At 50.6% G+C, this 115,061-nt stretch carries 111 protein-coding genes, 1 tRNA gene and 1 riboswitch (1 of these 113 running past the window's edge); of the genes, 60 read left to right on the top strand and 52 right to left on the bottom strand.

Annotation, left to right across the window (positions count from 1 at the left end):
* Positions 1-403, top strand: partial view of an SDR family NAD(P)-dependent oxidoreductase gene (locus HH301_RS00555; protein ID WP_169566090.1) — the 3' portion only. The gene continues 359 nt to the left of window position 1, outside the view; 403 of the gene's 762 nt are visible here — the last part of the coding sequence; its start codon lies off the left edge, out of view; the stop codon is at positions 401-403.
* A gap of 20 nt (positions 404-423) precedes the next feature.
* Here HH301_RS00555 and HH301_RS00550 read toward each other — a convergent pair whose 3' ends face one another.
* Positions 424-705 (bottom strand): 4a-hydroxytetrahydrobiopterin dehydratase, encoded by a 282-nt coding sequence (locus HH301_RS00550; RefSeq protein WP_169566089.1) that lies wholly within the window; start codon positions 703-705, stop codon positions 424-426.
* 83 nt (positions 706-788) lie between these two features.
* On the opposite strand from HH301_RS00550, the gene HH301_RS00545 reads away from it, so the two are divergent.
* On the top strand, positions 789-1,262 hold the full coding sequence (locus HH301_RS00545; protein WP_169566088.1) for a low molecular weight protein-tyrosine-phosphatase: 474 nt from the start codon (positions 789-791) through the stop codon (positions 1,260-1,262).
* Between the two features lie 12 nt (positions 1,263-1,274).
* Entirely contained in the window at positions 1,275-2,162 is an 888-nt protein-coding gene (locus tag HH301_RS00540; RefSeq protein WP_169566087.1) for a spermine/spermidine synthase domain-containing protein, read from the top strand.
* On the opposite strand, the gene thpR is transcribed toward HH301_RS00540, so the two are convergent.
* The 3 genes from thpR to HH301_RS00525 are packed head-to-tail and all read right to left on the bottom strand — an operon-like array spanning position 2,159 to position 4,489.
* Positions 2,159-2,722 carry an RNA 2',3'-cyclic phosphodiesterase gene (gene thpR, locus HH301_RS00535; protein WP_169566086.1) on the bottom strand — a complete coding sequence of 188 codons (564 nt, stop codon included), beginning with the start codon at positions 2,720-2,722 and terminating at the stop codon, positions 2,159-2,161. The genes HH301_RS00540 and thpR overlap by 4 nt on opposite strands.
* A gap of 12 nt (positions 2,723-2,734) precedes the next feature.
* Positions 2,735-3,775 (bottom strand): NADP(H)-dependent aldo-keto reductase, encoded by a 1,041-nt coding sequence (locus HH301_RS00530; protein ID WP_169566085.1) that lies wholly within the window; start codon positions 3,773-3,775, stop codon positions 2,735-2,737.
* Between the two features lie 51 nt (positions 3,776-3,826).
* Complete coding sequence (locus HH301_RS00525) at positions 3,827-4,489, bottom strand: arylesterase (RefSeq protein WP_169566084.1); 663 nt, start codon at positions 4,487-4,489, stop codon at positions 3,827-3,829.
* A 10-nt stretch (positions 4,490-4,499) separates the two neighbouring features.
* Here HH301_RS00525 and HH301_RS00520 point away from each other — a divergent pair, with 10 nt between their 5' ends.
* The 5 genes from HH301_RS00520 to HH301_RS00500 all read left to right on the top strand — a co-directional run bounded on the left by HH301_RS00520 (position 4,500) and on the right by HH301_RS00500 (position 11,489).
* Entirely contained in the window at positions 4,500-5,219 is a 720-nt protein-coding gene (locus HH301_RS00520) for an ABC transporter ATP-binding protein (RefSeq protein WP_338091351.1), read from the top strand.
* Complete coding sequence (locus HH301_RS00515; RefSeq protein WP_169566082.1) at positions 5,216-7,765, top strand: FtsX-like permease family protein; 2,550 nt, start codon at positions 5,216-5,218, stop codon at positions 7,763-7,765. The genes HH301_RS00520 and HH301_RS00515 overlap by 4 nt, the downstream gene beginning before the upstream one ends.
* A 79-nt stretch (positions 7,766-7,844) precedes the next feature.
* The gene (locus HH301_RS00510; RefSeq protein ID WP_169566081.1) at positions 7,845-8,549 is read left to right on the top strand and encodes a Bax inhibitor-1/YccA family protein; all 705 of its coding nucleotides are present in this window, start codon (positions 7,845-7,847) and stop codon (positions 8,547-8,549) included.
* 148 nt (positions 8,550-8,697) lie between these two features.
* A complete protein-coding gene (locus HH301_RS00505; RefSeq protein WP_169566080.1) occupies positions 8,698-10,176 on the top strand; it encodes a M81 family metallopeptidase in 1,479 nt (492 codons plus the stop codon).
* 2 nt (positions 10,177-10,178) lie between these two features.
* Positions 10,179-11,489 (top strand): tetratricopeptide repeat protein, encoded by a 1,311-nt coding sequence (locus HH301_RS00500; protein WP_169566079.1) that lies wholly within the window; start codon positions 10,179-10,181, stop codon positions 11,487-11,489.
* Here HH301_RS00500 and HH301_RS00495 read toward each other — a convergent pair whose 3' ends face one another.
* Positions 11,490-11,864, bottom strand: a complete 375-nt coding sequence (locus HH301_RS00495; protein ID WP_169566078.1) for a DUF2794 domain-containing protein — start codon at positions 11,862-11,864, stop codon at positions 11,490-11,492. It lies immediately after the preceding gene.
* Positions 11,865-12,007: 143 nt separating this feature from the next.
* Between HH301_RS00495 and msrB the strand changes: the two genes are divergently transcribed.
* The gene (gene msrB / locus HH301_RS00490) at positions 12,008-12,409 is read left to right on the top strand and encodes a peptide-methionine (R)-S-oxide reductase MsrB (protein WP_169566077.1); all 402 of its coding nucleotides are present in this window, start codon (positions 12,008-12,010) and stop codon (positions 12,407-12,409) included.
* A 9-nt stretch (positions 12,410-12,418) separates the two neighbouring features.
* Here msrB and HH301_RS00485 read toward each other — a convergent pair whose 3' ends face one another.
* Genes HH301_RS00485 through HH301_RS00470 form a run of 4 tightly spaced genes read right to left on the bottom strand, consistent with a single transcriptional unit; the run spans position 12,419 to position 16,203 of the window.
* On the bottom strand, positions 12,419-13,411 hold the full coding sequence (locus HH301_RS00485; protein ID WP_169566076.1) for an ABC transporter ATP-binding protein: 993 nt from the start codon (positions 13,409-13,411) through the stop codon (positions 12,419-12,421).
* Positions 13,408-14,403 (bottom strand): ABC transporter ATP-binding protein, encoded by a 996-nt coding sequence (locus HH301_RS00480; RefSeq protein WP_169566075.1) that lies wholly within the window; start codon positions 14,401-14,403, stop codon positions 13,408-13,410. Before HH301_RS00480 ends, HH301_RS00485 begins: the two co-directional genes overlap by 4 nt.
* A gap of 1 nt (position 14,404) precedes the next feature.
* Positions 14,405-15,256, bottom strand: a complete 852-nt coding sequence (locus HH301_RS00475) for an ABC transporter permease (RefSeq protein WP_169566074.1) — start codon at positions 15,254-15,256, stop codon at positions 14,405-14,407.
* Positions 15,253-16,203 carry an ABC transporter permease gene (locus tag HH301_RS00470; RefSeq protein WP_169566073.1) on the bottom strand — a complete coding sequence of 317 codons (951 nt, stop codon included), beginning with the start codon at positions 16,201-16,203 and terminating at the stop codon, positions 15,253-15,255. The genes HH301_RS00475 and HH301_RS00470 overlap by 4 nt, the downstream gene beginning before the upstream one ends.
* Positions 16,204-16,429: 226 nt before the next feature.
* Here HH301_RS00470 and HH301_RS00465 point away from each other — a divergent pair, with 226 nt between their 5' ends.
* From HH301_RS00465 to HH301_RS00455, 3 genes are all read left to right on the top strand, one after another.
* Complete coding sequence (locus HH301_RS00465; RefSeq protein ID WP_169566072.1) at positions 16,430-16,882, top strand: DUF2946 family protein; 453 nt, start codon at positions 16,430-16,432, stop codon at positions 16,880-16,882.
* Positions 16,883-16,970: 88 nt separating this feature from the next.
* A complete protein-coding gene (locus HH301_RS00460; protein WP_169566071.1) occupies positions 16,971-17,582 on the top strand; it encodes an SCO family protein in 612 nt (203 codons plus the stop codon).
* Positions 17,583-17,601: 19 nt separating this feature from the next.
* Positions 17,602-18,102: a copper chaperone PCu(A)C gene (locus tag HH301_RS00455; RefSeq protein ID WP_169566070.1), complete on the top strand. Its 501-nt coding sequence runs from the start codon at positions 17,602-17,604 to the stop codon at positions 18,100-18,102.
* Between the two features lie 45 nt (positions 18,103-18,147).
* On the opposite strand, the gene HH301_RS00450 is transcribed toward HH301_RS00455, so the two are convergent.
* Complete coding sequence (locus HH301_RS00450; protein ID WP_169566069.1) at positions 18,148-18,987, bottom strand: HTD2 family dehydratase; 840 nt, start codon at positions 18,985-18,987, stop codon at positions 18,148-18,150.
* Positions 18,988-19,141: 154 nt separating this feature from the next.
* On the opposite strand from HH301_RS00450, the gene HH301_RS00445 reads away from it, so the two are divergent.
* Complete coding sequence (locus tag HH301_RS00445; RefSeq protein WP_169566068.1) at positions 19,142-20,095, top strand: CHAD domain-containing protein; 954 nt, start codon at positions 19,142-19,144, stop codon at positions 20,093-20,095.
* Here HH301_RS00445 and HH301_RS00440 read toward each other — a convergent pair.
* Positions 20,061-20,873: a sterol desaturase family protein gene (locus tag HH301_RS00440; RefSeq protein ID WP_206378104.1), complete on the bottom strand. Its 813-nt coding sequence runs from the start codon at positions 20,871-20,873 to the stop codon at positions 20,061-20,063. The two genes, HH301_RS00445 and HH301_RS00440, sit on opposite strands and share 35 nt — an antisense overlap.
* Positions 20,874-20,957: 84 nt before the next feature.
* On the opposite strand from HH301_RS00440, the gene HH301_RS00435 reads away from it, so the two are divergent.
* Positions 20,958-21,575 carry an alpha/beta family hydrolase gene (locus HH301_RS00435; protein ID WP_169566067.1) on the top strand — a complete coding sequence of 206 codons (618 nt, stop codon included), beginning with the start codon at positions 20,958-20,960 and terminating at the stop codon, positions 21,573-21,575.
* On the opposite strand, the gene HH301_RS00430 is transcribed toward HH301_RS00435, so the two are convergent.
* From HH301_RS00430 to HH301_RS00420, 3 genes are all read right to left on the bottom strand, one after another.
* Positions 21,572-22,123, bottom strand: a complete 552-nt coding sequence (locus HH301_RS00430) for an NAD(P)-binding domain-containing protein (protein WP_169566066.1) — start codon at positions 22,121-22,123, stop codon at positions 21,572-21,574. The genes HH301_RS00435 and HH301_RS00430 overlap by 4 nt on opposite strands.
* Before the next feature lie 83 nt (positions 22,124-22,206).
* Complete coding sequence (locus HH301_RS00425; RefSeq protein WP_169566065.1) at positions 22,207-22,614, bottom strand: tellurite resistance TerB family protein; 408 nt, start codon at positions 22,612-22,614, stop codon at positions 22,207-22,209.
* Between the two features lie 47 nt (positions 22,615-22,661).
* Positions 22,662-25,451, bottom strand: a complete 2,790-nt coding sequence (locus HH301_RS00420; RefSeq protein ID WP_206378103.1) for an ATP-dependent DNA helicase — start codon at positions 25,449-25,451, stop codon at positions 22,662-22,664.
* An 86-nt stretch (positions 25,452-25,537) separates the two neighbouring features.
* On the opposite strand from HH301_RS00420, the gene HH301_RS00415 reads away from it, so the two are divergent.
* Positions 25,538-27,127: a lysine--tRNA ligase gene (locus tag HH301_RS00415; RefSeq protein WP_169566064.1), complete on the top strand. Its 1,590-nt coding sequence runs from the start codon at positions 25,538-25,540 to the stop codon at positions 27,125-27,127.
* A gap of 74 nt (positions 27,128-27,201) precedes the next feature.
* On the opposite strand, the gene HH301_RS00410 is transcribed toward HH301_RS00415, so the two are convergent.
* Positions 27,202-28,050 carry a branched-chain amino acid aminotransferase gene (locus HH301_RS00410; RefSeq protein WP_169566063.1) on the bottom strand — a complete coding sequence of 283 codons (849 nt, stop codon included), beginning with the start codon at positions 28,048-28,050 and terminating at the stop codon, positions 27,202-27,204.
* Positions 28,051-28,227: 177 nt separating this feature from the next.
* Between HH301_RS00410 and HH301_RS00405 the strand changes: the two genes are divergently transcribed.
* Both HH301_RS00405 and HH301_RS00400 read left to right on the top strand, forming a co-directional pair.
* Positions 28,228-28,575, top strand: coding sequence for a DUF952 domain-containing protein (locus HH301_RS00405; RefSeq protein WP_169566062.1), 348 nt, complete (start codon positions 28,228-28,230; stop codon positions 28,573-28,575).
* Complete coding sequence (locus tag HH301_RS00400) at positions 28,575-29,636, top strand: quinone-dependent dihydroorotate dehydrogenase (protein WP_169566061.1); 1,062 nt, start codon at positions 28,575-28,577, stop codon at positions 29,634-29,636. The genes HH301_RS00405 and HH301_RS00400 overlap by 1 nt, the downstream gene beginning before the upstream one ends.
* Before the next feature lie 9 nt (positions 29,637-29,645).
* On the opposite strand, the gene HH301_RS00395 is transcribed toward HH301_RS00400, so the two are convergent.
* Positions 29,646-30,194 (bottom strand): cupin domain-containing protein, encoded by a 549-nt coding sequence (locus tag HH301_RS00395; protein WP_169566060.1) that lies wholly within the window; start codon positions 30,192-30,194, stop codon positions 29,646-29,648.
* 156 nt (positions 30,195-30,350) lie between these two features.
* Between HH301_RS00395 and aptA the strand changes: the two genes are divergently transcribed.
* Both aptA and ald read left to right on the top strand, forming a co-directional pair.
* A complete protein-coding gene (gene aptA / locus HH301_RS00390) occupies positions 30,351-31,670 on the top strand; it encodes an omega-aminotransferase AptA (protein WP_169566059.1) in 1,320 nt (439 codons plus the stop codon).
* 29 nt (positions 31,671-31,699) lie between these two features.
* Positions 31,700-32,818: an alanine dehydrogenase gene (gene ald / locus HH301_RS00385; protein ID WP_169566058.1), complete on the top strand. Its 1,119-nt coding sequence runs from the start codon at positions 31,700-31,702 to the stop codon at positions 32,816-32,818.
* 48 nt (positions 32,819-32,866) lie between these two features.
* On the opposite strand, the gene HH301_RS00380 is transcribed toward ald, so the two are convergent.
* The gene (locus HH301_RS00380; protein ID WP_169566057.1) at positions 32,867-33,757 is read right to left on the bottom strand and encodes an NAD(P)H-dependent flavin oxidoreductase; all 891 of its coding nucleotides are present in this window, start codon (positions 33,755-33,757) and stop codon (positions 32,867-32,869) included.
* A gap of 99 nt (positions 33,758-33,856) precedes the next feature.
* Between HH301_RS00380 and HH301_RS00375 the strand changes: the two genes are divergently transcribed.
* From HH301_RS00375 to HH301_RS00360, 4 genes are all read left to right on the top strand, one after another.
* A complete protein-coding gene (locus HH301_RS00375) occupies positions 33,857-34,711 on the top strand; it encodes a LysR family transcriptional regulator (RefSeq protein WP_169566056.1) in 855 nt (284 codons plus the stop codon).
* 99 nt (positions 34,712-34,810) lie between these two features.
* Positions 34,811-35,995, top strand: coding sequence for an ABC transporter substrate-binding protein (locus HH301_RS00370; RefSeq protein WP_169566055.1), 1,185 nt, complete (start codon positions 34,811-34,813; stop codon positions 35,993-35,995).
* Complete coding sequence (locus tag HH301_RS00365; RefSeq protein WP_169566054.1) at positions 35,992-39,126, top strand: HAMP domain-containing hybrid sensor histidine kinase/response regulator; 3,135 nt, start codon at positions 35,992-35,994, stop codon at positions 39,124-39,126. Before HH301_RS00370 ends, HH301_RS00365 begins: the two co-directional genes overlap by 4 nt.
* A 116-nt stretch (positions 39,127-39,242) precedes the next feature.
* On the top strand, positions 39,243-40,265 hold the full coding sequence (locus tag HH301_RS00360; protein WP_169566053.1) for a Fe(3+) ABC transporter substrate-binding protein: 1,023 nt from the start codon (positions 39,243-39,245) through the stop codon (positions 40,263-40,265).
* Between the two features lie 80 nt (positions 40,266-40,345).
* On the opposite strand, the gene HH301_RS00355 is transcribed toward HH301_RS00360, so the two are convergent.
* From HH301_RS00355 to HH301_RS00335, 5 genes are all read right to left on the bottom strand, one after another.
* Entirely contained in the window at positions 40,346-41,293 is a 948-nt protein-coding gene (locus HH301_RS00355) for an alpha/beta hydrolase (RefSeq protein ID WP_169566052.1), read from the bottom strand.
* Positions 41,294-41,296: 3 nt separating this feature from the next.
* The gene (locus HH301_RS00350; protein ID WP_169566051.1) at positions 41,297-41,899 is read right to left on the bottom strand and encodes a 2-hydroxychromene-2-carboxylate isomerase; all 603 of its coding nucleotides are present in this window, start codon (positions 41,897-41,899) and stop codon (positions 41,297-41,299) included.
* 377 nt (positions 41,900-42,276) lie between these two features.
* Entirely contained in the window at positions 42,277-43,380 is a 1,104-nt protein-coding gene (locus HH301_RS00345) for a DUF2336 domain-containing protein (protein WP_169566050.1), read from the bottom strand.
* A 95-nt stretch (positions 43,381-43,475) separates the two neighbouring features.
* Positions 43,476-44,816, bottom strand: a complete 1,341-nt coding sequence (locus HH301_RS00340) for a deoxyguanosinetriphosphate triphosphohydrolase (RefSeq protein ID WP_169566049.1) — start codon at positions 44,814-44,816, stop codon at positions 43,476-43,478.
* 107 nt (positions 44,817-44,923) lie between these two features.
* The gene (locus HH301_RS00335) at positions 44,924-45,274 is read right to left on the bottom strand and encodes a hypothetical protein (protein ID WP_169566048.1); all 351 of its coding nucleotides are present in this window, start codon (positions 45,272-45,274) and stop codon (positions 44,924-44,926) included.
* A 64-nt stretch (positions 45,275-45,338) separates the two neighbouring features.
* On the opposite strand from HH301_RS00335, the gene HH301_RS00330 reads away from it, so the two are divergent.
* Together HH301_RS00330 and HH301_RS00325 are read left to right on the top strand one after the other, a co-directional pair.
* A complete protein-coding gene (locus HH301_RS00330) occupies positions 45,339-45,704 on the top strand; it encodes a response regulator (protein WP_169566047.1) in 366 nt (121 codons plus the stop codon).
* Between the two features lie 77 nt (positions 45,705-45,781).
* Positions 45,782-45,930: riboswitch (FMN riboswitch) on the top strand.
* A 116-nt stretch (positions 45,931-46,046) separates the two neighbouring features.
* Positions 46,047-46,529, top strand: coding sequence for a 6,7-dimethyl-8-ribityllumazine synthase (locus HH301_RS00325; protein ID WP_420821174.1), 483 nt, complete (start codon positions 46,047-46,049; stop codon positions 46,527-46,529).
* Positions 46,530-46,533: 4 nt separating this feature from the next.
* Here the strand turns inward: HH301_RS00325 and HH301_RS00320 are convergent, their stop codons facing one another.
* The 6 genes from HH301_RS00320 to HH301_RS00295 form a co-directional block, all read right to left on the bottom strand.
* Positions 46,534-48,075: an AMP-binding protein gene (locus tag HH301_RS00320; protein ID WP_169566045.1), complete on the bottom strand. Its 1,542-nt coding sequence runs from the start codon at positions 48,073-48,075 to the stop codon at positions 46,534-46,536.
* A gap of 24 nt (positions 48,076-48,099) precedes the next feature.
* Entirely contained in the window at positions 48,100-49,314 is a 1,215-nt protein-coding gene (locus HH301_RS00315; RefSeq protein ID WP_169566044.1) for a CaiB/BaiF CoA transferase family protein, read from the bottom strand.
* Between the two features lie 21 nt (positions 49,315-49,335).
* The gene (locus HH301_RS00310; RefSeq protein ID WP_169566043.1) at positions 49,336-50,508 is read right to left on the bottom strand and encodes an acyl-CoA dehydrogenase family protein; all 1,173 of its coding nucleotides are present in this window, start codon (positions 50,506-50,508) and stop codon (positions 49,336-49,338) included.
* 188 nt (positions 50,509-50,696) lie between these two features.
* Positions 50,697-52,004 carry a TRAP transporter large permease gene (locus tag HH301_RS00305; RefSeq protein WP_169566042.1) on the bottom strand — a complete coding sequence of 436 codons (1,308 nt, stop codon included), beginning with the start codon at positions 52,002-52,004 and terminating at the stop codon, positions 50,697-50,699.
* A 3-nt stretch (positions 52,005-52,007) separates the two neighbouring features.
* Entirely contained in the window at positions 52,008-52,685 is a 678-nt protein-coding gene (locus HH301_RS00300; RefSeq protein ID WP_169566041.1) for a TRAP transporter small permease subunit, read from the bottom strand.
* A gap of 158 nt (positions 52,686-52,843) precedes the next feature.
* The gene (locus HH301_RS00295; protein WP_169566040.1) at positions 52,844-53,878 is read right to left on the bottom strand and encodes a C4-dicarboxylate TRAP transporter substrate-binding protein; all 1,035 of its coding nucleotides are present in this window, start codon (positions 53,876-53,878) and stop codon (positions 52,844-52,846) included.
* Between the two features lie 260 nt (positions 53,879-54,138).
* On the opposite strand from HH301_RS00295, the gene HH301_RS00290 reads away from it, so the two are divergent.
* The 4 genes from HH301_RS00290 (at position 54,139) to HH301_RS00275 (ending at position 56,263) form a co-directional block, all read left to right on the top strand.
* Positions 54,139-54,912 (top strand): CbiX/SirB N-terminal domain-containing protein, encoded by a 774-nt coding sequence (locus HH301_RS00290; RefSeq protein ID WP_169566039.1) that lies wholly within the window; start codon positions 54,139-54,141, stop codon positions 54,910-54,912.
* A 128-nt stretch (positions 54,913-55,040) separates the two neighbouring features.
* Positions 55,041-55,526 carry a cold-shock protein gene (locus tag HH301_RS17915; RefSeq protein ID WP_169566038.1) on the top strand — a complete coding sequence of 162 codons (486 nt, stop codon included), beginning with the start codon at positions 55,041-55,043 and terminating at the stop codon, positions 55,524-55,526.
* Between the two features lie 16 nt (positions 55,527-55,542).
* Positions 55,543-55,761 (top strand): DUF3126 family protein, encoded by a 219-nt coding sequence (locus tag HH301_RS00280; protein WP_169566037.1) that lies wholly within the window; start codon positions 55,543-55,545, stop codon positions 55,759-55,761.
* Positions 55,762-55,852: 91 nt separating this feature from the next.
* Positions 55,853-56,263 (top strand): hypothetical protein, encoded by a 411-nt coding sequence (locus HH301_RS00275; protein ID WP_169566036.1) that lies wholly within the window; start codon positions 55,853-55,855, stop codon positions 56,261-56,263.
* A gap of 8 nt (positions 56,264-56,271) precedes the next feature.
* Here the strand turns inward: HH301_RS00275 and HH301_RS00270 are convergent, their stop codons facing one another.
* A complete protein-coding gene (locus HH301_RS00270; protein WP_169566035.1) occupies positions 56,272-57,243 on the bottom strand; it encodes a cation diffusion facilitator family transporter in 972 nt (323 codons plus the stop codon).
* Between the two features lie 415 nt (positions 57,244-57,658).
* On the opposite strand from HH301_RS00270, the gene HH301_RS00265 reads away from it, so the two are divergent.
* Positions 57,659-58,534 (top strand): OmpA family protein, encoded by an 876-nt coding sequence (locus tag HH301_RS00265; protein WP_169566034.1) that lies wholly within the window; start codon positions 57,659-57,661, stop codon positions 58,532-58,534.
* A 58-nt stretch (positions 58,535-58,592) separates the two neighbouring features.
* Positions 58,593-58,781: a DUF3012 domain-containing protein gene (locus tag HH301_RS00260; RefSeq protein WP_169566033.1), complete on the top strand. Its 189-nt coding sequence runs from the start codon at positions 58,593-58,595 to the stop codon at positions 58,779-58,781.
* Between the two features lie 69 nt (positions 58,782-58,850).
* On the opposite strand, the gene HH301_RS00255 is transcribed toward HH301_RS00260, so the two are convergent.
* A complete protein-coding gene (locus tag HH301_RS00255; protein WP_169566032.1) occupies positions 58,851-59,735 on the bottom strand; it encodes a LysR family transcriptional regulator in 885 nt (294 codons plus the stop codon).
* Between the two features lie 102 nt (positions 59,736-59,837).
* On the opposite strand from HH301_RS00255, the gene HH301_RS00250 reads away from it, so the two are divergent.
* From HH301_RS00250 to HH301_RS00235, 4 genes are all read left to right on the top strand, one after another.
* A complete protein-coding gene (locus HH301_RS00250; protein WP_169566031.1) occupies positions 59,838-61,424 on the top strand; it encodes a proton-conducting transporter transmembrane domain-containing protein in 1,587 nt (528 codons plus the stop codon).
* Entirely contained in the window at positions 61,417-63,825 is a 2,409-nt protein-coding gene (locus HH301_RS00245) for a YbcC family protein (protein WP_169566030.1), read from the top strand. The genes HH301_RS00250 and HH301_RS00245 overlap by 8 nt, the downstream gene beginning before the upstream one ends.
* 680 nt (positions 63,826-64,505) lie before the next feature.
* A complete protein-coding gene (locus tag HH301_RS00240) occupies positions 64,506-65,111 on the top strand; it encodes a hypothetical protein (RefSeq protein ID WP_169566029.1) in 606 nt (201 codons plus the stop codon).
* Between the two features lie 114 nt (positions 65,112-65,225).
* On the top strand, positions 65,226-65,471 hold the full coding sequence (locus tag HH301_RS00235) for a hypothetical protein (protein WP_169566028.1): 246 nt from the start codon (positions 65,226-65,228) through the stop codon (positions 65,469-65,471).
* Positions 65,472-65,492: 21 nt separating this feature from the next.
* On the opposite strand, the gene HH301_RS00230 is transcribed toward HH301_RS00235, so the two are convergent.
* Positions 65,493-65,569 (bottom strand) — tRNA-Arg (locus HH301_RS00230).
* Between the two features lie 221 nt (positions 65,570-65,790).
* Here HH301_RS00230 and HH301_RS00225 point away from each other — a divergent pair.
* Together HH301_RS00225 and HH301_RS00220 are read left to right on the top strand one after the other, a co-directional pair.
* The gene (locus HH301_RS00225) at positions 65,791-67,185 is read left to right on the top strand and encodes a methyl-accepting chemotaxis protein (protein WP_169566027.1); all 1,395 of its coding nucleotides are present in this window, start codon (positions 65,791-65,793) and stop codon (positions 67,183-67,185) included.
* Between the two features lie 225 nt (positions 67,186-67,410).
* Positions 67,411-68,454 carry a porin gene (locus HH301_RS00220; RefSeq protein ID WP_169566026.1) on the top strand — a complete coding sequence of 348 codons (1,044 nt, stop codon included), beginning with the start codon at positions 67,411-67,413 and terminating at the stop codon, positions 68,452-68,454.
* A 104-nt stretch (positions 68,455-68,558) separates the two neighbouring features.
* On the opposite strand, the gene HH301_RS00215 is transcribed toward HH301_RS00220, so the two are convergent.
* The gene (locus HH301_RS00215; protein ID WP_169566025.1) at positions 68,559-69,764 is read right to left on the bottom strand and encodes an acetyl-CoA acetyltransferase; all 1,206 of its coding nucleotides are present in this window, start codon (positions 69,762-69,764) and stop codon (positions 68,559-68,561) included.
* A gap of 3 nt (positions 69,765-69,767) precedes the next feature.
* Complete coding sequence (locus HH301_RS17820) at positions 69,768-71,234, bottom strand: 3-oxoacyl-[acyl-carrier-protein] synthase III C-terminal domain-containing protein (RefSeq protein WP_169566024.1); 1,467 nt, start codon at positions 71,232-71,234, stop codon at positions 69,768-69,770.
* A 298-nt stretch (positions 71,235-71,532) separates the two neighbouring features.
* Between HH301_RS17820 and HH301_RS00205 the strand changes: the two genes are divergently transcribed.
* On the top strand, positions 71,533-72,024 hold the full coding sequence (locus HH301_RS00205; protein ID WP_169566023.1) for a MarR family winged helix-turn-helix transcriptional regulator: 492 nt from the start codon (positions 71,533-71,535) through the stop codon (positions 72,022-72,024).
* Between the two features lie 3 nt (positions 72,025-72,027).
* Here the strand turns inward: HH301_RS00205 and HH301_RS00200 are convergent, their stop codons facing one another.
* On the bottom strand, positions 72,028-72,483 hold the full coding sequence (locus HH301_RS00200; protein ID WP_169566022.1) for a MarR family winged helix-turn-helix transcriptional regulator: 456 nt from the start codon (positions 72,481-72,483) through the stop codon (positions 72,028-72,030).
* Positions 72,484-72,583: 100 nt separating this feature from the next.
* Between HH301_RS00200 and HH301_RS00195 the strand changes: the two genes are divergently transcribed.
* The 6 genes from HH301_RS00195 to HH301_RS00170 all read left to right on the top strand — a co-directional run bounded on the left by HH301_RS00195 (position 72,584) and on the right by HH301_RS00170 (position 77,776).
* Positions 72,584-73,729: an acyl-CoA dehydrogenase family protein gene (locus HH301_RS00195; RefSeq protein WP_169566021.1), complete on the top strand. Its 1,146-nt coding sequence runs from the start codon at positions 72,584-72,586 to the stop codon at positions 73,727-73,729.
* A complete protein-coding gene (locus HH301_RS00190) occupies positions 73,726-74,481 on the top strand; it encodes a glucose 1-dehydrogenase (RefSeq protein ID WP_169566020.1) in 756 nt (251 codons plus the stop codon). Before HH301_RS00195 ends, HH301_RS00190 begins: the two co-directional genes overlap by 4 nt.
* Positions 74,482-74,498: 17 nt before the next feature.
* Positions 74,499-75,281, top strand: a complete 783-nt coding sequence (gene badI / locus HH301_RS00185; protein ID WP_169566019.1) for a 2-ketocyclohexanecarboxyl-CoA hydrolase — start codon at positions 74,499-74,501, stop codon at positions 75,279-75,281.
* 124 nt (positions 75,282-75,405) lie between these two features.
* A complete protein-coding gene (locus HH301_RS00180; protein WP_169566018.1) occupies positions 75,406-76,539 on the top strand; it encodes a CaiB/BaiF CoA transferase family protein in 1,134 nt (377 codons plus the stop codon).
* Positions 76,540-76,557: 18 nt separating this feature from the next.
* Positions 76,558-77,223, top strand: a complete 666-nt coding sequence (locus HH301_RS17515; RefSeq protein ID WP_169566017.1) for a rhomboid family intramembrane serine protease — start codon at positions 76,558-76,560, stop codon at positions 77,221-77,223.
* Between the two features lie 85 nt (positions 77,224-77,308).
* Positions 77,309-77,776 (top strand): YHS domain-containing (seleno)protein, encoded by a 468-nt coding sequence (locus tag HH301_RS00170; RefSeq protein WP_169566016.1) that lies wholly within the window; start codon positions 77,309-77,311, stop codon positions 77,774-77,776.
* A gap of 116 nt (positions 77,777-77,892) precedes the next feature.
* Here HH301_RS00170 and HH301_RS00165 read toward each other — a convergent pair whose 3' ends face one another.
* The 4 genes from HH301_RS00165 to HH301_RS00150 form a co-directional block, all read right to left on the bottom strand.
* A complete protein-coding gene (locus tag HH301_RS00165; RefSeq protein ID WP_169566015.1) occupies positions 77,893-78,381 on the bottom strand; it encodes a DUF934 domain-containing protein in 489 nt (162 codons plus the stop codon).
* On the bottom strand, positions 78,374-80,026 hold the full coding sequence (locus tag HH301_RS00160) for a nitrite/sulfite reductase (protein WP_169566014.1): 1,653 nt from the start codon (positions 80,024-80,026) through the stop codon (positions 78,374-78,376). Before HH301_RS00160 ends, HH301_RS00165 begins: the two co-directional genes overlap by 8 nt.
* A gap of 38 nt (positions 80,027-80,064) precedes the next feature.
* Positions 80,065-80,394: a DUF2849 domain-containing protein gene (locus tag HH301_RS00155; protein WP_169566013.1), complete on the bottom strand. Its 330-nt coding sequence runs from the start codon at positions 80,392-80,394 to the stop codon at positions 80,065-80,067.
* 125 nt (positions 80,395-80,519) lie between these two features.
* Entirely contained in the window at positions 80,520-81,269 is a 750-nt protein-coding gene (locus HH301_RS00150; RefSeq protein WP_169566012.1) for a phosphoadenylyl-sulfate reductase, read from the bottom strand.
* 178 nt (positions 81,270-81,447) lie between these two features.
* Here HH301_RS00150 and HH301_RS00145 point away from each other — a divergent pair, with 178 nt between their 5' ends.
* Positions 81,448-82,200 (top strand): thermonuclease family protein, encoded by a 753-nt coding sequence (locus HH301_RS00145; RefSeq protein WP_169566011.1) that lies wholly within the window; start codon positions 81,448-81,450, stop codon positions 82,198-82,200.
* A 32-nt stretch (positions 82,201-82,232) separates the two neighbouring features.
* A complete protein-coding gene (locus HH301_RS00140; RefSeq protein ID WP_169566010.1) occupies positions 82,233-83,717 on the top strand; it encodes a M48 family metalloprotease in 1,485 nt (494 codons plus the stop codon).
* An 8-nt stretch (positions 83,718-83,725) separates the two neighbouring features.
* Here HH301_RS00140 and HH301_RS00135 read toward each other — a convergent pair whose 3' ends face one another.
* The 5 genes from HH301_RS00135 to secA all read right to left on the bottom strand — a co-directional run bounded on the left by HH301_RS00135 (position 83,726) and on the right by secA (position 89,075).
* Positions 83,726-84,541 carry a hypothetical protein gene (locus HH301_RS00135; protein WP_169566009.1) on the bottom strand — a complete coding sequence of 272 codons (816 nt, stop codon included), beginning with the start codon at positions 84,539-84,541 and terminating at the stop codon, positions 83,726-83,728.
* A 123-nt stretch (positions 84,542-84,664) separates the two neighbouring features.
* Positions 84,665-85,162 (bottom strand): CarD family transcriptional regulator, encoded by a 498-nt coding sequence (locus tag HH301_RS00130; protein ID WP_169566008.1) that lies wholly within the window; start codon positions 85,160-85,162, stop codon positions 84,665-84,667.
* Between the two features lie 293 nt (positions 85,163-85,455).
* On the bottom strand, positions 85,456-85,788 hold the full coding sequence (fdxA, locus tag HH301_RS00125; RefSeq protein ID WP_169566007.1) for a ferredoxin FdxA: 333 nt from the start codon (positions 85,786-85,788) through the stop codon (positions 85,456-85,458).
* Between the two features lie 112 nt (positions 85,789-85,900).
* Positions 85,901-86,362 (bottom strand): tellurite resistance TerB family protein, encoded by a 462-nt coding sequence (locus HH301_RS00120; RefSeq protein ID WP_169566006.1) that lies wholly within the window; start codon positions 86,360-86,362, stop codon positions 85,901-85,903.
* A 22-nt stretch (positions 86,363-86,384) separates the two neighbouring features.
* Entirely contained in the window at positions 86,385-89,075 is a 2,691-nt protein-coding gene (gene secA, locus HH301_RS00115) for a preprotein translocase subunit SecA (protein ID WP_169566005.1), read from the bottom strand.
* A 318-nt stretch (positions 89,076-89,393) separates the two neighbouring features.
* Here secA and HH301_RS00110 point away from each other — a divergent pair, with 318 nt between their 5' ends.
* Complete coding sequence (locus HH301_RS00110) at positions 89,394-90,326, top strand: peptidylprolyl isomerase (protein WP_169566004.1); 933 nt, start codon at positions 89,394-89,396, stop codon at positions 90,324-90,326.
* A gap of 73 nt (positions 90,327-90,399) precedes the next feature.
* Here HH301_RS00110 and HH301_RS00105 read toward each other — a convergent pair whose 3' ends face one another.
* Positions 90,400-90,837, bottom strand: coding sequence for a DUF1178 family protein (locus HH301_RS00105; protein ID WP_169566003.1), 438 nt, complete (start codon positions 90,835-90,837; stop codon positions 90,400-90,402).
* A gap of 136 nt (positions 90,838-90,973) precedes the next feature.
* On the opposite strand from HH301_RS00105, the gene HH301_RS00100 reads away from it, so the two are divergent.
* Together HH301_RS00100 and HH301_RS00095 are read left to right on the top strand one after the other, a co-directional pair.
* The gene (locus tag HH301_RS00100) at positions 90,974-91,474 is read left to right on the top strand and encodes a class I SAM-dependent methyltransferase (RefSeq protein WP_169566002.1); all 501 of its coding nucleotides are present in this window, start codon (positions 90,974-90,976) and stop codon (positions 91,472-91,474) included.
* 91 nt (positions 91,475-91,565) lie between these two features.
* Positions 91,566-92,834 (top strand): hypothetical protein, encoded by a 1,269-nt coding sequence (locus tag HH301_RS00095; RefSeq protein WP_169566001.1) that lies wholly within the window; start codon positions 91,566-91,568, stop codon positions 92,832-92,834.
* A gap of 28 nt (positions 92,835-92,862) precedes the next feature.
* Here the strand turns inward: HH301_RS00095 and HH301_RS00090 are convergent, their stop codons facing one another.
* The 3 genes from HH301_RS00090 to HH301_RS00080 are packed head-to-tail and all read right to left on the bottom strand — an operon-like array spanning position 92,863 to position 94,792.
* The gene (locus tag HH301_RS00090) at positions 92,863-93,720 is read right to left on the bottom strand and encodes a carbon-nitrogen hydrolase family protein (protein WP_169566000.1); all 858 of its coding nucleotides are present in this window, start codon (positions 93,718-93,720) and stop codon (positions 92,863-92,865) included.
* A 21-nt stretch (positions 93,721-93,741) separates the two neighbouring features.
* Positions 93,742-93,996, bottom strand: coding sequence for a glutaredoxin 3 (gene grxC / locus HH301_RS00085; RefSeq protein WP_169565999.1), 255 nt, complete (start codon positions 93,994-93,996; stop codon positions 93,742-93,744).
* A gap of 28 nt (positions 93,997-94,024) precedes the next feature.
* A complete protein-coding gene (locus HH301_RS00080; protein WP_169565998.1) occupies positions 94,025-94,792 on the bottom strand; it encodes a ComF family protein in 768 nt (255 codons plus the stop codon).
* Positions 94,793-94,911: 119 nt separating this feature from the next.
* On the opposite strand from HH301_RS00080, the gene HH301_RS00075 reads away from it, so the two are divergent.
* Positions 94,912-95,811, top strand: a complete 900-nt coding sequence (locus HH301_RS00075) for a methyltransferase domain-containing protein (RefSeq protein WP_169565997.1) — start codon at positions 94,912-94,914, stop codon at positions 95,809-95,811.
* Between the two features lie 3 nt (positions 95,812-95,814).
* Here the strand turns inward: HH301_RS00075 and mutT are convergent, their stop codons facing one another.
* The 3 genes from mutT to ubiG all read right to left on the bottom strand — a co-directional run bounded on the left by mutT (position 95,815) and on the right by ubiG (position 98,313).
* The gene (gene mutT / locus HH301_RS00070; protein ID WP_169565996.1) at positions 95,815-96,222 is read right to left on the bottom strand and encodes an 8-oxo-dGTP diphosphatase MutT; all 408 of its coding nucleotides are present in this window, start codon (positions 96,220-96,222) and stop codon (positions 95,815-95,817) included.
* 9 nt (positions 96,223-96,231) lie between these two features.
* Positions 96,232-97,458 carry a bifunctional glutamate N-acetyltransferase/amino-acid acetyltransferase ArgJ gene (gene argJ, locus HH301_RS00065; RefSeq protein ID WP_169565995.1) on the bottom strand — a complete coding sequence of 409 codons (1,227 nt, stop codon included), beginning with the start codon at positions 97,456-97,458 and terminating at the stop codon, positions 96,232-96,234.
* Between the two features lie 93 nt (positions 97,459-97,551).
* Entirely contained in the window at positions 97,552-98,313 is a 762-nt protein-coding gene (gene ubiG, locus HH301_RS00060; protein ID WP_169565994.1) for a bifunctional 2-polyprenyl-6-hydroxyphenol methylase/3-demethylubiquinol 3-O-methyltransferase UbiG, read from the bottom strand.
* A 179-nt stretch (positions 98,314-98,492) separates the two neighbouring features.
* Between ubiG and HH301_RS00055 the strand changes: the two genes are divergently transcribed.
* From HH301_RS00055 to clpB, 10 genes are all read left to right on the top strand, one after another.
* A complete protein-coding gene (locus tag HH301_RS00055) occupies positions 98,493-99,713 on the top strand; it encodes an aspartate kinase (RefSeq protein WP_169565993.1) in 1,221 nt (406 codons plus the stop codon).
* A 4-nt stretch (positions 99,714-99,717) separates the two neighbouring features.
* The gene (locus tag HH301_RS00050; protein WP_169565992.1) at positions 99,718-100,764 is read left to right on the top strand and encodes an NAD(P)H-dependent flavin oxidoreductase; all 1,047 of its coding nucleotides are present in this window, start codon (positions 99,718-99,720) and stop codon (positions 100,762-100,764) included.
* Complete coding sequence (ptsP, locus tag HH301_RS00045) at positions 100,765-103,029, top strand: phosphoenolpyruvate--protein phosphotransferase (RefSeq protein ID WP_169565991.1); 2,265 nt, start codon at positions 100,765-100,767, stop codon at positions 103,027-103,029.
* 119 nt (positions 103,030-103,148) lie between these two features.
* Entirely contained in the window at positions 103,149-104,723 is a 1,575-nt protein-coding gene (locus HH301_RS00040) for a helix-turn-helix domain-containing protein (protein WP_169565990.1), read from the top strand.
* A 174-nt stretch (positions 104,724-104,897) separates the two neighbouring features.
* Entirely contained in the window at positions 104,898-106,013 is a 1,116-nt protein-coding gene (gene ispG, locus HH301_RS00035; protein ID WP_169565989.1) for a flavodoxin-dependent (E)-4-hydroxy-3-methylbut-2-enyl-diphosphate synthase, read from the top strand.
* A gap of 65 nt (positions 106,014-106,078) precedes the next feature.
* Positions 106,079-107,323 carry a histidine--tRNA ligase gene (gene hisS, locus HH301_RS00030; protein ID WP_169565988.1) on the top strand — a complete coding sequence of 415 codons (1,245 nt, stop codon included), beginning with the start codon at positions 106,079-106,081 and terminating at the stop codon, positions 107,321-107,323.
* Between the two features lie 10 nt (positions 107,324-107,333).
* A complete protein-coding gene (prfA, locus tag HH301_RS00025) occupies positions 107,334-108,422 on the top strand; it encodes a peptide chain release factor 1 (RefSeq protein ID WP_169565987.1) in 1,089 nt (362 codons plus the stop codon).
* A gap of 5 nt (positions 108,423-108,427) precedes the next feature.
* Positions 108,428-109,273 (top strand): peptide chain release factor N(5)-glutamine methyltransferase, encoded by an 846-nt coding sequence (gene prmC, locus HH301_RS00020; RefSeq protein ID WP_169565986.1) that lies wholly within the window; start codon positions 108,428-108,430, stop codon positions 109,271-109,273.
* Positions 109,274-109,512: 239 nt separating this feature from the next.
* Positions 109,513-110,220 carry a DUF4167 domain-containing protein gene (locus HH301_RS00015; RefSeq protein ID WP_169565985.1) on the top strand — a complete coding sequence of 236 codons (708 nt, stop codon included), beginning with the start codon at positions 109,513-109,515 and terminating at the stop codon, positions 110,218-110,220.
* A gap of 190 nt (positions 110,221-110,410) precedes the next feature.
* A complete protein-coding gene (gene clpB / locus HH301_RS00010) occupies positions 110,411-112,996 on the top strand; it encodes an ATP-dependent chaperone ClpB (protein WP_169565984.1) in 2,586 nt (861 codons plus the stop codon).
* Between the two features lie 101 nt (positions 112,997-113,097).
* Here clpB and HH301_RS17815 read toward each other — a convergent pair whose 3' ends face one another.
* Positions 113,098-114,483, bottom strand: a complete 1,386-nt coding sequence (locus tag HH301_RS17815) for a peptidoglycan DD-metalloendopeptidase family protein (RefSeq protein ID WP_169565983.1) — start codon at positions 114,481-114,483, stop codon at positions 113,098-113,100.
* 304 nt (positions 114,484-114,787) lie between these two features.
* Positions 114,788-115,061, bottom strand: a 274-nt coding sequence (locus HH301_RS17440) for a hypothetical protein (protein ID WP_206378102.1), incomplete at its 5' end; no start/stop codon positions are given.

Genomic DNA, 115,061 nt, shown 5'->3' with positions numbered 1-115,061 from the left:
TCGCCGCGCGTCGCAAGCGATGCTTGATTTGGAACCCATGGAAAGCGGTGAGCGCGGTGTTTGCATCAACACAGCTTCAGTTGCGGCCTTCGATGGCCAAATTGGTCAAGCAGCTTATTCGGCGTCCAAAGGGGGTATTGTTGGAATGACGTTGCCAATTGCGCGTGACCTTTCCAGCGTTGGTGTCCGGGTGATGACAATTGCGCCAGGACTATTCAAGACACCATTATTAATGGGCCTTCCACAAGAGGTTCAAGATAGCCTCGGTGCTTCTGTGCCGTTCCCAAGCCGTCTGGGGGATCCTTCCGAATATGCTGCATTGGCAAAGCATATTTGCGAAAACCAGATGTTGAACGGTGAAGTAATTCGCCTCGATGGCGCGATCCGTATGGCGCCAAGATAAGCAACCTTAATGTCAGGGGTTCAGCCTCCTGCAATTTCATTCATGAAGCGGGCGAGGGTAATGTCTTTTTCAGATACTCCGCCCGTATCATGAGTGGTCAGAGTGACTTCGACCCGATTATAGACGTTAAACCACTCTGGGTGATGGTCCATCTTCTCGGCTTTTAGCGCCACCTGCGTCATAAATCCAAATGCTCTGTTGAAGTTTTTAAAGGTGAATGTCTTTTGTAAGGCGTCCCTGTCTGTTTGCCGCGCCCATCCTGATAATTCAGCGATTTGGGCCTGCAAGCTTTTGTCACTCATCCGATCTCCTTTCGGTCTTTGCCAAAACCGTCTCCGTTTCGTATATGTATCAGAAATGGAACTTATTCGCGAGTTGCTCTCCCATGCCTGCTGTTCTCTTTGTTTGTCTTGGCAATATATGCCGCTCTCCCTCAGCTGAAGCTGTTTTTACAGCGTTGGTCCAGGATAAAGGCTATGCGGAGCATATCCTGGTTGATAGCGCGGGAACGGGTGCCTGGCATGTAGGCAATTCGCCAGATGACCGCGCGCAACGGGTCGGACAAGAACTTGGTTTTGACCTGTCAAGCCCGCGAGCGCGTCAGGTCAGCGTCCATGACTTTCAGAGATTTGATTATATCGTTGCTATGGATCGCAGTAATTTTAATAATCTCCAGCGGCTCTGCCCGCCCAATTATGGTGGCCAGTTGGCGATGATGCTTGATTTCGCCGGTCAAATGGGGGAAGAGGTTCCCGATCCCTATTATGGTGGGATAGAAGATTATTATCACGTATTTGATCTGCTAAAACCGGCCGCCGCTGGTCTTTTGGATCACGTTGTCTCGAAATTCGAACTGTAGTTGAAAGTTATCATGAAAAAGATCAGTGAGCTGAGCCGGAACTGGTGGCATGAGGAAACGGAGGGAATTTCCTTCACCCATGCGCTGGATATGAAACGTTTGCACTCAGAGCAGAGCCCTTATCAGAAGATTGAGATCTTTGAGCATGAAGTCTTTGGACGTATTTTGACGTTAGACGATTTGGTGCAGGCATCCCACGCGGATGAATTTATGTATCACGAAATGGCAGTACATGTTCCTTTACTTGGGCGGGACTGGACGGACGTTAGCGTCCTGATTGTCGGCGGAGGAGATGGCGGTATCCTTCGGGAAGTTCTGAAGCATGACTTTGTAAGCCGCGTTGTTATGGTGGAAATTGATCAGCGCGTTGTCGAACTTTCGGCGGAATATTTAGGCATTAACGGCGATTATGATGACCCACGTGCTGAGCTGATAATCGGGGATGCCGCTGACTATATGCGCCGTGCTCGCGCCAGAGGCGATAAGTTTGATCTGATTATTCTGGATTTGAGCGAGCCGGTTGGACCTTCCTCCACCGTGTTTACATATGAATTTTGTGAGAATTTCTCGAACTGTATTACGGACCGCGGAGTTGTTCTGGATAGTGACAGCATTTTCGTTGGTAAGGATCGCGCTTATTTTCTCCAGGAGTTATGTGGAGATAAGGATCAGAACCTGGTGAGCATCATGCAGGATCAGAAGTTACTTCCTCATGTTTCCGGATATCGGTCGATCGTGCAGCTCTACCCCGCAGCTGAGTTTGGTTTTTTCCTCTACAGCCGAGATGGTCATTCTTACAGCCACCCTGTAAAGCCATTCACTGGGCGGCATTACAATCCAGAGCTACACACAGCGTCATTTGCACTTCCGACCTGGTGGCGGACTAATTTGGGCTTCTAGCTTGGCAATAATTCCGCGGGGACAATCGGCTCCAGATCGAAACTAATCTCTTTTTCGTAATGAGAGCCCCCGTGACCCATATGACTGGAAAAAAGGGTAAATTCTTCGACCAGATGGCATCTGGTCTTGAATAAGGCGTGCTGAGACAGGTGATTTCGGACTTTTTCGTAAGGTGATCCGTAGACCCGAGCGAGGGTGACATGCGGTCGAAACCGTCTGTCTTCCAGTTTGACGCCGCATCGGGTCAAGGTATTGGCAACTTTGCTTTGGAGTGAGAGGAGTTCTGGTGATCCATTGACGCCGATCCAGAGGATCCGGGGGCGTTTGTCATTTCCAAATACACCGACCCCGGACAGCTCAAGTAAAAAGGAGGGTGCTTTTATTTTGCTGAGGGCCAGTCCAATATCCACCATATCCGCTTCGTTGATTTCCCCAAGGAAGCTTAACGTGACATGGGCGTTCTGAGAGGGGATCCAGCGGGCATCGGGTATGCCGCTCTGCAGCGCGGCTATCTGCTGCTTGAAATCTTCCGGAAGATCAATGGCAACAAATAACCGCATTACACTTACTCCTCAGGGACAGGGGTACGGATGGAGATTGTGGATCTCTTCTATAGACTTAAGGATGTCGTCTGACAGTTCAATGTCAATGCTGGAAATGTTACTTTCCAACTGTTTCAGGTTTGTCGCCCCGATAATGTTAGACGTCACGAACCGACGATTATTGACAAATGCCAGCGCCATTTGCGCAGGATCCAGACCGTTTTCCTTCGCCAGCGCGACATATTTGGCGGTCAATTCATGCGCAAGTTCCGTAGAATAGCGTTTAAATCGGGTGAACAAGCTCAGGCGAGAGCCCTCCGGCATTGCACCGCCGAGGTATTTTCCGCTTAAGACGCCCATCGCCAGAGGGGAATAGGCTAGAAGTCCACAGTCTTCACGGATAGACACCTCAGCAAGTCCAACCTCGTAGGATCTGTTCAGCAGGCTATAGGGGTTTTGTACAGATACCATCCGGGGCAGATCGTATTTGTCTGCAAGATGGAGATACCGCATCGTACCCCAGGCAGTTTCATTCGAAAGCCCTACATGCCTGATTTTACCGCTTTTGACCAGCTCGCCGAGAGCCTCCAGGGTTTCCAATATTTCGACAGCGTCTTCTTCTTCAACATGCTCGTATCCAAGCTTGCCAAAATAGTTGGTTGTCCGCTCGGGCCAATGCAGCTGATAAAGATCGATATAGTCCGTCTGCAACCGTTTTAGGCTATCGTCGACAGCAGCTTTGAGGTGACGTCCATGCAGGCGAGACTGCTCATTGCCGCGGTAAAATGTATTGTCGGATTTACCAACCGCTTTTGTTGCCAGGATGATTTTGTCCCGGTTTTGACGGGCCTTCAGCCAGGTGCCAATATAGCATTCAGTCCGCCCAGCGGTTTCTTCTTTTGGAGGCACAGGATACATTTCCGCTGTATCGATAAAATTCACGCCCTTGTCGAGGGCGAAGTCCAGCTGTTCATGGGCTTCTGCTTCTGTATTTTGTTCGCCCCAGGTCATGGTTCCAAGACAGATTACACTGACATCCAGGTCAGTCCGCCCCAGTTTTCTATATTGCATTATGTTTAAGTTCCCAAAATAAATTGCTTTACGGGTTGCGCCCCTGTCCAATCAATTGGATTTCAAGAATTCGCTGAGAGAAGGCAGCATGTTTTTTACGATGACTGCCACACCCTCTTTGTTCGGATGGATGGCATCATCCTGATTTAGTTCAGCAATGGATGCAACACCTTCCAGAAAAAAGGGATAAAATCCCACATTATATTTTTGGGCAAGGTCTGGATATATCTGATCAAATTCTGATCGATAATCTTCTCCCATGTTAGGCGGTGCTTTCATTCCTGCCAGAAAGATCGGTATATTTTTACCCTGGATTTTTTGGATGATGGCATTCAGGTTTTCGCGGGTCACTTCCGGCTCTATTCCGCGTAAAGCGTCATTTGCCCCAAGCTCTAAAAAGACATAGTCTGCACCGCTTGCAAGAGCCCACTCAAGACGTTGAAGGCCGCCAGTTGATGTGTCCCCTGAGACACCTGCATTTTCAACCTTGATGTTGAGTCCGGCTTGTACCAGTGCAGTTTCTAACTGCGTGGTAAAGGCCTCCTCCTCTGGCAATCCATAACCAGCTGTCAAACTGTCGCCAATTGCCACAATTGTTTTCGGCTCATTTGCTGACGCTCCAACATTCCACAAAACAAGTAAGAAGAGCAGACAGAAACTGTTGAAAATGGCAGGTAACTTGCCATATCCCTGTAAGGGGTATTTTAGCTGCATAGGAATTTCTGTGACCTCATCACCAATTATTTCGCTTCAAAATATTCATCTTACACTTAAGTCTGATGCGGGCCCGGTCAATATCCTGCGTGGTATAGACTTGTCTATAGCAGAAGGAGATACCGTCGGAATTGTCGGTCCTTCAGGATCCGGAAAATCGACTCTGATGTCAATTTTGGGGGGGCTTGAAACACCAACAACCGGTTCCGTTACGATATGTGACCAGAGTTTTGACGGACTTGATGAGGACAAACTTGCACGGTTTCGCAGGGATCATATTGGGATCGTATTCCAGTCTTTCCATTTGGTTCCAACGATGACGGCTCTTGAAAATGTGGCGATCCCTCTGGAATTAGCAGGCAGGGCCGATGCGTTCCAAGTGGCGGCGCAAAAACTTGAGGATGTTGGCCTTGGTAGTCGCAAAGGGCATTATCCAACCCAACTTTCAGGCGGTGAGCAGCAGCGCGTTGCATTGGCAAGGGCTGTTGTTACAGAGCCGCAAATCTTACTGGCAGATGAGCCAACAGGAAACCTGGATGGATCAACGGGTGATGTGATTATCAATCAGATGTTTGAGCTTCATAAGCGACACAACACAACACTGGTCTTGATCACCCATGATGAACATTTGGCTGAGCGGTGTACTCGAACCATTCGGATTGAGGATGGCCGGATAGCGGCTGACAATAAAGCTGTTCCTGTCTCCAAGCTGGAAGAGGCGGCCCAGTGAACGATCGAGGTGAAGAGAATTTGGCACTCGCATTTCGGTATGCGATCCGTGAGCTTCGGGGTGGTTTAAAAGGTTTTCGAATTTTTGTTGCCTGTTTGATCCTTGGCGTTGCAGCGATCGCCGGGGTTGGAACTCTTTCCAGCTCCATTAACGAAGGCCTCCGGGCAAACGGGCAGGTGATCCTGGGCGCGGATATCGATGTCCGGCTAACGTCTCGTCCAGCAACGGACGATCAATATCAATGGCTGGCGGATAAGGGCGACATCAGTTCGCTGATAGTGATGCGGGCCATGGTTCACTCACCAGATCAGGATCTAAGGCTGTTGGGGGAGCTCAAATCGGTTGATAGCGCTTATCCTCTATACGGCAGCTTGAAAATTGAAACGCCGACTGGTTTGGTTGAGGGGTCGCCCTATGCCTTGTTAGCAGAAACTGAACAGGGATATGGTGCGCTTGTTGAATCACTTCTTTTGGATCGGCTTGGCATTTTAGTCGGCGATACCCTAAAAATTGGACAGCAAGTCTTTTACATAGCGGGTGTTATCGAAACGGAGCCGGATAAGGCAAGCCAGGGTATGGCACTGGGACCGCGGGTCATCATTTCTGATGCTGCAATGGAGGCGACGGGCCTAGTTCAGCCTGGCAGCTTGTTGCGTTATCACTACCGACTGAAACTCAATGAGGGACTGACCGTTGATGAGTTTCGGGAGGCTGCAAAATTGGAGCAGCCGGATGCAGCGTGGCGCATCACAGATTCTCGAAATGGAGCCCCCGGCATTAAGCGGTTCGTTGATCGGGTTGCCATGTTCCTGACATTGGTTGGATTGACAGCTCTCGTTGTCGGTGGTGTTGGTGTCGGTAATGCGGTGCGGGCCTATCTGGACGGGAAAACGGAGACGATTGCCACCCTCAAATGTCTTGGGGCAAGTAGCAGCCTGATTTTCCGAATTCATTACATTCAAGTTTTGATGCTGGCAATTATGGGCTCAGTAATAGGCCTTATTCTAGGGTTCGGGGGCGCATATCTCGCCTCTCAATTCCTGGCGCAAGCCTTGCCTGTCCCCGCTGTGGTCACTTTCCAGCCAGGCCCTCTCATTCTGGCGACCGCTTTCGGTTTATTGACCGCTACATTATTTGCTATCTGGCCGTTGGCGAGGGCGAGGGAAACTTCAGCCGCAGCCTTGTTTCGCGATTTCGCAGGCCAAAAGAAATTACCAAAACCAATTTTCATAGGATTGTCCGCACTTTCTTTTGTTGTGTTGGTTGGTCTTGCAATTGCAACTTTTGATGAGAAGTTTTTCGCCATTGCTTTTGTCGCCGCGACAACCGGAATATTTGCTGTTCTTTATCTGGTTGGACTTCTGGTTCAGGTGGTTGCTCGTAAACTGCCCAGAAGCCGGATGCCGATCTTACGGATTGCGGTTGCAAATCTTCACCGGCCCGGTGCCGCGACGGCGAGTGTGGTCCTGTCCATGGGGCTTGGTCTAACCCTTTTTGTGACAGTCGCGCTAATTGAGGGGAACCTTCGCGAACAGGTACAGGACCAATTGCCTGAAAATGCGCCGGCCTTCTTCTTCATCGATATTCAAAATCAGCAGTTGGGTGACTTTACTGCTGCTGCTTCCTCTATTAATGGAGTGTCGGATATCAATCATGTCCCCAATCTTCGGGGACGGGTAGTTAAAGTAAATGGCGTGCCAGCTTCAGAAGTTGCGATCTCCAGCGATGTGAAATGGGTATTGCGGGGAGATCGGGGGATTACCTATTCCAAAGAGGTGCCTGTCAATGCCACGCTGACAGCGGGAGAGTGGTGGCCTTCTGACTATAGTGGTCCGCCTCTTATCAGTCTTTCAGAGGACGCCGCTCTTGGGATGGGGATTGGTGTTGGTGATACCATGACCATTAATGTAATGGGACGGGAAATTACCGCAACAATTGCAAGTCTTCGCAAAATCGACTGGAGTACGCTTGCGATAAATTTCGTAATTGTGTTCGACCATTATACGTTGGCGGCAGCACCTCACAGTCATCTGGCGACAGCAAAAGCATCTGACGCATCGGAAAAAGATCTGTTCAAGGCGATAACGGTCAACTTCCCCAACATCTCTGTGGTTCGCATGAAAGAAGCCTTGCAAACCGTTTCGAAGATACTGGAGCAATTATCCTCGGCTGTAACTGCGACAGCTTCAGTGACCCTGGTTTCCGGTGTGCTCGTTTTGGCAGGGGCGTTTGCCGCAGGTCATCGAAAGCGGGTTTACGACAGTGTGATCCTTAAGGTCTTGGGTGCTACGCGGAGTGATGTATTCCGGATCTTTATTCTCGAATATGCGCTTTTGGGTCTTGTAACTTCGGTGATTGCTGCGCTGGCAGGATGGTTGGCTGCATATGTTGTAATCACGGATGTATTGGAAGCAAAATGGCTGAACCTTCCCGGCACGATAATCGGTACGGTTTTGGTCAGTGTGATTGTGACAATTCTGTTTGGATTGTTTGGATCTTGGAAAGCATTAGGGGAAAAAACTGCGCCGATTTTGAGAGCGGAATAATTTGAACAAACACTTGAACTCTTTTATACTTATTCCAATATATACAGCAAAAATGTAACCGTCTTTTGGGAAGGACACTATGGCTATTGATTATACACGGCTAAATTCGACTTCGCGCACTGTTGATCAGGCCGCGATGGATGAGGGTCTTCGGACCCACATGTTGAAAGTTTATAACTACATGGCGTCAGGTTTGGCGTTAAGTGGTATTACGGCTGCTTTGACAGCATCTAATGAGACTTTATTCAACGCTGTGTTTGGAACTCCACTGCAGTGGGTTGTCATGCTGGCGCCACTTGGATTGCTGTTTGCGATGTCTCGGGCTAGCGCCTCAACATCCAAAATCCTATACTGGATCATGGTTGCAACTTTTGGTGTATCCATTTCCTACATTTTCCAGGTTTACACAGCGGAAAGTGTCATTCGGGTATTCTTTATTACTGCCGCGACTTTCGGATCAGCTAGCCTTTACGGCTATGTGACAAAACGGGATCTAACCGGCTTTGGTTCGTTCCTGTTTATGGGGCTGATCGGTATCGTGATTGCATCAGTAGTCAACATCTTCTTGGCTTCAAGCATGCTCCACTTCGTAGTGTCTATTCTGGGTGTTCTGATTTTCACAGGTTTGACAGCTTTTGATACACAGCGGATCAAATCTGAATATTATCACGGACATGACGCAGAAATTCTGGAAAAAGGTGCGATTATGGGAGCTGTCTCCCTGTACCTGAACTTCTTGAACCTGTTCATGATGTTGCTAAGCCTGCTTGGTAATCGCGAATAGGCTCAGACAGAAATTAAACGAGAAACCCGGCCTTTTGGCCGGGTTTTTTATTGGCTGTTTCCATGTGAAATTTTTTCTTGGATGATGTTCTTAACATGTTAAAGTAGTTGGAGAGCAAACATTATAATATTACGAAAGTGACGTCCCCATGCGCATTTTGATCGCCATGATGAAACATGAAACCAATACCTTTTCCCCGATACCGGCGGATTGGCAACGGTTTGCGGATTGGGGCGCGCATTTTGGCGAAGATGCACGCAAGGCCTATGAAGGGACCGCCATGCCAATGGGTGCCTATATTGAGCTTGCAAAATCCATTGGCGCCGAGATTGTCACGCCGGTCGCGGCAGAGGCAATGCCCTCTGGCCTTGTGACCAAAGAGGCATATGAGAAGCTCTCAAATGCCATCTTGGATGAAGTTCGTAATGGTGTGGATGCGGCCATGCTGGATTTGCACGGCGCCATGGTTTCTGAGGTGACCCCGGATGGAGAGGGAACCTTGCTTGAGAGAATGCGGGAGATTGATCCGGATCTTCCAATTGCGGTTACGTTGGATCTTCATTGTAACCTGACCGATCGCATGATGGAAAATTGCACCACTTTGATTGGCTACAAGACTTACCCACATGTGGACATGTATGAGGTCGGCACGCAAATTGGCCAGGCTCTCCTGGATACGCTGGATGGTAAAATAAATCCTGTTATGTCCTGGGGAAATATCCCACTGCTCAGCCAGACATTGTGCCAGGGAACAGATGATGAGCCCATGGCAACCTTGATCCGCCTTTGCAAGGAAGCAGAGACAGAAGAAGGAATTATTGCGGCTACAGCTTTCGGCGGTTTCGCTCTAGCTGACATCAAGCAGGCTGGAAATAGCGTGATTGTTGTGGCTGACGGGGATCAGGCGAAAGCGGATGCGGTTCGCGATCGGATCCTGGCCGCCGCATGGGAGCGTCGGGAAGATTTTATTTACAAGCATACCCCGCTTGTCGATCGGGTGGCAGAGGCCAAAGCGATTGAAGAGGGACCCGTCATTCTGCTAGATCATGCGGATAACTGTGGTTCTGGCGGAACACAGGATGTAATGACGGTGATCGCCGAAATCCACCGGCAAGGGCTCGAGGATGTCGCGGTTGGTGCCGTCTGGGATCCCGGAGCCGTGAAGGAAATGCAAAAAGCCGGGGTTGGCAGCAAGGTGACGCTGAAGCTTGGCGGTAAGCTGGACATGCCATCCATCAATGAGGTTGGCGAGCCGCTTGAAATTACGGGCACTGTAAAAGTGTTGACCAATGGCGAATGGACTGTTCACGGGCCTATGTACACCGGGGTTAAGGTCTTTATGGGCCCGACGGCAGTTCTGGACACTGGCAAGATGGAAATTGTCATCGTCTCTAATCATCATGAACCCTGGGATCAGGGCGTTTTCACCTCTGTTGGTATCCAGCCCGAACATAAAAAATACCTGGTTCTAAAAAGCCGTATTCATTATCGCGCTGGTTTTGCCAAACTTGCAAAAGCAACCCTGACACTGGATGGCAAGGGTGTAACGACTTCGGACAATACGCTTCTTGACTATAAAAATGTCCGCCGTCCAATCTATCCATTGGATCTGATAAACGAGGCCTGAGCATGAAGGATCTGTATGAAAACCCGGTTACAACCACATCTGCAAAAACCGTTGATGCGATTAACAGGTTTTCAAACAGTCTCATCGGTTACGGTACGGATTTTGGAATTATCTTTGAAGCTTCCGATGAAGATCCTGACTGTGCTGTCGCCGCTTCACTAGCTGGTGTACTGGCCCTTTTTATGGAAACACCAGATCGCTTGCCGCTGGCCCGAAAGTTTTATGATCGCGCCGCTCAAGGGGTTACTAAAGCCACTGATCGGGAGCAAGTTTTTGTTGGCGCTTTGCTCGCTGCTTATCGTGGCGATCTTGAAACGGCCTTGAAAGGTCACCGTCAGCTTGCAACGGAATATCCGCGCGATTTGCTTTCCGCCAAAATAGGACAGACCCTTTATTTCAATATTGGCGATGATGAAGGGATGCTATGGCTGGCAGATCAAATCATGGATGCGCATCACGATACAGCCTATGCCTATGGAATGCGTGCCTTTGGCCTGGAGCAGATGTCCCGTTTTGAGGAGGCTGAGCAGTCAGCCCGCCGTGCTACAGAAATGCAGCGAAAAGAGCCATGGGCCCATCATGCCGTAGCGCATGTCATGTTAACCCAAGGGCGGCATGAGGAAGGCATCCAATGGATGCAGGACCTCAGCAACGAATGGGCCGCCTGCAATTCCTTTATGTATACCCATAACTGGTGGCATTTGGCTCTTTTCCATCTGGAGCAGGAAAACATCGAAGAAGCTTTAAAGCTCTACGATACCCATGTTTGGGGACGCGATAAAAGCTACAGTCAGGATCAGATCAACGCGATCTCACTTCTTTGGCGGATGGAAATCGCTGGGTTTGACGTGGGAGATCGCTGGAAAGATCTCGCTGACCATATCGAGGCTCGGTATCTCTTTAATGATCAGCCCTTTCTGGATATGCAATATATGTATGCCCTTGCCAGAGAGAAGCGCGGCGAAGCCGTCCAAAAACTGCTGGATGGGATGGCGGCGATGCAAACTGCAGCCCCTTCCATGACGCAAGCCTGTTGGAAGACGGTGGCATTGCCAGCGGCAAAAAGCTTCATCGCCTATGCAGACGGGAATTATGCCAAGTGTCTTGAATTACTTGCCCCTGCCCGCGACAACCTGCAAACCATTGGTGGTAGTCACGCGCAACGTGATCTTTTTCAGCAGGTTTGGATTGATAGTTTGTTGAAGGCGGGAAGGACTGAAGAAGCAATTGCGCTTCTACAGGATCGATTGGATTTCCGCCGTCCAGTTCCGCTTGATGTGGCTTGGATGAAGTCAGCTTCAGCGGCGGCCTGATCAGTCGATCGTTTCAAAGCGCTTTTTATCGAAGATTTTCAGAACCTGTTTCAGGTCTTTTCCTCTTTTCAAAATCCGACCATTTTGGCTATGGACTGAAAAAGCCCCCTGCTTATTCGCAAGTTTCGGCTCTTTGTAGATTTTAAAGATGGGTTTTTCAGTGGTCCGGTGGAAAATTGCAAAACTGCAGGAGTTCTTGGTTTGACCAATGGCATAATCCCGCCATTCAGCTTTTGCAACCATCTGTCCATACACTTGAAGAATTTGTCCCAGTTCCTGACGGTTAAAGAATACCGGCGCCGGGGTTTGTGGTGCATTGATACTGCGCCCGGCCTGGGTTTGGTAATGATCGCTGAATTGAACTACGTCGCTCATGCACCCTTCCAATTGTTCTTTTTTGATTGTTCCTTATCTACACAGGAACGTCAAGATTTGTGACAAGTTTTTGACGCTGGATGATTTATAAAGGGACGCTATCATGAACTCATATGTGAGATCAGGGATTGGAGGATTAAGCGATGGATAAAATTGTCAAAAGTGAAGCGGAATGGAAAGATCAGCTCACCCCTGAGCAGTATAAAATTACACGCAAAAAAGGGACTGAACGGGCTTTTACAGGCAAATACAATGACAATAAACAGCAGGGTGTTTATCACTGTATCTGCTGCGGGGAGCCTCTTTTTTCCTCTGAAACCAAATTCGATTCAGGAACTGGCTGGCCGAGCTTTTATCAACCTCTGAACTCAGAGGGGGTTGGCGAAGTGGATGACCGCAGCTTTTTCATGCGACGAACAGAAGTGATTTGCAATAAATGTGATGCGCATCTGGGACATGTATTCCCCGATGGTCCTGCCCCGACCGGGCTTCGCTATTGCTTGAACTCGGCGTCTCTAGACTTTAAGCCCAAGGCAGAGGAATAGCCTCAGCTTCTAACCGTTGGCTTTGGCAATTAGGTCTTCTGAAAAATGACAGGCGGCGAGATGTTCGCTTTCGACTTGGCGAAGGGCAGGGGCCTCGCTTCGGCATTTGTCCTGAACCATCGGGCAGCGATCCTGAAACGCACAGCCGGCGCGTTTTTCGGTTTGTCCGGTGACGGAGCCGGAAAGCCGGATCCTCTCCCGCTTCTTGCCAGAGGCTGGGCGCGGGACGGCATCCAGCAGGATGCGGGTATATGGATGAGCCGGTCTTGCAAAAAGGTCCTCGGTTTTTCCTTTTTCGACGATCGAGCCCAGATACATTACGGCCACTTCATCGCAGAGATATTCAACCACGGCCAAATCGTGACTGATAAACATATAGGTCACGCCGTGGCTGTCCTGCAAATCCCGAAGCAGGTTCAGGACCTGGGCCTGGACTGACACATCAAGCGCGGATACAGGTTCATCTGCAACGATCAGGGAGGGTCGGGTAATGAGGGCGCGGGCAATCGCAATGCGCTGGCGCTGGCCCCCTGAAAATTCATGGGGATATTTTTCAACATCAGTTGGTTTCAGGCCAACTGACGATAAAACTTCCCGAACCCGTTCTTCTTTTTCTGAAGTGGAAAGGTTATCAATCGCTGTAAGAGGCTCAGCAACGATGCGTCCTACAGTGTGGTGTGGGTCCAGTGATCCATATGGATCCTGAAAAACCATCTGAAAATGCTGTCTGTGAGGGCGAAGTTCGGCAAAGCTTTTGCCAACGACTTCTTCACCCTGAATGACGACAGAGCCGCTATCTGTAGGCTCCAGTGCCATGACGTTCCGGGCCAGCGTGGATTTTCCGCAGCCACTCTCACCAACGATGCCAAAGCTTTTGCCTTCCTTGATTTCAAAGCTGACCCCGTTCAGCGCATAAACATAGCGCGGCTTTGCAAACAGGCTTTCCTTGGGCAAAGGGTAATGGCGGACGAGATCAGTGACTTTAAGAACGGTTTTACTCATTTATAAAGTCCTTCTCCGCGCGCTGCGATTGCTTCCTTCAGATGATGACAGGCGACTTCATGGTCGGTACTCATTTCCTGATTGCCGGGAACTGTGTTGCGGCAAGTCTCGCTTGCAAGCGGGCAGCGATCTGTAAAGGTGCAACCCTTTGGCAGGTTAATCAGGTCTGGAACCGTACCCGGAATTGTAATCAGGCGACCATTTCGACCCATGCCAACCTTGGGCATCGCCGCAAACAAACCTTGCGTATAGGGATGTGTCAATTCTTCAAACAGCTGGTCTGTTTGTCCAGTTTCAACAGATGTTCCACCATACATCACCATGACTTTCTGGGTGTTCTCAGCGATCACACCCAAATCATGGGAAATCAGGATAAGCGCCATCCCTTCTTCTTCAACCAGATTTTGGATCAGTTCCAGAATTTGATCCTGAATGGTAACGTCGAGGGCCGTTGTCGGTTCATCCGCAATCAGCACATCAGGTCCGCAAGAGAGGGCAAGCGCAATCATGACCCGTTGTCTTTGCCCCCCAGAAAGCTGGTGGGGGTAGTTGTGAACCCGCTCTGATGGGTTGGGAATACCAACTCGGTCCAGCAATCTCACGGCTTCGTCAAAGGCTTCTGTTTTCGACATACCTTTATGCAGGCGCAAGGGTTCCATAATTTGTCTGCCAACCGTGTGAACCGGGTTCAGCGACGTCATGGGTTCCTGGAAAATCATCGCCATACGGTTTCCCCGAATGGTGCACATTTCCTTTTCGCTCTTTGTCAGCAGATTCTCCCCACCGAGCAGGATCTCGCCGCGGGCCGTTCCATTTTCAGGCAGCAATCCCATTAGGGCGAGGGCTGTCATGGATTTTCCGCAGCCACTTTCACCAACAATGCCAAGGGTCTCACCTCTCTCCAGGGAGAAGTTCAGGCTCCGAACGGCTCTGGCGGGTCCCATTGCCGTTTGCAGATCAACGTTTAAATCTTTGACGGTTAATAAACTCATGTCACCGTTTCCTGCTCAGGCGTGGGTCAAGAACATCTCGCAGACCATCCCCAAGAAGATTAAGTCCAAATACGGCAAGCGCAATTGCCGCACCTGGATATACAGCCTGCATCGGCTGCAGGAACATCAGGGTCTGTGCTTCGTTCAGCATTCTGCCCCAGGATGGGAACGGCGGTTGTGTGCCAAGCCCCAGATAGGAAAGGGCGGCCTCTGCCAGGATCGCGATTGCAAACTGAATGGTCGCCTGCACGATCAGGATGGAAAGAATGTTAGGCAGAACATGTTCAATGGTAATTCGGAACTTGCCCTTACCGGCCGCGCGGGCTGCCATGACATATTCCCTTGCCCAAATCGCATTGGCCGATCCGCGGGTCAGCCGTGCAAAAACAGGAACATTATATATCCCGATTGCGATGATGGAGTTGACGCCACCTGGTCCCAAAATAGCGGTGATCATGATGGCCGATAGAATAGCCGGAAAAGCAAAGGAAAAGTCACTGAAGCGCATGATTAACTCTTCAGTCCATCCTCTTTTTGCGGACGCATAAAGACCAAGGGAAACACCCGCAAACAAGCCGATAGAGACGGCTACAACGCCTACTGTGATGGAGTTTTGGGTGCCTGTCATCAGCATGGATGCGACGTCACGGCCGAACTGGTCAGTCCCAAGCCAATAATCGGCTGACGGTGGCAAAAACCGTGTGCTGATAGAGATGTCGATCGTTCCAGGTGTCCAGAAAAGGGAAATCAGCGCACATGTCAGCAGGGAGAGAGTAATAGCTCCCCCCAGCACAAAACTGCGGCTTTTCAGGCATCTTGCCAGAAAGGATTGAGAAGAGGATACACTACTCATATGTCATGCGCCTTTAGGCGAGGGTCAATAACAGCATAGAGGATATCAACCACGAAATTCGTAACAACAACCATAGCTGCCAACAGCAGGACGACATTTTCGACGACGATTGTGTCTCTGTTATTGATGGCTTTCAAAACGGTGGAGCCCAGCCCCGGCAAATGAAAAACATTCTCCACAACAACCGTACCTGCAAGCAAGTTGGCGAACTGAAGACCCATGACGGTTATGACCGGAATCAGGGCATTCCGAAGGACATGAACCCACAGGGTAGTCCGTTGGCTGAGGCCCTTTGCCCGCGCCGTGCGAACAAAATCTTCACGGAAAACTTCAAGGACGGAGGAGCGAGTGATCCTCGCCAGGATGGCTCCCTGAACAGTTGCAAGTGCAACGGAGGGCAGAATGAGGGAGTGGATTGATCCAAGAACATCTTCGTCCCAACCGGGAAAACCACCAGGTGGAAACCATCTCAAAGTCACCGCGAAATAGAGGATCAGAAGGACGGCCAGCCAAAAGTTCGGTACTGAAATTCCCAGCTGACTGACACCCATCAGGGTGACGTCACTCGCCTTGTTATGGTTGGCAGCCGCATAAAGCCCAATCACCAGCGCGATAATCACAGACAGAACCATTGACATGATGGCCAGCGGGACAGTCAGTTTCAAGGCGCCTTCCACCAATTCCCAGACAGGGACCTTGTAAGCATAGCTATTGCCAAGCTCGCCTTGTAGTAGGCCACCGATCCAATCGAAATACCGCTCTACTGGAGGTCTGTCCAGACCAAGCTCCTTGGTCAGAGCCAGCACGGCCTCGTCCGTGGCGTCAACTCCCAGAATAACCAATGCCGGGTCACCCGGTAAGATTTCCATTACCAGAAAAATAACAACCGAAGCGCCGATTAATGTCGCAATAAGCGTGAGAAACCGTTTCGCAAGAAATACGCTCATGCTTTTAAAATATATCCCTGTTTATACTCAGACCAAATGAATGGCTTATCAATTTTGACGTCAATGTAATGAGAATATTGTTTGCAGTCAATCATTCTCCAATCGGCCAAATGACATCGAAATAAAATTAGATCATTTTAAACCGCTCCTTGCAAACCCAAAAGGCGAAGGTCTTGAAAAGTTAAATTTTCTTGCGGTTCAGGGTTCCTTGAATTAGGTTGCGGTCATGAAAATTTTGACAGCATTCGTATCCGGTTTTCCTTTGCTAGAAGGTCGAAGCCGTTCCCGAAAGGAGCGTTTCAATCGCTTCCATTCGCTTGTTGCTGTTTTCGCTATTTTCCTAAACCTTCTGGTTCCAGTGACCCATGCGACAGCATCTGCGGTGGCGGAAGATGGGTATCTGGAAATTTGTACCTCCAGTGGAGTTGAGCGAGTTAGCTTATCTGAGCTTGGGATCAGTTCCCCCGCTTCCAGCCACGATGAGCATTGCGACGCTTGCGCTGATTGTTCCGATTGCCGGTTATCACCAAGTCTGGCTTTGTTCCTGTTTCCAAAGGAAGTTCAAAACAAAATCCAGTTAAATGAACTTGTATCTGTTTTTGGACTGGATCAAACCTATCAGGTTACGGAACCGGGGCGCTGGCCAGAGAGCCGGGCACCACCTTTTAAAACTTCGTGATCAAGAAAAGGGCATAGACTCTCTTCTGAGGGTCGCTGCCAGTTTGATATTACCGATTTCCTTCGGTTGAAGTTCTTAAGGTGTCGTGATGAATAAAATATTTGCCTACGTGGTTGGTGCGCTCGTTGTTGTTGGGATCGTGATCGCGGTCTTTGTTATCTCCAATGAATTGTTTGGGGATAAAACTGGTGGGCGCTCTGGCATTATCGCAGGTGCGCCGCAAATTGGTGGTCCTTTCACCCTAACAAATCAGGATGGGCAGCAGGTAACCGACGAAGATTATAAAGGCAAATTGATGCTGGTCTTTTTCGGATATACATTTTGCCCGGATGTGTGCCCAACTGAATTAAACGTCATGGCCCAGGTTATGCAACAGTTGGGGGATCAGGGCAAGGATGTTGCTCCCGTCTTTATCACTGTGGATCCTGAGCGCGATACTGTAGAGGTCTTGAAAGACTATGTTTCTGCCTTTCATCCTTCGATTATTGGCCTTACAGGAACACAAGAGCAGATAGCGGCTGTTAAAAAGCATTACCGGGCCTATGGTCAGGCAGTGGACAAGGAAAAAGATCCTGATTTCTATCTGGTGGATCATACCTCCTTCACCTACCTGATGGGCCGGGATGGCAGTTTGCAAACCGTCTTCTCCTATGGAACTCAGCCTGAGGAAATCGTCAAAACCATTAAAGAAACTCTTTAGATTTTGAGGACCTCAAAAAATGAAACTGATTAAAACTCTTGGTATTGCCGTCATGGCAATGTTTTTAAGTCTGTCTGCAGCCAGTGCCATGGATGGTGTAGTGGTTGACGGTGTTTGGGCCCGTGCGAGTAAAGGTAAAGTCGCGGGTGCATTTATGATGATCCATAACCATGGAAAATTGGACGATCGCCTTGTTTCCGCAAGCTCACCGGTAGCCCCGCGGGTAGAGATCCATGCCACTGAAATGAAAGATGGCGTGATGAAGATGATCCATCAGGCAGCCGGAATAACAGTTAAGGCTGGTGAAACACTGGAATTAAAACCCGGTGGCTACCATGTGATGTTGATGGGACTAGGCGCCCCTCTGGAAGTTGGTAAGACATTCCCGATTACCCTTCAGTTTGAAAAAGCTGGAACCGTTGAAGTGACGGCAACTGTCAAAGCTGCAGGTGCTATGGGCGGCATGGGGCATGGCAACATGAAGCATGATGGCCATGGCATGAAGAAGAATACCAACTAATATGATCTTGAGAGGGAGGCCGGCTTATCGGCCTCCTTTTCTCCCTTAAAACTGCGCAGTTGCCTTGACGGCGAGTTGTCCTTCAGGGCCTGTGGCCCATACCTCGCAGCTATCGTCGTCTAGTTTTCGCCCGCAGATCCGAAACGGATCTGTGTCAAAGATCGGGCTGGAATTTCTAAACTCAAACGTTTTGAGGCTTTTACCGCCCATATTGTCAATCGCCAGTTTCATCAGCAGTGTTCCGATGAGAGGGCCATGAACAACCAACCCTGGATAGCCCTCAACCGATGTCACATAGTCACGATCATAATGAATGCGGTGGCCGTTGAAGGTGAGGGCTGAATAGCGAAATAACATGACAGGGTCTGGGACAATTGTCTGTTCCCAGTCCGCATCGATCGGGGCCATTTTAGGGGTTGGTGGTGTTTCTCCCGGCTGAGCTGCTTCGCGATAAACGATGTCATGCTCTTCTCGGATGTAGCAGTTTCCATCTTTATTCAGCTCATGCTCCACCGTTACGAAGACGAGATTGCCAGAGCGTCCTTCTTTTTCTTCAACAGACTTGACGGTTGATATTTTTTCAATCGTATCGCCTGCCTTTATAGGGCGTTGAAACTTGAGCCGGCCGCCAGCCCACATGCGGCGGGGGAGATCTACAGGGGGCAGAAAATCACCCTTCTTTCCGTGTCCATCATGGGCCAGATTGGACTGACGGTCCGTTGGCAGGAAAAACATCCAGTGCCCGCCCGCAGGCAGAAAAGAGGACGGTGCTGCATCCTCGTCCATTAGGGCCGCAAACCCGTCGAGCGCTTGTTGATGAATGAGTTCGGTTCGCTTTTCAACGTTCCCGATCCAGTCTGTTAATTTGTTTTTAGTATTTGCCATTTCATCCAGCCACTATATCTAGTGTGATATATAGATCATATAGCAGAGCGGAAAATCCGTAAATCCTTAACGCAACATTATCATTTTGTAGATATAAGGACTAGATATCAAAACGAAACCACAAAATTTGCGATAGTTTCCAAGCTGAAACCGAATGAAACCACAAAAGTTACCATATTTGGATATCTCTACGGCGACTTCTGTTGAAGATGCTGCCCGGTTGATCTTTATGGAAAATCTACTGCATTTGCAGAATAACTGTCGCTTGTTTCTCAAAGCCAAAGATGACAATGCATTGATGCAAATCCGCATTGCCACCCGAAGGATCCGTGTGGCGCTTCGAGTCTTCCGGAACTACATTCCGCAAGTAACAGCTCAGCTTCTAAAGGAAGAGTTCAAATATTTTGGACAGCGTTTGGGCCTAGCCAGGGATCTTGATGTTCTGTCAAACGGTCTCCTTGGGGATAGTTGCCCTGTCCCGGAGCTTGAGGATGACTATAAGGACTTGCGGAAAAGAATTGAAAAGCGCCGCGACAAAGAATTTCAGCGGATGCGCAAAAAACTGAAGTCCAAGCGGTTTAAATCTTTGATGAAGCACTATGAAAATTGGTGTGAGGACCCATTCGCTTCCCGTTTCGGGGCGGTTGCAATGCAAGACTTAAATGAGTTCATTCTTGAAACACTCGATGCGGGGCATCAGGAGTTACGTCTCAAAGGTGAAAAGCTTGAAGACTATACGGTTGAGGATCTGCATGAGCTGCGAAAATATGTAAAGCGCTGCCGCTATCATATTCGTTTCTTTGCCTCCCGATTGAAGCCTAAAGTGGTTCAGCAAAGCTATGATATCCTTGTTCCTATGCAAGATAGCCTTGGTCATATTAATGACGTCCATGTGGGCGCGCGGCTGTTAAACGAGATTTGCGCAGATGTTTCGACCAAGAAAATGCACCGCTATTTACATATGAATGCACTACTTCTGGAATATCTTGGTCGTCAGGCAGATACCGAAATGGCGATCTACGAAGGGCTTTGGGGGGATTTCAAAGCCTTTGAGATCAAGGCGAAGGATTTGGTTAGTCTTCCGGTTCCTTTTGAAAAGGCATTGTGATCAGCCAAAGGATATTCTGGCGCAGTTTCCCCTGATAGGCGGGTAGCCCGATCGTCATTTCTGACCAACTCTTCTCCGGCGCCGCCTTGTACGTTCCAAAAATACGATCCCAACAGGACAGGTTAAAGCCAAAATTCCGGTGATGTTCATTGGGTAAGACAGAATGATGGACACGGTGCATGTTAGGGGTGACGACAACCGCTCTTACAAATCGGTCAAGTCCGGTTTGCAGGTTGGCATTGGCATGATTAAACATAGCCATCGAACTTAAGATAATCTCAAACAGAATGACCGCCAAGGCTGAGGGGCCTAGCAGGAAAACGGTCAGCAGTTTTAATCCCATTGAAAGACAAATTTCGACGGGATGAAACCGCGCACCGGTTGTCACGTCATAATCGGGATCTGCATGATGCATTTTATGAAATCGCCAGAATATGGGGACATAGTGAAAAAGGACATGCTGCCCATATATCACCAGATCCTGGATCACGATTGCGATCAAAATTTCGAGGAAGCCCGGGAGAGATATCTGATTAAGCAAACCCCAGCCATTTTCAGCACAGATAACGGCAAACCCGGCTGCCAAGACCGGAAAGACAAACCTCAGCAGGAAAGAGTTCAAGAAGGTTATTCCTAAATTATTGAGCCACCGCCAGCCCTTGGCGACACGCAATTCCCGCGCTGGCAGTATAAATTCCCACAGCGCCACAAGGAGTAACGTCCCAATAAAAAAGCTCATTCGAACCGTTGGTTCATGCTGGATAATAAAATCGCCCATTGGACCTTTCTCAGTAACCCACTTCTATTCTATAGATATGTATGATCACTCGCGATCAAATCTTTGTCAGCAAAAAGGCCCAAGATGACCCTGCTTGAAAATGGAAATAAATCTGCATCCACTAAACTCATTCTGGCACATGGAGCTGGCGCTCCTATGGATAGTCCCTTTATGGCTTATTTTGCGGAGCAGCTGGCAAGTGATGATCTGCATGTCATTCGCTTTGAGTTTCCGTATATGGCAGCTCGGCGGGCGGATGGTAAAAAGCGGCCACCCGATCGTCAGCCCAAATTGCTGGAAAGCTGGTCTGAAATGATTGAGAGATTTGGTCCTGCTGATCACGTGATTATTGGTGGAAAATCAATGGGCGGGCGCATGGCCTCCCTGATTGCCGATGAGAAAAGGGTTAAGGGATTGGTTTGTCTGGGTTATCCGTTTCACGCGCCAGGTCGACAGGATAAACCCCGTATTGATCATCTTAAAGATATCCAGACACCAACCCTGATTGTCCAGGGAGAGCGGGATAGTATGGGGTCCAAAGACACTGTAGCTGGTTATGTGCTAGATGATCAGATCCACTATTTTTGGTGCCCCGATGGAGATCACAGCTTCAAGCCCCGTAAAAAATCTGGCTACACTGAAGAGCAGAACTGGGCGGCTGGCGTTGAAGCTGTAAAATCGTTTTTCGCAGATCTCTCCTAACTTGTAGGGGCGAGCAGTCGCGTTTTTCCGGTTCCGCTGTCACCGCTGTGGAGAACCTCGCGGCCCAGGACATTGAGAAGTGGTCGCGCAGACCTGAAGGCCTCACTCGTTCCGCCAGCTGCTATCTCTAGGCTATCAATGGCGGATGCAATATCTTCTCCCGTCATGGCAGCGTCAACCCAGAGAACACCTCGCTTGGCCGCTTCACTTGCAAGCTGTTTTGCCTCTGTCCCGGCATTTGGGCTCACGTCGATGACGGTCATTCCCTCAACTAAAAGTGAGAGGAGGGCGCCATCTCCTTCCAGGATTTCTCGGCGGTCTTCTGCATTTGTCAGGGCCAGCACTAGGGTGTCACCTTTAACTTTGCTGACGATTTCTTTTGCTGATGAGCAGAGGCTGATCCCATTCCTGGCAACTTCATACCGTGCGGAAGAGAGACCCTGAAAAGCAAAGACTTCCGCCCCGGCTTTTCGTGTCTTGATGGCTAGGTTTTTGCCAAGCGGCCCCAGCCCGATGAATCCAACGACTGATCCACGGAGTATATCCATAGTTCCTCCCCATTTAGTTTTTTATTATTTAGGATAATATTATAAACAAATGGTAGTTGCTACAGTAATTTGAACGCCGAGGTTTAGAGCCGGGTAAAGCGGATGGCTGCGCCCCGTTCAATTGCCGCGGCTGTTAGGCGGTCAACGTCCAGTCCATGGCGAAGGATTTCGAGCATGCGAAGTTCCTCCTGACTGAGTTGTCCGTCACAAACGGCGACATCACAGGCTAACGCATATGCTGTGTCATAAAGTTTACGCGGAAGAACGGCCCGGATCTTGGAAACCATGCTGGCAAGGTTGTCCTCACCGCGGAGCAATTCCATGCTGCTTTCCGCATCGTCAGGCAGATGTTCGCGATCGTATTCTTTGAAGATAGGAAGTGTTTTCACAATCTCACCGATTGTATTGAACTCACTGTCTGTCATATCCCCGTCTGAGGCCGAGACCATAACCATGGTTGAAATCAGCGCTGTATGCAGAGTAAGTGACATTGTTTCTTCATCTCCTAAAATCAATTGCTTCTACAAGGATATGGGGATCACCTTGCTTTATCCAACGAAATTTTTTGCAGCTCACTTTCTTTTTCTGCAATGAAGTTGCGTGTCAGTGCAATGGCATCTTTTAAACCAACCCGCTCGATGGGCACATCTGGTGGAAACGCACTGGTTAGGCGCGTTGGCATCATGCTGTCCAGCATGACGAAAACACCAAAATCACTTTCCCGACGCAACAGTCTTCCGTAGGCCTGCTTCAGTTTGAACCGGGTTAGCATGTCATCATAGCGATTGCCCCCAAAAGCGGCTTTTCGGGCCTTATGCTTTAGATCCGGCCGAGGCCAGGGAACCCGGTCAAAGACCAGCAGGCGAAGGGAGCGGCCGGGAACATCAACCCCGTCGCGCACCGCATCCGTTCCCAGAAGAACCGAGTTTTCTTCTTCACGGAAGATATCCACCAGGGTCGCTGTGTTCATAGCATCCTGATGCTGCGCATAAAGATCGATTCCATTCTCTGCGAGCGGCCCGAGGATGTTTTTATAAACCTCCCGAAGGCGCCAGATCGCTGTGAAGAGACCAAGTGCACCCCCTTTCGCAGCAAGGAACAATTCCCGATAGGCGCTGGCAACTTCCCGAATATGATCCCGGCGCACATCGGTCACAACGATGATCCGTGTCTGCTCTTTGAAATTAAAGGGCGAAGTCAGCCGGGTTCGTTTGGGTGGCAGGATCAGGTGGGAGGCACCTGTGCGTAAATCCGCACTTTGCCAGTCCAGATCCTCTTCTGACTGATCGCGTAAAGTGGCGGAGGTAATCACGACACCATGAGACGGTTTTAAAAGCGTTTCGGCAAATGGTTTGGTTGGGTCAATCCAGCTGCGATAATACCCAAGGTCGGCATCTCGCCCGCCAATCCGCTCAATCCCGAGCCAGTCAACAAAACTATCAGGTGCCGTCTCTTCCAAATCCTTGAGGATCGATTGCCAGGGGCGGATCACCATAGTTGTTCTGCGGCTTAAGCCCTGCACAGCAGCTTCAATGCGTTGGCGGCTTGCACTATCCAGGTCTTCCGCATCATCTTCCAGCCGTTTAACAAGTGCTTTTGCCAATTTCATCAAGGGATCTGCGAGATCCCCGAGGGCCTTTTCCAGTTCCGCTGCAGCAGACAAGGCCTCAGGCGTAAATTCCGTTGCCGGACATTCTATGGAGTAGGGGGTATCGGGCGTATGGGTTCTGGCCTTCACCAACTGGCGGATCTGCAGCAGAAACTTTTCCATTGGCCCCTTGGGCAAACCATCTTCCAATCGTTTCTGCCACCCCTCACTGGTCAGCGCTCTGGAGGCCTGAATGGCATCTTGCAAATGCTTGAGGTTCTCTTCATCCTCTCCGATCAAATCAGAGATCCGTTTTTCCAAACCCCGCATACGACCTTTTCGGGCTGTATCGCTGCCAGATATCCACCGGCGAAGTTCAGCGCCTTCCATCCCTGTCAGATGGGCTGCAAAGGCACTGTCCGCGGCATCAAACAAGTGATGTCCCTCATCAAAGACATGTCGCTTGGGAAGCTGTGGATCATCAGGACGGGAGGCCGCGTTGATCATCACAAGTGCATGGTTGGCAATGACGATTTCCGCTTTTTTTGCTTTGCGGGTAGATTTTTCGATGAAGCATTTTTTGTAGTGACTGCAGGCGGAATAGATACACTCACCTCGCCGGTCGGCAAGCCGGGTAATGCGGCTGCTTCCTGTCAGATCCATGAGCCAGCCGGGCAAGTCACCGCCAATATCCCCATCTCGGGTTGCTATCAGCCACCTTGCAATAATGCCAAGGATAATCTTATCTTGTGGGCGGGCAGCACCCCCTTGCAAGGCTTCCTCATAATTCAAAAGGCAGACATAGTTCTCACGCCCTTTACGGATGACGGTCTTGGCCTCTTTTTCTGCTTTATTCGGAAACAGGCTGTCTAGCTCCTCATCAATTTGCCGTTGCAGGTTTTTGGTGTAGGTGGAGATCCAAACTGCCGCGCCGTTCTTCTCTGCCCACAGACTGGCCGGCGCAATATAGCCAAGCGTCTTGCCCGTGCCGGTTCCCGCCTCTGCAAGAACCACATGAGGCTGATCTTCTCTGTCTCTGGGGACGAAGGCTCCGGCGACAGCGGCGGCAAAATCGGATTGTTGAGGCCGTTCTTCTGCATCAATATGTAAGAGCTCGCGAAGGCGATGCCGGGCTTCCATTTCACTGACAGAAATATCATCAGGCGGGGGATCAGGCGCAAAGTCTGGCCATTCCTTCAAGGATTTCCAGACATCCAGTCCGCCGTAGGGGCCGCCCCCATCGGCAATCCCCAGCGCGGCCAAAACACTTGGGCCCCAGTTCCATCCGGCGCGCGCCATGGTCATGGCAATCTGGCTTGCGCTTTTTCTTTCGGCTTCAGGAAGTTTTGCCAATTTGCTCAGTAGCAGGTTCATGGCTTCAAACAAGGTCATGGCCTGATCTTCCAGCGAGACAGGCAATTCCAGATCCAATGCGCGGGCAAGGCCTCGGGGTGTCGGTAGGCAAGGAACTGCCGGACAGACAAAAGCGTATAATTCCAGAATGTCAAAAGCGGTAAACGGGTTGAGGTCAAGTTTGCGGGCAACGGCAAGCCGGTGGATCAGAAGCGGAGGTTCATTGGGGATTCGAAGGCGCGTTGCCTCGATTGATTCTTCTTCAATCTCCCCATCGGTGCTGAGCCAGGTTGTTTTATTGCCAGCAATTACCAGAACAGGGGCTTCGGGCAGGCGAATTTCTCCGCCGTTGCTCGTATTTCCCATATCTTCGGTGTTTTCTGACATTTCCGGGCCCTAATTCCGCTTGTCATCGTTGACGTTGTCACTTTGTACGCCTAAATTCCGCCGACCACAATTAATGGAGAGTAAAAATGTCATCGGATGCAGAAATCGCATTATCAAGTAACTCCTGGGCGTTTGCCGAGGCGAAGAAGCTTGTTGATCGCTATGCGAAGGAAGCACCGAGTAAGGGATACGTCCTGTTTGAAACCGGCTACGGTCCATCAGGTCTGCCACATCTGGGCACCTTTGGTGAGGTTGCAAGGACCTCTTGGGTGCAGCATGCTTTTTCCCTGCTCTCAGATATTCCAACGAAACTAATTGCCTTCTCCGACGACATGGATGGGCTTCGTAAAGTACCGGATAACATTCCTAATCCGGAGCTTTTACAAGCTAATCTGGAAAAACCACTGACGTCAGTTCCAGATCCTTTCGGCACCCACAACAGCTTTGGGGAACATAATAATGCGCGCCTCATTGCGTTTCTTGATCAGTTCGGTTTTGACTACGAGTTTAAATCCTCAACGGAAGCTTATAAATCCGGTGAGTTTGATGAGACCCTAAAGCTGGTCCTCGAAAAATATGATCAGGTCATCAATGTGATCCTGCCAACGCTGGGCCCTGAACGTCAGGCAACCTATTCGCCGTTCCTGCCAGTCTGCCCGCGCACTGGCAAGGTCTTGCAGGTGCCGATCATTGCCCGCGATGTGGACGCAGCGACTGTGACGTATAACGATCCAGAAACAGGGGAGGAGATAACCGTTCCTGTAACAGGTGGGCATTGTAAATTGCAGTGGAAGGTTGACTGGGCCATGCGCTGGCACGCGCTGGAGGTTGACTATGAGATGGCTGGTAAAGACCTGATCGATAGCGTGACGCTTTCCAGCAAGATTGTTCGTATTCTCGGCAAGCAGCCACCTGAAGGCTTCAACTATGAACTGTTCCTGGATGCGGAAGGCAAAAAGATTTCCAAATCCAAAGGCAACGGTATCACGATTGAGGAATGGCTGACTTATGCCTCGCCGGAAAGTCTGGCGCTTTATATGTACCAGAACCCGAAGAAAGCGAAGCGGCTGCATTTCGATGTGATCCCGAAAGCGGTGGATGAGTACTATACTTTCCTGCAGAAGTTCCCAACGCTGGAGCCAAAGCAGCAGTTCGGAAATCCGGTCTGGCATTTGCATAATGGCAACCCACCTGTGGCCAACATGCCGATTTCCTTTGGTATGCTGTTGAACCTGGCTGCTGTCGTAAACGCGGACGAAAAATCCGTTCTATGGGGTTTCATTACCCGCTATGCGGATGGGGCCACACCTGAAAATAATCCTGAGCTTGATCAGCTGGTTGGTTATGCCATTGCTTATTATCGGGATTTCGTGAAGCCAGCGAAGAAATACCGCCTACCGAACGAGCAGGAAACCGCTGCTATGAAGCAATTGGTGGAGCTTTTGAAAACTGCGGATCAGCACACACCTGCCGGAGACATTCAAAATATGGTCTTCAAGGTCGGCAACGATCAAGGGTTTGAAAACCTACGGGACTGGTTCAAGGCACTGTATGAAACCTTGCTCGGTCAATCGCAAGGGCCGCGCATGGGCTCCTTCATCTCCCTCTACGGTGTTGAAGAAACCATTGCCCTGATCGAGCGGGTCCTCGCCGGAGAAGACCTCGGCGCAGAATAACTGACGTCTGATTTCAATAAAAAAGGCCGCAAAATCTGCGGCCTTTTTTGTTTTCGGATAAAGCGCTTGCCGGATTAGAAAATCTGGCTGGCTTTTGAAAATTCCATATACATGTCGCGCAGTTTCCGGGCAACGGGACCTGGCTGGAATTCTTTCTCGCCAATACGGGTTACTGGCATGACCTTGCCATAGTTACCACTGTTGAAAACTTCGTCGGCGTTCATGATATCATCTTGCGACAAGAAGGTTTCAGACACCTCAATCCCCGCTTCATTACACAGCTTGATGATCCGCGAACGGGTGATTCCGGCCAGGAAACAGCCAGTTGGGGCAGGTGTAAAGGCAACGCCGTCTTTCACCATCCAGATGTTGGAGGTCGCAAACTCTGCCACGTTATTATTCGCATCCATCATGATGGCGTTATCAAAGCCAGCTTTTCGCGCAGCCGCAATTGCCCTGCCGGAGTTCGGATAGAGGCAAGATGCTTTTGCATTGGTTGGCGCCATATTGTTGGCAGGTCGGCGAAGCGCTGAGAAATGCGCAGTGAAGCCGGCTTTGGCATCTGGCATTGGGCTGTCATAAACCGCCAGCACAAATTCAGCAGTTTCCGGATCCGGATCAATGAAGCCACCACGGGCGAAATACATAGGCCGGATATAAAGCTCAGATTCTTTGGGCAGCTTTTTAATGGCCGTTTCACAAAGCTCAATAATTTCGCCAGTTTCCATGGTCGGCTTCATGCCCAGTGCCTCAGCAGAACGTCCTAAGCGTTCGCAATGAAGGTCCAGGTCAGGGGCCATTCCCTGAAATGAACGGGCGCCGTCAAAAACAGAAGATGACATCCAGAAAGCATGGTCGCCAGGCCCGGTAATACGGGGGCTTTCATCATACCAGTCACCGTTATAAAAATAGACACCAGCCATAACAAAAATCCTAAAATGTGGGTGAAATAAAATTTCGGAGCATTAGACTTATCAGAAGATCATGGGCTTTCGCAAGTCACCTTCACTCGATCAGGAGACGGCTTCACTGATCCCTGTTCTTTTGCCTGCAGATCGGCTAAGTTCCGCCCAGCTTTTAAAATCCGGGTAGAGGGCATTATGACCACAATCTTTCACATGGCGGATCAGGACACTTGGCAGGAAGCTGTAAAATCAGGCTCATATGCTGGGACTGCCAATGACAAGGCCGATGGCTTTATTCATTTTTCAACTGCTGAAACCGTTATCGAAAGTGCTGCCAAGCATCGCGCGGGTGTTGAGGGGCTACTTCTGATAGCAGTGGATGCAGATGCGCTCGGATCTGACCTCAAATGGGAGGAAGCCCGCGGTGGAGTTCTATTCCCACATCTTTACGCCGACCTCAAAACGGAACTGGTGTCGTCAGTGACGCCGTTGCCCCTCGGGCCGGATGGGCTGCATATCTTCCCTCAATTGGAGGGACTTTAATGGGCGGTCTCTATTCGGCATTTTCAAGTTTACTGTTCACCCTGGATCCCGAGAAAGCCCATAATCTCTCACTGGCGGCATTGAAGTCTGGCTTCATGCCAACAAAGCCAGCGGCGATTGACCCTGTTCTGAAAACAAATCTGTTTGGACTTGAATTTGCTAATCCCATTGGCCTCTCCGCAGGTTATGACAAGAACGGGGATGTGCTGGATGCGCTTCTAGGTCTCGGTTTTGGATTTGTGGAGGCGGGGAGCGTGACGCCGCGTCCCCAGCCAGGAAATCCAAAGCCTCGAATTTTTCGCCTGACAGAAGATAAGGGTGTGATTAATCGTCTGGGCTTTAACAATCAGGGGCTGGATGTTGCTGTCCAAAATTTCAGTGCGCCAAGACGCGCTGGAATTATCGGGGCCAATCTTGGGGCTAATAAGGATAGCGAAGATCGGATCGCTGATTATGTCACGGGCTTAAAGGCGCTGGCGCCGCTTGCAGATTATGTGACCGTCAATATTTCCTCTCCGAATACGCCAGGCCTTCGGGCTTTGCAGGGCCGGGGCGAGCTGGAGGAATTATTAGGCCGGGTGATGGAGGCCCGGGCTTCGCTGGAGCATGCAGCAGATCAAAAAAAGCCGATCCTGCTAAAAATAGCACCAGATCTAACCGATGAGGATAAAGAGGATATTGCCGCTGTTGCCAAAGCGGTTCGTCTGGATGGCTTGATTGCCACCAACACCACTATCACTCGTCCCGATACCCTGAAAAGTGATCAGAAGACTGAGGTTGGCGGTTTAAGCGGCCGACCCATAAAGGCGCTATCCCTCGGCGTTGTCAAAGACATGTACCGTCTGACGGATGGTGAAATTCCCATTGTCGGTGTGGGCGGGATCGAAACGGCTGAAGATGCTTATGTGCGCATTCGGGCTGGTGCATCTCTTATTCAGTTTTACTCCGCCATGGTTTATCGCGGTCCCTATCTTGCCAATGAAATCGCTAAGGGTCTCGCCAAATTGTTGAAAGCCGATGGGTTCCAGTCGGTCTCACAGGCAGTTGGAAAAGACAGCTAAGCGCCGCTTCTAGAAACTTGGTGGGGTGCAGGCGCTGACAACAACAGTTTCCTCATCACCGATGCAGCGGAACCGGTGGGGTTGGTGGCTTTCGAAATAAAACGCATCGCCTGCTTTGAGGACTTTCCTCTCGGCTCCGACCGTCACCTCAAGCTTGCCTTTGACCACAACGCCAGCCTCTTCTCCCTGATGGGTGAGCATGTTGCGACCTGTATCCGCGCCGGGTTTATAGGTTTCGTGCAGCACCTGCAGGGATTTGCCGGTCAGATCCCGCCCAACCTGCAAATATTCGATCTTGCCTTCTGAAATATGGGCCAATTCTTCCCGTTCGAAAAAGATCTTCCGGCGGGATGAGAAATCATGGGCAAAAAACTCAGACAGGGCGATGGGAAACCCATCCAAAACTTTCTTTAAAGAGCCAACAGAGGGGCTGGTCCGGTTTTGCTCAATCATGGAAATTGTTCCGTTGGTCACACCGGCCCGGCTGGCCAGTTCCCTTTGGGAAAACCCGTGTTCTTCGCGCAAGGCCCGCAGGCGGGCACCAATATCAATATCCATGACATACTCGTTGATTCTGAAAGCGATGTTTAAAATTCTAAACACTAAAATCAAAATGAAAAGCGGAAATAGGCGGAAAAAGCCACCTTCATTTTTTACTTGTCGAGTATCCTGATCTTGATACCGTCCTCTCAAAGTATCTAATGGGGATCAAATATGTCGACAAACATTGCAAATAATCTGGATGCATTCTGGATGCCGTTTTCCGCAAACCGGCAGTTCAAGGCCAATCCGCGTATGCTGGTGAGTGCAAAGGACATGCATTACACCAACTCTGAGGGTCAGAAAATCCTCGACGGGACAGCAGGTCTTTGGTGCTGTAACGCTGGCCATGGCCGGGACAAGATCGTAAACGCGGTTAGCTCCCAAATCGGGGAGATGGACTATGCGCCAGCCTTCCAGATGGGTCATCCAAAAGTCTTTGAACTGGCCGCTCGTATTTCTGCCATGATGCCAAATGGTCTGGATCATGTGTTCTTTACCAACTCTGGTTCAGAGTCTGTCGATACAGCGCTTAAAATTGCGCTTGCTTATCACCGGGCAAAAGGTGATGGCGCCCGGACCCGTCTTATCGGTCGCGAGCGTGGGTATCACGGTGTTGGTTTTGGTGGGATTTCTGTCGGAGGTATCGTCGCTAACCGCAAAACCTTTGGTACCTTGCTGACCGGCGTAGACCATATGCCACACACACATTTGCCAGAGAAAAATGCCTTTAGCCGCGGGATCCCGGAACATGGTGCTGAACTGGCTGATGAGCTCGAACGCATTGTTACCTTGCATGACGCCTCTACCATCGCGGCAGTCATTGTAGAGCCAGTTGCTGGATCAACAGGTGTGATCTTGCCACCAAAAGGATATCTGAAGCGCCTTCGGGAAATCTGTGACAAGCACGGTATTCTGCTGATTTTTGATGAAGTGATTACTGGTTTCGGCCGTTTGGGATCTGCCTTCGCAACAGATTATTTTGACGTGAAACCAGATATGATCACCATGGCCAAAGGCCTGACAAGTGGCACTATCCCAATGGGCGGCGTTGTATGTTCAAAGGACATCTATGATGCCTTCATGACCGGCCCTGAGAACATGATCGAACTGTTCCACGGCTTTACCTATTCTGGTCATCCCGTCGCTGCTGCGGCTGGTTTGGCAACTCTGGATATTTATCAGGAAGAGGGCTTGTTTGAACGGGCAAATGATCTGGCTCCTTATTGGGAAGATGCCGTTCATTCCTTGAAGGATTGTCCAAATGTGATTGATATCCGGAACCTTGGCCTGATCGGTGCGATTGAACTTCAACCGATCGAAGGAAAGCCAACCGCCCGGGCGTTTGAAGCGTTCCTGAAAGCCTATGAAAAAGGGCTGATGATCCGGACGACCGGTGACATCATTGCCCTCTCCCCCCCATTGATCTGTGAGAAAGAACATATCGACCAGATCTTTGACACCCTTCGGACTGTATTGAAAGAGGTGGCCTAACGGCCCCTCTAGAATTGGGAGACATTGACATGTTAATTGGTGTACCTGCCGAAATTAAGACGCTGGAATCCCGTATCGGGATGACACCAGCAGCTGTTCGTGAAGCGGTGGCTCACGGACATAAAGTGGTTGTTCAACGAGATGGCGGTTTGAAGATCGGCCTGACTAATGAGGAATATGAAGCCGCAGGCGCAAAAATTGCGGATACGGCTGAAGAAATCTTTGCAACCGCTGACATGATCGTCAAGGTGAAGGAGCCTCAACCGCAGGAATGTAAAATGCTGCGGGAAGGCCAACTTCTATTTACCTATCTGCATCTGGCTCCAGATCCAGTGCAGGCAAAAGGTCTGATGGATGCCGGTTGCACGGCTATTGCCTATGAAACAGTAACAAGTCCGCGTGGTGGTCTGCCGCTTCTTGCGCCGATGAGTGAAGTTGCTGGTCGGATGTCTATTCAGGCTGGCGCGCACTGTTTGGAAATGCGCCAGGGCGGCGAAGGGGTTCTGCTAGGCGGTGTTCCTGGCGTTCCTGCTGCAGATGTTGTTGTCTTGGGCGGCGGCGTGGTTGGTATCAATGCCGCGCGCATGGCGCTTGGTCTTGGGGCATCTGTTACCGTTCTGGATACCTCCATCCCACGGCTGGCAGAGCTTGACGCGATGTTTGGACCGCAGCTGAAAACCATCTATTCCAGCCGCGATACGGTCGAGGAATATGTGACCAAAGCCGACCTTGTGATCGGTGCCGTTTTGATTCCGGGTGCGGCCGCGCCAAAACTGGTGCGTAAATCACACCTCGCGAAAATGAAAAATGGTTCTGTCGTCGTGGATGTTGCCATTGATCAGGGCGGCTGCTTTGAAACTTCTCATGCGACCACGCATATCGACCCAACTTTTGTGGTTGATGGTGTTGTTCATTACTGTGTGGCCAACATGCCAGGCGGCGTTGCCAGAACGTCAACCTTTGCGCTGAACAATGCCACCATGCCGTTTATGCTGGCACTGGCTGACAAAGGCTACAAGCAGGCATTGGCTGATGATCCATATCTGCGTGAAGGTCTGAACGTTCACAAAGGTAAGTTGACCAATGAGGCAGTGGCCCGCGACCTTGGGGAAGAGTTTATTTCGACCACTGACGCCTTAGCCGCTTAAAGGCAATAGGTTTCTCCCGGAGGGTGGTTTAATGGCTGCCCTTCTGACTTAAAGGCCGGTGGCAAGATGTCTGAGGATATCCTGCGCCGGCTCACTTTTTTGAATATCCCCAACCCCTTGGCCTGCATAAAGCTGCACCGTTTGGGCAAAACGATCTGTATTACCAGGGCGTGCACCTGCTGCTTTCCAGTTACGAAGGGCTTTGATCTTAGGTTTGATCACACGGTAGGGTGTCCCGATGGGCCAGCCATAACTGTAGAAATGACCATGGTGGGTATCATCTGGTCCCGCCTCGATAAGCCGTTGGCGGTAGATCGGATGGGCATTGGATTCTTCTGCGGCAATAAAACTGGTTCCAACCCAGGCTCCAGCAGCACCCATTCCCATAACCGTTTTGATTTTTTCTGCGCTTGAAAGGCCACCTGCTGCCAAAACAGGAACGGAACCTGCGAGCTTTAAAACCTCTGGTAATAAGGAGAGAAGGCCCGTTTTGCTGATGACGTGGCCACCAGCCTCAATCCCTTGGGCGATTAGTATATCAGCCCCTTGTTCCAGTGCTTGTTTGGCCCCGGCTACTGACCCGATTTGCACCATAGTCGTGATCCCGGCAGCTTTGATTTTGGGAATAGTGGTTTCAAAATCCCCCCAATAGAGGGAAATGGCTTTTGGCTTTTCCGCAATCGCTACCTCTAGCTGGGCGTCAAACCCATCTGGGCCGCCTCCGGGCGGGACAAGGTTCACTGCAAAAGGTTTGTCGGTTTTGGATTTCACTTCCCGAAGCCAGCTTTGCAAATCCGTTGCTGGCAAACGGATACCTCCTAAATGGCCAAGGGCGCCAGCCTCACTCAAAGCTGCGACAAGATCCGGTCCTGCAATCCCACCCATGCCAGCCGGGCAAATGGGATTATGTGTTCCGATCAGGCTTTCAAGATCTGCCATGAAGGGTCTCCTTTTGTGATTGACTTATGGGATCATAAAGAACAATTTAAATCATGAAAAATGAATTATTATGAAACTTAGTATCTTGAATAGTGATATATGGATCTGAAGTCCTTACATATTTTCAAAGCCGTCGTGGAAGAGGGCAGCGTGTCGGGGGCGGCTGAAAAACTGGGCCGTGTTCAGTCCAATATCAGCACTCGCCTCAAGCTGCTGGAAGAAGATGTCGGTAAACCTTTGTTTGATCGGATCGGTCGCAAACTGGTTTTAACCTCTGAGGGTCATGTTCTTCTCGGCTATGCTGACAGAATTTTGAATCTGTCTGAAGAAGCGCGTTTAGCTTTGGAAGACAGGTATCCAGGTGGTCCCTTTCATCTTGGCGCTATGGAAAGTACGGCTGCAGCAAGGCTTCCTGTCGTCACCGCTGAATTTGCAAAACAGTATCCCGATATTCAGCTAAACTTGCACACTGGAACCGCAGGGGCCCTTTACGAGAAACTGAAAAATCGGCAACTGGAAGCGACCTTAATCGCCGAACCTGTTGAGGATGAAACCCTTGAAACTCTCCCCATCTATGAAGAAGAACTGGTCTTGATAACACCAGAGAGTTTCCCCCTTTTTACGGATCGTAGCCAACTCACCGGGAGAACCTTGATTGGATTTGAACCGGGGTGCGCCTATCGGGGCTATCTTGAAAGATGGCTGGCGGAGGAAGGCATTCATCCTGGTGCACAGCTCTCCATGAACTCCTATCTTGCCATATTCTCCAGCGTGAGCGCCGGCATGGGATTTGCCCTCGTTCCACGCTCGGTCCTGGATCTTTTTGGCGAAAGGCAAAGGTTTCAGATCCATCCTCTTGGGGGGAAGTTCTCCAAAATACGGACACTTCTGGTTTGGCGTCGGGGCACTCTGTCTTCCAACTTGAAGGCGTTTCGGGAACAATTGATTTATTAGAACATTGTTAATGGTCTAAGTGGTAACGTCTTACCAAGATTTTGGACTTAAGCGTAGCGTGACAGTTTCTGGACAGAAATCTTGTGGATGGAGTGCCGATTGAAGCCTTTCCTTTTTTTGAACTCGCTAATTTTATGGGTGAGTGCCAGCTTGGCATTTGCCGCACCAAGTGATCCGATCGTAATCGGTCTGAATGCAGACATGTCTGGCAGCACCAAGCTTGCTGGTACTGCGATTGAGCGCGGAGCCAAAATTGCGATCTCAGAAATTAATCAGCAAGGAGGCGTTTTAGGTCGTCCACTTGAGTTGATGATCACAGATCACAGGGGCAACCCCGCAAGGGGGAAAGACAACGTCCTTGATTTAAGTGCGGTTCCCGAACTGGTCGCTATTTTAGGAGGTCTCCATACGCCAGTAGTACTTGCAGAGTTGGAGCTTATCCATCAAGAAAAGGTTCCCTACTTGGTTCCCTGGGCCGCTGGCACAACGATTATTGATAACGGGTACTCCCCCAACTACGTTTTTCGCGTTTCTGTTCGTGATGAATTTGCCAGTGAATATTTACTGGATCAGGCCATAAAACAAGGTTTTAGAAGCCCTTGCTTGCTGTTGGAAAATACAGGTTGGGGGCGATCAAATCAGAATGGATTTCAAAAAGCTGCCCAGAAGTTTGGAGTAACTTTACCTGATACACAGTGGTTCAACTGGGGGGCAAAAAGCTTTAGGAACATTCTTGCAGAGTTTTCCAAAAAACGATGCGATGTGATCATGCTGGTGTCCAACGCGCGAGAGGCAGTTTTTCTCGTTCAGGACATGGCAAACTTACTGGAAAAACAGCGGGTTCCGATTATCTCCCATTGGGGGATAACTGGTGCCGACTTTCCCAAGCTGATTGAAGGCTACAGCGACAAGATTGAACTCACCTTCTTGCAAACCTATTCTTTCTTTTCGCCGACACGCTCTGAGGTCGCAGAAAGAATAATAGAAAAATACTATCAGCAATTCGACACATCAAAAGAACTGGCAGCCATCGTATCTCCCGTCGGTACGGCGCATGCTTATGATCTCATACATCTGCTTGCACGCGCGTTAAAGCGGGCAAACTCTTCGGATCGCGATGCTGTCAGAGCAGCGTTGGAGAAATTGGACCGTTATGAAGGTCTTGTCCGCGTGTATGAGAAGCCATTTACGGAAACCCGGCATGATGCGCTGGATAGAACCGATTTCAGATTAGCCCGCTATGGGGAGAACGGTGAAATAATTCCCCTGGAGACAGTTGATTGACGCGTCCGACGAAACATAACGAAACGTCACAAAACAGGCGAAAACTCTCAAGTTATTTGAACTTGCGGGTAACCCTGCCCGCTATTGTTATGGTGGTCATTTGCTCCGTTGTTGCGACTTACTATGTCAAGCAGACACTATCTCAAGGGGTGCAGGATCGCTTGCAGCGTCAGGTGGAGCAAACGGCAAATACAATTGCGCTTCGAATTGATCTGTTGGTGGATTCAGTGCGGGCGATGTCGGAAAACAGCCTTGTGATTAACAGTGTGATTGATGAGCAAACTCGGAACAATCGGCTGTCCCTGTTTTTTAATTCTGTTCGCTTGGCCAACACGAAAAAAGAAGAAATCTGCCTGACTGATTATCGCGGGCGCGCCATAACAGATTGCTCGGGATTGAATCTGGTGGACTTCTTAACGGAATATCACTGGACAGAAACTGTCATGGCTGGCGAGGTCTTCCTGGAAATTACACCAAGCTTCCTATTATTGGCTGTGCCAGTCTTCTTTGATGATATAGCCGAAGGAGCGCTGGTGGTTTATTATCCCGCTGAGAGCCTGCCAGCGCTACTCAGTTCTCCGTCTATATCTGAGGAAACGACCATCCGGTTGGAGGGGCAGAATAAAACAATCCTTAAGGCCCGCTCTGAAGGTTTTCAGCAGGTTCAGCTGACCTCGGAACCGGATCAGCAAAACAGTGACTGGATAATCACATCAGCATTAGTGCCGGGATACGAGCAACTTCGTATTTTTTCGGGCGAGCAAACGATCCAGGCTCTTCAGCTATCAGAACAAGTGGCATTGGTCTTCGCCGTTCTGTCTATTGTCTTTCTGCTGATCTTGGTTTTAAGTAGCCTCATGGTTCTGCGGATTGTTGGCAAACCTGTCGGTTTGATAGCCAAGACTGCAGATAATATTCGGGAAAGGGAGACCTTTACAGAGCGCGCACCTCTCGTTGGCCCTTCAGAGTTTCAGGATCTTGCCATCCGCTTTAATCAGATGCTGGATAAAATGAGCGAAGCAGGAACCAATTTGCGCCGTGAGGTTGAAGAGCGGCGCGTATTGACTGACCGCCTGGAGACCAGCAAGCTGAGCCTGATGCGGGCGCAGAAGGTTGCCGATATTGGATATTGGAACCTGGATATGGTGAAAGAAGAGGAAGAATGGTCTCCTCATTTGTGCGCGATCTACGGTGTTCCTAAGGATACACCTGCCAGTTTTGAACGGTTTCAAGCCTGTGTTCATCCAGATGATCTGGCTCGGGTTGTCGAAGAGCAGCGGCTCGGGATTTCGCGCGGTCAACCGTTTAAACTGGAATATCGCCTTCAGCATATGGATGGCAGCATCCGGGAGGTCCTCTCATTTGTTGATCCTCAGTATGATAAGCATGGCGAAATTCGCTACGTGTCCGGTATTGTTCAGGACGTGACCAATATGCGCCAGACCCAGCGGGATTTGCAGAAATCCATGAAGGATCTGCACCAGGTGAATGCGAACCTGGAAAAATCTGTTCAGCAGCGAACTCAGGAAATCCGGGTTCAGAAAGAAAGAGCTGAGCAGGCTAACCAGGCCAAGTCTCAATTCCTTGCGTCTATGAGCCATGAAATCAGAACGCCGATGACCGGTGTTATTGGGTTCGCTGAAATGCTGTTGGAAGATGAGTTGAGCGACGCCAGCAAGGATCGGGTTGAGAAGATCATCGAAGCGACAAAATCCCTGCTGACGATTATCAATGATATTCTGGATATGTCCAAGCTGGATGCCGGAAAAATGGAACTGGAAATGCTCGATTTCCATCTGCCTGAGTTGGTGGAAGGCTCACTCGAACTCTTCAGTGATAAATTGGCAAAGATGGAAGATGTGGAGCTTGACTTGGATATGGCTGAAAATGTTCCAACTTCTGTTAATGCGGATCCCACTCGCTTGCGTCAGGTGCTGATCAACCTGGTTGGAAATGCGGTCAAGTTTACCCACAAAGGGAAAATCAAGGTTTCTGTTCAGTTGAGAGAAGAAAGCGTTTCGGGCCCTTATCTGCGTTTCGATGTAGCAGATGATGGCATTGGCATGAACGAAGAAACACTTGAGGTCATTTTCAGCGAATTCAGTCAGGCCGATGCCTCTATCTCCCGTAAATACCATGGGACAGGGCTTGGCCTTGCCATTTGCCAAAAGCTGATCAATTTAAGCGGTGGTCAAATTGGTGTCGAAAGTGAAATTGGTAAGGGAAGTACTTTCTGGTTCACTATTCCATATGTTCCTGCTGAAAAAGAAGTGTCTCCAGAACTGGTTAGAAGCAGGGAGCAGGAGTTCGTAACAGCCCGGCCACTTCACATCCTGGTGGCAGAGGATAACAAAGTGAACCAGATCATTGTGTCTGAAACCTTGAAGAAGATGGGTCATAGTTTTGATATTGCCGAAAACGGGGCGGAGGCCGTTAGCAAGCATAAAAATGGGACTTTCGATCTCATTCTGATGGATGTGCGCATGCCTGAAATGAGTGGTCCTGATGCAACTCGGATGATACGGCAATCTGAAGATCCAACCAAAAAAGATATTCCCATCATTGCCTTGACTGCAGATGCTATGAAGGAACACCGAGAGAGTTATGAAGAGGCGGGCATGAATGACTGCGTCACTAAACCCTTTGAGCGGATCACCCTTCTGAATGTGATCAATGATGTGATGGGTGATCAAATACATGTGCCGAAAGGGGAGGAAGCCTCAATCCTCAAACTGCGGCAAGCCGCAAACGCCGATTTTAATGACCAGTTCACGGAATATGTACTGGTGGATGATGACGGGCTGGAGGACATGCGCAGAGTGTTGGGGCAGGAAGCTTTTGTCACTATTGTTGAAGCCTCAATTTTGAGCCAGCATGAGCTTCTTGTTACCCTTGAGCAGGCGATAGAAACACGAGATATAGCGGCCATTAAAGCCTGCTGTCATACAATGAAGGGCTCAGCTGCGCAGTTTTTGGCACTTCGTCTCGCTGCCGTTGCAAAAGAGATGGAAGCTGTTGTGGACGATTTAGATCAGTTGAAAGCTCTCTTGCCTCAATTGCAGAAAACGATTGCAGATACTGTTGCCGTTTGGCGGGGGTTCCTTGGTTATAAGAAGGTTTTGCGCGGCTGATTTTTCCTAATTTTGAGAAAAGTTGCGAATAGTTCTCATAATGAATTGAAGTATGACGCAAATGCTTTATATTGCTTTGCAAATAACTCTTAATATTATTGAGGAAGGGAACTCAAATGCGGCTCGGTAAGTTTGCTTTGGCAGCAGCAACGGCTATATCTTCTTTCGTTTTTTCCGCTAGTGCTTTTGCTAGCGAGGTTAATCTTTACTCCTATCGGCAGGAAAAACTAATCCGTCCGATCCTGGAGGAATTTGAGAAGGAAACCGGAATTAAGGTCAATGTCGTCTTTGCTAAAAAAGGGATGCTGGAGCGCCTGAAAGCTGAGGGGATGAATAGCCCTGCAGACGCAATTTTGACCGTAGATATTAGTCGTCTGGCTGAGCACAAGGAAGCTGGCGTGTTGCAACCTGTAAAGGCGGAGCAGGCTGAAGCGAATATTCCAAGCCAGTATCGGGATCCGGAGGGATATTGGTATGGCTTGACGGTTCGTAGCCGGGTTGTCTTCTACGCTAAAGATCGTGTGAAGCCTTCTGATCTTTCCACTTATGAAGACTTGGCGGATCCAAAATGGAAAGGCCGGATTTGCGTGCGGTCATCTTCCAATGTTTACAACCAGTCCATGCTGGCATCTTTGGTTGCACATCTGGGGGCTGAAAAAGCTGAAGCCTGGGCAGCTGGGATTAAGGAAAACTTGGCGCGTAAGCCACAAGGCGGCGATCGGGATCAGATCAAGGCTGCAGCAGCTGGTGAATGTGATATCGCGATCGGGAACACATACTATTACGGCAAAATGCTGACTTCTAAAGATGAAGCCCAGCGCGAAGCTGCTGATAAAGTAGCGATCTTCTGGCCAAACCAGAATGACCGTGGTGCCCATGTGAATATTTCTGGTGTTGCAGTAACTAAGGCCTCAAAGAATAAGGAAAATGCAATCAAACTGATTAACTTCTTGTCAGATGATACCGCGCAGGAATTCTATGCTTCTTCCAACTTTGAGTATCCAGTGAAAGCTGGCGTTCAGATCGACAAGGTTGTAGCCGCTTGGGGTGAGCATAAATTCGATGCGATCGGCCTTGATAAAGTTGCAGATCAACAGGCGGAAGCTGTCAAAATCTTTGATCGGGTTGGCTGGCGCTAAACGAAGCTCAGGCAACTGTTTTGAAATTGAAAAACGGGCCAACTTGGCCCGTTTTTTTTATGCCATATGCCTCGCTTTGGCTAAGCTTTGTGATTTTGGAAAGCCGCTTTTAACGCAGTTACTCCCTCGTTAATTGCGACATTTGCAGTATCAATTGCCCCACCGAGATTGATAAACCCGTGGATCATGCCCGGATATTCAGTGTAAGCCACAGTATTTCCTTCCTCAGCCAGTCGATCTGCGAACGCTTTGCCTTCATCCTTTAATGGATCATATCCCGCGGTTTGAACAAGCGCCGGTGGAAGACCCTTCAGGCTTTCAGCCAGTAGCGGAGAGGCGCGCCAGTCATTTCTGTCTTTGGAACTTGGCAGATAATGTCCCTGAAACCAGGTCATCAGGTCCCGGGTGAGGAAATAGCCTTCCGCGAGCGCTTCGTGGGATTCTGTTTCCATATGCATGTTAGTCGCCGGATAGATCAGCCATTGAAACGCAGGAATGGGAAGATCCGCTTCTCTTGCCATCAGGCTGACAACTGCACTCAGGTTTCCACCGGCACTATCACCTGCAACGGCGACGGCTTTGGGGTTGCCACCATGATTGGCAATATGGGCAAGTACCCATTCATAGGCAGCGAGGCAGTCTGTCGGGGCTGCCGGAAATGGGGCTTCTGGGCCCATGCGATAATCGACTGAGACAACCAGGAATGTGCCTTCATTGCTGATTTGCCGACAAAGGGCATCATGGCTGTCCCGGCTGCCGATAACCCAGCCACCCCCGTGATAGTAAACCACTACCGGTAAGTTTTCACCGCCACTGACAGGTGTATAAATCCGCAACGGAATATCACCATTAGGTCCGGGAATATCCAGATCTTCTGTTTTCCCAATTGGTATGTCTTTCAGGCACAGCTTTTGCGCCCGTTCTTCATAGGCGGCCTTGGCTTCCGTAGCTGTCATTTCCTCAAGAGGAGGAACTTTGGCTTCGATGGCAATATCAAGCACCCATTTGGCTTGTGGATCCAGACTCATGATTTAGTCTCCGGCTTTTAGCTTCTTTTCTACAAAATTGAGGCGATCCTGGCCCCAGAATATTTCTTCGCCAATCACATAAGACGGTGCGCCAAATACGCCTTTTTCGATAGCGTCTTTTGAGTATTGCATGAAACGATCAGCGTATTTCTGGTCTTGCGATTTTTCATAGAGATCTCGACCGTTCAGGCCGAACTCGTTTGCGATTTCGATTATGGTCTCTGGGTCGGCAATATTCTGCTCCCTGGCCCAGACCCCTTTCATATATTCTTCGGCCAATCCGAAGGCGTCAGCGCCTTCTTCAGCGGCAACGAGGCAAACCTTGCTGGCGTCGGTGCTATCAACCGGGAAAAATTTGGGGTGAATATTCAGCGGTATATTTAACTCCATCCGCCATCTATCCAACTCCATCAATCGATATTTTTGGCGAGCTGGTGCGCGCTTATTAAGCGGCAGGCCGCCTGTTACTGGAAAAACTTGTGTTAGATCAACTGGCATGAAATTGATCTTAGCGCCGTATTTTTCCGCCATATCTGCCAGGCGTCGATGCCCCATATAAGTCCAGGGGGATGATAGACTTACGTAATAGTCAATGGTGGTGGGCATGATGGTCTCCATGTTTTCTGTCATTATTCTGACAAGCGATGGCTTGTCTATTTGTGGGCGCGCCCCGCATGTTCAGTCACGGTTTTGGCCAATAGCATGGCCGCTTCGATTGAATGTTTTAGAATTTTCGAACAGGGGCAGTGGTAAATAAGTGCTCGTCACCAGACGCATGGAAAAGTGAACACTATAAGATGAAGAATTCATGCTACCTATTACAACGCAAACGTCGTCCCTCCCTCAAGGATCCAAGCATCTGTCATCCAGGGCCCGAGGACTGTAGTCCAGTCTCTTGAACTGAAACCCCAACAGAAACTTCAACTTTTGCGATTAGGATAACCTGATTGCGGCCAGCTGTATAGAAACAATCGGAAATGCTTCTAGTCAGTAGGATCCGCAATCGGCAGGAAAGACTTCAACGTTTGATCAAGATCGAGATCAGATCCAAACTTGTAAAGCGAACAAATCCGGCTCAACGCCAAACTTGGATCCGGTTTTTCACCAAGGGACTGGTTGGGACTGGATTGAAAGGTGATCTTGAATGCGGAATGCAGATAGGGCGAAATATGGGCAAGCTTGAGGATCTGCTGGAATACATTAAGCGCTCGATCTTTCAGGCAGACACGGATGCGGGACATGGGAACATCACATTTCTTTGCCAGGGCTTTTGCAAATATTTCTTCTTCGCCAACCAGAAACAGACGCAGCATCAGCGTTTCACTCAAGCGCCCATCATTGGTAATTTGCTCCAGAATCTGGACTTTCTTTGTCTCGTCCTTGGCAAGTGTCATTCGGGTGACCAGCGTGGCCTCGCTTAAGGTTCTCCGACGTCTGTATTTGACCAGATAAGGGATCTCCTCATCTCCAAAAACCAGTTCGTGGTAGGATAAAGGAAGAAGCTTGCAAATCACGGCCTTACTGTCTTCATCAAAATGTCCACGTTTTAAAAGCGTATCGATAACTTCGGCGTCTTTTGCAAAGCGGGTGAGAATTTTTTCGTAAATTCTGTCATTTAACTCAGCTGCCTGATTGGCGAGGCAGGCGATGACAATGGGGCGACTGGAATGTTCCGCGATATAGGCAGCGATTGTCTCCTGCAGCGGGGATCGCTTGGCGATGGACAGATGAATATCCTCGGATCCGGATTTCAAAAGGCTCAATAGCTCTTTGGGCCCAAGGACTGTGGAATTTTCGAGGATGGGGCTTGCGACCTCTTTCTTATCCATGGCGAGCTGAAGCGCAACCCACTTTTCAAGATTAGGGCTGGACATCACTGAATGGGAGAGAGAGGCGCGCACGTTTACATCAGGGTCATTCACCAATTGGCTTATTTCCGTGGCCATTTCCATCTTTTGCTCCGCCGTTGGGTTGAGGAGGCAGTATTTTCGAGCAACAGCTTCAAGGGCCGCCACCTTGTCTTTAGGGACGGATACTGAGGTAGGTCCCTCAAAAACAAACTCTTCGTGTAACTCGTGATAAGCCATAACCAACAATTTAATAATATAACTTATCTTCTTATATTATTAATAGTTGAATAAACGGTTAATGGGAAATTGAAGGATTCTACATATCGTATAGGTTATATTGAGGTTAGACCTTTCAGGTCACTGAATTGCCGAATGGCAAAGCTGTCAGTCATACCTGAGACGAAATCCGTGATATCCAGCAACCAGTCATATAAAGGCTTGGAATAGTCTCGCTGATTTTCAAACAGGTTCATCACAACCTTGGAGCGGGGGGATGGTGGGGCTTTCTCGTTAAGCAGTTTTTCCCATTCCAGATTGGCGGTGAAAAAGACTTCCAACAGAGTATTCAGGATTTCTGAGCCCCGAAGTTCTGCTTGAACCCTTTCTCTGTGATTGAAAATCCGAGTTTTACACAGGACATTGACCTCTTCAAAGATATTGGCGTTCATGGAATAGCTCAGCAGGTCTTTTTTAAAGCTGCCTTCCAGAATATCTCGCTCATAATCAGCAAAGATTGAAGAGACCTCGCCAATCAAGTGGCCAATGCATTTTGCCCGAAGGTAGGAGATTTTCTCAGAATTATCCTCAATCTCCCCATAGCGATTAGGGGATTCTCCCAAAAGCCGCAGCATCAGATCCTCTGTTTCGGCAAACTCGAGGCGTCCCAGTTTGTATCCGTCCTCGATATCCACCACTGAATAACAAATGTCATCAGCAGCCTCGACCAGGTAGGTCAGCGGGTGACGGCACCAGTAGTTGCGGTTTTCGCGCTTAATCAAGCCAAGCTCACCCGCAATCGCACTGAATTCAGGGAGTTCCGACTGCATAATACCGAACTTCTTGCCGGCGAAGTCTTCGGGAATCGGATTTTCAATGTCGGAGACCCGGGGATATTTCATAAAGGTTCCAAGGGTCGCATAGGTGAGGCGAAGTCCACCATCATGGCGCCAGTTTTGCAGTTTTGTCAGAACCCGAAACCCTTGCGCGTTGCCCTCAAATTCCAGAAAGTCTTTTTGTTGGGCGCTGCTCAGACCATCAAGATGACCTTTGGCCGCAGCCCGTGTTTTGAACCAGTGGCGAATGGTATCCTCACCAAAATGGCCAAAGGGCGGATTGCCGATGTCATGGGCGAGGCAGGCAGCGGAGACGATATGACCAAATTCAGCCGCTGTGTAGGTACTGTTTTTGAGATGCCGATCAATGACGACCTGTCCGGCATTGGCACCAAGTGACCGCCCGACGGAGGCAACTTCCATAGAATGAGTGAGGCGAGTGCGGACGTAATCACTGTCCGTCATGGAGTGCACTTGGGTCTTATCCTGTAACCGCCGGAAAGCGCTGGAAAAGACAATTCGGTCCTGATCCTTATGAAAAGGGCTTCGGGATTCCGAGACCGGTTCCTTGGTTTCCTGTCCAAAGCGTTTGGTGGATAAGAGTTTGTACCAGTCCATCATGGGAATTTGTCTCTTTTCGCCTTTGAGAAAGTCCTGATCATCACAGTGTTATGGGCAAAGTCTTACATTTCTGCTGCTAAGACAAGGAAAAGCGGGTTTTTGATCTTTTAATTCCCCCAGCCCGGGTAAGCGACAATCAATTCGGCGGTAAGCTCCCGGTTATTGCGATCCATTGCGTGGATAAGCTTGCCGATACTACCGATTCCCTCTTCAAAGATTCTATCGGCTTCTCGCCCATCCCAAAGGGCTGTTAGCAGGATTAGCATCCGTCTTTGTGCATGAGAAAGTTTCAACCCACCGTCTGAGGCCTTGTCTTTCTCAATTTCTGGGATATCCGGATGGATTTGGAAGTGATTTGTTAACTTCTCCAGTTCACTATCCTTAGGAACAAAGTAGCGTTCCAACTGGTTATATTGAATGGCCTCTTTGACGAGGGCGGTGAAGATATCTTCCGACACGATTTAAGCCTCAGGGTAAAGATCGAACTTGGTTGAACTGTAAGAAATGTAGTACTGTTACGCAATGAGTGAAAAACGCGCATTAATAATAGATGACGAAAAACTCTTCGCAGATTTCGTCCGTCAGGTGGCCGAGGGAATGGACTACGAAGTCCGTGTGACGGATCAAGCGGAAGCGTTCAAATCTATCTATAAAGAATTTGACCCGACGGTCATTATTCTCGACATGGTCATGCCGGGTGTTGAAGGGATTGAACTTGTCAACTGGCTCGCCGAAGAGGGATGCTCTTCCCGGATCATGGTGGTGACCGGTTATAATCCCAACTATGTGGATTTTGCGAAAACCATTGGCAGTGCGCGTGGCCTGGTTGAAGTGCAAAGCTACACCAAACCCATCAGTCTGGCCGATCTGCGTCAAGCGTTATCCTGATCACACCCGAAACATTTGCTTTCCCACTTTCTCTATGAGATTATGCTCGCGATGTTGCGCGTCTGTATGTCAGACGCCAATGTTCTCAGGGCAGGGTGAAAGTCCCTACCGGCGGTGAAGATATTGATATCTAAGCCCGCGAGCGCCTGTCTCATCTGAGGCAGGGTCAGCAGATCTGGTGTAACTCCAGAGCCGACGGTCATAGTCCGGATGGAAGAGAACATGCACGGCACCAGCAGGCTGTTTGCGCCTATGGTGTCAGTTTGTCTTGCCTTGAGTTTTTGATGGTATCTGAACAAGAGGTCAAAAATGACAAACCAAAATAATGAACCCCTTCGCCTTCTGTCCGAAGTCAAAAACTCAACCCGCAAAATCGCTGTAATTCAAGCCAACTGGCATATTGATATTGTCAGTCAGGCAACAGCGTCTTTTTCGGCAGATCTGGAGGCGGCAGGTCTGCCCGCGGATCGTGTTGAGGTGTTTGATGTTCCAGGCAGTCTGGAAATTCCCCTGATGGCGCAAAAGCTGGCTGAAACCGGTCAGTATGATTTGATCATGGCAACAGGCTTGATTGTCGATGGCGGCATTTACCGGCATGACTTTGTTGCCGGAACCGTGCTCGAGGGAATGATGCGGGTGCAACTGGATACGGGTGTGCCGGTTCTCTCAGTAGTGCTAACGCCTCATAATTTCCAGGAAGTCCCTGCTCATATGGAATTTTTCCGCAACCATTTTGTCCTTAAGGGGCAGGAGGCAGCCAATGCTGCCATCCAAACCCTCAATAATATGGTTCGTTTTCAGGCGCCGTCCCGTCTGGCGTCCTAAATCATTAAACCAGCTTGTTTCCGTGATCCTTCCAGTAAGGGTCGCGGAGCAGGCGTTTATAAAGCTTTCCGGTTGGATGCCGGGGTAGCTCTTCCATGAAATCAATCGTCCTTGGACATTTGATATGGCTGAGATGATCCCGGCAATAGGCCATCAGCTCTTCGCGCAGGTCTTCTGTCGCCAGGGACATATTCAATGGCTGGACAACGGCCTTAACTTCTTCGCCAAAATCCTCGTTGGGAATCCCAAAGACCGCAACGTCATATACGGCTTCATGGTTGATAAGGTGATCTTCCACCTCCTGCGGATAGATATTCACGCCGCCGGAAATGATCATGAAACTTTTCCGATCGGTGAGATAGAGATATCCCTCTTCATCCATGTAACCCACATCACCCAGCGTGCTCCAGCCTTTGGTGTTGTAGCTTTCGGATGTTTTGCCTGGGTCATTGTGATAGACGAAATCCTTCCCGTCGGAGAAATAAATCACCCCGGTTTCACCAGGTGGGAGTTCTTCGCCGTCTTCACCCACAATATGCAGGATACCCATCACGGCTTTTCCCACGGTTCCGGGGTGGGCTAGCCATTCTTCGGGTCCTGTCGTGACGTAGCCATTTCCTTCCGTGCCGCCGTAATATTCGTGGATGATCGGTCCCCACCAGTCAAACATCTGACGTTTAATTTTCTCGGGGCAGGGGGCCGCGGCATGAATGGCCGTTTTCAGTGAGCTCACATCATATTTTAGCCGCACCTCATCTGGCAGCTTCAGCATGCGGATGAACATGGTGGGCACCAGTTGTGTGTGGGTAATCTTGTATTTTTCAACAAGTTGCAGGTAGGTCTCCGGGTCAAACCGCTCCATCACCACGCAAGTGCCGCCAAAACGATGAACCCGCATGTTATAACGAAGGGGCGCGGCGTGATAAAGCGGGGCAGGTGACAGGTAAATGACGTCACTGCTAAACCCATAAAGGCCTTTTTGGATATTATAGAGCGGATCATCAGAGCCGATCGGCTCGCCTACATCTACAGGCTTGACCCCTTTGGGACGCCCTGTTGTTCCTGATGAATAAAGCATGTCCGCTCCCTCACACTCATCTGCAAGGGCCGTCGTCGGATATTCTGAGATCGCGTCTTCGTAGGATTGATACCCGTCAATCACACCGTTCATCATCAGGCATTTTCGGACATTTGAAATCGTGCCGAGTACCTCTTTTGCCAAATCTTTTTTCGCATAAGACGTAATGAAAAATTCCGCTCCGCAATCGTTGATGATGTAGCTTGCCTCCTCAGCCGAGAGGCGCGAAGAGATCGCCGTGTAATAGAGCCCGGCGCGCTGGGCACCCCAAAGCAGCTCGTGATAGCGGTTGTTATTTTCCATCAAAAAGGCGATGTGATCGCCCACCTGAAGTCCGGCGGCCCTAAAAAACTGGGCCACCTGGTTGGATCGTTCGTCTAACTCTTTATACGTAATGATCTCGCCTGTTTCTGCCATGATGACGGCAGGTTTTTCAGGCTGCGATACTGCAAACTCCCTGATATGCATGTTTCCTCCCCATATGAGCGCGGCCTATTCTGTTTTGTTTTTAATCACGCCGGCTGCGATCAGTTTATCAATGTTTTCTTGTTTAACGCCAGCTTCTGCCAGGACTTCAACAGAATGTTCCCCATGTCTGGGGGGCAGTCGGCTGATATCGCCTGGTGTTTCTGAAAAGCTGGTTGGAATTCCCGTGAAGCGAAGCTTGCCCTCTGTCGGATGGTCCAGTTCTTTCCAGTAACCTGTTTCGACCAGATGTGGATCCGTGATCAGGTCAGTTGGTGTATTGATCGGAACGGCCGGGATATTGGCTTCTTCCAGATCTCTCAGCCAATCATCCGCATTTCGTGTCACGATGATATCCGAGAGGAGGGCGTATAGCGCATCGATGTTGGCAAGCCTGGCTGAGATATTACAAAAGCGTGGATCGTCCATCAATTCCGGTTGTCCCGCTATGGTGAAAAACGCTTTCCACTGCTTGTCCACATAAGGAAGGCAGCCGATCATGCGGTCATCTTTTGTTTTGTAGGGGTGCCGCGTGGGGGAGGTTGCCCGCGGATACCCCGCGCTTCCCTTGGCGGGAACGAAATGTTCCCCATAGAGATGCTCCAGCATATGAAACTGGACCATGGTTTCAAACATGGGGACTTTGACCTCTTGTCCCTGTCCTGTGCGCTCCCGATGAAAAAGCGCCATGGAAACCGCATAGACAACTGTAAGGCCCGTCGCCTTGTCCGCCAGAACGGTCGGCATATAGGCGGGGCGGCCAACCAGTTGGCTTTGGGTTGCGGCAATCCCGCTGACCCCCTGGATCATGTCGTCATAGGCAGGTTTATTGGCATAAGGCCCCTCTTGCGAAAATCCAAAGGCTCCGCAATAAACGATATTCGGGTTGACCTTCTTTACATCTTCATAGGTCAGGCCCAGCCGTTTGATGGCAGAGGGGCGCATGTTGTGCACCAGGACATCAACAGTTTTCAGAAACTCCAGAAAGGCTGCCTTGCCATCGGGATTTTTCAAATCGATTGCCAGGCTTCGCTTGTTTCGGTTAGCCGTCATGTAGACAGCCGCCATATCATCTGACTGGCGGGGGCCGATGTCCCGGGTGGTATCTCCGTCTAGCCCTTCGATTTTGATCACGTCCGCCCCGTGATCCCCCAAAATTTGGGTGGCGAACGGGCCCAACAATACAGATGTCAGGTCCGCTATTCTCACACCACTGAGGGGTCCTTGATTATTGTTATTCATTTGGAACCTTCAGTTTCAATCTTAATAGGATTTTGGCAAGCCAAGCGCCTTTTCAGCAATATAACACAGGATCAGCTGTGGACTGATTGGGGCGATCCGGCAGATCATCACTTCGCGCATCAACCGCTCAATGGTGAACTCCTTGGCATAACCGACGCCGCCATGGGTCATCACCGCCTGCTGACAGGCATTGAAGCCAGCCTCGCCGCCCATATATTTGGCCGCGTTTGCATAAGTTCCGCACTCATTTGTCTGGCCGCTATCATAAAGGTATGCGCCCTTCATGGCCATCAGGTAGGCAGCTTCCAACTCCATCCAGTTTTGCGCAAGCGGATGCTGAATGGACTGGTTCTTGCCGATGGGTCGACCGAAAACTTCCCGGTCCTTGGCATACTGGGCCGCGCGGGCCAGAGCGTTCATGCCAATGCCGACACCTTCCAGGCCCACAAGGATCCGTTCCGGGTTGAGGCTGTGCAGCAGGTAATAAAACCCTTTACCTTCCTCGCCGATCAGGTCTTCCTCAGGAACCGGCAGGTCATTGATAAACACTTCGTTGGAATCCACGCACTTGCGGCCCATCTTCTCAATCACTCGAACGTCGCAAAATTCCCGGTTCAGATCGGTGTAGAAAATGGACAAGCCATCGGTTGGCTTTTTGCAGTCCTCAATCGGGGTGGTGCGGGCCAGCAGCATGATCTTGTCAGCTTCCTGACCGGTGGTGGTCCACATTTTCTGGCCGTTGACGATATATTGGTTGCCTTGTTTAACAGCGCGGGTTTGCAAGGCAGATGTATTGAGGCCGGAGTTCGGCTCGGTGACCCCGAAGCAGGATTTAACTTCACCCTTGATGAGCGGAGGCAGCCATCTTTGTTTTTGTTCCTCGCTCCCGAACACAACGATCGGATGCGGGCCAAAGATATTGATGTGAATTGCGGAGGCCGCTGACATGCCGCCTGTTGATTTGGCAACTTCATGCATCATCAGGGCGGCCTCGGTCACGCCAAGGTTGGCCCCGCCATATTCTTCGGGCATGGTGATGCCAAGCCAGCCTGCATCAGCCATTGCTTTATGAAATTCGTTTGGAAATTCGCCCGTGCGATCCCGCTCGTGCCAGTAGTCTTCATCGAACTTGGCGCAGAGACCCGCAACATTTTCACGAATAGCAATCTGTTCTTCTGTCAGTGAGAAGTCCATTAATCAGTCCTTTTTCTTTTTTATTATTATGCCTGTAAGAGTGCCTGAAGTTGACTTGTTGATCAAGTCACAGTTGCCGCTGGGACGGCAAAGACTGAAAAGTCAGATAGGTGCGGTGCCCTAAGACAAGTTGCGCATAAAAAAACCCGCCATTTCTGGCGGGTTTTCAAGGTTTAAGGCGTCTTCCCTTAGTTCAGCATTGCCTGTGGCAACCACAGGATCAGGGATGGGAAGGCGATAAAGAGGGCAACCGTCAACACGTCCGCAACAAAGAACGGCCCGATTCCCCGGAACACATCGGCGAGCGGGATATCAGGTCGAACCCCGTTCACGACGTAACAGTTCAATCCAATTGGTGGTGTGATCAGGCAGATTTCCACCATTTTCACAACGATGATACCAAACCAGATCGGATCATATCCCAGACCAATAACGGCTGGATAAACCACCGGCAAGGTTAGGAGCAGCATACCGATCGCATCCATGAACATGCCGAGGATGGCATAGCCACAGAGGATCATGATGATGATCACTGTTGGTGGGAAAGGCAGGCCCAAAATCCATTCGGCAAAAGCTTCCGGCAAACCTGAGAAGCCAAGGAAGCGAACGAACACCAGAACACCCCAGATGATGGAGAAGATCATGACGCTCAGCTTGGCTGTTTCAGCCAACGCCTCTTTCAGCTCCTTCGTCCGCATACCATGGAAGAAGGCAAGGATCAGAACCACGAACGCGCCCAGTGCACCGGCTTCTGTCGGGGTAGCCCAGCCACCATAAATGGCTGAGAAGATAATCCCGATTACCGCTACGATTGGCAGTGTTCCTGGCAAGGAAGATACCCGCTCCTTAAATGTGAAACCCCGAACCGGTGGTCCCAGTTTTGGATTAAGTGTTGCCCGGCCCATAATGATAAACGCATAAATCAAGGCGGACACAATACCTGGGATAAAGCCTGCCAGCAGCAGGGCCCCAACGGATTGCTCAACGATGATCGCATAAATCACAAGGATGGCACTTGGTGGAATGAGGGAGGCAAGCGTACCGCCCGCAGCAACCACACCTGCAGCCAGCCGCCGGTCATATCCGTTTTTCAGCATTTCCGGGATGGCAACACGGGTGAAAACCGCAGCTGTTGCCGTACTCGCACCGGACACAGCCGCAAAACCTGCGGCCGCGAAGACGGTTGATACCGCAAGTCCGCCCGGCACCCAGCCCAGCCATTTCTTGGCAGCATCAAAGGCGGCCGTGGTAATTCCTGCATGAAAGGCCAGATAGCCGATCAGGATAAACATGGGCAACACGCTCAAGGAATAGAGCGTGGATTTAGAGTGAGGGATCGTTCCCACGATACCTGTACCCGCATCCCAGCCAATGATGGAAACAATGCCCAGCATCCCGACAATCGTTGCCGCGATGTAAACCCGAACACCCAAAAAGACCATGACGATCAGGGCGCCCATGCCGATTACGCCGGTCAAAAGAGGATCTAATTCCATTACTTACTCTCCACTCTTTCTGGCTTTTCGGCGGTAGGTTTCATCAAACTTGGCCTGTGCGGCTGCTTCCTCACCGAGCGCATCTTCAATTTCTTTTCGGGCTTGTGTCTCAACGTCTTCGATGACCGGAACGGCAATGATGGATGCGTTCGGGTATAGGAAGAGGCGGGTAAAGCCCACCAGCTGAACCGCAAAGCGGACCCAAAGGAAACAGAACATCACCGGAATAATCAGTTTGGCTGGCCAAATCGGCAGGCCAATATCGATTGTGCTGTCGCCATATTCGAAGGCCCGTTGGAAATGCAGATAGCTGGTATCAATGAGGACCGTGATAACAAACAGACCGACCAAGGTTGCAAGGGCTTCAAAAAAGTAAAGGGTTCGCCCGTTAAACTTGGCCATGAACAAATCCATTCGGACATGGCCACCAAGCCGTTGGCAATAGGCAATGCCGAAGAAGGCGAAGATCACCATGCCTTGTTCGATGAAATCGATATAGCCGTAGATCGGCAGGTCGAGGAGTTTTCGGCTCAATACCTGGGTGACACCAAGGATCATCACGGCGAAAATCGCGATGGCCGAAAACGCGTTCAGGAAGTTTTCAATTTTAGAAAACCAGAAGTCGAATTTTCCCAATGCCCCTTGGGGAGGCTCGTTGGGCGAAGCGGAGTTTATTATCATGGACGCACTCTTAAAAGCTGAGACGACCGGGACGCACCGGCCAAACCAGAGTCAAATTTTTATGATTTTCAGTTTCTTGAGACTGAATTTGAACTTAGCTGGAGATGTAAAAAAAGGGTCGGCAAAGTTAAAATTCACCGACCCTTCCAATTCCAGTTTTACTGCTTGGCAGTCGTCATGATCAGGTTCAGCAGCTCTTCTGCTGGCAGACCTTTTTCGTTCATGTCTTTTACCCAGTCATCCCATACTGGCTGTGCGCCAACTTTACGGAAACGGGCCAGTTCTTCATCAGAGTAAGTGATGGCTTCCAGGCCTTTTTCTTTCATCAGAGGGAAGTTCTTGGTGTCAGCTTTTTCATAAGCTGCAAACAGAGCTTCGTAAGCTGCTGGTTTTGTGTCTTCCAACAGTTTCTGATACTGAGCAGGCAGTTTGTCCCAAGCTTTTGTGTTGACCACAACTGGGCAGTTGTTAGCGCCTGGGCTCAGGTTTGCTGTGTACCATTTACCAATGTCAGTCAGCTTGTAAGCAACATGGGCATATGTGAACGGGAAGGATGCCGCATCAACCGTACCGCGCTCCAGTGATGTGTACACTTCAGAGGCTGTCACTGTTGTTGGGATCGCACCGAGCTTAGTCATCGCTTTACCGATACCACCCAGGGCACGAACACGCATGCCTTTCCAGTCTTCCAGGGTTTTTGGCGCATCGCCAACACCTGTAAATTCATACTGTGGCAGCAGAGAGCTCATCAGCAGTTTCGCATCCCACCGGGCCAGGTCAGCTGCAACAGCTGGGTGGCTATAATAGGCGTCATGCACTTTTGCCTGAACTTTCAGGTTTGGAAATGGCAGGAATGGAAGGTCCAGACCTGTCAAAGATGGGTTCTTGTCTGGGTGATATGCAGAACAGAACATTGCCATCTGGAAAGCGCCAAGCTTGATACCGTCTAGGTTTTCACGGGACTTGGAAAGTGCTTCACCGTAATGGATCTTGATTTTGAATTTGCCGCCGGTGCGTTCATCAGCAACTTTGCTGAGGGTTTCGATGCCGGCTGTAAAGGCACGGGATTTACCCCATACGGATAGATTCCACCGAACACTTGGACCGTCCACCATGTCTGCTGCGGATGCACTATATGCGAACCCCAGAACAGTTGAGGCGGCAGCTACTGACAGCAATGTCTTCTTGAGCATTGTTTTTTCTCCCTATTAGTCTACTGCTGTTTGTTATTTATGGTTTTTATTATGTTGGAAACTAAAGCACGCTTTTCTTTTGAGTTCAACCAGTTGTTGGACGTAAGGGAAGCATAGCAGGGTATTTTACATCTATTGCGCTTTATTTAATCTTCTTATTACTCGTATATGTAGGCTTTGCCTGTTTTTTGAGCAGGCTTTCTGCCGTTTTTTAGGGGAATTCTGTTTACCGGATCTGTTCACTGGGATATAGGATTTGCATGCAACCGTCCCGTCCGTCACTCCTTATAATTGGTCATGGTTCTTCTGTCTCTAAAACAGCGGAAGAAGCTGCGATTGAGCATGCGAAAACACTGTCCCTCAGTCATCGGTTTGGCACTATTCAGACGTATTTCTTGAAGGCAGGAAGTGACTTGCCAGAGCTCCCGGAAGGCGAAATCTTTCTGCTTCCCTTTTTTATGAGTGATGGATTTTTTGTGAAACAGCGCATTCCTTCTGTTTTTTCGCTGAAGGATGGACAGCGGATTGAGGCAGATCGTCAACTTTATATGTGTGATGCTTTTGGGGTAGACCCTGAACTGGCTATGATTCTGAAATCCATGGCACTGGAAAGGCTCCGGAATTTGAAGTTGGAGCCATCAGAAACTGCTGTTCTGCTGATCGCGCATGGGTCTGGGAAAAGTTCGGCTTCTGAAGAGGCGGCCCGGCTTCAACAATCCGCGCTTGCCAACATCAGTGCCTTTGGGGCGGTCGATGTCGCCTTTCTCGAACAAAACCCAACTATTGCTGACGGTCTTGATCGCTTGGCCGGGCGCTTTGCCACCATTATTTGTCTCGGCCTTTTTGCCGGAGGCGGTCCGCATGCCAATCAGGATGTCCCGACAGAAATCGCTGACTGGCAGAAAAGTGATACCGGCTCAAAGGCGGGTGTTGCTGTCTTTTACGAAGGCGCTGTTGGGGAGCGGGCCGAGGTTGTTCGCCTTATTCAGGACAGTATCAGTCGACGTGCCGCATCTTTGGTTGATAAGAATTGACCGGCAATTTTACCGGTACATAATTGCTACGTCTTAAGGAATTTGTGGGCAGGGGGCAGGATTCAGTTGAGATTTTCTGCCGATTTCTGTATTGCAAGGTTAGAAATTAATAAAGAGGTCCTTACTGGATGGTTGATCGCAAATCTGCAAAACCCGCGAAGAAACAAATCGCGGCTACGGTAAAGTTTTTTGATGAAGGAAAAGGGTTCGGGTTCGTCTCTCCGTCTGACGGCTCGTCTGACGCCTTTATCCATATTTCTGCGCTTCAGGATACGTCTTATACTGAACTGGCGGAAGGCATGCGGATTGTTGTGGATCTGACCGAAGGTGATCGGGGTGCCCAGGTCTCCAAGGTTTATGAACCTGAAGAAGGTGAAGCTGATGGTCCCGCTGCCCAGGAAGTTGAGGCAACAGGTGTCGTTACAACATTTGACGAAGAAATCGGCTATGGCCTGATCACGCCAGATGCAGGCGGCAAGGAAATCTTCTTCCACGTGAACATGCTGGAGCGTTCTGAAGTGGATATGGAAAAATTTGGCATGGATGCCAAAGTTAAAGTCGAAGTTCGCCAGGGTCTCAAGGGCCCGATTGCGGACAAACTGGAACTCATCTGAAATTTAAGAGAGTGATATGACAAGAACAGAAGCCCTCCGGGTTCAACGGTATTTGCGGGAAAAATTCAATAATGACGCCTTTGTTGTTAAAGAGCGTCGCCCCGCTGACGGATCAGCAGAAGTTCTCCTTGGTGATGAATTTATTGCCGTTGTCTTTCGGGATGAGGATGAAGGCGAAGTCTCCTACAACATGCATATGACAATTTTGGATATCGATCTGCCGGAAACCTCCTAGGCTGGATTTATTACCCCCTCCATTGACGAAACCCGGCCATATTCTAGCCGGGTTTTTGTTTTAGGGTGTGATCTCATCGAAAGTGAAGATCATGATGCGAGTTGTTTTAAAAATTTCTGTTGGCGTTATGTTGCTGGTCAATTTGGCGGTTTTTGCGACAGGTGTCAGTGCTGACGAAATGATAGAGCTGCGCATCAATGGCCCCGATGGGGAGCCTTATGCTGGCGATTGTTATCTTCGGAAAATCTCAGGCGATTTTTCCCGTCAGCGGATCGGCGGGAAGCTGCCCGCCAAGCTTTGGCTGCCAACAACGGCTTTTCGCTGCAATATTGAGAAAAAAGGCGCGCTGCAACCCATGTCTGTTGAAGTGATCCGCGGTGGGACCACCGAAATCGTCAAGGCCATGCAGCCGCCGTTTCGCTGGATCGCTGTTCGAAGTTCCGGACCTTGGGGGAAACCTCTCGCCTCCGTTCACACGGCCCGGCCAACTTTCAGTAATTAACCTGCAGCTTAGCAGCAGACCTCATATTCAAACTGAACGGTGGCGTGACCCACTTCATATTCATCTTTGAGGAAACTGTTGATGCGGGGCAGCAGGCTTTCGATATTCGTCTCTTTACTGATCCGCACGTGGACGGTTAGCAGAACTCTTTCCGCCGTTAATGACCAGGCGTGTAGGTGATGGGCATCCAAAACCTCAGGGAATTCGCGGGTCAGATCATCCTTGATTTCACCTAAATCCAGATGTTCCGGAGTTCCCTCCAGCAGGATATGCCCGGTTTTTCGAACAATGCCATAGCCGCTTTTCAGAATGATCACAGCGACCACAACGGACAGGATCGGGTCTGCCGCCACCCAGCCTGTAAACATAATGATCAACGCGGCAACTATCGCCGCAACTGAACCCAACAGATCACCCAGAACATGAAGGAGCGCTCCTTGCATGTTTACATTATGGCTGTCCCCCTTATGCAGAATAACAAACCCGATGATGTTGACCAGCAGGCCTGCGATGGCAACAAACAGCATGGGCAGAGAGAGAACGTCCCCCGGGTTGATGAGCCTGTCAATAGCTTCGATAACGATCCAGCCGGCGATAAAAAACAGGGTTAATCCATTGGTAAAGGCAGCCAGAATCTGAAAGCGGTGATAGCCATAGGTTCGTTTGTCATCGGCCGGTTTCTTGGCGAGCCGAAAGCCAAACCAGGCAAGTCCTAGCGCTGCCGTGTCTGACAGCATATGACCGCTATCCGCGATCAGGGCAAGGGATCCGGCGAACAGTCCCCCCAGAACTTGCAGGATCATATAGCCGCCGGTCAGCAGCATGACCCAGAAAACCCGCTTCTCACTGTCTTCGGTAACATCAGGGACATGATGGTGAGAATGCCCATGCCCCTGCCCCTGCACATGCCCATGCCCGTGAGAATGATCATGAGCATGTCCATGCGCATGGCTATGGTTCAGGTCATCGCCGGCAGTCATGTCTAATCCTTTACTGTTTGACGTTCTTTTAAGTTAGTTCAGTTTGGTGCGTATTTGAAGGAAATTGGGTGTGACGAGTGTTCCTGTTAATTGAGTGCTTTTAAGGACACATCTAGAATTCGAAAAGTGACTGCAAATAGAATCCGCCACATTACTGACATCTTCCTCCAATATCCCCGATAGTCTAATAAATTAACTTATCAACTTATTGGTTGGTTAGGGGCTGATTTTGCTGCTTTTTTGTAACTGTTCGTTGCAAAGTAAAAGGAGTTCTATAAATTAGTAACAGAAGCCGATACCTTGATATAAGTTGGTTCTAAGTATTTTGGCTAATTTAGCCACTTTAAGTACCCAGTACCTAATTGATACCAAAACTCTGTTTGAGTACTTAATTACTCAAAGTTAGGGGAGAGATATGAAAAAAGTTTTGACCTTTGCTGTTCTTGGGGCAGCTTCCGTTACTCTTGCCGCTTGTGGTGGCAAATTGGGTGAAGCCGAAATGATGACTGCGCAGGGTTCTGCGTTCAGCACTGCGCTCTATAACGACTACATTGCCCTGTCCAAAGGTGAGTATGGTGAAGGGGATTACACCGACTCTGACCGTTTTGCTGAAAAAGCAATGGTTGCCGCCATGGGCAAGGACGTCGCACCTTACAACCCAGGTGAATGGAAAATTCCAGAAAACCGTGTTCCTGTGATGACTGGTGCTTACGAGCGTCTGGTTGCAGCTCTGAACGGAACTGCCAAAGAAAAAGCCACAGTGCAGCTCGCCCGTGCGCAAACCAGCTTTGACTGCTGGGTTCAGGAACAGGAAGAAAACTTCCAGCCAGATCACATCGCAGCTTGTCGGGATGCCTTCATCGCTGCAATGGCTGATGTTGATAAAATGACAATGGTTGCCAAGCCAGCTCCGGCTCCAGCACCAGCTCCTGCACCAAAAGAAATGATGGCTGAAGCCAAGACTTTCCAAGTGCTGTTCAAGTTCGATAGCACAGCAATGCTACCTGGTGGCGACGCTCAGATTAAAGCTGCTGTTGACTATGTGAAAAACTTCAAGCGTCCTCGTGTGACCATTGCTGGTTACACAGATACATCCGGCTCAAAAGCTTACAACGAAGTTCTTTCCGAGCGTCGTTCAGAAGCCGTTGCTGAAATGGCAATGGACATGGGTCTGGATCCAAAGAACGTGATCATGCGGAGCTACGCGGAAGATCGTCTTGCTGTTCCAACACCAGATGGTGTGAAGAAGCAGGAAAACCGCCGCGCGACAATCACAGTCGAAAGCCGCTAATAGTCTGAGAAGGGGAGCGGGCATCCGCTCCCTTTTGATTAACTGAAAGTATGAATTGATGAAAAGTCTCTCAAAACTGAAAACCGCGATTGTCGCAGGTGCTTCTGTTTTTGCCCTCGCAACACTGCTCGGCGCTTGCTCCCCTGAGGTTGGCAGCGAAGAATGGTGTAAGGACATCAAAGAAAAAGGCGTTGAAAACGTGACCGCTAAGGAAGCTGCAGACTTCGCCAAGCACTGTGTCCTCTAACGGAAACAGTTATGTGAAAATGAAAAGGGTCGGCTTGCCGGCCCTTTTTTAATGACTTAACGCAGTCATTCAGGTCGCAATCGTGTCCTGCTGCAGCAGTTCCTGGATAATTGGGTTGGGAAATTTTCGCTCTGGAAGGACTGCGTAGAAAGATTCCACAATCTTAGGCAGGCTGGCATATTCAGCAAGCAGCCCGCTATCCAGCTCATCCCTAACAACAATGGGCGGAATAACCGCAAGGCCGACACCTTCTCGGGTAAGCAGGCGGAGCATCGCCATATCATCCACTTCTGCGGCGATGATCGGCTTTATATGCAAACGATCCATCAGCGCGTCAAACTCAATGCGGATTCCGCTATCCAGGGTTGGGATGATCACAGGATTGACGGCCAGTATGCTTTTCAGGTTGCTCAAAAGCTCGAATTTATCGGGGCGCCCAATTAAGCTGACATGCTGTTCGGCCAACCGGTGAGAGGTAAGCGACTTTGCCGGGTCTCGTGCCGCCGGTTGATTGAGCAAAACAACGTCCAGATTCAGCCCTTCAAGCTCTCTCAATAACTCGCCGGTCGTGCCAGAGCGAAGGACGATGTCCACATCATCCCGGTCCAGCAACGGTTGCAGAAATTTGATCTGGAAGTTTCGGGACAGGGTGGCCATGGCACCAATGCGGACCGATTTGCGCTTCGATCCAGCACCGCTCAAGGTGCCGAGCAACTCTTCGCCCGTGGTGAAGATCACATCCGCATAGTCGAGGGCGATCCGGCCAGCCTCCGTTAATTCCAGTTGCCGACCTCGTCTCTCAAACAGCTTGTGACCGACGCTGTCCTCTAGATGTTTAATCTGAACAGACAGCGCTGACTGCGACAGGTTCAGGTGCTCAGCGGTCCGGGTCAGGTTGCCATCATGGGCGACGGCACGGAAATACCGCAGGTGATGATAGTTAAGACGGCTCATTCGTTCTATTTTATAGAACGAATTGTCAATTACAATGTATTTTTTATTATGTTTTGCCTCTGTTAAACGTCCTCTCAGTTGACCGTAACAGAAGGATCAGTTGTGATTTATTTACTTCCTTATCTTGCAATCGCACTGCTGGTAGTGGCTGCAATCTTTGCACTGACCGCTCGAAAGTCACAGGTCTCAATCGCAACGAGATTATGTGAGGTAGCAGGTGTTTTGACGATTGGCGTTTCCTTGGCTTCACTTGTCGTGCTGATTTGGCAGGGTGCGGGCACAAGCCCAACTCTTGGCTATAGCGACTTTGGATTTTCTGCCCGGATCGATGCGCTGAGTGTCGTGATGATGTTACTCGTCTCAAGCGTTGGCTGGGTTGTTCTCAGATACTCCAGAACCTATCTGGCGGGTGAAGCCGGGCAAGCCCGTTTTATGGCCTGGATGTCATTGACGATCACTGCTGTGTTGTTCCTGGTGCAGGCCGGTAACCTGGTGCAGTTTGTTATTGCCTGGATTTGCACAAGTTTGTTTTTGCACAATCTCCTGCTTTTCTATCCAGAAAGATTTCAGGCCCGGCGCGCTGCTCGCAAGAAATATGTCACGGCAAGACTGGCCGACGGTGCTTTGCTGATCGTGGCGGTTCTTTTGGCAATCAGTTACGGAACGGGTGACATCGCCCAGATCCTCTTCCTGGCAAAAGGCGGGGATAGCTCTGTTGCGGTGATGTGGGCATGTGGCCTTCTGGCGGTCGCGGCCTTGCTGAAATCGGCCCAGTTCCCGACCCATGGTTGGTTGATCGAAGTTATGGAAACCCCCACGCCGGTCTCGGCTCTTTTACATGCAGGTCTCATTAATGCCGGAGGGTTTCTGTTGATCCGGTTTGCCGATGTGATGCTCCTGAGCCCGGGTGTTTTGGCGGTGCTCGTTATTGTGGGTGGCTTTACGGCTATTTATGGTAGCCTGGTGATGCTCACCCAGCCGGCTGTTAAAACCTCTCTGGCCTGGTCAACAATTGCCCAGATGGGTTTTATGATCTTTCAATGTGGCCTTGCCCTGTTCCCGCTGGCACTCCTGCATATCGTGGCGCATTCGCTCTACAAGGCACACGCCTTTCTGTCATCCGGAAGTGCCATTGAAAACGTGGCTGCTATCAAGCGCCCGGGACCGATCGCGCCGCCAAATGGATGGGCGGTCACGCGGGCATTTCTGGTGGCAATTGGTATTTATGTAGCGATCGGATTTGCCTTCGGCCTTGACGGCAAGTCGCCTCAATCCATCGCGCTTGGCGGGATCCTCATTTTTGGCGTTGCGTATCTGTTGGCACAAGGGTTTGCCGATACGGCACCTGCGGCGCTGATGCGTAAGATGGCAGTCTATGCCCTCGTCGCTTCAGTCAGTTATTTCGCTCTGCAAAGTGGCGCCCAGTATCTGATGGCGGATGTCTTGCCTCAGACACCGCCTCCAGGTCCGCTGGAATGGATGCTGATCGCCTTGTCCCTTCTGTCTTTTGGGGCCATCGCTTTCGCTCAGTCCCTGTTCCCGGTCTGGTCAAGCCATCCGGCAGCACGGGATGTCCGGGTTCACCTTTTCAACGGCCTCTATGCCAAGGCGGTGTTTGATCGAATACTAGGCAGTTGGTCTGCACAACGGCGCGTTACATCTAGCGGGGAGTACCCATACAATGACTGAGCAATTGACAATGAATAAAGCTGAATTGGATCTCTGTCTTGGCGCGGCGAATAAGGCAGCGCGGTCTATCCCGCCAGCCTGGCCGTTGTCTTCGACTGTTGCGGTCAATCCGTATCTGGGACAGGCGGATGAATCTCTCGCGATGACAGGTGCCCGTCTTGCACGGGTGTCTGGAAGCCGGGTGACAATGCCCCGGAAATGGTACCTGAAAAGACTTGAGAGTGGGAAAATCACGGATGCTGATCTTGAAGCGGCCCGCTTGGCGGCTCCTGCTGGTCAGCGGCCTGAAAGCCTTGAAGAGCTGAAAGGTCACCTGTCGGAACCTTCTGCTCCTCAGAAGGCTGTGCCAACAGTTGCAGATCTGGCGACCCCTTGTCTTGATATTCAGTGCCCTGATTTGGTCGCAGAACGCATCGGGTTTTGGGCCGCAGGATATTTTGATCAGGGGCAGGCTTTATGGGGTGCGCCGCGCGAAGGGGGTGCCTTCAAACAATGGCGGGCCTTTGCAACGCGGGATTTGACTCCGGGAATTATTGGCGTGAAAGGCTTTGCCCAGCATGTGGATCAGGCTCCTGAGACGGCCGCTGGTGCAATTGTCCGGGCGGTTCAGACCCTTGGATTGTCAGAAGAGGCACTTCCAACCTATTTCCATGCCCTTCTGATGTCCATGGGCGGCTGGGCGCAATATGCCCGTTATCAGCTATGGCAGGCAGAGCTTGCAGGCCAGTCAGACGAGGCGATCATTGATTTGCTGGCCATCCGGCTGCTGTGGGAAGAAGCCTTGTTCAAGCTCTGCGGTGACGCGATTAGGGAGGCATGGCAAAATGCGAAGGATGCCCATAGCGCCCCGCTGGAGCCAACAGCGGATCAGGTTCTGGATGTGATCTTGCAGGAAGCAGCGGAACGGGCGGAACAGCGGCGCTTGGGTGAGCTTTTGGCTAAGCCTGTTGCAAAGCCTGCTTCTGATCGGCCAGATCTGTTGGCTGCCTTTTGTATTGATGTGCGCTCCGAAGTTTTCCGGCGGGCGCTTGAAAGCATACATCCGGGGATCAGGACAATGGGCTTTGCAGGCTTTTTTGGCTTGCCAACATCCCATCACGGATTTGCCTCGGACGTCTCAGAGCACCGTCTGCCCGTCTTGCTCAATCCGGGATTGCACAGTCGTGCAGATGGCAAGCCGCAAGAAGACCAGCAATCCCGCTATGGCGCTCGGGCAAAACGGGCATGGGGTCGCTTTAAACTGGCAGCTGTCTCATCCTTCGCTTTTGTTGAAGCCGCGGGCCCCTTGTATTTCGCTAAACTAGGCCTTGATGCGCTTGGCCTGACCAAGTCCAGTGACAAGATAGATCCACGTCCTGTTTTCGATCCCCAGCCGGATCTGGAAACCCGCGTTGAAACTGCGCAAAAGGTTTTGCAGGCCATGTCCTTAACTCAGGATTTTGCGCCTATTGTTCTGTTGGTTGGACATGGTGCGAAAGTCGTTAATAACCCGCATGCCAGCGCCCTGCAGTGTGGTGCCTGTGGGGGCTATTCAGGTGAAGTGAACGCCCGGCTTCTGGCGGGTCTGCTCAATGATCCTGAGGTCAAAGCCGCCCTGGCAAGCAGGGGGATCCAGATCCCTGAGGACACACACTTTATTGCGGCCTTGCATAATACCACGACCGATGAAGTGACCTTGTTTGAGCAAGATCTTGAAGTTTCTAAATCCCTCAAAGGGCTTGAGTCTGTTAAAAGCTGGCTGAACAAAGCAACGAAGGTCACGGCAACAGAACGGGCGCTTCGGCTGCCACGGGCCAAGACGGCTAAGGATATTAAGCGGCGGAGCCAGGACTGGTCCGAAGTGCGTCCAGAATGGGCTTTGGCGGGTTGCAAGGCGTTTATTGCAAGTCCTCATGGCCGGGTTTCCGGTAAAAACCTGGAAGGTCGCGCCTTTTTGCATGAATATAACTGGCGGCAGGATAAGGATTTTTCTGTGCTGGAATTGATCATGACAGCACCTGTCGTTGTCGCAAGCTGGATCAGCCTGCAATATTATGGATCAAGTGTGTCACCCGAGGTCTTCGGCGGCGGCAACAAGCTTTTGCATAATGTCACAGGCGGCATTGGCGTGCTGGAGGGGAACGGCGGGACATTGCGGGCAGGGTTGCCCTGGCAGTCCGTTCATGATGGCGAAAAGCTCATGCATGATCCTTTGCGCCTCTCTGTCTGTATTGAAGCCCCGCGGGAAGCCATGACAGAGATTTTGAAACGGCATGAGGCTGTCCGTGCCCTGTTCGATAACAAGTGGCTTCACCTGTTCGCGCTGGACGAAAACGGCGTGATGGCCTGGCGGTATGACGGTGATCTGCAATGGCAGTCAGTGGATACGGATACCCTCGCTTTCGAGCGTCGCGTCGCCTAACCTGGCAAGGCAATAATCCAAAACCCAGCAGGAAACCAAAGATAAGGGCCGGTCCGCCGGCCCTTTTTCTTAGGTTTTAACGGCGAATAAATAATACAATTGAATGATTGTTGAGAAAATTCTTGAAATGCGGGTTTGGCCCTCCCATATGGGCTTTTCTGTGCAGAAAGGGCTTCCTCTGAGTTTACGTCTCTTTGGGTTTCCTGTGATCAGGGCGTCGGGCACAAGTGACCGACATGATAAGCGTCTGATCCAAATCTTCGACACGTGCAAAACCATTTTAAAAATTCAGTAAACTTGCCGGTGATGCATGCGTACCAATTTTGATACCGAGTAACCTGTTAGTACAGAAGTAACCGCATCACCGGTCTTTTTACCGGTTGCGTACATAAACACGCTCATTGGGGGATGAGACACCATGCAGAAATACACGCCGTAAAGCGGCTGACGGCTTGATCCAAATCAGAAAATCAAACCAACCCGATCAGCCAGCGAACCCAACATCTATCGACACCTCCCACCCGGCACGAAACCCGTGTTTGCGGGGGTTTTGGGATGGAAAATTGGAAAAAGGGAAGAAGCAGCTCTAAGAAAATTTACCCTATTAATGAGTGTTAAGTGTTCAATAATACTCTTAATGCGAAGGTTAGAGAATTGAATATTCGTTGGGTTGAGAGAGAATGGTATTTAAAAGCATTTGGCTCTTTTTATTGACGGCTTTGTCATTTGCGATAACGGCTTGTGACTGGGAAACTAGCTCGGGTGAGTTTGAAAACTATAAAATATTGGATTCAAAAGAAGTTGTTTTAAGAGCATTGAGGCTTCCGCCAGCAGTTGACCGTGTTAGAATTAAAAAAATTTCGCCACAGCGCGTTACGCCGAAAAACCTGGAAGATTTAAAAATTCTGCTGGATACTCCCGCTATCTCTGTCACCGGAGGCGCTTATTATCGGCATATAACTCTAAAGCAAGGAGTTGTAGTCCAGGTAATGACAAACTTTCACAATCCGGAAGTAATGGATGTAAAGGTTGGAGATCACCTGCAGGAAGTACGGGTTCAGGTTGAAGAATTTTTGAAAAGTGTCCCGAATTCTATAGCAGAGGCCGATTTCGTAAAATCAGACATAAGTCTTTCGAAGCTAAATGGTGAAGATATCAGACTTTTGATGGAAGCTGATCATTGGGTTTACTCTGTTCCAAGGACGTATTCTTATGTAGAGCTGTTTTTTGCAAATAATCGGTTAAGAAAGGCCACATATCACTGGACACCTTTCGAACTTCCATGAACCAGGTCTGAGGTAATGGCATTGCTGGACAGGTTTGGAAGAGAGTTCAGAAAGTTACAAGAGGTGTTAGCCCATTATAGATGCCTCAAGATAATTTGGATGAGTAATTGATTGATGAGTATTGAAAGTGAAATAGAAATCATTCTGTCTAGCGATTATCAATATGAACAACTGGTGGCTGAAATATATATCGCAGGCAAATATGTTGCTTTACTCAATCAGGACGCTGGTAGTGATCGCCTGAGAATTGAGTTTGCCAATCCTAAGTTAGATAGAAATCACGTTGTAAATTCTGTTTCTTTGGATTTGTTCATGGTAGCGGTTGAGAGAGCAAAAGTACGCCTGTTTGAGGATAAATAGCTTACAACCGTGAACTCAAAATGGTGACCCCGGCAGGACTCGAACCTGCTACCCCCAGATTAGGAATCTGATGCTCTATCCTGATGAGCTACGGGGCCACTGTCCGTAAGGGACTTTTGGAGATATATCACGCTGGCGGTGGTAATCAATCCTTTTGTCGGCTCCCTGTTTCGCGCTTTATGATGTCATAAGTAGAATGTGATTAAATATTAATCAATTAGGATTTGCTTAACCAAACTTTTACCTAAACTTGTCATCCTGATCCCTTATTCACCTTCAAAGGGGGGAAGTGTGTATGTATTTAGAGGGTAAGAAGTTTATGAGTGAAGATCAGGCTAACATTATTGCTCAGATCGCTCAGCGAACCGGTGGTCTTGGGGTGACGGCCGCTGAAATTGCAGGCCAGATTACAGAAGTGCATCAGCGCAGCGAAGCGCAGAGCGGCATGATCAGCCAGCTGATTTCAGAGGTGGAGCAAATGGTTTCCACCAATCACAATATCGGGCAGACAGTAGAAGGGACTCGTCAGTCGACAGCGGCTGTCGCGGGCGATGTCCAGACTTCGCAAAAGAGTATTCAGGATGCGGTTGAGGGTATTTATTCACTTGTCTCCGGTGTCCAGAACATGGAAACGCAGCTTGGCAGTTTAAGTGCGGCGCTTGAGAGCGTTGCCAAGGTTGCGGCTGGGATCGAAGGGATTGCTAGTCAGACAAACCTCCTTGCGCTGAATGCGACTATTGAGGCTGCCCGCGCTGGAGAAGCGGGCAAAGGATTTGCTGTTGTCGCCAACGAGGTCAAGAGCCTTGCAACGGAAACCCGCAAAGCGACCGAGGAAATTTCGGATACGGTTAAGGAACTGACCAGTCAGGTCAATGCCCTGAAGACGGAAAGTCATACCAACACAGAACGGGCGGAAACGGTTCAGCAGGGAACGACCAGTATTTCAGATATTTTTGAAAGCCTTCGAAGCAATCTCGACCAGATCAATACCAATGTGGGGGATATTGCGACGGTGGCAGATCAGAACCGGAGCCAGTGCGACACCGTCGCCCGGCAAATGTCGGAACTGATTTCAGGCAATGAGCAGACATCGCAAAATCTCGCAACTGCAGATAACCAGGCGCAGGAGCTTCTGAAAGTCAGCGAAATGCTGATCGAGGTGATCGCCAATAGTGGTCATCAAACAGAGGACAGTCCCTTTATTGATAAGGTCAAGGAAGTCTCTGCTGCTATCACCTCTGAGTTTGAGGCGGCGCTAGATGCTGGCCAAATCACGATGGATGATTTGTTCGACGAGAATTACATGCCAATCCCGGGTTCTGATCCCGAGCAGGTGATGACCCGCTTTACCGAGTTTACGGATCGGGTATTGCCGCCGTTACAGGAACCTGTTCTGGATTTCAGCCCGAACGTTGTTTTTTGTGCAGCGGTTGATCGGAACGCTTATTTGCCGACCCATAACAACAAATTCTCTCACCCTCAAAAACCGGGTCAGAGCGATTGGAACGCTGGTAACTGTCGTAATCGGCGGATCTTTGATGATCGGACAGGGATGGCGGCTGCCAAAAACACGAATCCCATCCTGCTGCAAACCTATCGGCGGGATATGGGGGGTGGCAATTTTGTCACGATGAAGGATCTTAGTGCGCCGATCATGGTCAAGGGTCGCCATTGGGGCGGGCTCCGGCTTGCTTATAAGCCCGCAGAAAACTAGGCTTTCTTTCATTTTTGTTGCATTTTTGCCATAGATTTTTATGTCAATTATCGTTTGTAACGGCGCGCACATATCTCCGTCACATTTTCTGATTAATTCGTGATCGTCGTTGTTGTCACGGGCTTTGGCCCATGGCGACAACACGCCTTTTTTTGAGTCTTTAGTTACTCACTGAAATCTTGGTTCACTCACGTATTTTTACCGTCAGGTAAATCGGAGACTAAAATGAAAAAACTGATTTTGGGTACAAGTGCACTTGTAGCCGCATCAACACTGGCAGCTGCCCCTACATCTGCCGCAGAAAAAATTAAGCTGGGCCTTAGCGGTTACCTGCAGACTTCTTTCGTTGTTGCAGATTACGACTCAGGTGATCAGCTTCCAACTGACATCCGTCACGAAGGTGAAGTTCACTTCACAGGTGAAACAACACTCGACAACGGTCTGACTTTCGGTGTTAACATCCAGCTGGAAGCACGTACAACTGGCGACCAGGTTGACGAAACTTACATGTATGTTGAAGGCTCTTTCGGCCGCATCAACATCGGTTCTGAAAACTCAGCTTCTTACCTGATGCATTATGCATCTCCATCACCAGTTCCTGCTTGGGGCCTGAACGATCCAAATGCTGAAGCTGCTGGTTTCACAACTCCTGCAACATCTGCAACAGAAGTTAGTGACGCAGACAAAATCACTTACTTCACACCACGCTTCTCCGGCTTCCAGCTCGGTGTATCTTTCACTCCAGACGGAGATGAAGAAACAGGCACAGGTGCATCACCTTACGCTGTTATCAAAGACGAAGGCGCTGAAGACGAAGCTTACTCAATCGGTGCTAACTACACAGGTAAATTCTCTGGTGTTGCTCTGAACGCATCACTGGGTTACGACCTGATCACACGCACAACTTCTGACGACACAGACGAAATCTCTGCTGGTTTCAACGTTGGTATTGCTGGCTTCACTTTCGGTGCGGGCTACAAATACACAGACAACGATGGTGGCACTGACGATCTGGAACGCCAAGACCTGAACCTGGGTGTTACATACGGCCAGGGTCCATGGGAAATCGGCGTACAGTACGCTTATGTTGAAGAAGACGATGCAGCTGACGGCGAACTGAACGCTGTTGTTGTTGGCGGTAACTACGTTCTCGGCCCAGGCATCACTGCATTCGGTGGTGTACAGTTCTTTGACGGTGACGGCTCTCTGGAAGGTTCTGAAGGCGAAGATGCAACAATCTTCTTCGTGGGTACAGCCCTCTCCTTCTAATGCCGATCTGGTATAGAAACAAAGAAAGGCAGGTCGCGAGACCTGCCTTTTTTATTTGGAAAATGAACTGCCAGCCATGGGCTGGGCAGGGGGTGAAGGAGCGATTACGCTCCTTCTTTTCCGACGATGGTCAATGAGCAGATATTCTGGTGCGGAAAGCCGCCCAGATTATGGGTCATGCCAAAGACCGGATCTTCTTTGCGCTGACGTTCACCAGCGCGGCCATACATTTGCAGATACATCTCATAAAGCATCCGGATACCTGACGCACCGATCGGATGGCCAAAACATTTCAGGCCCCCATCGATCTGGCAGGGGATCTTGCCGTCTGCATCATAAAAGCCATCCATGATATCATTTACCGCACGGCCTTCTTCCGAAATGAACAGATCTTCCATAGTCACGAGTTCAGTGATGGAAAAGCAGTCATGCACTTCAAACATGCTGATCTGGTCTCGTGGGCTGGTGATACCAGCTTCCTGATAGGCGCGTTTTGCAGCCGCCCGTGTTGTCACAAAGTGACTGCCATCCCAGGAGTTATGCTGGGCTTCCCGACCGTTTGAAGCCGCAAGCTGCATAGCCTTGAAGGTCACCAGATCTTTTTTGCCAAGGGATTTGGCTATCTCTGGGGAAGCGACGATGGCAACCGCGGCCCCGTCACTCACACCGCAACAGTCGAACAGACCTAGCGGTTCAGCGATCATTGGCGCGTTCATCACCTTGTCTTCATCAATTTTGTTGCGAAGATGGGCTTTCGGGTTTTTGGATCCGTTATCGTGACTTTTCACAGAAACATGAGCCATCGCCCGTTTCAGGTCCTTGTCACTGACTTTATGCTTGGCTGCATAAGCGGATGCCAGCTGAGCGAAAGAGCCAGGGGCAGAGGCATTGGCCCAGAACAGATCATTTACCGATCCGCGGCTGCGCTGGGGCAGGCCGCCATACCCAGTGTCTTTCAGTTTTTCAACGCCAACTGCCATGGCAATATCAGCAGCACCTGAGGCAACGGCATAAACCGCACCCCGAAGGGCTTCTGAGCCACTTGCGCAGTAGTTTTCAACACGAGTTACCGGAATGTTGGGAAGGCGAAGGGCCATGGAGAGCGGCACAGCGGATTTACCCACATGCTGTTCTTCAATGGCGGTGCCAAACCAGGCCGCATCGATCTGGCTTTTGTCAATGCCTGCATCCTCGATCGCCTCAACAAAGGCCTCAATGATCAGATCTTCCGCATCATCGTTCCAACGCTCGCCGAATTTGGAACATCCCATTCCCAAAATCGCGACTTTATCCTTGATACCTGAAGCCATGACTTATTCTCCTCCGGTTGCGTCCACGGGGACGGCTTTCCAAAAATAGCGGCGGAAACCGCGTTTATGATCAAAGTCTTTCACGCGGAAGACCATTTTGAGTTCCATTCCCACATGAAGATCATCATCCGGGAATATGTCGGTGAAATCGCTCATCAGACGGCCGCCGCCTTCAAACTGAATCATACCATAATAAGCTGGTGGATCGGGAGAGAAGGTGAGACGGTCAGCGGTGTAGGAGTTAAGGGTTGCCGTTTTTTCCGCAAACGGGTGGTCTTCCTGAGTGCCGATGGCGCCGCAGTTTTCATTGACGCACATATTGCTTTTCGGGAACTGGACCGTTCCGCATTTGCTACATTCGCCGCCCACCATGCGCTGCGCCATGTAGCGATTACGGTAATGGGTCGTGAGACCTGTGTTTTTATCCACTTCGGCCCGGATGCCAAGATCCATATCCAGACCCTGATGGAAGGCAAGGAAACGGTGATAATTGCAGGTTTTCCGGCCTGCAGCCAAGGAACCACCAACGCCAGCCCGTTTGGGGAGGGAGGTGATCGCATCGGTCGCTTCCAGAATAAGCGCATCGCACCCCTGACCGAAACTGGCGACCAGGATTTTGTCTCCGGGTGCTGCCGTTTCAAGGGCATGGGCCAACATGATCAGAGCATGAGCCGTTCCTGCTTCGCCGCAATTGGCTTGCAGATTATCGGCAACAGCGCCTTCTGAAATCCCTACTTTTTTGGCAAGGCCTGCGGCGACGTTTCGCGCGGCAACCGGAAAACAGAAAGCGGAAATGTCTTCTGCCTTCACACCCGCTTTTTCAAGGGCACCTTCGATCGCTTTTGGCACGATCTTCATGTAGCCCTCATCACGGATCCACCGTTCTTCCCAGGTATAGTCATACTGCGCTTCTTCGCCGCGGAAGTGATCCACGAAATCGACGGACTCTGTATGGCTGCCGAGAAGTTTGGCGATGACGTTGCCTGAGCCGACAAGGAAAGAAGCTGCGCCGTCACCAGTTGTGAGCTCGAGCGCGCTACCGGCTTTGGTGTTGCGGCGCTCTGCACCGGTTACCAGGATTGGCCCACTTGCCGCACCTGCGGCCTGCAGCGCCAAATTCAGAGCAGCTGTCCCTGCCCGCATGGAGGAGGCAAAGTCAAGGGTTTGAAGGCTGCTTGGCAGGTTCAGGGCATCAGCAACGATGCCGGCATTTTGCCGATCCATGAACGGAAAGGTGGTTGAGGCCATATAGACCGCGCTGATATTGGTGCGATCATCTTCACCGAGGCAGTCCCTGGCGGCTTCAACAGCCATAGTAACACTATCCTCATCCCAGTTGGCCATAGAGCGTTCTCCGCGAGCCAGGCCTTTCAATCCAGGATTGAACCAGGCATGTGCCTTGAAGATATCTTCTCTTTGCAGTCTGCTTTTGGGAATGTATCCGCCATAAGCTAGAATTCCGACTTCCACAATTGTCTCCTCTATCGGGTTCTTTGGTTATTGTGTGTCCCTGCCTTGCCGGACGAACTGGAAGAACGGTTCAGCCAAGCAAACGAACAGGAAGCGGGCAGGACCTGATGGATAAACAATTTTTCTTGCTTGTTCGCTTTATCCATTGATCCACAACTCGCTCATAAAGTATCTATCCCTCTATTAATACGCAAGCTAATTATCTAGAGAGATGGGTGTCGTATATAACTTTTTCACGAAACTTGCGATTGCCAGCGCAAGCATTATAGTTGCGGTGGCTTGAGAAAGGATAACGGGTATGGATTACAAGGATCACCGAGCAGGCTTTATAATTGCCGATATTGCGCGGTTTCGAGTGCGACTGTTTGATCGACTATTGGCACCGCATGGTCTGACCACGTCTCAAGCCTGGGTCCTTGCCCAACTGTTTGTTGAAGACAACCTGCCGCAGACTGAAATCGCAAGGCGGATGGATGTGGGAACGGTGACAGTTGGTGGTCTGATCGGCCGTTTAGAGGAAAGAGGATTCGTCGAACGTCACGTGGATAAAGAAGACCGCCGGGTCAAACGGGTGGTCCTGAAAGAAGAGGCCAAACCCATTGGCCGCATCATGACCGAATGTGGTCGTCAGGTAAATGAGATGACTTTTCAGGATATGTCCGAGGAAGACGCCCAAGCCTTCATGGATACTATGCTGACCATACGGCAAAATCTCCTGGAAGCGCTGGAAGGGGATCCTTACGCCCTCAAAAACGCGACAGATATCCTTCTGGAAAAAGAAAAAAGCTAGACCTTACTTTCGCCGTTGATCCATCTGGTGAAGCTTTTCACCTAGTTTGTGAAGATAATGGGCGAAGGAAATCCGGTCTTCTGTCGAGAAGCCTTCCAAGGCTTCTTCATAGAAGCTGTTGATCAGGGGAGTGATGTTCGCCCACATGCGCTGTCCTTCTTTGCTCATGCAGATAACCCGAATGCGCTGATCCACAGGCGAGGGTTTTCGATCGATCAGGCCGCGCTCCTCCATCCGGCTCAGGACGCCGGTGATGTTCTGTCGGCTCAGTCGCAAATATTCGCACAGTTCCGTCACGCTCATCCCATCACTGGCCACCTCCCGAGAGAGGGCGCCGAGGACTGACCATTGTTGCGTGGTGATCTGTTCCGTATCCAGTGCCTGCGCCCCAACTTTTTGCAGCGTATTGGCGGTCTGATACAGCCTAAAGAACAATCTATTGCTTAATTCATCGAACATAGGTCCCTATTTTAGGGAGTAATTTTAAAAAAACAATCAATATATTGACATACTTTCAAATCTGCGGAATCCTTTAGAAAAACATACTGGAGGAAAATTCATGCAGTTCCAGCTGGATGAGGACCAAAAAAATATCGTCGCAGCTGCTCGGCAGTTTGCGACTGAAAAACTGGCGCCTGGGTATCAGGAGCGGGATCAAAGCGGTCAATTTTCAAAGGACTTGTGTCAGGAGATGGGACAGCTTGGCCTGATCGCACCCGAGCAGTCAGAGGAATATGGCGGTAGCGGGGTCACCTACCTGACAAGTGGACTGATCATGGAGGCGATTGCTGCCGCTGATTTCAATATGGCCTATGTGCAGCTGCTGGGCTCTTTGAATTCCCAAATCCTCACCCGCTACGCGGACAAGGAAATTGCCAAGATCTGGACCCCCAAGATCTGTGAAGGTAAGGTCGTTCTGGGAGTTGCCCTGACCGAGCCGGGCGGTGGATCAGATGCTGCCAATCTGCAACTGAAGGCCAAGAAAGTCGATGGTGGTTATGAGCTGAGCGGCGAGAAGGCCTCTATTTCCATGTCAGATCAGGCGGACATTATGATTGTCTTCGCCCGTACTGGTGAAAAGGATGCCCGCGCCAAAGGTGTGAGTGCGTTTCTGGTGGAGATGAACTCAGCCGGGATCACAACGGGACGGTATGATGATCTGGGCCAGCGTTGCATCGGGCGGGGATCTATCTTCTTTGATCAGGTATTTGTGCCCGAGCAAAACCGCCTTGGCGATGAGAACCGGGCCTTTTCACAAGTGATGGAAGGCTTTGATTTCAGCCGGGCGCTGATCGGTCTTCAGTGTCTGGCGGTTGCCGAAGCATCCTTGAAGGAAAGCTGGAAATATGTGCAGGAGCGGGTCGCGTTCGGTAAGCCGATTGCGGAAAATCAGGGGGTTGTCTTTCCGCTCGCCGAAGCGGAAACCCAGCTCGAGGCTGCAAAGCTGCTCTGTTACAAGGCGCTTTGGCTGAAGGATAATGGCCTGCCCCACACAAGCGAGGCCGCCATGTGCAAATGGTGGCCGCCGAAACTGGCGTTTGAAATTGTCCATCAGTGCCTGCTGACCCATGGACATGGCGGATATGGTCGTGACTACCCGTTTGAACAGCGGCTTCGGGATGTGCTCGGTCTGCAGATCGGCGATGGCACAGCCCAGATAATGAAAATGATAATTGCGAGACAGAAGTTGGGAGAAAACCAATGAGAGGACTTGAAGGTAAAAAAGTGATCGTCACCGGCGGCGGCGGTGGACTTGGGACCGCTATTTGTAAACGGCTGAGTGAGGCGGGGTGTACTGTCGGTGTGTTTGACCTGAACGGCGATGCGGCCCAGAAAACAGCTGACCAGCTATCAAGCGCTGGTGCTTATGCAGTCGATATTTCGGACTTTGATGCGGTCAAGAAAGGTGTCGCGGAATTTGAAGAGACCTTTGGCCCGACAGATGTGCTGGTGAATAACGCTGGCTGGGACAAGGTTGGTAATTTCCTTGATACAGACAAGGCGCTTTGGGAGAAAATCGTCGGGATCAATCTTTGGGGTCCCTTGCATATGACCCATGCGGTCGCGAGCGGTATGTCCGAGCGGGGCACGGGCAAGATCATCACCATTGCTTCGGACGCAGCGCGGGTTGGCTCCAGCGGGGAAGGGGTTTACTCCGCCTGTAAGGGGGGCATGGTTGCCTTTTCCAAGACACTGGCGCGCGAACTGGCCCGCAAGAATATCAATGTGAATGTAATCTGTCCGGGACCTAGCGATACAGCGATCCTCAATGACTTTGTTGGTGAGGGTGAAATGGGCCAGAAGATTTATGAAGGCCTGAAACGGGCAATCCCGTTTAAACGCTTGGGTCAGCCAGAGGATTTTGGCGGCATTGTTGCCTTTTTGGCGAGTGAGGAATCTAATTACATTACCGGGCAGGTCATCAGCGTCTCCGGTGGCCTGACAATGGCCGGATAAGAAGAAGGATAAAACCCATGTCATACGAAGATATTTTATACGAAGAGAAAAACGGCGCCGCCTGGATCACCATTAACCGGGAAGACAAATACAACGCCTTTCGTGGTCAGACGGTTGAGGAAATGATCGATGCCATGAACAAGGCCGCCTGGAATAAGGAAATCGGGGTGATTGTTCTGGCCGGTGCGGGTGAAAAAGCCTTCTGCACAGGGGGCGATCAGTCTGCCCATGATGGCCAGTATGATGGCCGCGGGATCATTGGCCTGCCGATCGATGAGCTGCAAAGCCTGATCCGCGATGTGCCAAAGCCGGTGATCGCCCGCGTGCAAGGGTTTGCCATTGGTGGCGGCAATGTGCTGGCGACCCTGTGTGATTTCACAATCGCATCTGAAAAAGCGCAGTTTGGTCAGGTGGGTCCGAAAGTGGGATCTGTCGATCCTGGATTTGGAACGGCATATCTGGCGCGGATTGTCGGCGAGAAAAAAGCGCGGGAGATGTGGTATCTCTGCCGTCGCTACAGTGCTGCAGAAGCCGAAAAAATGGGCCTTGTAAACACAGTTGTTCCGCATGAGGAGCTGGATGCCGAGGTGGAGCGCTGGTGCGCAGAGATTATGGACAAAAGCCCAACCGCTATCTCCATCGCCAAGAAATCCTTTAACCTGGACAGTGAAAATATTCGGGCGATTTCGGCTATGGGAATGCAGGCGCTCAGCCTCTATTACGATACTGATGAATCCCGTGAAGGTGTTCAGGCGTTCAATGAAAAACGCAAACCTGATTTTCGCAAGCATGTGAAGTGATCGATACAGGCTTTACCGAATAAACATAATCAGTGTTATGATGAGCCGGACCAGTCAAGGTCCGGTTTTTTTTTACGCCGGATCCTGAACCTCAAAGATAACAACAAAAACCAAGGACAAACTCATGGCACTTTCCAAACAGAATAAAGCCGTCGATGGCCCGCTTTCGGGCTTACTGGTTGTGGATACCAGTCAGGGGATTGCGGGACCCTATTGTGCATCGCTGCTGGCCCAGTATGGCGCGCGGGTAATCAAGGTGGATCCGCCTCATGGGGACTGGGGCCGGAATGTAGGGCGGAAATACGGAACCTCATCGGTTTATTCTGTGGCCTTCAACCGGGGAAAAGAAGGCCTGATGCTAGATCTGAAAAAACCGGATGATATGGATGTGCTGTATCAGATGGTGGGAGAGGCCGACATCTTTCTGGAAAGCTCCCGCCCCGGGGTGGCTGATAAAATTGGCATTGGGTTTGAGAAGCTGAAAAGCCTCAAATCCGATCTGATTTATCTGTCCGTTAGTGGGTTTGGCCAGAAAGGCGCCTATTCAAAACGCCCATGTACGGATAGCGCTGCCCAAGCCTATAGCGGGTTTATGGCAGGGAATGTGGGCGTTGATGGCATAGCCCACAAATTTGATATTCCGATCATCGATATTCTGACCGGCCTTTATGCCTTTCAGTCAGTGAGCATGGCACTCTTTAACCGGAACCGTACAACTGAAGCGCAATTTTTGGACAATTCACTGGTTCTGTCCGCGCTGGAAGTGCAGAAGGCCAGAATGATTGATCAGCAGTTGCACGGTGTTGCAGCGGCCAAGCTGAACGTGCCCTCCGGGAACTATTGGGCCAAGGATGGTGAATTGATGATTGCACTGGCCACCGAAGATCATTACATCGAAATGGCAAAGGTTTTGGCCGTTCCCGATTTGATCGAGGATCCCCGGTTTGAAGATTTTGGAGCCCGGGCGGAGAATGATGCCGCTGTTCGGGAGCTGGTTCAGGGCCGGATCGAAATGGAAACGGTTGCCTATTGGGTGGAAAAGCTGGGAGCTGCGGGCCTGATCTGTAACAAGGTCAATAGCTTGCAAGAGGCCATGGCAGATCCTGTGATGATGGAAAGCGGCTTGCTTCGCTCCGTCACGCAGCATGCGATGGGGACCTTGAAGCTGCCGGCCTTGCCACTGACCGGTGGCGCTGAATTGGATGCCCCGGACCTTGGGGAACAGAGTGCAGCAATCCGGGCGGAGCTGCAGAGTTAGTTTGAAAGTGAGTTTGTCGTGCAAGAGCAGGATCAGGATCGGGATCAGGAACAGCCAATATTTAATGTACCGCCGCTGACAAAATATCTGGTGGCGGTGCTGATCGGGATCCATATCCTGCTGCAGGTGACGGATCGGGATACCATTGTCTGGATCTATGAAACCTTCGCCTTTGATATGACCCGGCTGGTCATGCTGCTGGACGGTGAGGGGGGCAACTGGGGGCACCTGATCTTTACCCTGGCAAGCCATATGTTCCTGCATCACGACTTTATGCACCTGTTGATCAATGCGTTCATGTTGATGGCGTTCGGCTCGATGGTTGAGCGGTATTATGGCGTGAGCACCTTTATTTCTATCTTCTTGCTCACCGGCTGGATGGGAGCGATTTCAGAGTTTGTCGTCTCCGCAGAGAGTGGTGGGATCCTTTATGGGGCGTCCGGGGCCGTGTTTGGCATGATGGGGGCAACCTTGAGGCTACTGCTGCCAAAGTTTGGGATGCAGAAGATTATCGGTTTTGCAGCCGTGATGATGGGCCTCAACCTGATTATCGGGCTGACACCGCTTGCTGGATTGCTCACCGATGGGGAAGCAAGTATCTCCTGGGCTGCGCATTTGGGTGGGTTCGTGACCGGGATACTCCTCTCCCTCATTTTCCGTCCACTTTATATGGTCCGGCGCTGATCACGAGACTGTCATGAGCATGTGAAGGGCATTTCCCTTATATTAAGGGAAACGAGCAGTTAGTTGACTCGCCGGAGGATGTCTTATGAACAAAGTGCCACAGTTGATTGTTATCTGCGCTGCGATTTTTATGTTTGGTGCGACGAGTTTTGTACTGGCTGGGGAGATGTCTGGCCCTTATCGCACAAACTTCATTGGTAAGGCGGCCGAGGGGTATGACGTCGTCTCCTATTTCGAGGAGGGCAAGGCGGTTGAGGGGGATAGCGATTTCACCCACGAATGGAAAGGGGTTAAATGGTATTTTTCGACGGCAGCCCACAAAGATAAATTTGCTGCGGCCCCTGAAAAATTCGCGCCGCAATATGGCGGCTACTGCGCCTATGCCGTCTCCAAAGGCTACACTGCCAGCGTTGATCCAGAAGCCTGGACGATTGTCGACGGTAAGCTGTATCTGAATTATTCCAAAGGGGTGAAAGATACCTGGGACAAGGACCGGGCTGGATATATCAAGTCGGCTGACGAGAATTGGCCCAAGGTTCGAAAGGACCTGTAAACGCAACCGATTGCCCATAAAAAAACACCTGAGCAAGACAGGGAGCCCAGGTGTTTTTAGGGTGAGATTTCGAAAGGGTGAAGAAGCCGAAACCTCACTCTGGGGATTTTAAAATGTTACCGTTTCCAGATCGGCAAAGCCTCATCCGCAGCGGGTTGATAGGTCACTGTCATTTCATCAAATGCGGCGAGGACAGACGGAATATCCTGATCATCGCGAAGTTCAAATGAGTTGAAACCACAGCGCTGCATGTAAAAGACCTGATCCTGCAGGACATCACCGGTTGCCCGGATTTCCCCTTTATAGCCAAGCCGTTCCCGAAGCAGGCGCGCCTGAGTGAAGGCCCGGCCATCCGCCATTTTTGGAAATTGCAGGACAATCAGATCCAGCCGGTCCAGGTCATCCTTCAGGGCAAACACATCGTCTGTGTTCTCCAGAATAAGGCCGACACGGCTGTTGCGTTTTAAAAACGCGTCCCGATGGGTTTGCCATTCTTCGAAGGGGATATAGATATCCCCGCTTGGCAGGTTGTCCACGTCCTCAAGGCCCGTATAGGGAACCCAGCTATCTTCTGCGGGTTTGCGATCCTTGATGTAGTTACCCATAAAGTTTCTCCTTGAACGGCTCCTGGCCGATCCGCCGATAAGTGGTCAGGAAGCCTTCTTCCTCGTCTTCGCGTTGGTCCAGATACACATCAAGAACGGTTGCCACCGCATCCACAATTTCATCCGCGGTAAAGGCCGGTCCGATGATTTTGCCGATAGAGGCATCATCCCGCGCACTACCGCCCAGGGTGAGCTGGTAAACCTCAACCCCTTTTTTGTTCACACCGAGGATACCGATATTAGCCACATGGTGATGACCGCAGGCGTTGATGCAGCCGGAAATGTTTAGGCTGATATCGCCAAGATCATTGATGTAATCGTAGCTGTCGAACCGCTCTGTCAGGGCCTGGGCAATCGGGATTGACCGCGCAGTTGCCAGCGAGCAGTAATCCATGCCGGGGCAGGAAATCAGGTCGGTCAGGTGATTATAGTTTGGTGTCGCCAGATCCAGAGCTTTCAGCTCCTGCCAAAGCTCATAAAGATCCTTTAGCTTCACGTCGGAAAGAACAAGGTTCTGCCGATGGGTTGAGCGGATCGCGCTTAGGGAATATTTGTCTGCAAGATCTGCAATGGCATCCATCTGGTCCGCCGTCACGTCACCAGCAGGCTGGTTCCGGCTTTTGAGGGACAGATAAACAACGCGGTAGCCATCTTTTTTGTGCAGCTCCACATTTTTCTCTGCCCATTTGGCAAACTCTGCATTGGCCAGCAGATGCGCATCAAAGTCTTCATCAAAGTCACTCAAGGTCTCGTAATCAGGATCCTTGAAGTGAGCCTGAATGGCTTCTATATCCGCATCGGTCAGCGCGAGACCTGTTTTCTTGATCTCATTCCATTCGGCTTCCACCAGTTCGCGGAATTTCTCTTCGCCGGTTTCATGAACCAGGATCTTGATCCGTGCCTTATAGAGGTTATCGCGACGACCCAGCTGGTTATAAACCCGCAGGATTGCTTCCAGATAGGTCAGCATGTCGTGAGTTGGTAGGAATTTACGGATCAGCTTGCCGATCATTGGTGTTCGGCCAAGACCGCCGCCCACGTAAACTTCAAGACCCAACTCACCGGCGTCGTTTTTAACAAGGCGCAGGCCAATGTCATGCACCGCAACAGCCGCCCGGTCATTGATAGCACCGCTAACGGCGATTTTGAATTTCCGCGGCAGGAAGTTGAACTCCGGATGGAATGTGGACCATTGACGGATCAGCTCGCAATAAGGGCGAGGGTCCGCAATCTCGTCCCTGGCAACACCGGCCAGTGGATCGGAAGTTGTATTCCGGATACAGTTGCCACTGGTCTGGATGGCGTGCATTTCCACTTTCGCCAAATCGTCGAGGATCTGCGGGACATCTTCCAGTTTTGGCCAGTTATACTGAATATTCTGGCGGGTACTGAAATGACCGTAGCCACGGTCATATTTACGGGCAATGTGGGCGAGGGTCCGCATCTGTTCAGAAGACATCAGGCCGTATGGTACGGCAACGCGCAGCATATAGGCATGGATCTGAAGATAAAGGCCATTGCGAAGACGCTGTTGTTTGAACTCATCTTCGCTGAGATCGCCATTTAGACGGCGTTGAACCTGGTCACGGAATTGGGCAACCCGCTCCTGCAGGAGCTGGTGATCCGCCTGGGAATATTGATACATGTTTTCTAGCTCGGTAACGTTCGGTGTTTATCTTGATCTTACGCTGCGACGCGGCTTCCAGATGAGGTGGGAGCTGATTTAGCAGATTGTGGCAGTCGAATGGTTGGGCCGTATGCACGGATCCGCTCCCGGTTTTCGACGGGCTCCAGTCCTGTTTCGGTACGCGAAACCTCCACCGCATAAGGGGCAATGATGATATTGTCCCGTTCGGACTTTTCTGCTGCTTCCTTCAAAGCGTCAAGGCCGTCATCTTCAACAGCTGTTGCCTTGTTCAGATCGGTCGTCCAGCTAATGCCTTCGTCATCGAGACAGAGAAAGGCAACCAGACCTTCTTTGAGTAAAGATCCTGAATAAACCTGCAATGCCATCGATTTTCTCCTTCCAAAGCAAAACAAAGATCGAATTAACTCCGATATAACGGAGTATATAGAGAATTATTTTATTTACGCAACAAAAATGTATAATAAATTTAAATCACACAAATAATATGTGATTAATTAAGGGGCGTTGATGATGCCCGGGACATCAGGTGAATACCACACTCAGTTTTGTCCTGACCGGCCCAGCGACCACTACGGGCATCCTCACCCTCTGCTGTTCTGACGGTGCAGGGCATGCAGCCGATGGATTTGAAGCCCTCTGCCACAAGCGGATGCGGGGGCAGGTTCTTGGACAGGAAGACATTTTTCACATCTGAATCCCGCCAATGAGCAAGGGGATTGATCTTGATGAAATTATCAGCTGCCTCAATCACATCCAGGCTTTGTCGATGGGCGTTCTGAAAGCGTTTCCGACCTGTAATCCAACCCTGAAAACCGGCAGCTTCTAATGTGTCCATTGCCTGCTGAAGGGGCAGAACCTTGCGGATTTCGCAGCATTTATCGGAATCGCGAGTAAACAGCATGTCATCTGGATCCAGGTTCTCCAGATCTCCGCTGTCAGGGCGAATGATCCGCACATCCTCAAGTCCCAGAAGTTCCGTAATTTGACGTTGATAGCGCAATGTTTCACCGAACAGGCGCCGGGTATCCAGAAAGATAACCGGGATGGATGGATCGACGCTCGCCACCAGATCCAGAAGGACAACCGCTTCTGCGCCGAAAGAGGATGTCATCATCATCTTGCCGCCCATTTCACTGTGAATAAGGGCGTCCAGCAGAGCTGCGCCATCCAGATGGCCGTAGGCGCCACGAAGGTGGGCCGCCAGGGCTTCGGTCGACTTATGTGATTGAGTGGTAGACATGAATTTCTTCTTTCGTAACTCTGATGTTTGGAAATTTATGTGGAATCGAAATAATATCAAGATAAAAATGTAGAAACTATAAACAACATATTATATATGTGAAATATATTTGCCAATCCGATTTGTTTGGGCGTAAACTAGCGCCTGAGGGGTGAATATTGATCTTGGGGGCGGGGAAATGATGCTGCGGATCGGACTGTTGTGTATCTTTTTGGTGTCATCATTTTCGCCAAAGGCAGCAGAAATCCTCGATTTTTCCGCTATGGTCAGAGGATATGTCCCGCTTAAAGATGGGCAACGGCTTCTTCTTGAAGACCTTATTCTTTTCCCCGAGTTACTCCGCCCAGAAGACTGGAATGACGCCCAGTTTACGGTATCTCCCTACAAAACAGGTTTGTATCCAGCATCACAGGACCGATACGGAAATTCAATTGTCCGTCTGGAACTTGTAAAATACGGATGGCTGCAGCGACATCTGATTCAGTCTGGTGCGGCCATATTAAGTGGCTACCGCCCTTACGAGCCAGAAGCCTATGACCAGCTGAAAGCCGCGGAGGCTGACGCGCGGAACTCTAGACGCGGCGTATGGGGACGGAAGGAGGGGCTGATATTACAGGCTGCGGCGATTGAAGGGGTGCAGGTTAATCACGCATTCCACATTGTCGAAGGCAAGGTTATCAGTGCTAAAGTGACGACAAAGGGGACATTCCTAAACTTCGGAACCGACTGGAAAAGGGACTTCTCAGTCCTAATTTCGCCCAAAAACAGGGGTAAATTTCGAAAATCGGGGTGGAAAGAAACAGAGTTAGTGAATAAATGGATAAGGGTACGAGGGCAGCTCAGGTCTTATAACGGACCCTTTATGGAAATTCAATTTCCGGAGCAGCTGGAAATCCTGGAAGAGAATCAGAAAGCGGCGGGAAAGAGTTGAACGAGATGAAGATGCGCATGAAGAAATCCGCGATGTCTATAAAGTCCCTGATCGGGGGGCTTGGTATCGGCCTTGCCTTGGTTCTGCAGCCCGTCACCGGTTCAGCCCGGGATGGAGACCAGATTGCAGATCTGTTTGATATTTTTGAGCCCTCTGACGAGCAGGCGATTGGCAAACAGCAACATGGCAGGATCCTTCAGCAATATGGCGGTGAGTATAAGAAAGAGGGGCTGAACGAATATGTCCTGGATATCGTGCTCCGCATCGTCGCGGTCACCGAAAAGCGGAATGAGCCCTGGAATGTGACTGTGTTGAACAGCCCGATGGTGAACGCCTTTGCCCTGCCGGGCGGGTACGTATATGTCACGCGTGGCTTGCTGGCCATGGCGAATAATGAGGCGGAGGTCGCCGGTGTGCTGGCCCATGAAGTTGGCCATGTGATTGCCCGCCATGGGGTGGAGCGTCAATCCCGGGCCACCGGGATGGGGCTGCTGGGTGCCATCGCCGGGATCCTGACCCAAAGTGCAGACGTAGCCCGGCTGGGGCAAACTGTTGGTGGTTTGTTTCTTGCGGATTATAGCCGGGATCAGGAATATGAGGCCGACAGCCTTGGGGTGAAATATTTGGGGCTTGCCGGATATCCGCGCGAGGCCATGGCGGATTTTCTCCTCCGTCTGGAAGCTCATTCCAAATATTCAGCAAAGCTTGCAGGCAAGGAAGGATCCTCAGGTCAGTATGACTTTTTTGCGACCCATCCGCAAACCGAGGACCGGGTTGACCGGGCAAGAGCTCTGGCGAAGCAGCAGGCGGATGAACTTCAGCGGAGTTATGGGACCAAGCGATATCTGGAAAATATCGATCAGATGCTGTTTGGAGATGACATTCGTGAGGGTGTGATCCGGGGGCGTGATTTCCTCCACCCAGATTTGCGCTTAACCTTTAAGGCGCCAAAAGGCTTTCAGCTGATCAATTCCACGCGCGCCGTTTTCGCCAAAGATAGAAGCGGTAATCAGATGATCTTTGATATGGATCCGCGGGGTCTGCAGGGGCTAAGCCCTGGGCAGTATATGTCCCGCATGTGGCTTTCCAAGGTCAAGCATGCCCCGCCGCAAAGCATTTTGGTTGGCGGCGCGCAAGGTGCACGCACCCATTTTATTGTGAGCAATAACAACCGGAAAACTTATATCACGGCAGTTGTGGTTAATTTCGGCTATGAGAAAGTCGCGCGATTTATCTATAAATCCCGAACCCGGACACAGGAGCTTGAGGATCGCTATGCAGAGAGCTATTTCAGCTTTCGGCCCCTCGGCTATGAAGAAGCCTCGAAGATCAAGCCAGTGGGTCTGGAAATTCGGACCGCGCGATCAGGAGAGGATCTTGAGGATTTGATGGATGGAATGGTGGAAGCTAAATATCCAGAAGATCTGTTCCTGCTGCTTAATCCAGCCTTTAAAAACCGCGAGATCAAATCAGGGCAGAAATATAAGCTGCCCGTGATTATGGATAATGCAGATTAAAGGGTTAGTTAGCTTGAAGAGGTGATCAGGTCGTCAATCTCACCATCAAGGGTGATGCAGGCGGCCGTCAGCGGACCTTCGAAGCCACATCCGCTATCGAGCGAAATCGTGTGGTCCGTTTCCATGACCCCTTCATGTTCCCGGTCAAAGCCACGAACGACCCGCTTGAAGCCTGAATAGGGTTCCCCGATCTTGTCAAAGTAACCGCTGCCCCACCAGAAGGTGTCCGTTTGCTCTGTGACAGGGCGGCTCGGATCAATGCCGGCATGGACAAATAGCAGTTCGCCTTTTTCCGTATAGGCTGCCCGGCGGAGAGAAATCAGGATATCGTTATGGCCTGGGTAGCTCTGGATCGTGTCGCGGACCCGGCTGGTCCAGCGGGTTGTCGCCAGAATGCCCTCGCGAAGATATCCACGCGCCTCTGCTTCGCTGGAGCCGTAAGCGTTGAGGGTTTCCTCAAGGCCGTGGTCAATCATCCAGTTAAAAACGCCACAAGGGTCACTGGCCAGCTGAATTTGTAGAAGCTTACGAAGCATCTCTTCCTGGGCGCCCCTGAGGTAGACGATGTCTTCGGGGATCATGCCCGGCATACATAGCCGGTCGATCCGAAAGCGGAGGAGTTCATCCATAACGCCCTTGATGTCGCTGCCATGTCCAAGATAGTTGCCCAAATAGACAAGGCGGTCGCCATTTTGCCAGCGCTTTGCCAGAAGATCATGCAGCTCGATGAGCTTTTCAGCCTCTCCATGAATGCAGGATACGGCCCAAACCCGTTGGGCGGTGGAGAGACATCCAAATTTTTCACTATGTGCGTTCGGTTTCATCGAAACCCACAATGAATCGTCTGATTCGGTTTATCAAGCCCTATATTTCAAATTTACGAAAATTTAACCAAAAAAAAGCCCGGCTGAGGGGCCGGGCTTTCAAATTCTGACAAAAAACGGGGGTTAAGCCGCTTTCAGAACCTTCTGCAGCTTTTCTGTTGCTGCATCATCTTCAATCTTCTCGACAACTGCCAATTCGCGGGACAGGCGTTCCAGTGCGGCTTCATAAATCTGCCGTTCACTGTAGGACTGGTCCGGCTGGTCCTCGTTGCGGTGCAGGTCACGAACAACCTCCGCAATCTGGATTGGGTCGCCAGAGTTGATCTTGGCTTCATATTCCTGTGCTCTCCGACTCCACATCGTCCGTTTGATGCGGGCTTTCCCTTTCAGCGTGTCGAGGGCAGTTTTCATTTTCTTTGGAGAAGACAGAGCCCGCATTCCAACGCTTTTGGCTTTGGCAATGGGAACCCGAAGAGTCATTTTTTCGTGCATAAAGTCAACAACGTACAGTTTCAGGCTCATTCCTGAAATTTCCTGTTCCTCGATGCTGACAACCTGACCCACACCATGTGTTGGATAAACGACATGTTCTTGTGGTGAGAATTCCAACTCTTTAGACATTCAAATCCTTCTCTTCAGTGTGAGGGCCTGACAAAGTGACAAAAAAAGAGCGACCAGAATATCACGGGACGCTAACTTTGGCGGGTCTCACAAATAAAGGCGAAAATTTCGCAACCGAAAACGCTATGGTGACATGTCCCTAAACACCCAAAATAGGTAAGGGAAGCGATCATGTCAGCACAACCACTGCTCGGAGCATAACACAATTTATGGAAAATTGCTAATAAGAAACCACTGAAAATGTTGCGGACCTGCCATTCCAGGCCCGCATGGCTGTTTTCGGGTCTAAATTATCAGCCTTCGCCGGGATTTGAGCTGAACTCAGAAAGTTTACCTTCCTTACCGTTCCAGTCCTCAGCATCCTCAGGCGGATTGCCTTTCTGGGTGATGTTTGGCCATTTTTCTGAATATTCCCGGTTCAGTTCGAGGAAATTTTCCCCCACATCTTCGGTATCAGGGACGATGGCTTCGGCAGGGCATTCCGGCTCACACACACCACAATCAATACATTCGTCAGGATGAATAACCAGCATGTTCTCACCCTCGTAGAAACAGTCTACAGGGCAGACCTCCACGCAGTCCATGAACTTGCATTTGATGCAATTTTCGGTAACGACGTAGGTCATTATTGTTCTCCAGCTCCAGCTCTAGCACAGTTATATTTAGTACAGTAAAAGGGATTATCTTCATTAACCATCAAAAACAACCCCTATCTTACGAATATGTGATTTTAAAAGGTCAGGAACTCTGTCCAAGGCGGGCCTGAACGGCTTTGCGGACCCGGCCGCTTTCCTTGTCATCCACATAGATCAACCCGCAGACCCGGCGGATCAAATTAGCCTCATAATCGCTGATTTCCCCGTCAGCATAGGCCAGTTCCCAGAGCATCTCGATCACATGAACCCGGTCATCATACTCAACCGTATCTTTGACCGTCCGCGTAAAATAAAGGATTTGATCTGCGTTCTTGTGGGCAGCTTCAGCTTCGGTCATGACGGCTGAAATCTCTTCATCCGACAGCTTGTAGTGCCGCTGCAAAAGAGATTGGACCATCTCCTTCTCTTCTTCACAGTAGGTCTCATCCGACAACGCAGCTTCAATCAATAAAGCAGCGGTAGCGACGTGCTGTTCTTCCGGATCCTGAGTGCGGACATCTGCGGTCTCTTTGCCGCTGAAGATGTTTTTCAACTTTGCGAGCATGAAACTATCCTAACCTGATGTGTTAAACGGCCCCGTGGCAATGCTTGTATTTTTTACCGGATCCACACGGACATGGATCATTCCGGCGCACTTTGCCCCAGGTCGATGGATCAGAGGCAATAGCAGCCTGAGCAGGTGCTGCGCCGTGATCGACTTCATTTTCGCCTGTCAGCGGATCAATATGAGTTGCCTGCATCTGGCTCTCATCGGGCTCTTCGCGCTCAATGATGGCCTCTGGGTTTTGCAGCTCAACATGACTGAGGTAAGTCGTCACGCTGGTGTGCAGCTGATCCAGCATAGCCTGGAACATGTTAAAGGCTTCGGTTTTATACTCGTTCAGCGGATCTTTCTGCGCATAGGCACGCAGGGACACGGACTGACGCAAGTGATCGAGTTGAAGCAAATGCTCTTTCCAAACCTGATCGAGGATCTGCAGCAGCAGGCTCTTCTCAACCATCCGCATGACATCAGGGCCATATTTGGCCGCTTTTTCAGCCATTTTGCGGTTGATATGATCGTTCAGGCGGTCGCGAATTTCCTCGTCTGCGATGCCTTCTTCATTTGCCCAGTCCTGGATCGGCAGATCCATGCCGAGGGTCTGCTGGACCTCTTCGGTCAGGCCGGCAATATCCCATTGTTCAGGGTAGGCTTTCTCAGGAATGTGGCGACTGACCAACTGGTCGATGACGTCGGCCCGCATATCCTTGATGGTTTCAGAGACATCTGACTGACCCATCAGATCAATGCGTTGCTCATAAATGACCTTCCGTTGGTCATTCATCACGTCATCAAATTTCAGCAGGTTTTTCCGGATGTCGTAGTTCCGGGCTTCCACTTTCTGCTGTGCTTTTTCCAAAGCCTTGTTGATCCATGGATGAATGATAGCTTCGCCATCTTCCAAACCAAGTTTGCGCAGCATCCCATCCATGCGCTCAGATCCGAAGATCCGCATCAGGTCATCCTCAAGGGAGAGATAGAAGCGACTGGTTCCCGGATCGCCCTGGCGACCCGAACGTCCCCGAAGCTGGTTGTCGATCCGGCGGGATTCATGACGTTCCGTACCGATCACGAACAGGCCACCGAGTTCCAGAACTTTCTTTTTCTGCTCAGCAGTGTCGGCTTCGATCTCAGCTGTGATCTTCTCGATCTTGGCTGGATCTTCCACACCATCTATCTGGGCAGCGATCATCATATCGGTGTTGCCGCCAAGTTTAATATCCGTACCACGACCAGCCATGTTGGTCGCGATGGTAACCGCATTGAGGCGACCTGCCTGACCAATGATTTCCGCTTCCTGTTCATGGTAGCGGGCGTTCAGCACGTTATGCTTGATTTTCTTTTTCTTGAGGATCTCTGAGAGATACTCTGATTTTTCGATGGATACTGTACCGACCAGAACAGGCTGGCCCCGTCCCTGACATTCCTCGATTGTTTTGACAATCGCGGCGTATTTTTCTTCGGCGGTCCGGTAAATCTCGTCATCTACGTCTTTTCGCTGGACGGGAACGTTTGTCGGGATTTCGACAACTGCAAGACCATAGATTTCCATGAACTCTTCCGCTTCGGTCGCAGCTGTACCTGTCATGCCAGAGAGCTTGTCGTAAAGGCGGAAGTAATTCTGGAAGGTAATAGAGGCAAGGGTTTGGTTTTCCGGCTGGATATCAACCTCTTCCTTGGCTTCCAATGCCTGGTGCAGGCCATCAGAGTAGCGGCGGCCTTCCATCATGCGGCCGGTAAATTCGTCAATGATGACAACCTTGTTGTCTTTGACAATATAGTCCTTGTCACGGGTAAATAGCTTGTGCGCGCGAAGGGCCTGGTTGGCGTGATGAACAGCGGCCACATTTTCCACATCGTAAAGGTTTTCGCCTTTTAAGAGGCCGGCTTCATCAAGAAGTTTTTCGATGGTTTCTGTTCCGTCCTCGGTGAAGCTGACGGCCTTAGACTTTTCATCGACTTCATAGTCGTCTTCAGAAAGCTGTGGGATCAGGGCGTTGACGGCCCGATAAAGTTCTGAGCTGTCTTCAGCAGGACCAGAGATAATCAAGGGGGTCCGGGCTTCGTCAATCAGGATACTGTCAACCTCGTCCACTACGGCAAAGTTGAAGCCCCGCTGAACCATCGCTTCAGCTTCAAACTTCATATTGTCGCGAAGGTAGTCAAAGCCAAATTCATTATTGGTGCCGTAGGTAATGTCGCAGGCGTATGCTGCGCGCCGGGCTTGTTCGTCCAATCCGCCTTCAATACAGCCAACGGTAATGCCGAGCTTGTCATAAACCTTGGACATCCATTCGCTGTCACGCTTGGCCAGATAGTCGTTGACGGTGACCACATGAACACCCTTGCCTTCAAGTGCGTTGAGATAGGCTGCAAGGGTGGAGACCAGCGTCTTACCCTCACCGGTTTTCATTTCGGTGATCTTGCCTTCGTGCAGAACGATACCACCCATGAGCTGTACATCGTAGTGGCGCTCGCCCAGGGCCCGTTTTGCGGCTTCTCGTACAGCGGCGAATGCTTCAGGGAGGAGTGCGTCCAGCTTTTCGCCCTGGTCCAGGCGGGATCTGAATTCGGCAGTCTTGGCTTTCAGTTCATCGTCGGACAGGGGCGTGAACTGATCCTCCAGAGCGTTGATCTTGTCAACTTTTGCTTGAATGACTTTCAAGACCCGATCATTGGAGGATCCGAAGATTTTCTTGGCTAATGTTCCGAACATACCTGCCCCGACTTTGATTTCGCCGCCCCAATTTCTGAGCGACCACTCTAATAATTAAAACGTCTCTGCTGATGGAAATACGCGTTGACCTACGTGACAGATAAGCGGGATGGGGGTCCCTGTCAATCTATCCTGCCACCCATTAACTGATTCAGCCGGGAAAAGAGGTCAAATAAGGTAATCTTGTGGCAAAAAATATCTATGCTTGTGAAAGATGCTAAATAACCTATATTTCCGACCAGCTTGAAAGACGGGGGAACGCAGGCTAATTGCTGGTCTTTCCCCAATGATTCTGAACCAAATTCAGGGAAGTGAAATATGAAAGTGTCAAATCTCCTTGCGGTGATTGTTGTTGCTGGCGCAGCCGGAGGATTAGGGTTTTATCTGGGAGGGGAACGCCCCTGGGAAGGTAAGACTGAACCAAAAGCAGAAATGACAGCGGCTACGCAGACAGCCAAGGAAGCGTCCGACAGCCCAGTTGTGGCAACTGTTAATGGCGTTGAAATTCGCGAAGATGAAGTTCGTGAAGTCTATGAAGGTTTGCCAGCTCAATATAAGCAGGCACCTTATCAGTTCCTGAAAGCGCAGTTGGTCGAGCAGCTTGTCAGCATGAAGGTTGTGCAATCCGCAGCGCTGGATCAAAAATATGACCAGCAGGCTGAATTCACAGATCGAGTTGACGATGTGAAATTGCAGCTGCTTCAGGAGTATTTCCTGCAAAAGAAAATCGAAGAAGCGGTTACCGATGAAGCTGTGAAAGCGGAATATGACAAGACAACCGCTGACTTCCAGCCGGAAAAAGAAGTCCACGCCCGTCACATCCTGCTAGAGGAAGAAGACAAGGCGAAAGATATCATCACCCAGTTGAATGAGGGCGGTGACTTTCAGGCGTTGGCTAAAGAACATTCAACAGGTCCATCTGGTCCAAACGGCGGTGATCTTGGGTATTTCGTGAAAGGTCGGATGGTTCCAGAATTTTCCGAAGCAGCCTTTGCCATGGAAAAAGGCGCCCATTCAACAGAGCCTGTAAAAACCCAGTTTGGCTGGCACGTTATTCTGGTTGAAGATATTCGGGATACACAGCCACCCAGCTATGAGGAAATGGAAGGCCAGCTTCGCCAAACCCTGTCTAGCCAGACTGTGACAACACTGCTGGAGGATTTGAAGTCAAAGGCTGTTATCGACATTGTCGAGAAGAAGCCAGAAGCTGAAGCGCCTGCAAGTTCAGAGGCTGAAGAGAAAAAAGAATAAGGCTAACGAGAAGCCAAAATGAGAAAAGCCCGGATTATTCCGGGCTTTTTTTGTTTGGTTCTGTGCTGATGTCTTAGGCGTCTGTATTCGGGAGCCAAGGAATGGCGGCAACTTCCACGCCTTCTTCGGCGAGTTCAGCCTGTTCGTCCTTGGTTGCCTCTCCGTAAATGCCGCGTTTCTCAGTTTCGCCATAATGGATTTTGCGAGCTTCCTCAGCAAAGCGGTTGCCCACATAATCGCAATTTTCCTCGACATTTTTGCGAAGTTCCTGCAGGGCTTTCATCGCCATCTGGACTTCAGGGCTGTCATTGACCTGAACGGCTGTTTCCGCCTCTTTGCTGTTGGATTTCTTACCAATTGAAGGGGCCATCAGGGCTTTTTCAACCTGGGTGGAGCCACAAAGAGTACAGGGGATCAATCCCCGCTCTACCTGCTCGTCATAGGCACTGCTGTTTTTGAACCAAGCTTCAAAAACGTGATTTTGATTGCATTTAAGGTTATACTTGATCATTCAACAAACGTCACAAAAGTTACTGCTAACTGTCGAAATTTTGTAATCCGTATAGCAAAAATAAGATGTTTCCCAAAAATCGCAAGTCCCTTGCGATGGGTTCCTGACAAGAAAAATCCTTGGAGACGTAAAAACAATGACACAGATTTCAGAATGGCTGCAGCGCCATTACAGCCGGATACGCCCCGGCGGAACGGTTCTGGATCTGGCGGCAGGAAGTGGCCGTCACTCTGTCTATCTGGCCGATCGGGGCTATCAGGTGACAGCGGTGGATATCGAAACCCGCCAACTTGAAGAGCTGGGTCGCGATGATATCGAAATTCTTCAAGCTGATCTTGAAAATGAGCCTTGGCCGCTGGAAGGGCGGCGCTTTGATGGAATTATTGTCACCCATTACTTGTGGCGACCGCTTTTCCCGAAAATCCGGCAGTCTTTAACAGACGGTGGTGTCATTATTTACGAGACCTTTGCTGAAGGGAATGAACGGTTTGGGCGCCCGCGTAACCCGGATTTCCTGCTCAAGGATGGCGAGCTGAAAGAACAGCTAAGCGGGTTCGATATTCTGGATTATCACCACAGTATTGTAACCCGTATCCCGGTATCCTTGCGGCAGGGTGTGGTAGCACGGGTCAGTTAAAAACCGAATATTTTTGAACCTTATCGAATTCACAGTCGACCTAAGGGTAACGGCATCAAGGTGCCAGCGACTTTGAAGAGAGGATGAAAAAATGTTCGGATCTATTGCGAGTAAAGCTGTTAGCACAAGCGTTCTGGCGTTGGCCATGGCCCTTTCCGTTAGCGGCGGGGCTGAAGCGAATTCCAGCCGGAGCAACGCATCTCAAGTCTTGGATGTAACTTTAAGCCAGCCAGGCATTAACTTTCACGTCCGGCTGAAAAATGTCTCAAAAGACAAGCATATCAGCAAGGTCAATATCCAGCCTGAGAGCGATGTGATAAAGTTCCCGCTGAAAGGTCTTGTGAAATGCGCGAAAGACAAGAGCACAGATTTTATTGGTGCCCGCGCCTATTTCGGGAGCGTGAAACGGATTGGCAAGGATGTGTTTCCCATCAATAGCCTGTATGATGCCAAATACCATCCGTCATTTTCCGAATATACCGGTCTTGTTGGGGGCTGGATTACAGAAGGTGGGAACGCTGACGCGTTTGAAGTTCCATTATCCGCGGTTCAAGATGGCCATCCTGCCTTGAGAGTTGATCCAGTTGCGCTTTTCAATGAGAAATTGCAGGCCCATATGGGGCAGGGTGGAAGCAAGCTGGAATTCCTGAAAAAGGACCAGATTATTACTGTTAATCGTCCGATCAGCCTTGTCGGAACCTGCCGGGAAGCAACCGGTTTCGATACATCTGTTGCCGGATCGGGTTACGAGACGACAAGTGTACCGGTCACGATCTTTTACCAAGGCGATCCAAACCTGAAAGGTGGTCTGCAGGCTGCTGGATTGAACGGCCAATATACGGCTCCGTTTCAGGTGACCGAAGCCAAGGTTGTCCCTCACGTAAAAGATTATGTGGGTCAGTGTCCAGTGGACCTGAAGTTCCGTCTGTCCATGAAAGCGCAAGGGGCGGGTAAGGTAAATTTCCGTCTGGTGAATGAAAAAGGTATCAAGAGCAAGCTCTATAACCTGACTTTCAGCAAATCAGATGGTGGAAATAAAACCTTTGATTTTATCCGGTATATCGAGGATGCGGCCAAGGACGGCATTAGCAAGACCAAGTTAGCAAATTCAAAGCCGAAGGGCGACATCAAGGGATTGGCCAATAAACCATCCCAAATCAACTATGGTTCATGGAAAGTGGAACTGGTTGCCCCAAATCAGCTGCAGACCCCAACGGGCACATATAGCTGGAAATGTGAGGCTCCAAAAGGTCCAACTCAGTTGAAACTGGCCCCAAATCCACAGCCAAAACCGGCCCCGATGCCCTTGAAAATTAAACAGGCACCCGAGCCAAAACCAATGCAAATCAAAGCTAACTAGGAATTAAAAAGTTTACCTCAGCCCAAGACTACTCAGCCGCCTTCTTCGCCCCGGGATTTACCTCCAGGTCGAAGGGGCGGATATTTTTGAGGTTGGGCACCTGTCCCCGCCGTTTGGCGACCTGGCTCATGTCGATATCCGCGATGATGAAGCCTGGCTCTTCTCCGCCATCGGCAAGCACTTCACCCCACGGATCAATGATCAGGGAGTGACCAAAGGTGCGCCGTTTCTCGGTATGTTGTCCGCATTGCGCAGCGGCAATCACAAAGCAGCCATTTTCAATGGCGCGGGCCCGGAGCAGGGTATGCCAGTGCGCCTTGCCTGTTTGATAGGTGAAGGCGGCAGGCAGGGTGAAAATCTCTGCCCCGCCTTTTGTGGACAATGTCTGAAAAAGATGGGCAAAACGCACGTCATAGCAGATCGCAAGACCTAGCTGTCCCCAAGGCAGGGGAGTTGAAACGGCTTTTTCACCGGGCGCATAGGCACTGGATTCTTTATGGCTTTCACCGTTATCCAATTCCACGTCAAACATGTGGATCTTGTCATAGCTTGCCTGGACCTGCCCATCCGGCGAAATCAAAAGGGCACGATTGGCCAGTCGATCATCATCCGGTTTCTTGATGACAAGAGAGCCTGCATGGATCCATTTCTGGTGCGTTTTGGCAAATTCGCAAAAGGCGGCGAGGGTTGGGTCATCCTCTTGCAGATAGGCCTTCTCCCGCGCTGAAGCCTTGTGAGGCTCCATCATGTTGGTCACTTCTGGCGTAGAAATAAAATCCGCGCCAGCCGCAGCTGCCTGTTCCATGAGCCCAAGGGCTGTTTTCAGATTGGCTTCCGGATCCTTGCCGGAGGTCATTTGAATGCAGGCAGCTTTGAAAGTCGTCATGACAGATCCTTGAAGTTGTGATTAAGCCAGAATCTGATCCAGTTTCCCTGCGGCGTCAAGTTTATGGATGTAGTCACAATCGCCAATATGATTGCCATCTACAAAAATTTGCGGAACAGATGTGGCACCGCCAGCTTTGCGGGTCATCTCCTGACGGCCTTTCAAATCGCTGCTCACATCAATTTCCTTGAAGGCAACGCCTTTGGATTTGAGCAGGGCCTTTGCGCGAGAGCAGAAGGGGCAGAAGAGGGTTGTGTAAATTTCTACTTGTTTCATGATCGGTACTCGGGTGAAGAAAAAACTGTTATATAGGCAAAGCACTGGCGCGGACAACCCGGCTCAAGGTCAAAAACCGAACTTCTGCTGCGCCAGCCTTCACAAGAGCGTGAGCACAGGCCTCTAGAGTGGCGCCTGTTGTAAAGACATCATCAATCAGTATCACGGTCCGACCTTGCAGTTTTTCGCGCTGGGAGGCGGTAACCGAAAAAGCGCCTTTGACATTCTGAAAGCGGACTTTTGCACTTTTACCCCCCTGGCTACTGGTATTTCGGGTTCGCTTCAAAAGCCGGGTTGCAACTTGTAGCCCGCTTTGACGGCCGATGGCTTTCGCTAACAAGGCGGATTGGTTAAACCGCCGGCTAATCAATCGAAGGGGATGCAGGGGGACCGGAACCAGCAAGGGGTTGTCATGCAAAAGATCTGCGCCCGCCCTAATCATCCAGGAGGCAAAGGCGGGGACCTTGTCTGTTCGGTCGGCATGCTTGAAAGACAGGATCGCCTGTCGGCTCTGATCATCATAGGAAAAGACGGACCGACCCGCAGTGTATGGCGGATTTTTAGTTATGCAGGAGGCGCATTTCAGGTCGTTGCCGGTGCCATAATCAAAAGGGTATCCGCACTGGCAGCAAACCGGGTCACTGATGAAATTAAAAGCTGACCAGCAATTGGCGCAAAGAGAGCCGGGCGTGTTGACCGATGCGCTGCAAGACGGACACTGGGCCGGGAACAGGTTGCTGATCAACCAGTCAAATCCCGATTTCAAATGCTGTTTTGCCGCTAGTCCGATTGTCATCTGACACCCCCAGCGGGTGAGTATAGCCAATTTATACCCGCAACGGAATATGAGGATGGGGTGCTGAAATGCGTCGGTGCTCTATTGATCCGGGAAGGGGCTCGTGTCATAAGGCGGACATGAGCACATTTTCTGTCATTCCCGAGGGCGCCAGGTTGTTTGACCGAGGCCTTGTTCGCCAGCGTCGCCACCGCGCTGCCCAGCTTGACTGGGCGCAGAACCAGTTTCTGTTCCACGAGGTGGCGGATCGTTTGGCTGAACGGCTCTTGGATATCACCCGAACCTATGACATAGCTCTCGACTTGGGGTGTCATGATGGTATCTTTGGGCAACTCCTCAAAGATCGAAATCAGGTGGATTATCTTGTGTCCGCGGATCTGGGTCTGGATCTGATGCGGGACCGTGCATCATCAAAGGTGTTGGCAGATGAAGAGCTTCTTCCTTTTGCGCCGAAGAGTTTTGACCTGATCGGTTCGGTCCTCTCGTTGCATTGGGTGAATGATCTGCCGGGGGCGCTGGTGCAAATTGCGCGGGCGTTGAAATCAGATGGATTGTTCCTCGGGGCGTTATTTGGGCTTGAAACCCTGAAAGAGCTGAAAGACTCGCTAACCGAGGCGGAGCTTGAAGTCAAAGGCGGCGTTAGTCCGCGAATTTCACCATTTACGGAAGTGCGGGATGCTGGCGCCTTGCTGCAGCGGGCGGGATTTGCCTTACCAGTAACCGATACGGATGTGCTGACCCTGAAATACCGGCATCCGTTTCTTTTGATGCAGGAGCTGCGGGGTATGGGAGAGGCAAACAGCCTGTTTGAACGTCAGAAGGGTCTGACGGGTCGCAAAGTCCTGATGCGGGCAGCAGAGATCTACCAGGAAAAATATCAGGATGAGGACGGCCTGATCCCGGCCACTTTCCAGATAATTTATCTGGCTGGATGGGCCCCCCATGAAAGCCAGCAAAAACCCCTTCGCCCCGGAAGTGCGAAAAGCAGTCTTAAAACCGTCCTTGGCGGGAAAGATTAAAGCCTACAAGAGATCCCGGAGCATCGCGATGAGCGGAATGTCGGCTGGTGGCATCGGAAAGTCTTTGAGCTGGTTTGCCCGCACCCATTTCAGGGTTTGCCCTTCTTGCGGGTGGGGTGTTCCGCTCCAGCGGCGACAGACATAGAGCGGCATCAGCAGATGAAATTTTTCGTAGGTATGACTGGCAAAGGTAAAGGGTGCCAGGCAGGCCGCGGTGACATCGATGGAGAGCTCTTCCTTCAATTCGCGAATAAGTGCATCTTCCGGGGTTTCTCCCGCCTCGACCTTGCCACCCGGAAATTCCCAGAGGCCCGCCATGGATTTTCCTTCCGGGCGCTGGGCAATCATGATGCGGTTGTCATCATCCACAAGGGCAACGGCAACCACCAGTACGGTTGGTAAACTGCTCATGAAAGGGACTTAGCTCCGATAATCGGCGTTGATTTCGATATAGCCGTGGGTCAAGTCGCAGGTCCAGGCAAAAGCTGTTCCCTCTCCAACACCCACATCAACAGCAATTTCAATCTCATCCCCTTTCATCAGAGGGACGATATCGGCTTCGTTATAGCTGGCGAGCTTGGCACCATCCCGGGCAATCTCAATTCCGCAAACGGAAATGTTGAGAGCGTCCCTGTTTGCAGGCTCTCCGCTTTTGCCAACGGCCATGACGATCCGGCCCCAATTGGCGTCCTCTCCTGCAATTGCGGTTTTCACCAAGGGTGAGTTGGCAATGGCAAGGGCGATGGTTTTCGCAGATTTGTCAGTTTCAGCGCCGCTGACCTTAACCGTAATGAATTTGGTGGCACCTTCGCCATCACGGGCAACCTGCTGGGCCAGGTCCTGCATGACCTGCCGCAAGGCAATTCTGAATTCATCAAGACCTGGATCCCCGGCATCAATAGGCCGGGAATTATCTTTGGCGCCAGTTGCGAATAGCAGAACGGTATCACTCGTCGATGTGTCGCTGTCGACTGTGACACAATTAAAGCTGCGATCATTTTCTTCGGTCAGCAAAATCTGCAGAATGTTGGCGGGAATAGCCGCATCCGTGAAGATAAAGGAGAGCATGGTCGCCATGTCTGGGGCAATCATGCCAGATCCTTTGGCGATCCCGGCGATGGTGATTGTCTCCCCGTTCAGAGAGCAGGTTGCGGTTGCCCCCTTGGCGAAGGTATCCGTGGTCAGGATCGCGTCAGCCCCCTTGTTAAGGGCATCGGCACGCATCTGGTTGTGAAGCGCAGGGAGCGCATTGGTAATTTTTTCGGTCGGGATCGCATCGCCGATCACACCGGTTGAAGCGATGTAGATTTCCTCAGGTGCGCACCCAATGACGTTTGCTGCAGCAGTAGCTGTTTGTTCAACAGTCTCCGCGCCGGCCTGGCCGGTAAAGACATTGGCAATACCGGCGTTCACGACTAAACCCCGTGCAACGCCTGAAGGCAGGATCCGGCGACCCCAGTCAACAGGCGCGCCTGGCATGCTGTTGCGGGTAAAGACACCTGCGACCGTTGTTTCCGGTGCAAAGGTGGCAAAGAACAAATCGTCACGGCCTTTATAGCGCATCCCTGAATTGGTCGTCGCGAAGGCTGCTCCTTCGATGGCGGGGAGTTCAGGGAAGCTTGCAGGTGCCAGGGGCGATTTTTTCATTTCTTTGCCTCACGGATTAGATGATCCTGCTTGAGATACACGCAATTGACCGTCGACGCAAACAGCGAAGTGAACTGCAGATATCGGCAGGGCTTAAGAATTGCGGGTGGCGCAGATCATATAGTTGACGCTGAAATCCCGGCTAAGTGACCAAGTGCTGTTCAGTGGGTTATACGTGGCACCAGTCATGTCCTTGACGCTGAGGCCATTCTGGCGAACCAAGCCGACAACTTCGGATGGACGCAGGAACTTCTTCCAATTATGGGTTCCGCGGGGCAGCCAGCGAAGAATATATTCAGCACCAATGATGGCGAGCGCGTAGCTTTTCATCGTTCGGTTCAGGGTTGCGACAAACATCAACCCGCCTGGTTTGACCATGCTGCAGCAAGCTGCGGCAAATCCCTCCAGATCGGCCACATGCTCAATGACTTCCATGTTCAGGATGACGTCAAACTGTTCGCCGCTCGCAGCAAGCTCTTCTGCGGTGGTATGGCGATAATCAATGGAAAGGCCTGATTTCTCGGCATGCAGGGAAGCAACTTTAATATTCGTTTGAGAGGCATCGGCGGCAACAACCTCTGCACCCATACGAGCCATTGGTTCGGACAGCAGTCCGCCCCCGCAGCCGATATCCAAAACGCGCAGCCCTTTGAGCGGTTTTAGGGGGATGGCAGATCCCTCTTCGACCAGATTGAAATGAGAGATTACTGTATCTCGGATATATCCAATCCTTAAGGGATTGAACTTGTGAAGAGGTTTGAATTTCCCCGTCTCATCCCACCATTCATCAGCCATGGCGGCGAAGTTTGAAATCTCAGACGGATCAACGGATTTGGCGGTGGCAGCGTCACTCATAACAGTTCGTTCAAAAAAAATTCTCAAAATGCTAATTAAATGGTTGCAAAGCTTGCCGAGCAACCTGTGTTAAGTATATGTATACGCTCCTTCAGGATGAAAAGGTACCCCGTTTCAAAATTGATGTGGTGGAACCACTCTGGAATTAAGTGACTGGATGTTGAAAGGTTTGTGCAGCAATGGCACGGCTGGTAATGAAATTCGGAGGCACATCTGTCGGGTCAATCGACCGGATTAAGAATGTTGCCCAACGTGTGAAAAAAGAAGTGGATGCCGGAAATGAGGTGGCGGTTGTTGTCTCTGCCATGTCCGGTGAAACAAATCGTCTGGTCGGTCTGACGTCAGAGGTTGCGGCGCTGCATGATGCCCGTGAGTATGATGTCGTGGTCTCCAGTGGGGAGCAGGTTACGGTTGGGCTACTGTCCATGGCCCTTCAGGATCTTGGAATCAATGCCCGCTCCTGGCTGGGTTGGCAGGTTCCAGTGAAGACGGACGCCGTTCACGGTTCGGCCCGTATTGAGGGGATAGACTGCTCGGATATCATAACGCGCTTCGCAGATGGCCAGGTTGCCGTTTGTGCAGGTTTTCAGGGAATTGGCTCCGATAACCGGATCACTACCCTTGGGCGTGGGGGATCTGATACTTCAGCGGTTGCTTTGGCAGCTGCGCTGGAGGCTGATCGCTGTGATATTTATACGGATGTGGATGGCATATACACCGCAGATCCGCGGATCGCGACAAAAGCCTCCAAACTTGATAGGATCACTTACGAGGAAATGCTGGAACTGGCGTCCCTCGGGGCAAAGGTTCTGCAGACCAGATCCGTCGAGATGGCAATGAAACATCGGGTCAAACTTCAGGTGCTTTCCAGCTTTGAAGAGATCCCCGGAACTTTGGTTGTTGATGAGGAAGACATTGTGGAACAACAAGTAGTAAGCGGTGTGACCTACACACGTGATGAAGCGAAAGTGACGCTTCAGCAGGTGAATGACACCCCAGGCGTGGCGGCAACCGTTTTTGGTGCGCTGGCAGATGCCAATGTAAATGTGGACATGATTGTCCAGAATGTGTCCGAAGATGGGAAAGCAACCGATCTCACCTTCACTGTTGGCAAGAAAGACCTGGATCCGGCTCTCAAGGTCCTGGAAGGCTTGAAAGATCAAGTGGCCTGCAAGGCGCTGGTCCCAGATCCGAACGTGGTCAAGGTTTCCATCGTTGGAATGGGAATGCGGAGCCACGCAGGTGTTGCCCAAACCATGTTTGCTGCCCTGGCTGAGAAAAACATCAACATCCAGGTCATCTCCACATCTGAGATTAAGGTAAGTGTGCTTCTGGCCGAAGAGTATACAGAGCTTGCTGTCAGAACCCTGCATTCTGCCTTCGGTCTGGACGCTGCCTGATCTCATGAGTGAAACACCATCGACTGAAGGGCTTGAGGCCCTGAATAACGCCTGGGAGCGTGGCTGCACGTTTCTGGGAACAGAATATGCAATCCTTGGCGGAGCCATGTCCTGGGTTTCCGAGCGGAACCTGGTTGCAGCGATCTCAAACGCCGGTGGTTTTGGCGTCATTGCATGTGGTGCCATGACGCCTGACTTGCTGGATGCTGAAATCAAGGCAACCAAAGAGCTGACAACGAAGCCATTTGGGGTTAATCTAATTACCATGCATCCAGAGCTGGATACCCTGGTGGATATCTGCCTGGAAAACAACGTGGGCCATGTTGTTCTGGCGGGGGGCTTGCCTTCCAAAGACACGATTGCCCGGGTCAAAGAGGGGGGAGCAAAGATCATTTGCTTTACGCCGACTTTGGCGCTTGGCAAGAAACTGGTTCGCTCCGGTGTGGATGCGTTGGTTATTGAGGGAATGGAAGCTGGTGGTCATATCGGACCGGTATCCACCAGTGTGCTGGCGCAGGAAATTCTGCCCAATATCACGGATGTGCCAATTTTTGTGGCCGGTGGTATTGGACGGGGTGAAGCGATTGCCAATTACCTGCGGATGGGCGCTGCCGGTGTTCAGCTTGGAACCCGCTTTGTCTGTGCAGAAGAATGTGTTGCACATCCAGACTTTAAACGGGCCTTTATTCGGGCGAGTGCCAGAGATGCGATCACAACAGTTCAGGTTGATCCGCAATTTCCGGTCATTCCCGTTCGTGCTCTTGGAAATGAGGGATCCAAGAAGTTCATCGAAACCCAGCATGAGGTGATAGCCAAGTACCGTGCGGGCGAGATGGATATGGAAAGTGCGCAGCTCGCTATTGAACATTACTGGGCCGGAGCTTTGCGCCGGGCAGTTATTGATGGCGATGTGGAGCATGGCTCTGTCATGGCAGGTCAAAGTGTTGGCATGGTCAAGAAGGAACAGCCGACAAGTGAAATCCTGCAGGAGCTGGTTACACAAGCTGCGGACGCATTGGTGAACCCTGTTGGCAGGAAGGTTGATGCCTAAATGAGCAGTGCGGCGTTAAGCGGCCCTAGAATTCTGTTCCGTCAGATCCGTGAGGTGATGGCGGGCAAAGGGGATCCTGAACGCCGTTTACAGCGAATTGTCCAACTCATTGCCTCCAATATGATCGCGGAGGTGTGTTCCTGCTACTTGATGCGGGCTGGTGAAATGCTGGAACTGTTCGCCACCGAAGGCCTGAAACAGGAAGCGGTTCACAATACTCGCCTCAGGGTGGGTGAGGGACTTGTCGGTGATATTGCTGCTCATGCGCGCCCATTAAACTTGCCTGATGCGCAGGCTCATCCTCAGTTTGCTTATCGTCCAGAAACAGGCGAGGAAGTCTTTCATTCGCTATTGGGTGTTCCCATCAAGAGGGGTGGGCGCGTTATCGGTGTTCTGGTTGTTCAGAACCGGACAATGCGCCACTATACTGAGGAAGAGGCCGAAGCCCTTCAGACCATCGCCATGGTGGTTGCGGAACTGATTAGTTCCGAAGAGATTATTGCATCCACCGAACTTCTGGATACTGCTGGAAATGCAACCAAGCCGCATCGCTTGACGGGACGTCCGCTTGCTGATGGGCTTGGTATTGGAACAGCGCTGCTGCATGAGCCGCATATCGTCGTCCGCAGAACCATCGCCGAGAATATCGGGGAAGAATTGGACCGACTGAAGGTGGCAATCAGCCGCTTGCAGGAGGGGATCGATGAGATGCTCTCTTCCAGTGATACGCTCATCACTGGCGAGTCACGGGATATTTTTGAAGCCTATAAAATGTTCGCCCATGACAAGAGCTGGCTTCGGAAACTGGAAGGGGCGGTTGATTCCGGTCTGACGGCGGAAGCGGCGATTAAGCGTGTTCAGGACGAAACCCGCAGCCGAATGAAACAAATCACCGATCCCTATATTCGGGAGCGGCTGTCCGATCTTGATGATCTGGCCAACCGGCTCTACTTGCAGCTGGAGAATGGGGACGGGATTGATCGTCAGCACTTAACCGAGGATACGGTTGTGATTGCCCGAAACATGGGCGCTGCTGAATTGCTCGATTATGATCGGGTTCACCTGCAGGCTGTTGTTCTTGTCGAAGGAACTCGCAGCAGCCATGTTGCCATCGTTGCGCGGGCGCTGGGCATTCCTATTCTGGGTCAATGCCGGGAAATCTACAACACGGTGGAAGAGGGCGACCTTGTCCTTGTGGATGGAGAAAATGGTCAAGCCTTTCTGAGGCCGAGCGATGATGTCATCCAGATCTTCAAAAAAAGTATGCGCCATCGGGCGGAGCGGCAGGCTAAATATGCGGCCCTCCGCAGCGAAGAAGCGGTTACCAAGGATGCGGAAAAAGTCTCTCTCAACATGAACGCTGGCCTGTTGATTGATCTTGAGAATTTCCAGGATTCTGGTGCGGAAGGAATTGGCCTTTTTCGAACCGAGCTGCAATTTATGGTTCGCTCTCAAATGCCCAAAGTGGATGAACAGACCGAGCTATATGCCAAAGTTCTCGATCGAATGGAGGATAATCCTGTTATCTTCCGAACCCTGGATGTGGGCGGTGATAAAGCGCTTCCATATCTGGAAATGAAAGAAGAAGAGAACCCAGCGCTTGGGTGGCGGGCGATCCGAATTGGGTTGGACCGGCCTGCACTTTTGAAGGCCCAGCTTCGGGCTATGGTGCGGGCATCAGTGGGACGTAACCTGTCGTTGATGTTCCCGATGATCGCCGAGGTTGCCGAATTTCTCGAAGCCAAAAGCCTTCTGATGAAGGAAATTGAAAAGGAAGAGGCGCGTTCCGGCCAGCGACCCCGTAAGGTCGAAGTCGGTACTATGATTGAGGTGCCATCGATCGTTTGGCAATTGCCTCAGCTTCTCAAAGTTGTCGATTTTGTATCCGTCGGCTCCAACGATCTGATGCAGTTTTATTTTGCCGTTGATCGAGGAAACTCGCGGGTAACGGATCGGTATGACATGCTGAGCCCGGGGTTCATGTCCGTTATGAAATTTATTGCGGATGAGTGCCGAAAGGCAGGGGTGCCTGTTTCCGTATGTGGTGATGTGGCTGGCAAGCCGCTTGAGGCCATGACCCTAATCGGCCTTGGGTATCGCAGCCTCTCCATGTCCATTGAAGGGTTGGGCCCCGTCAAGGAAATGGTCCGTAGCATGGATACGGCAAAAATCCGAGATTTTGTAAATTCACTCTGTATTGTAAATGAGCATAGCGTTCGACCACAGCTAAAGGCGTTCGCCAAGGATCACGCGGTAATCATTTAAATCGTTGAACCTTATCCGCTTTTGCTGATAATAATGAATCTCGACAGGGCGCCCGCTGTTGTTGTCATGGTGGCAGTATTTGGGGGTTCGGGTGCCTGGATTGTGAATGGTGTATTGCGATGTCCAAGCAGGGAAAACTTCCTTTGGGCGAGGATAAGTCCCGTCTGAAACTGGCAATACCGGGAAATGAAACCGATCAGGAGGCTTCCATCTCAAAAAAAACTGAGAAGGAAAATGAAACGCCTCAGGCCAAGCTTGAGGTGGGCCAACAGTCTAACATGGAAACAGCTCAGTCGAATACCGAAGCTGGGACGATGGATGAGCTGTCTGTGACTTCAGAACCATCTGCATCAGATCCCTTGCTTGGGGTGGAAGAAGAGCAGCAATTGACGGTTGGCGCTCACCTAAGAATGGAGCGGGAGCGGCAAGGGCTTAGCCTTCATGAGGTGGCAGAGAAATTGCGTTTGCGTCCAAGTCAGCTGCAAGCCCTTGAGGATGCTGACTATGAAAGCCTTCCCGGGCAAACATTCGTCACCGGATTTATTCGCTCTTACGCGACGACGCTTGGTCTGGATGCCGTGTCAGTTGTGGACCTTTACAAGCAGGAAAACTCTATTGGCCAGTTGAAGACAGATCTTGCCTTTCCAGAGCCAACGCCTGAAGGCCGCTTACCTGGAACAGGGTTGCTGGTGGGGAGTATTCTGGTTGCAGCCGCCTTATTTGGCGCGTGGTATTTTTATCTAAAAGACACATCTTTCGAACTGGAAGTGGTTGAGGATATCCCTGATCGACTGGTCGAAAAGTTCAATGAAGTGACCAGTTCATCTGAAGAGCCCATTGTTGCGCAAAGCGATACGACGAATACTGTTTCAAGTGATCCAGCGGTTGAGCCTGCTCAGCAGGAAGCGGCTCCCATAGTCGCAAAACCTGAAATACTGGAGTCTTCGGAGACGGCTAAAGTTGAAGGCTCTGAAATGTCTTCATCTGCAAATATGGGTGATACTGCTTCAAGCGAAGCGGCTGCACCGACCGAAACGACTGAACCTGCAGAAGCAGCTCCGGGATCTGCTACAAGTGCAGAAGAGACAACGGTTTCCGTACCCCAAAGCGCTGAAGCGCCTGCACCGGCTGAGACCACAGAGGCTGAAACTCAGGCTGAAACCCAGACTGCGAGTGATCAACCCGTTGCCGCAGCGTCATCGGCAGTAGAGAGTAGTAGCACTGCGGAGACTGTCAGCGAAGCCGCGCCCCAGGTCGAGCAACAGGCCGACAATAACAGTTCCGCCCCCGTAGCGGATACACCTGAGCCAACAACTGAAACGGCGACAGCGGCCGAAGAGACAACTGAGCAGGTTGCTGCCGTTCCTGATGCAGCCCCGGTGACTACGGCGCCAGTTACCCTCGGCGTTGAAAATGCGGAAGCGCGATTGATGTTGATGGTTCGCCAAGAAACATGGGTTCAGGTGAAAACAGCAGGCGGAGAGACATTGCTGGATCGGATCATGAATGCAGGGGACACCTTCATGTTGCCAGATGAAAGTGGTTTGACATTAAGTAGCGCAAATGCTGCGGGTCTTGAACTTCGACTGGACGGAACGCCACTTGGCTCCCTTGGTGGGTATGGTGAGATCGTCAGGGACCTGTCTTTAAATCCACAGAATTTGCGAGAACAGTTCGGCTCGGGAAGTCAGTGATTTTCTTTTTTTCGGTATAATCTTGTCCGTCTGGAGGATCACATCATAAATGGGTGTTTGACTGCGGGCGTCTGCTTCGCTAATGAATGGTTGAATTTTTGAAGTGAAGTCGCCATTTTAGGCTTCGAATTGCCTGATTGCCAGGCACAACCAGATCAGTGAAACATCAGTCTCATGAGTGTCAGACCCTATCGCGATATCATTCGCCGTAAATCCCGTCAGGTGACCGTTGGTGATGTAAAGGTTGGTGGCGATGCCCCGATCAGCATTCAGTCCATGACAAATACCCTGACGTCAGACCCAAAAGCTACTATCGCCCAGATCCATGCTCTGGAAGAGGCCGGTGCCGATATCGTGCGGGTGTCCTGCCCGGACGAGGAAAGCACAAAAGCCCTGAAGGAAATTATCCGCGAGACAACAGTTCCGATCGTTGCTGATATTCATTTTCATTATAAGCGTGGGATTGAAGCCGCAGAGGCTGGCGCTGCCTGTCTTCGAATTAATCCAGGCAATATCGGCTCAGCCGATCGGGTCCGCGATGTGGTCAAGGCAGCCGTTGATAACAACTGTTCAATGCGCATTGGGGTTAATGCCGGGTCATTGGAGCGGGAGCTTCTTGAGAAATATGGAGAGCCCTGCCCGGAAGCGATGGTGGAATCTGCCCTCAATCACGCACGGATCTTGGAAGATAATGACTTCACCAATTTCAAGATCAGCGTAAAGGCGTCAGACGTATTTTTATCTGTTGCGGCCTATCAGGGCCTTGCGGAGGCGTGTGATTACCCCCTGCATCTGGGGATCACGGAAGCAGGCGGGCTGATGTCCGGAACGGTGAAATCCTCAATCGGACTTGGTATGCTACTCTGGTCCGGGATCGGGGATACGGTTCGGGTGTCTTTGTCTGCTGATCCTGTACAGGAAATCAAAGTTGGATATGAGATCCTCAAAAGCCTTGGTCTGAGACGTCGCGGTGTGACGATTATCTCCTGCCCTTCCTGTGCGCGGCAGGCTTTTCCAGTTATCAAAACGGTCGAAAAGCTGGAAGAGCGGCTTGAACATATTTCAACACCTATGACCCTTTCCATCATTGGCTGTGTGGTCAATGGCCCGGGTGAAGCCCGAGAAACCGACATTGGCCTGACCGGTGGCGGCAAAGGCAGTCATATGGTTTACCTGAGTGGCGTGACGGATCACAAGATTGATAGCGAACATATGGTTGATCATATTGTCGAGCTTGTGGAAGCAAAGGCTGAAGAGCTTGAAAAGGAAGCCGCGGCGGTAAACAGCTAGCGAAATTTATCGGCCAGCGTTATTCTTCCACCCAATCCAGAACAAAGACAAAACGGAGACAAGAAGTGTCATCACCTCAACCAGTTCGAGGCACCCATGATCTATTACCCGAAGATTTTCGGCGTCATGCGCATGTCAGCAATACGGCGCGGGAAATAGCGGCCCGTTTTGGATATCTGGAAACAGCCACTCCGATTTTTGAATTCACGGAAGTTTTCGCTCGCACCATGGGTGAAACGTCGGATGTGGTATCCAAGGAGATGTACTCTTTCGATAGTCGGAGCGGGGAAAGCATAACGCTTCGCCCTGAATATACGGCCGGTATTTGCCGCTCCTTCATCAGCAATGGCCTGCAACAGAATGTCCCTTATAAGACATTTGCGCATGGTCCGATGTTCCGCTACGAACGCCCTCAAAAAGGGCGGCAGCGCCAGTTCCACCAAATTGATCTGGAATGTATTGGCGCCCCGGAAGCCAAAGCAGATATTGAAGTCATTTCTGTTGGCGCACTCATTCTGGATGCGCTTGGGGTCATGACCAATTGTGAGTTGGAGATCAATACACTTGGCGATACAGAAAGCCGGCAAGCTTACCGTCAGGCGTTGGTCGACTATTTCAGTGATCACAAGAACAAGCTGTCTGAGGACAGCCTCAACCGACTGACCCGTAATCCGCTGCGTATTCTGGACAGTAAAGACAAGGGTGATCGGGTCTTAGTGGAAAATGCGCCGATTTTTACCGACTACCTGAATAGTTATTCCACTGACTTCTTTGCAGAGGTGCTGGAAGGATTGGAAGCGTTGGGTATTGCCTATAATTTGAACCGGCGGCTGGTTCGCGGGCTCGATTATTATACTCATACAGCCTTTGAATTTGTGACAACCGCGCTGGGCGCCCAAGGTGCTTTGATTGCGGGGGGACGCTATGACGGCCTGATCGAAACCCTGGGCGGCAAACCGACCCCTGGCATCGGCTGGGCCGGTGGGGTTGAGCGTCTTGCCATGATGGCTGCGAATGTTCCGGATGCTCCTCGTCCTATTGCGATTGTTCCCGTTGGGGACGTGGCCGAAAAAATGGCGGCGAAGCTTTCCTATCGGCTTCGCACAGAAGGATTTGTCATTGAGATGGCTTATAAGGGCAATGTGGGCAAGCGGATGAAGCGCGCCAACAAACTCGGCTCTCGGGCAGCGATCCTGATCGGGGAAGATGAGCTTGCCAAGAATGTTTGTACTTTCCGGGATCTGGATGCAGGAACACAGGAAGAAATTCCGCTCGAGAAGATTTCTGAAACCCTGAAATCCCTGGGTTAAGGAGCGCCAGATGCTGCCAGAAGAAAAACTCAATATGATCCTTGCTCGGTTCGATGAACTGGAAGCTGCCATGTCTGGTGAAATGGGTGATGTGGCGTCTGATGATTTCGTCAAGATGAGCCGCGAATATTCAGAGATGAAGGGTGTGGTCACATCCATTCAGGAATACCGCAAGGCCCGGGAAGAGCTAAGCGACCTCGAAGAAATGCTGTCCGGTGACGAACTGGATGCTGAGATGAAGGAACTCACCGAGCTTGAGATCGAAGAGCTGAAGAGCCGTGTTCCTGATCTGGAGCATCAGATTAAGATTGATCTGCTGCCCAAGGATGATGCGGACGAGAAGAACGCTATCCTCGAACTTCGGGCGGGCACAGGTGGCGACGAAGCCGCCCTTTTTGCCGGTGATCTGATGCGGATGTATCAGCGCTACGCTGAAGGAATGGGTTGGAAGTGTGAGACCATGTCTCTCTCAGAATCCGATATCGGTGGCATTAAAGAGGCCGTGATCAAGGTGACCGGCCGGAATGTGTTCTCCAAGCTGAAGTTTGAGTCTGGTGTGCATAGGGTTCAAAGGGTTCCAGAAACGGAAACTGGCGGCCGCATTCATACGTCCGCGGCGACAGTTGCGGTGCTGCCTGAAGCAGAAGAAATCGATGTTCATATCGATGAGAAAGATATTCGGGTTGATATCTTTCGGGCATCTGGACCGGGTGGTCAGTCTGTGAATACAACGGACAGTGCCGTTCGAATTACCCATCTACCCACCGGTATTGTTGTGCAGCAGCAGGATGAAAAATCACAGCACAAGAACAAGGCGAAGGCCATGTCTGTGCTGCGCTCCCGGATTTATGAAGCGGAACGGGCTGCGAAGGCAGCTGAACGTTCAGCTGAACGAAAAGGGCAGGTGGGCTCTGGTGATCGCTCCGAGCGGATCCGCACTTATAATTTCCCGCAAGGCCGGGTCACAGACCACCGTATCAACCTCACCCTTTACAAGCTTGATAAGGTAATGGCAGGTGAGGCGCTCAATGAAGTGATTGATGCCCTGATCGCTGAAGATCAGGCTGAACGGCTCGCGGAAATCGAAGAAGCGGTTTAACTCCGATGCGTTTGGATGAAGCCATGAAGGCGGCTGCGGCAGATTTGAGCAATTTGCCCGATGGCGATGGCTGGCGCGATGCGCGCGTTCTGTTGTCTCACCTTCTTGGAGATCGGGAGGCTCTTTTTCGAGAACCTGAGCGGCAACTGACAGCATCTGAAGAGATCCAGTTTTTTGAGTGGGTTGCGCGGCGGAAAAGCCGAGAGCCTGTCTCCCATATAATCGGGCTTCGGGAATTTTACGGGCGGGATTTTGTGGTCTCCTCCAAGGTGCTGGATCCTCGCCCCGATAGCGAAACCTTGATTGAAACTGTCCTTGCGCGATTGGATGATGATCTGTCCGGCCCAAAGATCCTGGATCTTGGTGTTGGCAGCGGCTGCCTGTTGCTCACCCTTCTTTCAGAAGTACCTGGATCGACCGGGATGGGCGCTGATCTCAGTGAGGACGCGTTGCAGGTTGCAAAGCAGAATGCCGATGCGCTTGGCCTGAAGGATCGTGTTCAGTTTGTGCAAAGCAATTGGCTGGAAAATGTGAGCGGTCAATATCACGTTGTAATCAGTAATCCGCCCTATATCGAAACCGATGACATCAGCACCCTTGAGCCGGAGGTTCGGGATTTTGAGCCTCACCTGGCTCTTGATGGGGGGGTGACTGGTTTAGATTGTTACAAGGCGATTTTATCCAAAATTACACCTTTTCTTTACCCTCTCGGCCTTATGGTATTTGAAATCGGCCAGGGTCAGGAAGATGACCTGAAAGAGTTAATGGTAGATGCCGGCTTTGAGGATATTCAGTATCACAAAGATTTAGCGTCAACAGTCAGATGTGTGAGTGGCCGATTAAAAAAATAGATTTTTTGAAAAAAAGAGTTGGAAAAAGAGATGAGCGACGCTAGGGTTATGAAAGCTCAGGCGCACGTGTTCCGGCCCTTTAGAGGCGGGAGCCACTTTTTACAGAAAATCTAATTGAAATCCACATAGATGACCGGCATCTGGCCCTGTAAGTGTACGGGATAAGATTGCCCTGATTTCAAATTCTTGTTTACGGATGTGTGCAGAGATAACTCAATAGAGATGGATTAAATTTTATTATGCGAGTTAGCGGTAATCGTCGGTCTAGAGGCGGACGTTCAAATTCTGGAAGTAATCGGTCAGGATCAAATAGCGGGCGGAATTCAGGGAATAACCGTCGTTCAAATAATGGGAACCGGAGCTACGATAGTAACGGACCTGATGGAAAGATCAGGGGTTCAGCAACCCAGGTTTATGATAAGTACACAACACTGGGGCGTGATGCTCAGACATCCGGTGATCCGGTTGCTGCAGAGAACTACTATCAGCACGCTGAACATTACTACCGTATCATGCTTGCAAACAATCTGGTTAAGCTGGACAAGTTCCAGGACAATCAGGATGACGAACAGGAAAATCAGAACGCGAGTAATGAGGCTGAAGATAAAGATAGCAGCAGTAATGACACTGTTGAGGATTTATCTGATGGCTCAGAAAACGACGCTTCCTCTTCTGAGGATGTTGCTGCTTCTGAGGATAAAGATGAGGCTGACAAGGAGCCAATCATTATCAATCTTGGAGAACCTGAAGCAGCCGATGTAAAAACCATCGAGATAAAGGAAAAGTCTGATGATGGTGAAGCTTCTGAGGAAGCAGCTGCAGAAGACGGCGAGGACAAACCAAAAACCAAGCGTCGGATAAGCCGAACACGGGGATTGCGCCGCCGGACATCACGTCGCCGGACGGATGGTGAAGAAGAAAGTAGTGACGAGCCACAATCGGCTTAATATGAAGGGAGCTCCGGCTCCCTTTTTTATTGTCCAGCAGAGCGATTTTTTCCATAATATGGCTTGCAAAATCTGACCCCAGACCCAAATATAAATCAGGAAACCGTTGGTGGGCTGAGAGCCCGGTCGCCTATTATAGGGGTCGGTCAGTCGCACAATTCAGACAGCGGTCTATGTGTCGAGGATGAGCATGGATTTTGAAAATTATACCGATCGGTCGCGCGGTTTTATACAGGCGGCCCAATCACTAGCGCTTCGTGAAAACCATCAGAAGCTAACCCCAGAACATATCTTGAAAGTCTTGCTGGATGACAAAGAGGGTCTCGCCAGTGGTCTGATCTCCAAGGCTGGGGGTGAGCCGTCAACCGCCTTACAGATGGTTGAGGTCGAACTCAATAAACTTCCGCAAGTGACCGGAAGCGGTGCTGGACAGGTTGCACCAACGCCTGAACTTATGCGTTTATTTGCCAATGCAGAGAAGGTTGCAGAAAAAGCTGGCGACAGTTTTGTCACGGCTGAGCGCCTGCTTCTAGCCCTGACTTTGGAGGAGGGAACACCTGCTGCAAAGATCTTGAAAGAGGCTGGGGTCAACGGCAACAATCTGAACGCTGCCATTAATGATCTTCGAAAAGGTCGGACAGCCGATAGTGCCGGAGCAGAGGGCAGCTATGACGCCCTGAAGAAATACGCACGGGATCTAACCGAAGCTGCCCGGGCAGGAAAACTGGATCCGGTGATTGGCCGAGATGAGGAAATCCGCCGGACTATTCAGGTTCTCTCCCGCCGGACCAAAAACAACCCTGTACTCATTGGTGAGCCAGGGGTTGGTAAAACGGCTATTGTCGAAGGCTTGGCCCTTCGGATTGTGAATGGTGATGTCCCGGAAAGCCTGAAAGACAAGAAACTCATGTCTCTTGATCTGGGGCAGTTGATTGCGGGTGCCAAATTCCGTGGTGAGTTTGAAGAGCGCCTGAAATCAGTTCTGTCTGAAATCTCTGCAATGGAAGGGGAAGTGGTTCTCTTTATTGACGAGTTGCACACCCTGGTTGGTGCTGGCGCAGCCGAAGGATCAATGGATGCGTCCAACCTTTTGAAACCTGCCCTTGCCCGCGGTGAGCTGCACTGCGTGGGTGCAACCACACTGGATGAGTATCGCAAATATATTGAAAAAGATGCGGCTCTTGCCCGTCGGTTCCAGTCCGTTATGGTTTCTGAACCAACGGTTGAGGATACGATTTCAATCCTGAGGGGTCTGAAGGAAAAGTATGAGCTTCACCATGGGGTTCAGATTGCCGATAGTGCAATTGTGGCGGCTGCGACTTTGTCAAACCGCTACATCACAGATCGCTTCCTACCGGACAAAGCTATCGACCTGATGGATGAGGCTGCAAGTCGTCGCCGGATGGAAGTCGACAGCAAGCCTGAAGAAGTGGATGAGTTGGACCGTAAGATCCTCCAGATGAAGATCGAAGCCTCTGCCCTTGAAAAAGAGCAGGACAAAGCGTCTCAGGATCGACTGGAAAAACTGAAGAGTGATCTGGTTAATCTGGAAGCCAAGTCTGAGGAGCTGACGAAAGTCTGGCGCGAAGAGAAAGAGAAGTTAAGCTCTGCGCAAAGTCTTAAGGAGCAGCTGGAAAAAGCCCGTCATGATCTGGCCATTTGTCAGCGTCAGGGTGATTTGCAGAAAGCTGGTGAGCTTGCCTATGGAGTTATTCCCTCTCTTGAGAAACAGCTGGCAGATGCAGAAGAGACTGAGAACTCATCTCTAGTGAAAGAAGGCGTCAAGGAAGACGACATCGCAGGTGTTGTTTCCCGCTGGACCGGTATTCCGGTTGAGAAGATGCTCTCAGGTGAACGTGAGAAACTTCTGGATATGGAAACACGTTTGCGCTCTCGGGTGATCGGGCAGGAAGAAGCTTTGACGGCTGTGTCCAATGCGGTTCGCCGCTCTCGTGCGGGATTGCAGGATCCGAACCGGCCAATTGGCTCGTTCCTTTTCCTGGGTCCAACCGGTGTTGGTAAAACAGAGCTAACCAAGTCATTGGCCGAGTTCCTGTTTGATGACGAACATGCCATCCTTCGGATTGATATGTCCGAGTTTATGGAGAAGCATAGTGTTGCCCGTCTCATCGGAGCCCCTCCCGGTTACGTGGGCTATGAGCAGGGCGGTGTTATCACCGAAGCTGTTCGCCGGCGTCCCTACCAGGTGATCCTGTTTGACGAGGTGGAAAAGGCGCATCCGGATGTCTTCAATATCTTGTTGCAGGTCCTGGATGATGGCCGTCTGACTGATGGGCAAGGGCGGACTGTGGATTTCAAGAATACCTTGATTATCCTGACGTCTAACCTTGGTAGTGAGCATCTTCGCGATGGTGATGCGGATGATCCTTTGGTTCAGGCCAAGGTCATGGAAGTGGTGCGCGATGCATTCCGCCCAGAGTTCCTGAACCGGCTTGATGAGCAGATTATCTTCCATCGCCTGAAGCGCGAAGATATGGATGGTATCGTGGATATCCAGCTCAAGCATTTGGTCAAGCTTCTGGAAGACCGACATATCGCCATCGAACTGGAACAGAGTGCCAAGGACTGGCTCGCTGACAAAGGCTTTGATCCGATTTACGGTGCCCGGCCTTTGAAACGGGTTATCCAACGGTCCTTGCAAAACCCACTGGCGGGTGAAATTCTCAAAGGCACAATTGCCGATGGAGATACCGTCAAGGTGAGTGCGGGCGAAGATGGATTGCTGATTAATGGATCTCTTGCTGAAGCGGCTTAACCCGGTTTAGCAAAAAACTCCAAAAAAGAAGGGTGGCGAAAGCCACCCTTTTTGTTAGCACACACGAATTTCAGAGAAGTTATCTTTTTTATTGTTATTTCTTAATTGCTGCCAAGGCGGGCAACCTGAGTTGACAACGGAATAGAGGCAACCTCTTGATCCACGTCTTTGGTATAATTTTCAAATGCTGTCAGCATTTTACCTTTGAGTTTCCGGCCTGCAGGCAGTTTAACGGACATAGGATTAATCTGCCGTCCGTTTTTATGTACTTCATAATGCAGATGTGGTCCTGTTGAACGGCCGGTTGAGCCAACATACCCGATAATCTGGCCTTGTTTGACCCGAGCGCCTTTGCGGATTTTCTTGGCGAACCCCTTCATATGCGCATAGGCGGTTTTATATTCGGTTGTGTGGCGGATCCGGACATAGTTGCCATAACCGCCGTTACGACCCGCGACTTCCACAACGCCATTACCAGCCGCCATGATTGGTGTTCCGCGAGGCGCGCCAAAATCCGCACCTTTATGCATCTTGGTATAACCCAAGATCGGGTGTTTGCGTTTGCCAAAGCTGGATGTCAGTCGGGCGCCATCAATTGGGGTCCGCATCAGTGTCTTACGAACGCTATGACCTTTTTCCGTATAATAGTCTGTTACACCATCATCACTTGTCTTATAGCGATAAAGGGAAATCTGTGTGCCGCTCAAGGTCATTGAGGCCCACTGGATCTCTCCTTCTTTGAGAGGGCGTCCATCTTCATCGACAAAGCGTTCAAAGAAAACCTCGAAACTGTCGCCGGGCTGGATTTCCCTCTGGAAGTCCACGTCGTAGCTGAAGATCCGGATGAGATCGATGATTACACTGGTTGGTAATCCGGCCTGGGATGCGGACAGAAACAGAGAATTATCGATGGTGCCGCCAGCGCGGGCCATCTTCTTCTCTAATGAAATAACTGTTTCCTGCGCTTTAAACCCTTCGTCAGGATTACGAACAACAGCAACCTCGCGATCGACGTCTTCATTCAAAGAGATACTGAGCAATTTGAACTCAGGTTCAGCGTTTGCATCGTCGCCAGAAGCTTCTTCGGTGAAGCTTAGGGTTACATCCTGACCAATTTTAAGCCGCCTTGGATCAAATACAGAGGACAAGACAGTAATTGCTTCATGACTTTCCTGACGGTTGGCGCCTGCGCGGGTCAGGACCTTCATAAGAGTGTCCCCTTTTTCAACGGACACTGTCTTGATGGTTGGGCCTGCCGGTGTAGGCTCCGTGGCTGTTTCGGAAGTTTCAGTATTCTTGGGCGTATCAGCCTCAATAACAATTTCCTGGGACGGAGCGACTTTCGCTTCCACGGAAACTTCACCAGGAATGAATGCATAGGCGATTAACCCACCCAGTAATCCTCCAGTAAAGAGGACTGCTGCGGGGACTGCCGCTTTCTTGGATTTTCGGGAATATCCTTGGTGACCTGATAAAAAGTTTAACACTAAAACGATACCTGTAACCTAGCGAGGGCGTTAACCCTGTTTGTTAACCTTAAATTAGTTTGTTGAAACAATGCGGATCAGAGGCCGCTTTGTCAAGCTATCCTTAACGTAAGAAGGTTAACGAATTCATCACTGTGGCTTATTTTTTCTGCTCACCTGCTGATCTGATTCAATGATCTGTTGAGGCGATCTGTATGGGTAGGGGCATTACGAGGAGTGAAAAGGGAATTGAGAGGGGGCTTCTTTGAGATCGAAAATGGAAATTTCCCGGTTTTCTGCGGAATTTTAAAAAAGTCAAAAAAATTTAAAAAAAGGGTTTGACGGTTTGTTGTGAGGGGCCTATAAACCGCCCCACGCCGCTTGGGGGGCAACGGTCCTGAGGCCAGCGAGACTGGTAGGGATTAGGAGCTGAACGGGTGGTTTTTTTTACGGGAATTTGGTTCCTGTTTGCTGATTGACATTGTTGATAAGAAGAAGAGATGCGCGGGCGGCGATTGCTTGTGAATTTGTTGACGAGTTTTTGTTGTTGCAGCGTATCTTGATAGTTATGAAAGTAATTTGTCAGCGTGAATATGTGG

Source organism: Sneathiella limimaris, assembly GCF_012932565.1.
Classification (GTDB): Bacteria; Pseudomonadota; Alphaproteobacteria; order Sneathiellales; family Sneathiellaceae; genus Sneathiella; species Sneathiella limimaris.
Note: the sequence above shows the minus strand (reverse complement) of the source record. Positions and strands in the feature narration are given on the sequence as shown.

Coding starts and splice junctions, on each gene's coding strand:
- HH301_RS00550 (WP_169566089.1), bottom strand. CDS start 705: ATGAGTGACAAAAGCTTGCAGGCCCAAATCGCTGAATTATCAGGATGG.
- HH301_RS00545 (WP_169566088.1), top strand. CDS start 789: ATGCCTGCTGTTCTCTTTGTTTGTCTTGGCAATATATGCCGCTCTCCC.
- HH301_RS00540 (WP_169566087.1), top strand. CDS start 1,275: ATGAAAAAGATCAGTGAGCTGAGCCGGAACTGGTGGCATGAGGAAACG.
- thpR (WP_169566086.1), bottom strand. CDS start 2,722: ATGCGGTTATTTGTTGCCATTGATCTTCCGGAAGATTTCAAGCAGCAG.
- HH301_RS00530 (WP_169566085.1), bottom strand. CDS start 3,775: ATGCAATATAGAAAACTGGGGCGGACTGACCTGGATGTCAGTGTAATC.
- HH301_RS00525 (WP_169566084.1), bottom strand. CDS start 4,489: ATGCAGCTAAAATACCCCTTACAGGGATATGGCAAGTTACCTGCCATT.
- HH301_RS00510 (WP_169566081.1), top strand. CDS start 7,845: ATGGCTATTGATTATACACGGCTAAATTCGACTTCGCGCACTGTTGAT.
- HH301_RS00505 (WP_169566080.1), top strand. CDS start 8,698: ATGCGCATTTTGATCGCCATGATGAAACATGAAACCAATACCTTTTCC.
- HH301_RS00500 (WP_169566079.1), top strand. CDS start 10,179: ATGAAGGATCTGTATGAAAACCCGGTTACAACCACATCTGCAAAAACC.
- HH301_RS00495 (WP_169566078.1), bottom strand. CDS start 11,864: ATGAGCGACGTAGTTCAATTCAGCGATCATTACCAAACCCAGGCCGGG.
- msrB (WP_169566077.1), top strand. CDS start 12,008: ATGGATAAAATTGTCAAAAGTGAAGCGGAATGGAAAGATCAGCTCACC.
- HH301_RS00485 (WP_169566076.1), bottom strand. CDS start 13,411: ATGAGTAAAACCGTTCTTAAAGTCACTGATCTCGTCCGCCATTACCCT.
- HH301_RS00480 (WP_169566075.1), bottom strand. CDS start 14,403: ATGAGTTTATTAACCGTCAAAGATTTAAACGTTGATCTGCAAACGGCA.
- HH301_RS00475 (WP_169566074.1), bottom strand. CDS start 15,256: ATGAGTAGTGTATCCTCTTCTCAATCCTTTCTGGCAAGATGCCTGAAA.
- HH301_RS00470 (WP_169566073.1), bottom strand. CDS start 16,203: ATGAGCGTATTTCTTGCGAAACGGTTTCTCACGCTTATTGCGACATTA.
- HH301_RS00465 (WP_169566072.1), top strand. CDS start 16,430: ATGAAAATTTTGACAGCATTCGTATCCGGTTTTCCTTTGCTAGAAGGT.
- HH301_RS00460 (WP_169566071.1), top strand. CDS start 16,971: ATGAATAAAATATTTGCCTACGTGGTTGGTGCGCTCGTTGTTGTTGGG.
- HH301_RS00455 (WP_169566070.1), top strand. CDS start 17,602: ATGAAACTGATTAAAACTCTTGGTATTGCCGTCATGGCAATGTTTTTA.
- HH301_RS00450 (WP_169566069.1), bottom strand. CDS start 18,987: ATGGCAAATACTAAAAACAAATTAACAGACTGGATCGGGAACGTTGAA.
- HH301_RS00445 (WP_169566068.1), top strand. CDS start 19,142: ATGAAACCACAAAAGTTACCATATTTGGATATCTCTACGGCGACTTCT.
- HH301_RS00440 (WP_206378104.1), bottom strand. CDS start 20,873: ATGGGCGATTTTATTATCCAGCATGAACCAACGGTTCGAATGAGCTTT.
- HH301_RS00435 (WP_169566067.1), top strand. CDS start 20,958: ATGACCCTGCTTGAAAATGGAAATAAATCTGCATCCACTAAACTCATT.
- HH301_RS00430 (WP_169566066.1), bottom strand. CDS start 22,123: ATGGATATACTCCGTGGATCAGTCGTTGGATTCATCGGGCTGGGGCCG.
- HH301_RS00425 (WP_169566065.1), bottom strand. CDS start 22,614: ATGTCACTTACTCTGCATACAGCGCTGATTTCAACCATGGTTATGGTC.
- HH301_RS00420 (WP_206378103.1), bottom strand. CDS start 25,451: ATGTCAGAAAACACCGAAGATATGGGAAATACGAGCAACGGCGGAGAA.
- HH301_RS00415 (WP_169566064.1), top strand. CDS start 25,538: ATGTCATCGGATGCAGAAATCGCATTATCAAGTAACTCCTGGGCGTTT.
- HH301_RS00410 (WP_169566063.1), bottom strand. CDS start 28,050: ATGGCTGGTGTCTATTTTTATAACGGTGACTGGTATGATGAAAGCCCC.
- HH301_RS00405 (WP_169566062.1), top strand. CDS start 28,228: ATGACCACAATCTTTCACATGGCGGATCAGGACACTTGGCAGGAAGCT.
- HH301_RS00400 (WP_169566061.1), top strand. CDS start 28,575: ATGGGCGGTCTCTATTCGGCATTTTCAAGTTTACTGTTCACCCTGGAT.
- HH301_RS00395 (WP_169566060.1), bottom strand. CDS start 30,194: ATGGATATTGATATTGGTGCCCGCCTGCGGGCCTTGCGCGAAGAACAC.
- aptA (WP_169566059.1), top strand. CDS start 30,351: ATGTCGACAAACATTGCAAATAATCTGGATGCATTCTGGATGCCGTTT.
- ald (WP_169566058.1), top strand. CDS start 31,700: ATGTTAATTGGTGTACCTGCCGAAATTAAGACGCTGGAATCCCGTATC.
- HH301_RS00380 (WP_169566057.1), bottom strand. CDS start 33,757: ATGGCAGATCTTGAAAGCCTGATCGGAACACATAATCCCATTTGCCCG.
- HH301_RS00375 (WP_169566056.1), top strand. CDS start 33,857: ATGGATCTGAAGTCCTTACATATTTTCAAAGCCGTCGTGGAAGAGGGC.
- HH301_RS00360 (WP_169566053.1), top strand. CDS start 39,243: ATGCGGCTCGGTAAGTTTGCTTTGGCAGCAGCAACGGCTATATCTTCT.
- HH301_RS00355 (WP_169566052.1), bottom strand. CDS start 41,293: ATGAGTCTGGATCCACAAGCCAAATGGGTGCTTGATATTGCCATCGAA.
- HH301_RS00350 (WP_169566051.1), bottom strand. CDS start 41,899: ATGCCCACCACCATTGACTATTACGTAAGTCTATCATCCCCCTGGACT.
- HH301_RS00345 (WP_169566050.1), bottom strand. CDS start 43,380: ATGGCTTATCACGAGTTACACGAAGAGTTTGTTTTTGAGGGACCTACC.
- HH301_RS00340 (WP_169566049.1), bottom strand. CDS start 44,816: ATGATGGACTGGTACAAACTCTTATCCACCAAACGCTTTGGACAGGAA.
- HH301_RS00330 (WP_169566047.1), top strand. CDS start 45,339: ATGAGTGAAAAACGCGCATTAATAATAGATGACGAAAAACTCTTCGCA.
- HH301_RS00320 (WP_169566045.1), bottom strand. CDS start 48,075: ATGCATATCAGGGAGTTTGCAGTATCGCAGCCTGAAAAACCTGCCGTC.
- HH301_RS00315 (WP_169566044.1), bottom strand. CDS start 49,314: ATGAATAACAATAATCAAGGACCCCTCAGTGGTGTGAGAATAGCGGAC.
- HH301_RS00310 (WP_169566043.1), bottom strand. CDS start 50,508: ATGGACTTCTCACTGACAGAAGAACAGATTGCTATTCGTGAAAATGTT.
- HH301_RS00305 (WP_169566042.1), bottom strand. CDS start 52,004: ATGGAATTAGATCCTCTTTTGACCGGCGTAATCGGCATGGGCGCCCTG.
- HH301_RS00300 (WP_169566041.1), bottom strand. CDS start 52,685: ATGATAATAAACTCCGCTTCGCCCAACGAGCCTCCCCAAGGGGCATTG.
- HH301_RS00295 (WP_169566040.1), bottom strand. CDS start 53,878: ATGCTCAAGAAGACATTGCTGTCAGTAGCTGCCGCCTCAACTGTTCTG.
- HH301_RS00290 (WP_169566039.1), top strand. CDS start 54,139: ATGCAACCGTCCCGTCCGTCACTCCTTATAATTGGTCATGGTTCTTCT.
- HH301_RS17915 (WP_169566038.1), top strand. CDS start 55,041: ATGGTTGATCGCAAATCTGCAAAACCCGCGAAGAAACAAATCGCGGCT.
- HH301_RS00280 (WP_169566037.1), top strand. CDS start 55,543: ATGACAAGAACAGAAGCCCTCCGGGTTCAACGGTATTTGCGGGAAAAA.
- HH301_RS00275 (WP_169566036.1), top strand. CDS start 55,853: ATGATGCGAGTTGTTTTAAAAATTTCTGTTGGCGTTATGTTGCTGGTC.
- HH301_RS00270 (WP_169566035.1), bottom strand. CDS start 57,243: ATGACTGCCGGCGATGACCTGAACCATAGCCATGCGCATGGACATGCT.
- HH301_RS00265 (WP_169566034.1), top strand. CDS start 57,659: ATGAAAAAAGTTTTGACCTTTGCTGTTCTTGGGGCAGCTTCCGTTACT.
- HH301_RS00260 (WP_169566033.1), top strand. CDS start 58,593: ATGAAAAGTCTCTCAAAACTGAAAACCGCGATTGTCGCAGGTGCTTCT.
- HH301_RS00255 (WP_169566032.1), bottom strand. CDS start 59,735: ATGAGCCGTCTTAACTATCATCACCTGCGGTATTTCCGTGCCGTCGCC.
- HH301_RS00245 (WP_169566030.1), top strand. CDS start 61,417: ATGACTGAGCAATTGACAATGAATAAAGCTGAATTGGATCTCTGTCTT.
- HH301_RS00240 (WP_169566029.1), top strand. CDS start 64,506: ATGGTATTTAAAAGCATTTGGCTCTTTTTATTGACGGCTTTGTCATTT.
- HH301_RS00235 (WP_169566028.1), top strand. CDS start 65,226: ATGAGTATTGAAAGTGAAATAGAAATCATTCTGTCTAGCGATTATCAA.
- HH301_RS00225 (WP_169566027.1), top strand. CDS start 65,791: ATGAGTGAAGATCAGGCTAACATTATTGCTCAGATCGCTCAGCGAACC.
- HH301_RS00220 (WP_169566026.1), top strand. CDS start 67,411: ATGAAAAAACTGATTTTGGGTACAAGTGCACTTGTAGCCGCATCAACA.
- HH301_RS00215 (WP_169566025.1), bottom strand. CDS start 69,764: ATGGCTTCAGGTATCAAGGATAAAGTCGCGATTTTGGGAATGGGATGT.
- HH301_RS00205 (WP_169566023.1), top strand. CDS start 71,533: ATGGATTACAAGGATCACCGAGCAGGCTTTATAATTGCCGATATTGCG.
- HH301_RS00200 (WP_169566022.1), bottom strand. CDS start 72,483: ATGTTCGATGAATTAAGCAATAGATTGTTCTTTAGGCTGTATCAGACC.
- HH301_RS00195 (WP_169566021.1), top strand. CDS start 72,584: ATGCAGTTCCAGCTGGATGAGGACCAAAAAAATATCGTCGCAGCTGCT.
- HH301_RS00190 (WP_169566020.1), top strand. CDS start 73,726: ATGAGAGGACTTGAAGGTAAAAAAGTGATCGTCACCGGCGGCGGCGGT.
- badI (WP_169566019.1), top strand. CDS start 74,499: ATGTCATACGAAGATATTTTATACGAAGAGAAAAACGGCGCCGCCTGG.
- HH301_RS00180 (WP_169566018.1), top strand. CDS start 75,406: ATGGCACTTTCCAAACAGAATAAAGCCGTCGATGGCCCGCTTTCGGGC.
- HH301_RS00170 (WP_169566016.1), top strand. CDS start 77,309: ATGAACAAAGTGCCACAGTTGATTGTTATCTGCGCTGCGATTTTTATG.
- HH301_RS00165 (WP_169566015.1), bottom strand. CDS start 78,381: ATGGGTAACTACATCAAGGATCGCAAACCCGCAGAAGATAGCTGGGTT.
- HH301_RS00160 (WP_169566014.1), bottom strand. CDS start 80,026: ATGTATCAATATTCCCAGGCGGATCACCAGCTCCTGCAGGAGCGGGTT.
- HH301_RS00155 (WP_169566013.1), bottom strand. CDS start 80,394: ATGGCATTGCAGGTTTATTCAGGATCTTTACTCAAAGAAGGTCTGGTT.
- HH301_RS00150 (WP_169566012.1), bottom strand. CDS start 81,269: ATGTCTACCACTCAATCACATAAGTCGACCGAAGCCCTGGCGGCCCAC.
- HH301_RS00145 (WP_169566011.1), top strand. CDS start 81,448: ATGATGCTGCGGATCGGACTGTTGTGTATCTTTTTGGTGTCATCATTT.
- HH301_RS00140 (WP_169566010.1), top strand. CDS start 82,233: ATGTCTATAAAGTCCCTGATCGGGGGGCTTGGTATCGGCCTTGCCTTG.
- HH301_RS00135 (WP_169566009.1), bottom strand. CDS start 84,541: ATGAAACCGAACGCACATAGTGAAAAATTTGGATGTCTCTCCACCGCC.
- HH301_RS00130 (WP_169566008.1), bottom strand. CDS start 85,162: ATGTCTAAAGAGTTGGAATTCTCACCACAAGAACATGTCGTTTATCCA.
- fdxA (WP_169566007.1), bottom strand. CDS start 85,788: ATGACCTACGTCGTTACCGAAAATTGCATCAAATGCAAGTTCATGGAC.
- HH301_RS00120 (WP_169566006.1), bottom strand. CDS start 86,362: ATGCTCGCAAAGTTGAAAAACATCTTCAGCGGCAAAGAGACCGCAGAT.
- secA (WP_169566005.1), bottom strand. CDS start 89,075: ATGTTCGGAACATTAGCCAAGAAAATCTTCGGATCCTCCAATGATCGG.
- HH301_RS00110 (WP_169566004.1), top strand. CDS start 89,394: ATGAAAGTGTCAAATCTCCTTGCGGTGATTGTTGTTGCTGGCGCAGCC.
- HH301_RS00105 (WP_169566003.1), bottom strand. CDS start 90,837: ATGATCAAGTATAACCTTAAATGCAATCAAAATCACGTTTTTGAAGCT.
- HH301_RS00100 (WP_169566002.1), top strand. CDS start 90,974: ATGACACAGATTTCAGAATGGCTGCAGCGCCATTACAGCCGGATACGC.
- HH301_RS00095 (WP_169566001.1), top strand. CDS start 91,566: ATGTTCGGATCTATTGCGAGTAAAGCTGTTAGCACAAGCGTTCTGGCG.
- HH301_RS00090 (WP_169566000.1), bottom strand. CDS start 93,720: ATGACGACTTTCAAAGCTGCCTGCATTCAAATGACCTCCGGCAAGGAT.
- grxC (WP_169565999.1), bottom strand. CDS start 93,996: ATGAAACAAGTAGAAATTTACACAACCCTCTTCTGCCCCTTCTGCTCT.
- HH301_RS00080 (WP_169565998.1), bottom strand. CDS start 94,792: ATGACAATCGGACTAGCGGCAAAACAGCATTTGAAATCGGGATTTGAC.
- HH301_RS00075 (WP_169565997.1), top strand. CDS start 94,912: ATGAGCACATTTTCTGTCATTCCCGAGGGCGCCAGGTTGTTTGACCGA.
- mutT (WP_169565996.1), bottom strand. CDS start 96,222: ATGAGCAGTTTACCAACCGTACTGGTGGTTGCCGTTGCCCTTGTGGAT.
- argJ (WP_169565995.1), bottom strand. CDS start 97,458: ATGAAAAAATCGCCCCTGGCACCTGCAAGCTTCCCTGAACTCCCCGCC.
- ubiG (WP_169565994.1), bottom strand. CDS start 98,313: ATGAGTGACGCTGCCACCGCCAAATCCGTTGATCCGTCTGAGATTTCA.
- HH301_RS00055 (WP_169565993.1), top strand. CDS start 98,493: ATGGCACGGCTGGTAATGAAATTCGGAGGCACATCTGTCGGGTCAATC.
- HH301_RS00050 (WP_169565992.1), top strand. CDS start 99,718: ATGAGTGAAACACCATCGACTGAAGGGCTTGAGGCCCTGAATAACGCC.
- ptsP (WP_169565991.1), top strand. CDS start 100,765: ATGAGCAGTGCGGCGTTAAGCGGCCCTAGAATTCTGTTCCGTCAGATC.
- HH301_RS00040 (WP_169565990.1), top strand. CDS start 103,149: ATGTCCAAGCAGGGAAAACTTCCTTTGGGCGAGGATAAGTCCCGTCTG.
- ispG (WP_169565989.1), top strand. CDS start 104,898: ATGAGTGTCAGACCCTATCGCGATATCATTCGCCGTAAATCCCGTCAG.
- prfA (WP_169565987.1), top strand. CDS start 107,334: ATGCTGCCAGAAGAAAAACTCAATATGATCCTTGCTCGGTTCGATGAA.
- prmC (WP_169565986.1), top strand. CDS start 108,428: ATGCGTTTGGATGAAGCCATGAAGGCGGCTGCGGCAGATTTGAGCAAT.
- HH301_RS00015 (WP_169565985.1), top strand. CDS start 109,513: ATGCGAGTTAGCGGTAATCGTCGGTCTAGAGGCGGACGTTCAAATTCT.
- clpB (WP_169565984.1), top strand. CDS start 110,411: ATGGATTTTGAAAATTATACCGATCGGTCGCGCGGTTTTATACAGGCG.